83 protein-coding genes, 2 pseudogenes and 2 riboswitches are annotated in these 82697 nt (G+C 42.5%); of the genes and pseudogenes, 59 read left to right on the top strand and 26 right to left on the bottom strand.

Features of this window, described 5'->3' with window-relative positions:
• Positions 1 to 142: 142 nt before the first annotated feature.
• Positions 143 to 1324 (bottom strand): MFS transporter, encoded by a 1182-nt coding sequence (locus V7201_RS02795; RefSeq protein ID WP_335375256.1) that lies wholly within the window; start codon positions 1322 to 1324, stop codon positions 143 to 145.
• 181 nt (positions 1325 to 1505) lie between these two features.
• On the opposite strand from V7201_RS02795, the gene V7201_RS02790 reads away from it, so the two are divergent.
• From V7201_RS02790 to ggt, 6 genes are all read left to right on the top strand, one after another.
• The gene (locus V7201_RS02790) at positions 1506 to 1895 is read left to right on the top strand and encodes an OsmC family protein (RefSeq protein ID WP_335375255.1); all 390 of its coding nucleotides are present in this window, start codon (positions 1506 to 1508) and stop codon (positions 1893 to 1895) included.
• A gap of 51 nt (positions 1896 to 1946) precedes the next feature.
• Positions 1947 to 3005 carry a calcium/proton exchanger gene (cax, locus tag V7201_RS02785; protein ID WP_335375343.1) on the top strand — a complete coding sequence of 353 codons (1059 nt, stop codon included), beginning with the start codon at positions 1947 to 1949 and terminating at the stop codon, positions 3003 to 3005.
• Between the two features lie 97 nt (positions 3006 to 3102).
• Positions 3103 to 3720, top strand: a complete 618-nt coding sequence (locus tag V7201_RS02780; RefSeq protein WP_335375254.1) for a YczE/YyaS/YitT family protein — start codon at positions 3103 to 3105, stop codon at positions 3718 to 3720.
• A gap of 103 nt (positions 3721 to 3823) precedes the next feature.
• Entirely contained in the window at positions 3824 to 4657 is an 834-nt protein-coding gene (locus V7201_RS02775; protein ID WP_335375253.1) for a YfkD famly protein, read from the top strand.
• A 184-nt stretch (positions 4658 to 4841) separates the two neighbouring features.
• Positions 4842 to 5633, top strand: coding sequence for a YtxH domain-containing protein (locus V7201_RS02770; RefSeq protein WP_335375252.1), 792 nt, complete (start codon positions 4842 to 4844; stop codon positions 5631 to 5633).
• 172 nt (positions 5634 to 5805) lie between these two features.
• Positions 5806 to 7491 (top strand): gamma-glutamyltransferase, encoded by a 1686-nt coding sequence (gene ggt, locus V7201_RS02765; protein ID WP_335375251.1) that lies wholly within the window; start codon positions 5806 to 5808, stop codon positions 7489 to 7491.
• 110 nt (positions 7492 to 7601) lie between these two features.
• Here the strand turns inward: ggt and V7201_RS02760 are convergent, their stop codons facing one another.
• Positions 7602 to 8105 carry a DUF421 domain-containing protein gene (locus V7201_RS02760; protein ID WP_335375250.1) on the bottom strand — a complete coding sequence of 168 codons (504 nt, stop codon included), beginning with the start codon at positions 8103 to 8105 and terminating at the stop codon, positions 7602 to 7604.
• A 160-nt stretch (positions 8106 to 8265) separates the two neighbouring features.
• Between V7201_RS02760 and V7201_RS02755 the strand changes: the two genes are divergently transcribed.
• Together V7201_RS02755 and V7201_RS02750 are read left to right on the top strand one after the other, a co-directional pair.
• Entirely contained in the window at positions 8266 to 8457 is a 192-nt protein-coding gene (locus V7201_RS02755) for an SE1561 family protein (protein WP_335375342.1), read from the top strand.
• Positions 8458 to 8664: 207 nt separating this feature from the next.
• Complete coding sequence (locus V7201_RS02750; RefSeq protein WP_335375249.1) at positions 8665 to 10221, top strand: fumarate hydratase; 1557 nt, start codon at positions 8665 to 8667, stop codon at positions 10219 to 10221.
• Positions 10222 to 10259: 38 nt separating this feature from the next.
• Here V7201_RS02750 and V7201_RS02745 read toward each other — a convergent pair whose 3' ends face one another.
• On the bottom strand, positions 10260 to 11276 hold the full coding sequence (locus V7201_RS02745; protein WP_335375248.1) for a DUF3231 family protein: 1017 nt from the start codon (positions 11274 to 11276) through the stop codon (positions 10260 to 10262).
• Positions 11277 to 11396: 120 nt separating this feature from the next.
• Between V7201_RS02745 and pdaA the strand changes: the two genes are divergently transcribed.
• From pdaA to V7201_RS02705, 8 genes are all read left to right on the top strand, one after another.
• On the top strand, positions 11397 to 12200 hold the full coding sequence (pdaA, locus tag V7201_RS02740) for a delta-lactam-biosynthetic de-N-acetylase (protein ID WP_335375247.1): 804 nt from the start codon (positions 11397 to 11399) through the stop codon (positions 12198 to 12200).
• Between the two features lie 125 nt (positions 12201 to 12325).
• Positions 12326 to 13186, top strand: a complete 861-nt coding sequence (locus tag V7201_RS02735; protein ID WP_335375246.1) for a DNA-3-methyladenine glycosylase family protein — start codon at positions 12326 to 12328, stop codon at positions 13184 to 13186.
• Between the two features lie 15 nt (positions 13187 to 13201).
• Positions 13202 to 14671, top strand: a complete 1470-nt coding sequence (gene rlmD, locus V7201_RS02730) for a 23S rRNA (uracil(1939)-C(5))-methyltransferase RlmD (protein WP_335375245.1) — start codon at positions 13202 to 13204, stop codon at positions 14669 to 14671.
• 13 nt (positions 14672 to 14684) lie between these two features.
• Positions 14685 to 15188: a ferritin gene (locus V7201_RS02725; RefSeq protein ID WP_207501855.1), complete on the top strand. Its 504-nt coding sequence runs from the start codon at positions 14685 to 14687 to the stop codon at positions 15186 to 15188.
• A gap of 153 nt (positions 15189 to 15341) precedes the next feature.
• Positions 15342 to 15716, top strand: coding sequence for a hypothetical protein (locus V7201_RS02720; protein WP_335375244.1), 375 nt, complete (start codon positions 15342 to 15344; stop codon positions 15714 to 15716).
• 155 nt (positions 15717 to 15871) lie between these two features.
• Positions 15872 to 17974: a catalase gene (locus tag V7201_RS02715; RefSeq protein ID WP_438825006.1), complete on the top strand. Its 2103-nt coding sequence runs from the start codon at positions 15872 to 15874 to the stop codon at positions 17972 to 17974.
• Between the two features lie 190 nt (positions 17975 to 18164).
• A complete protein-coding gene (locus V7201_RS02710) occupies positions 18165 to 18794 on the top strand; it encodes an NAD(P)H-binding protein (protein WP_335375243.1) in 630 nt (209 codons plus the stop codon).
• Between the two features lie 120 nt (positions 18795 to 18914).
• The gene (locus tag V7201_RS02705) at positions 18915 to 20522 is read left to right on the top strand and encodes an FMN-binding glutamate synthase family protein (RefSeq protein WP_335375242.1); all 1608 of its coding nucleotides are present in this window, start codon (positions 18915 to 18917) and stop codon (positions 20520 to 20522) included.
• A gap of 54 nt (positions 20523 to 20576) precedes the next feature.
• On the opposite strand, the gene V7201_RS02700 is transcribed toward V7201_RS02705, so the two are convergent.
• Positions 20577 to 20936: a VOC family protein gene (locus V7201_RS02700; RefSeq protein WP_335375241.1), complete on the bottom strand. Its 360-nt coding sequence runs from the start codon at positions 20934 to 20936 to the stop codon at positions 20577 to 20579.
• A 197-nt stretch (positions 20937 to 21133) separates the two neighbouring features.
• On the opposite strand from V7201_RS02700, the gene V7201_RS02695 reads away from it, so the two are divergent.
• Positions 21134 to 21529 (top strand): DUF2177 family protein, encoded by a 396-nt coding sequence (locus V7201_RS02695; protein ID WP_335375240.1) that lies wholly within the window; start codon positions 21134 to 21136, stop codon positions 21527 to 21529.
• 40 nt (positions 21530 to 21569) lie between these two features.
• On the opposite strand, the gene V7201_RS02690 is transcribed toward V7201_RS02695, so the two are convergent.
• Together V7201_RS02690 and V7201_RS02685 are read right to left on the bottom strand one after the other, a co-directional pair.
• Positions 21570 to 22352 (bottom strand): DUF1295 domain-containing protein, encoded by a 783-nt coding sequence (locus V7201_RS02690; RefSeq protein WP_335375239.1) that lies wholly within the window; start codon positions 22350 to 22352, stop codon positions 21570 to 21572.
• 2 nt (positions 22353 to 22354) lie between these two features.
• On the bottom strand, positions 22355 to 24133 hold the full coding sequence (locus V7201_RS02685; RefSeq protein WP_335375238.1) for a DegV family protein: 1779 nt from the start codon (positions 24131 to 24133) through the stop codon (positions 22355 to 22357).
• A 184-nt stretch (positions 24134 to 24317) separates the two neighbouring features.
• Here V7201_RS02685 and V7201_RS02680 point away from each other — a divergent pair, with 184 nt between their 5' ends.
• Genes V7201_RS02680 through V7201_RS02670 form a run of 3 tightly spaced genes read left to right on the top strand, consistent with a single transcriptional unit; the run spans position 24318 to position 26422 of the window.
• Complete coding sequence (locus V7201_RS02680; protein WP_335375237.1) at positions 24318 to 24980, top strand: oxidoreductase; 663 nt, start codon at positions 24318 to 24320, stop codon at positions 24978 to 24980.
• Positions 24981 to 24985: 5 nt separating this feature from the next.
• Positions 24986 to 26098: an MBL fold metallo-hydrolase gene (locus V7201_RS02675; RefSeq protein ID WP_335375236.1), complete on the top strand. Its 1113-nt coding sequence runs from the start codon at positions 24986 to 24988 to the stop codon at positions 26096 to 26098.
• A complete protein-coding gene (locus V7201_RS02670; protein ID WP_335375340.1) occupies positions 26099 to 26422 on the top strand; it encodes a YnfA family protein in 324 nt (107 codons plus the stop codon).
• 32 nt (positions 26423 to 26454) lie between these two features.
• On the opposite strand, the gene V7201_RS02665 is transcribed toward V7201_RS02670, so the two are convergent.
• The gene (locus V7201_RS02665; RefSeq protein WP_335375235.1) at positions 26455 to 26811 is read right to left on the bottom strand and encodes a winged helix-turn-helix transcriptional regulator; all 357 of its coding nucleotides are present in this window, start codon (positions 26809 to 26811) and stop codon (positions 26455 to 26457) included.
• A 380-nt stretch (positions 26812 to 27191) separates the two neighbouring features.
• Between V7201_RS02665 and V7201_RS02660 the strand changes: the two genes are divergently transcribed.
• From V7201_RS02660 to V7201_RS02650, 3 genes are all read left to right on the top strand, one after another.
• Positions 27192 to 28388: an MFS transporter gene (locus tag V7201_RS02660; RefSeq protein WP_335375234.1), complete on the top strand. Its 1197-nt coding sequence runs from the start codon at positions 27192 to 27194 to the stop codon at positions 28386 to 28388.
• A 214-nt stretch (positions 28389 to 28602) separates the two neighbouring features.
• Positions 28603 to 29298, top strand: a complete 696-nt coding sequence (locus V7201_RS02655) for a hypothetical protein (protein WP_335375233.1) — start codon at positions 28603 to 28605, stop codon at positions 29296 to 29298.
• Positions 29299 to 29543: 245 nt separating this feature from the next.
• On the top strand, positions 29544 to 31562 hold the full coding sequence (locus tag V7201_RS02650) for a phospholipase D-like domain-containing protein (protein WP_335375232.1): 2019 nt from the start codon (positions 29544 to 29546) through the stop codon (positions 31560 to 31562).
• A gap of 170 nt (positions 31563 to 31732) precedes the next feature.
• Here V7201_RS02650 and V7201_RS02645 read toward each other — a convergent pair whose 3' ends face one another.
• Positions 31733 to 34792: an efflux RND transporter permease subunit gene (locus tag V7201_RS02645; RefSeq protein WP_335375231.1), complete on the bottom strand. Its 3060-nt coding sequence runs from the start codon at positions 34790 to 34792 to the stop codon at positions 31733 to 31735.
• A 273-nt stretch (positions 34793 to 35065) separates the two neighbouring features.
• Between V7201_RS02645 and V7201_RS02640 the strand changes: the two genes are divergently transcribed.
• Both V7201_RS02640 and V7201_RS02635 read left to right on the top strand, forming a co-directional pair.
• On the top strand, positions 35066 to 35824 hold the full coding sequence (locus tag V7201_RS02640; protein ID WP_335375230.1) for a 2-phosphosulfolactate phosphatase: 759 nt from the start codon (positions 35066 to 35068) through the stop codon (positions 35822 to 35824).
• 77 nt (positions 35825 to 35901) lie between these two features.
• Positions 35902 to 37002: a M20 peptidase aminoacylase family protein gene (locus V7201_RS02635; protein WP_335375229.1), complete on the top strand. Its 1101-nt coding sequence runs from the start codon at positions 35902 to 35904 to the stop codon at positions 37000 to 37002.
• Positions 37003 to 37068: 66 nt separating this feature from the next.
• On the opposite strand, the gene V7201_RS02630 is transcribed toward V7201_RS02635, so the two are convergent.
• A complete protein-coding gene (locus V7201_RS02630) occupies positions 37069 to 38487 on the bottom strand; it encodes a LysM peptidoglycan-binding domain-containing protein (protein ID WP_335375228.1) in 1419 nt (472 codons plus the stop codon).
• A gap of 277 nt (positions 38488 to 38764) precedes the next feature.
• Here V7201_RS02630 and V7201_RS02625 point away from each other — a divergent pair, with 277 nt between their 5' ends.
• From V7201_RS02625 to V7201_RS02615, 3 genes are all read left to right on the top strand, one after another.
• Positions 38765 to 39148 carry a MarR family transcriptional regulator gene (locus tag V7201_RS02625; protein WP_335375227.1) on the top strand — a complete coding sequence of 128 codons (384 nt, stop codon included), beginning with the start codon at positions 38765 to 38767 and terminating at the stop codon, positions 39146 to 39148.
• 200 nt (positions 39149 to 39348) lie between these two features.
• Positions 39349 to 39945, top strand: a complete 597-nt coding sequence (locus V7201_RS02620; protein ID WP_335375226.1) for a LysE family translocator — start codon at positions 39349 to 39351, stop codon at positions 39943 to 39945.
• Positions 39946 to 39997: 52 nt separating this feature from the next.
• Positions 39998 to 40432 (top strand): NUDIX hydrolase, encoded by a 435-nt coding sequence (locus tag V7201_RS02615; protein ID WP_335375225.1) that lies wholly within the window; start codon positions 39998 to 40000, stop codon positions 40430 to 40432.
• Positions 40433 to 40482: 50 nt separating this feature from the next.
• Here V7201_RS02615 and V7201_RS02610 read toward each other — a convergent pair whose 3' ends face one another.
• On the bottom strand, positions 40483 to 40968 hold the full coding sequence (locus tag V7201_RS02610) for a QueT transporter family protein (protein ID WP_335375224.1): 486 nt from the start codon (positions 40966 to 40968) through the stop codon (positions 40483 to 40485).
• Positions 40969 to 40974: 6 nt separating this feature from the next.
• Positions 40975 to 41019, bottom strand: a riboswitch (PreQ1 riboswitch).
• A gap of 93 nt (positions 41020 to 41112) precedes the next feature.
• Here V7201_RS02610 and V7201_RS02605 point away from each other — a divergent pair.
• Both V7201_RS02605 and V7201_RS02600 read left to right on the top strand, forming a co-directional pair.
• A complete protein-coding gene (locus tag V7201_RS02605) occupies positions 41113 to 41595 on the top strand; it encodes a GNAT family N-acetyltransferase (RefSeq protein WP_335375223.1) in 483 nt (160 codons plus the stop codon).
• A 233-nt stretch (positions 41596 to 41828) separates the two neighbouring features.
• The gene (locus V7201_RS02600; RefSeq protein WP_335375222.1) at positions 41829 to 42224 is read left to right on the top strand and encodes a DsrE/DsrF/DrsH-like family protein; all 396 of its coding nucleotides are present in this window, start codon (positions 41829 to 41831) and stop codon (positions 42222 to 42224) included.
• 213 nt (positions 42225 to 42437) lie between these two features.
• Here V7201_RS02600 and V7201_RS02595 read toward each other — a convergent pair whose 3' ends face one another.
• Together V7201_RS02595 and V7201_RS02590 are read right to left on the bottom strand one after the other, a co-directional pair.
• Positions 42438 to 43244 carry a protein phosphatase 2C domain-containing protein gene (locus tag V7201_RS02595; RefSeq protein WP_335375221.1) on the bottom strand — a complete coding sequence of 269 codons (807 nt, stop codon included), beginning with the start codon at positions 43242 to 43244 and terminating at the stop codon, positions 42438 to 42440.
• Between the two features lie 312 nt (positions 43245 to 43556).
• Complete coding sequence (locus V7201_RS02590; protein ID WP_335375220.1) at positions 43557 to 43706, bottom strand: hypothetical protein; 150 nt, start codon at positions 43704 to 43706, stop codon at positions 43557 to 43559.
• A gap of 364 nt (positions 43707 to 44070) precedes the next feature.
• Here V7201_RS02590 and V7201_RS02585 point away from each other — a divergent pair, with 364 nt between their 5' ends.
• The 12 genes from V7201_RS02585 (at position 44071) to V7201_RS02530 (ending at position 55722) form a co-directional block, all read left to right on the top strand.
• Positions 44071 to 44916, top strand: a complete 846-nt coding sequence (locus tag V7201_RS02585; RefSeq protein ID WP_335375219.1) for a pirin family protein — start codon at positions 44071 to 44073, stop codon at positions 44914 to 44916.
• Positions 44917 to 44988: 72 nt separating this feature from the next.
• Positions 44989 to 45074: riboswitch (cyclic di-GMP riboswitch) on the top strand.
• Between the two features lie 95 nt (positions 45075 to 45169).
• Positions 45170 to 46432, top strand: coding sequence for a DUF5667 domain-containing protein (locus V7201_RS02580; protein WP_335375218.1), 1263 nt, complete (start codon positions 45170 to 45172; stop codon positions 46430 to 46432).
• 341 nt (positions 46433 to 46773) lie between these two features.
• Positions 46774 to 46902 (top strand): FbpB family small basic protein, encoded by a 129-nt coding sequence (locus V7201_RS02575; protein WP_335375217.1) that lies wholly within the window; start codon positions 46774 to 46776, stop codon positions 46900 to 46902.
• Between the two features lie 27 nt (positions 46903 to 46929).
• A complete protein-coding gene (locus V7201_RS02570) occupies positions 46930 to 47325 on the top strand; it encodes a sporulation protein (RefSeq protein ID WP_335375216.1) in 396 nt (131 codons plus the stop codon).
• Positions 47326 to 47453: 128 nt separating this feature from the next.
• Positions 47454 to 48068 carry a protein kinase family protein gene (locus tag V7201_RS02565; RefSeq protein WP_335375215.1) on the top strand — a complete coding sequence of 205 codons (615 nt, stop codon included), beginning with the start codon at positions 47454 to 47456 and terminating at the stop codon, positions 48066 to 48068.
• A 329-nt stretch (positions 48069 to 48397) separates the two neighbouring features.
• On the top strand, positions 48398 to 48958 hold the full coding sequence (locus V7201_RS02560) for an RNA polymerase sigma factor (RefSeq protein ID WP_335375214.1): 561 nt from the start codon (positions 48398 to 48400) through the stop codon (positions 48956 to 48958).
• A gap of 2 nt (positions 48959 to 48960) precedes the next feature.
• Entirely contained in the window at positions 48961 to 49701 is a 741-nt protein-coding gene (locus tag V7201_RS02555) for an anti-sigma factor (RefSeq protein WP_335375213.1), read from the top strand.
• A gap of 117 nt (positions 49702 to 49818) precedes the next feature.
• Positions 49819 to 51189 (top strand): copper amine oxidase, encoded by a 1371-nt coding sequence (locus V7201_RS02550; protein WP_335375212.1) that lies wholly within the window; start codon positions 49819 to 49821, stop codon positions 51187 to 51189.
• Positions 51190 to 51240: 51 nt separating this feature from the next.
• Positions 51241 to 51903, top strand: a complete 663-nt coding sequence (locus V7201_RS02545) for a class F sortase (RefSeq protein ID WP_335375211.1) — start codon at positions 51241 to 51243, stop codon at positions 51901 to 51903.
• 290 nt (positions 51904 to 52193) lie between these two features.
• Positions 52194 to 53024, top strand: coding sequence for an SPL family radical SAM protein (locus tag V7201_RS02540; RefSeq protein ID WP_335375210.1), 831 nt, complete (start codon positions 52194 to 52196; stop codon positions 53022 to 53024).
• Between the two features lie 262 nt (positions 53025 to 53286).
• On the top strand, positions 53287 to 54675 hold the full coding sequence (locus tag V7201_RS02535; protein ID WP_335375209.1) for an amino acid permease: 1389 nt from the start codon (positions 53287 to 53289) through the stop codon (positions 54673 to 54675).
• A gap of 198 nt (positions 54676 to 54873) precedes the next feature.
• A complete protein-coding gene (locus V7201_RS02530) occupies positions 54874 to 55722 on the top strand; it encodes an STAS domain-containing protein (protein WP_335375208.1) in 849 nt (282 codons plus the stop codon).
• A gap of 62 nt (positions 55723 to 55784) precedes the next feature.
• On the opposite strand, the pseudogene V7201_RS02525 reads toward V7201_RS02530, so the two are convergent.
• Positions 55785 to 56073: pseudogene (locus tag V7201_RS02525) on the bottom strand (DUF5367 family protein).
• A gap of 240 nt (positions 56074 to 56313) precedes the next feature.
• Between V7201_RS02525 and V7201_RS02520 the strand changes: the two are divergent.
• Both V7201_RS02520 and V7201_RS02515 read left to right on the top strand, forming a co-directional pair.
• A complete protein-coding gene (locus V7201_RS02520) occupies positions 56314 to 56943 on the top strand; it encodes an AAA family ATPase (protein WP_335375207.1) in 630 nt (209 codons plus the stop codon).
• Positions 56837 to 57289: a GNAT family N-acetyltransferase gene (locus tag V7201_RS02515; RefSeq protein ID WP_335375339.1), complete on the top strand. Its 453-nt coding sequence runs from the start codon at positions 56837 to 56839 to the stop codon at positions 57287 to 57289. Before V7201_RS02520 ends, V7201_RS02515 begins: the two co-directional genes overlap by 107 nt.
• A gap of 140 nt (positions 57290 to 57429) precedes the next feature.
• On the opposite strand, the gene V7201_RS02510 is transcribed toward V7201_RS02515, so the two are convergent.
• Entirely contained in the window at positions 57430 to 58056 is a 627-nt protein-coding gene (locus tag V7201_RS02510; RefSeq protein ID WP_335375206.1) for a nitroreductase family protein, read from the bottom strand.
• A gap of 171 nt (positions 58057 to 58227) precedes the next feature.
• Here V7201_RS02510 and V7201_RS02505 point away from each other — a divergent pair, with 171 nt between their 5' ends.
• Positions 58228 to 58788, top strand: a complete 561-nt coding sequence (locus V7201_RS02505) for a sugar O-acetyltransferase (protein WP_335375205.1) — start codon at positions 58228 to 58230, stop codon at positions 58786 to 58788.
• 30 nt (positions 58789 to 58818) lie between these two features.
• On the opposite strand, the gene V7201_RS02500 is transcribed toward V7201_RS02505, so the two are convergent.
• From V7201_RS02500 to V7201_RS02490, 3 genes are all read right to left on the bottom strand, one after another.
• Complete coding sequence (locus V7201_RS02500; protein WP_335375204.1) at positions 58819 to 59550, bottom strand: DUF3784 domain-containing protein; 732 nt, start codon at positions 59548 to 59550, stop codon at positions 58819 to 58821.
• A gap of 365 nt (positions 59551 to 59915) precedes the next feature.
• Positions 59916 to 60176, bottom strand: a complete 261-nt coding sequence (locus tag V7201_RS02495; protein WP_335375203.1) for a hypothetical protein — start codon at positions 60174 to 60176, stop codon at positions 59916 to 59918.
• A 197-nt stretch (positions 60177 to 60373) separates the two neighbouring features.
• A complete protein-coding gene (locus V7201_RS02490) occupies positions 60374 to 61579 on the bottom strand; it encodes an MFS transporter (RefSeq protein WP_335375202.1) in 1206 nt (401 codons plus the stop codon).
• 351 nt (positions 61580 to 61930) lie between these two features.
• Between V7201_RS02490 and V7201_RS02485 the strand changes: the two genes are divergently transcribed.
• Together V7201_RS02485 and V7201_RS02480 are read left to right on the top strand one after the other, a co-directional pair.
• A complete protein-coding gene (locus V7201_RS02485) occupies positions 61931 to 62062 on the top strand; it encodes a hypothetical protein (RefSeq protein WP_335375201.1) in 132 nt (43 codons plus the stop codon).
• A 23-nt stretch (positions 62063 to 62085) separates the two neighbouring features.
• Complete coding sequence (locus V7201_RS02480; protein ID WP_335375200.1) at positions 62086 to 62604, top strand: GNAT family N-acetyltransferase; 519 nt, start codon at positions 62086 to 62088, stop codon at positions 62602 to 62604.
• A 58-nt stretch (positions 62605 to 62662) separates the two neighbouring features.
• Here V7201_RS02480 and V7201_RS02475 read toward each other — a convergent pair whose 3' ends face one another.
• The 5 genes from V7201_RS02475 to V7201_RS02455 all read right to left on the bottom strand — a co-directional run bounded on the left by V7201_RS02475 (position 62663) and on the right by V7201_RS02455 (position 65617).
• Positions 62663 to 62839 carry a hypothetical protein gene (locus V7201_RS02475; protein WP_335375199.1) on the bottom strand — a complete coding sequence of 59 codons (177 nt, stop codon included), beginning with the start codon at positions 62837 to 62839 and terminating at the stop codon, positions 62663 to 62665.
• 118 nt (positions 62840 to 62957) lie between these two features.
• A complete protein-coding gene (locus V7201_RS02470) occupies positions 62958 to 63341 on the bottom strand; it encodes an SHOCT-like domain-containing protein (RefSeq protein ID WP_335375198.1) in 384 nt (127 codons plus the stop codon).
• A gap of 12 nt (positions 63342 to 63353) precedes the next feature.
• Positions 63354 to 63719, bottom strand: a complete 366-nt coding sequence (locus V7201_RS02465) for a DUF2089 domain-containing protein (protein ID WP_335375197.1) — start codon at positions 63717 to 63719, stop codon at positions 63354 to 63356.
• Between the two features lie 458 nt (positions 63720 to 64177).
• Positions 64178 to 65005, bottom strand: a complete 828-nt coding sequence (locus V7201_RS02460; protein ID WP_335375196.1) for a glycerophosphodiester phosphodiesterase — start codon at positions 65003 to 65005, stop codon at positions 64178 to 64180.
• A 165-nt stretch (positions 65006 to 65170) separates the two neighbouring features.
• Complete coding sequence (locus V7201_RS02455; protein WP_335375195.1) at positions 65171 to 65617, bottom strand: GNAT family N-acetyltransferase; 447 nt, start codon at positions 65615 to 65617, stop codon at positions 65171 to 65173.
• Positions 65618 to 65739: 122 nt separating this feature from the next.
• Here V7201_RS02455 and V7201_RS02450 point away from each other — a divergent pair, with 122 nt between their 5' ends.
• From V7201_RS02450 to V7201_RS02425, 6 genes and pseudogenes are all read left to right on the top strand, one after another.
• Complete coding sequence (locus tag V7201_RS02450) at positions 65740 to 66381, top strand: pyroglutamyl-peptidase I (RefSeq protein WP_335375194.1); 642 nt, start codon at positions 65740 to 65742, stop codon at positions 66379 to 66381.
• Positions 66381 to 67097 carry a 5-oxoprolinase subunit PxpB gene (gene pxpB, locus V7201_RS02445; protein WP_335375193.1) on the top strand — a complete coding sequence of 239 codons (717 nt, stop codon included), beginning with the start codon at positions 66381 to 66383 and terminating at the stop codon, positions 67095 to 67097. Before V7201_RS02450 ends, pxpB begins: the two co-directional genes overlap by 1 nt.
• Positions 67098 to 67102: 5 nt before the next feature.
• Positions 67103 to 67870 carry a LamB/YcsF family protein gene (locus V7201_RS02440; RefSeq protein ID WP_335375192.1) on the top strand — a complete coding sequence of 256 codons (768 nt, stop codon included), beginning with the start codon at positions 67103 to 67105 and terminating at the stop codon, positions 67868 to 67870.
• The gene (locus V7201_RS02435; RefSeq protein WP_335375191.1) at positions 67867 to 68817 is read left to right on the top strand and encodes a biotin-dependent carboxyltransferase family protein; all 951 of its coding nucleotides are present in this window, start codon (positions 67867 to 67869) and stop codon (positions 68815 to 68817) included. The genes V7201_RS02440 and V7201_RS02435 overlap by 4 nt, the downstream gene beginning before the upstream one ends.
• Positions 68818 to 68953: 136 nt before the next feature.
• On the top strand, positions 68954 to 69469 hold the full coding sequence (locus V7201_RS02430; RefSeq protein ID WP_335375190.1) for a CBO0543 family protein: 516 nt from the start codon (positions 68954 to 68956) through the stop codon (positions 69467 to 69469).
• Between the two features lie 1386 nt (positions 69470 to 70855).
• Positions 70856 to 70945: pseudogene (locus V7201_RS02425) on the top strand (SEC-C metal-binding domain-containing protein); the annotation flags it as partial.
• A 41-nt stretch (positions 70946 to 70986) separates the two neighbouring features.
• On the opposite strand, the gene V7201_RS02420 reads toward V7201_RS02425, so the two are convergent.
• The 3 genes from V7201_RS02420 to V7201_RS02410 form a co-directional block, all read right to left on the bottom strand.
• Positions 70987 to 72204, bottom strand: a complete 1218-nt coding sequence (locus V7201_RS02420; RefSeq protein ID WP_335375189.1) for an MFS transporter — start codon at positions 72202 to 72204, stop codon at positions 70987 to 70989.
• 2 nt (positions 72205 to 72206) lie between these two features.
• Positions 72207 to 72665 carry a MarR family winged helix-turn-helix transcriptional regulator gene (locus tag V7201_RS02415; protein WP_335375188.1) on the bottom strand — a complete coding sequence of 153 codons (459 nt, stop codon included), beginning with the start codon at positions 72663 to 72665 and terminating at the stop codon, positions 72207 to 72209.
• 147 nt (positions 72666 to 72812) lie between these two features.
• Positions 72813 to 73592 carry an RQC-minor-1 family DNA-binding protein gene (locus V7201_RS02410; RefSeq protein ID WP_335375187.1) on the bottom strand — a complete coding sequence of 260 codons (780 nt, stop codon included), beginning with the start codon at positions 73590 to 73592 and terminating at the stop codon, positions 72813 to 72815.
• Positions 73593 to 73787: 195 nt separating this feature from the next.
• Between V7201_RS02410 and V7201_RS02405 the strand changes: the two genes are divergently transcribed.
• The gene (locus tag V7201_RS02405) at positions 73788 to 74264 is read left to right on the top strand and encodes an ArsR/SmtB family transcription factor (protein WP_335375186.1); all 477 of its coding nucleotides are present in this window, start codon (positions 73788 to 73790) and stop codon (positions 74262 to 74264) included.
• Complete coding sequence (locus V7201_RS02400; RefSeq protein ID WP_335375185.1) at positions 74265 to 75539, top strand: MFS transporter; 1275 nt, start codon at positions 74265 to 74267, stop codon at positions 75537 to 75539.
• 36 nt (positions 75540 to 75575) lie between these two features.
• Here the strand turns inward: V7201_RS02400 and rluF are convergent, their stop codons facing one another.
• Positions 75576 to 76283, bottom strand: coding sequence for a 23S rRNA pseudouridine(2604) synthase RluF (rluF, locus tag V7201_RS02395; RefSeq protein ID WP_438825009.1), 708 nt, complete (start codon positions 76281 to 76283; stop codon positions 75576 to 75578).
• Between the two features lie 209 nt (positions 76284 to 76492).
• Between rluF and V7201_RS02390 the strand changes: the two genes are divergently transcribed.
• The 4 genes from V7201_RS02390 to V7201_RS02375 all read left to right on the top strand — a co-directional run bounded on the left by V7201_RS02390 (position 76493) and on the right by V7201_RS02375 (position 82597).
• Positions 76493 to 77569, top strand: coding sequence for a lipocalin family protein (locus tag V7201_RS02390; protein WP_335375184.1), 1077 nt, complete (start codon positions 76493 to 76495; stop codon positions 77567 to 77569).
• A gap of 168 nt (positions 77570 to 77737) precedes the next feature.
• Positions 77738 to 79039, top strand: coding sequence for a DUF2254 domain-containing protein (locus V7201_RS02385; RefSeq protein ID WP_335375337.1), 1302 nt, complete (start codon positions 77738 to 77740; stop codon positions 79037 to 79039).
• A gap of 392 nt (positions 79040 to 79431) precedes the next feature.
• Positions 79432 to 81672, top strand: coding sequence for an EAL domain-containing protein (locus tag V7201_RS02380; RefSeq protein ID WP_335375183.1), 2241 nt, complete (start codon positions 79432 to 79434; stop codon positions 81670 to 81672).
• 466 nt (positions 81673 to 82138) lie between these two features.
• Positions 82139 to 82597 carry a DUF1259 domain-containing protein gene (locus V7201_RS02375; protein ID WP_335375182.1) on the top strand — a complete coding sequence of 153 codons (459 nt, stop codon included), beginning with the start codon at positions 82139 to 82141 and terminating at the stop codon, positions 82595 to 82597.
• The last annotated feature ends 100 nt before the right edge of the window (positions 82598 to 82697 follow it).

Genomic DNA, 82697 nt, shown 5'->3' with positions numbered 1-82697 from the left:
AGGAGTCTACGCGCCTTCCACTCCAATCAACTCAGTTTTCTATATTCATTTTTTATCGCAAAATATAAACAGAAATAGATGAGGAGCCAATATCCGGTCGGTGTTATTCCACCTGATAGTCAGCCTCTTCTTCTATATAAGCTCAGGCTGACTTTGGTTCGTGCTGGGATGAACCTTCAGGCCGGACTGTTACAAGTGCGATGAAAATAAGCAGCAGCATTGTGCTGACGACATAGAAAAAGCTGATTCCTTTTAATAGTTCGATCGCTACACCACCAATGAATGGACCGCTGATGCTGCCAAAGCTGAAAAAGATCCCGCACATCAGGTTTCCTGCCGGTAAGAGCTGTTTAGGAAGCAAATCGGCCATATAGCTGATGCCGAGTGAAAAAGTGGATCCAAGAACCGTTCCTGCCAGGAAGAAGCAAATCAGCAAGCCTGTTGTGGAGTCTTCCAAAAGCCCTGCGGCGGTAAAGCAAATAAATCCAGACAGTGTAATCGTAATTAAAACCGTTCTCCTGCCAAGCTTGTCGCTGAGAATCCCCAGTGGCAGCTGGGAGAGAATGCCCCCTGTGGCAAAAGCGGGCAGCAGAATGGCAACAGCTTCTACTCCAATTCCAGACCTCATCGCATAAACAGGGAAATTCCCGTTCAGACTCGCTTCTAAAAATCCAAATGCAAAAGGCGGAAGAAACGCCACCCAGGCATATTTAAATACTTTTCCAAACCGTTTCATCGTCCCGAAAAATGAAGTGCTCTCCAGATCGTGTTCTGGACGCTCATTTTTCAACAACCAGACAATCAGCCAGGCAGCAAGGCTGACAGCGGATGAAATAATGAACGGCAATGTTGTGCTCACCTCAAGAAAACGGGTCATCAATGGACCGGCTGCAAAACCAAGGCCAAAGAACAGACCGTAAATCGATATATTCCTGCCGATTCTTTCTTTTGGGGAAAAGGATGTGATCCAGGTCTGTGTGGCAAAATGTAGCATATGGTCGCCAATCCCGATGGCAAGCCTTAAAAGGAACCAAAACCAGAAAGACTGCCATAACGGGAACAAGGCAAGGGAAACAGCCACTGCCAATCCGCCAATTAATATGATCGGTTTGTAGCCAAATCGCCTCAGTGGCGCTTCCATTAATGGTGAAGCAATCAAAATACCTATATATAATCCTGTGGCATGCAAACCATTCATTGATGACGATACGCCATCCTGTTCAAAAATAATCGCAATCAAGGGAAGCAGCATCCCCTGCGAGAACCCGGAGATAGCCACAATAATGACCAAAATCCAGAAACGAAGCTTTATGCTGATATTCATTTGAAAATCTCCTGACTGATGATTTGTACTTCTATAGATGTTATAGCTATAAAATTTCAAGTGCAATGTTTTTTTAGTTTAATTAAGGGAAAAAATAGTGTAATCTCTTTATGAGCAAATGCGGTAAATTTTTCTAAATTGAGTATTTCCGCTATGAATACATATAAAGGGTGATAACGAGATGGAATTTAAAATGAAACCAGATGTAGGCTTTTACACGGAAGTAGGCTTTGGTAGGCTGGATGTTGCCGGTGATGACCAATATGGATTCAGACCCTACCAGCTGCTTGTCTCTTCGGTTGCAGTATGCAGCGGCGGCGTTCTGCGCAAGGTGTTGGAAAAAATGCGAATGGAAATTAAAGATATACATATTACAGCCGAGGCAGAACGCATTGAAGAAGAAGCTAGCAGAGTGAGCAAAATCACTGTGCATTTCCGCATTGAAGGAAACAATCTTGATGAAAAGAAAATTGAAAAAGCCATGGTGCTGACAAGGAAAAACTGTTCCATGGTCCAATCTGTGATTGGCAGCATTGAAGTGGAAGAAACATTCGAAATCGTACGCGGCTAATTGCTTCAACGATTTTTATGAAATTTAAAAATGAATTGTGAGGATTAAATGATGGCAAATAAGATTTTTATGATTTTAACATTTGTCGGTGTCCCGTTGTCTGTTATCGGGACATTGATGCATTGGCCAAGTATCATGTTATTTATCATTTACTGCTTGACCATAATCGCATTGGCGAGCTACATGGGAAGAGCTACAGAAAGCTTGGCAATCGTAACTGGCCCTCGTATTGGGGGATTGCTGAATGCTACTTTCGGAAATGCGGTAGAACTTATTATCTCTATTTTCGCCTTAAAAGCGGGTCTTGTAGGTGTGGTACTTGCTTCCCTTACAGGTTCTGTACTGGGCAACCTGCTGCTCGTGGCAGGACTTTCCTTCTTTATTGGAGGATTAAAGTACAAACGACAGCATTTCAATGTATATGATGCAAGACATAACTCAGCACTTCTGATGTTTGCTGTAATCGTTGCATTCGTCATTCCAGAGGTTTTTTCAATGCAAATGGATAAAACCGAAACGCTGAACCTGAGTGTCGGTGTATCGATTATATTGATTGCTTTATATTTGGCGGCTCTTTTCTTCAAGCTTGTAACCCACCGCGGGGTATATCAGCCTAATACTGAGGGCGCTGCGCACCATGATGAAGAACCAGAATGGGGCAAAGGCAAGGCAATCATGATTCTATTAGCCGCAACAGTAGCTGTCGCTTATGTAGCGGAAAATCTTGTCCACACTTTTGAAGCCGTCGGTGAGTCATTCGGCTGGTCGGAATTGTTCATCGGGGTTATTATCGTTGCCATTGTTGGTAACGCAGCAGAGCACGCATCAGCGATTATCATGGCCTATAAAAATAAAATGGATGTCGCAGTGGAAATCGCAGTTGGTTCTACATTGCAAGTGGCCATGTTCGTGGCCCCGCTGCTCGTTCTTGTTTCTTTATTATTTGAAACGAAAATGCCGCTTGTTTTCTCAATGCCTGAGATGATCTCAATGGCGGTATCAGTTCTGTTGATGATCAGTATTGCGAATGATGGGGAAACAAACTGGTTTGAGGGACTTACACTTTTAGGCGCCTATGTTATAATGGGTATTGGATTTTACCTGCTTTAATATAATAGAATCAATGAACTCTGTTCTGAGAGGACAGGGTTCTTTTTTCGCTTTTTGACAGGGTTTGTTCAATCGTTATTTAGAAGGAGATTTAATCATGGCTTTTTTTTATCGCGCGCTATTTTTTATCATTGGGTTGACGATTCTTTCATTTGGAATATCGATGACCATCAAAGCAGGATTGGGTACAGGTGCCTGGGATGCTTTAAACGTTGGGCTTTCGGAAACAGTCGGACTTACACCTGGAAGCTGGGTCGTCATCGTCGGAATCATTTTGATTTTTGTGAATGCAGCCCTGGTAAAAAGAAGACCGGATGTTGCAGCCGTCATAACGCTGCTCATCACCGGAGTTTTAATCGATTTTTGGATTTTGCGAGTGTTTGACGAATTAATGGTGACAGGTTATATAAAGCAATTTGCGGTATTTTTGCTTGGTATGGTAACGCTTAGTCTCGGCCTGGCCATTTACCTGCAGGCGAAATTCCCGCTGATTCCCATTGATAATTTCATGATGGCGTTAAGGGAAAGATTTGGACTAAACTTAATGGTAGCGAAAACACTGGGTGAAGTCATTGCCCTGTCGGCGGCTTTCATTTTTAAAGGACCGATTGGAATAGGCACTCTGATCGTAACTTTCGCGATCGGTCCGCTCATTCAATTTTTCTTCCCGTTTTTTGAAAAATTGATGAACAAGCTGGTGCTGTCAAATAGATAGATCGTACAGAATATAAATTTTTAAACTTTGGATAAAGTACTGCAACTCCGAAAACACTATAAACAAACGTATAAGTTTCTTGTAGTGAAAGGAGTTCAACAACATGAAAAAAACAGCAGCTATCCTTGTCTTGACGATGGTTTTCATGATGTCCATTTTAACACCTGGATTTGCTAAGGAAGATAAATCGAATAAAGCTCCTCAGCCAAAACAGGCGGAAAAAGCGAAGTATACGATACCTAACTCTGTTACGAACATAACAAAGGATAACACCTATCCTAATCCGACAGAGGATTTGCCGTTTCTTCAGCCAAGTGATCTGACAAAGAGCTTGATCAAAACTTCAAAAGTGAAAATCGAAAATCCTGACTTAATCCGGATGCTTAATGAAACGACGATCAACAGCACACCGTTCGCGATTGGCTACCGAGCGATTGTTTACCTTGGTGAATGGCCTTTGACTTATGAATCAACGGAAACATCGCCAAACTGGGAATTTCAAAAAATCAATACGAATTATTTTGACAATCGAGGCGGCAATGCAATTTATCAAATTCATTATGTCCAGGAGCAGCAAAAGGTTATTAAAGGTGGTTTAACCGCGAAAATTAAGAACGCGGAAGATGTCCAGAAAATGATGCTGTTACAAGCAGCGAAGAAAACAGGACTTCCTCTGGCATTCGAAACGATTGTCGGTGGAGGAACGAAGAAGGATCACATCTACAATATCCAGCCAAAGAGGCTCGGCTACCTGTATGCATATGCCCCTGCCATTAATGAAAAGGGTAAAGTCACATATGGTGAAGTCTACCTAATGTTAAAAGGCAGCAAAAAATTCATCGTTGTCAAAAATGTCGTTACCCAAGGAATCGGTGCCTGGATACCGGTACAGGACCATGTAAGTTTCGGTTTTGTATCCAGTGAGAGACCGAGATAGCTATAGAAAGATATCTTAAGCCTGATCTACTATAAAATGGATCAGGCTTTTTCTATTTCAAATTATCGGTAATTTTTTCCTCTTGACAAAAGGTAGATATATCCTGTTTATCCGTTCTCTAATCCGGGAATTAGATAGGCATAACAAAAAAAACAAATTATTCTTACCAAGGAGGAACTATATTATGTCACAGAATATTCTACCGAACGAAAACAATTCAATGGACAACAATTCAAATTTCACCTCTTCAACCGACAACAATTCAAATTTCAATTCTTCTACGGAAAATGCTTATTACGATACGACAACAGGTACAACAACTTACGCGAGTACAGCGAACAATGACTCCTACTCAAATAACTTTTCGGGCGGCGGATACTCAGGCAGCTATTCAGGCGGCTCGAACAGCAAGCTGATGAAGGGCGTTCTGATTGGCGCGACAATCGGCGGCGTATTGGCTATGCTCGATTCCAACACGCGTTCTAAGCTGAAGGATACAGCAGTCAATGTAAAAGATACGTCAATGAATGTCATCAGTGAGGTGAAAAACAATCCTACTGATGTAAAAGAATCGATGATGAGCAGCTTCAAAGAAGCGTCCAGCATCTTGAAGGAAGCGATCAGCGATGCTCAAAACCTTTACCAGCGCTTGAATGAGGATGTTTTCAGCAAGATGGGTGATGTAAAATCATTATCCAATGAAGCATTGAACACAGCTTCAAAGGCTACTGAGGGGTTAAAGGATATTGGGGCAAAAGTAAAGGAAGCAGGCACAACAGCAATGGACAACCCTGTGGTGAACTCTGCAAGTGATTCGACTTCATCCAGCAGTTCTTCAACAGTAAGCTCAACGAATGCTGCAGGTGCCTATGCAACGGGAATGGACAGCCAGCCTGCTGACACACCAGGATTAGGCAATACTTCCAACACATTTGCCGTATCACCTGAAAAACAGAATAATGACAACAATCGTTAATCTTGCTATACCAAGCCAGTCCTGATTCTAGGACTGGCTTTTTACATGTTATTGCGTATATCAATCGTTCGACAAACCCGCAATCCCATTATTTTGCTTGTTTCTTATATTGGTCTAACGGGTACTTTACTTATACATACTTCAGAAAAGATACTTTGGGAGGATAACGATTATGGGGAAAGATTTCCAAACTCGCTCGAACAGGAGTCAACTTGATAGAGAAACAGCAACAGGAAAAATATCGATGGCCGCCTCGGCACATCCGGTCGCTACCGATGCAGGAGAGAAAATCCTTCAGGATGGCGGCAACGCAATCGATGCCGCCATTGCCATCCAATTTGGCTTGAACGTTGGGGAACCGATGATGACAGGAATCGGGGGCAGCGGATTTTTCATGGTGTACCATGCCGAGAGCAAGACCGTTAAAATATTTGATGGACACACAAGGGCACCATCAGCAGTACATTCAAAGCTATTTCTGGATGAAAATGATGAAGTTATACCTTTTCGCAAAAGATCAACGCATGCTTCTGCGGTCGGGGTACCTGGGATTTTAAAAGCCATGGAAGAAGCAAGGAAAGAGTATGGAACAAAACCACTTGCGGAACTGATCGAACCAGCGGCACAGGCTGCAGAAAAAGGCGTAGACGTTAACTGGGTCATGGACCAGTCATTGAAAAATTTCGAATACCGTCTTGGCGACCATGCCAGGGAGCTTTTTATGCCAGGCGGGAAGTGTTTATGTGAAGGAGATGTCTACCAAAAGGAACATCTGGCCAAAACATTCCGCATTCTTCAAAGGGATGGGATTGAATCCTTTTATGAGGGAGAAATTGCGGAAGCAATCGTCTCTACATTAAAAGATCTCGGAGGCATCATGGAGCTTTCGGATCTCAAGAGCTACAGAATATCAATCGACGAACCAGTATGGGGCACATATAGAGGGCATAAAATTGCCTCCTGCAATATGCCAAGTGCAGGCGGGACAACGATGCTGCAGATATTGAAGTTACTGGAAGGCTTCGATTTAAGTCAATATAATGCGAAGTCGTGGGAAAAATATTATCTGTTTACCGAAGCAATGAGAATTGCTTTTTCAGATAAAATTGCTTTTTCCGGCGATCCGGAGTTTGGTGATATTCCGCTAAAGGGAATGTTGAACGAAGAATATCTTGCACAACGCCGTGAGCTGATTAATTTTGAACGCCGGAATGATGCCGTCGATTTCGGAAATCCATGGGAATATTCCGATGGAAAAGAAATCAACGTTGTAAGACAGCCTTTCGAACCGGATAAAGAACGAAGTGAGACGACACACTTTACGGTGATGGACAAGTGGGGAAATATTGTCGCATGTACTTCAACTGTTGAACATCCATTCGGATCCGGAATCATGGTCAAGGATCACGGCTTTGTTTTAAATAATGAATTGACCGATTTTGATGCTGTACCTGGCGGGCTGAATGAAATACAGCCAGGAAAACGCCCGGTTAGCTGTAAGACACCAACAATCGTTTTCAAGGACGATGAGCCTGTTTTGACACTTGGTTCGCCAGGCGGTCCAACGATTGTAGGTTCGGTATTCCAAACGATCGTCAACGTGCTTGATTTCGGCATGGATCTTAAAGAAGCAATTGAGGAGCCGAGGATTTTCAACAGCTCTGGTCCTTTGATTGGCTGGGAAGCAGGCATCAGCATGGAAAGCAAAGGGAAGATGGAATCGATGGGCTTTGAATTTGCAGATGGCCCATTCCCAATCGGCAACGTGCAGGCGATACAGATTGACCGGGAAAAAGGTTTACTGTATGGAGCCGCAGATTCAAGCCGTGAAGGTAAAGCCGCCGGGCTGGATGAATAGGTTTTGGAATTCTAATTCTTAATGATAACTATCTAACCTCAAATTATTTTTTGTGGGTAATGATCAGCATAAACATGAAAGAAGCAGGCTGTAATTCCAGCCTGCTTTCATTATTTTTCAACATTAGTCAATGTATTATTGTTTGACTCTGATTTCTTAATGATGGATAAACTGCCATCAGTCTCAAGGACGACAGCATCTACCAACTCTAGTGAATTGATGCCGTTTGACCTCGCAGACTGGAGGATTTCTGCTTCGAGGATTCTTTCTTTATTTATCTTTTCTTGCAAGTATTGCCCTTTATAATATAGTAATTGAGGATCAGATTTGATCAGCTTTTTAAAACTATTTGAGCGAACGGACATCCATGCTGCAAGGTATTGTAAGATTATCAAAATAAAGAAAGCAGAGATGCCTTCTAAAAGAGCAACCTTTTTATTCAAAAGAATTGTTGCCAAGATGGAACCGAGCGCAACGGTTACCACTAAATCAAAAGCATTCATTTTAGATAAGGTTCTTTTTCCAGAAACTCTTAGTAAAAGAATAAGAGCGCTATAAGCAAGCAGTCCGACGACAAGAATCCGCCAGATTCCCTCCCAAGAATTGAAAAACATATAATCACCTCGTTATATTTTTTCCTAATATTGAAGGGGCAAAACATGTTGTTTACAGGACATAAAGGGGAACACTAAAATTTAAATAGATAATGTGATCATTTATTTAATATTGCAGAATAAGGAATTTTCCGATAGGATGTTAACGATAGTGAAAGGAGTGATCAGTTTGGGAAATCCGATTAAAGATAACAATACACAAGTTGTGTTTCTAAAGCAGCGTTTAGATATGTTCGCCGATTTGCTTGATGCAATTGATCCAGAAGAAGCAGATTTAGAAGACATCGACCGCATGATCCAGATCGTTGAAGAAATGGATGCTAAGTGCCGTGAATTCAAGAATCGCGAGTAGTGGGGAGACCTTTTTGATGAGGTCTCTTTTTTTTGCGTGAAAAATCAATAATGATAGAAATCCTGCACATTTTTTCCTTGTAACCGATTCCACTTTTCATCTTTAATTAAAAAGATGATAGGAGTATAATGGTAACGAGAAATTGTTATGAAATTTTCACATAGATAAAAGATTGACGAACATGGGAGCAGAGAGAGGGGTAGACAAATGAATATCGAAAAGTTTCAGGAAAGCATGTACCAGCTGATCGTTGAAACATCCACAAACCTTCCGAAGGATGTACGCCGGGCAATCAAGGCTGCGGCGGAACGCGAAAATGCAGGAACTCGTTCAGCAATGAGCCTTGCAACCATTACCAACAACATTAAAATGGCGGATGACAATGTATCGCCAATTTGCCAGGATACTGGACTTCCAACTTTTAAAATCAAGACACCTGTAGGCGCGAACCATATCGAGATGAAAAAGGCGATCAAAAATGCGATTGCTCTTGCTACAAAAGACGGTAAATTGCGTCCTAACTCTGTTGACTCGTTAACTGGGGATAATAGCGGTGACAACCTTGGCGACGGAACTCCTGTCATTAAGTTCGAACAATGGGAAAAAGATTACATCGATGCCCGCCTGATTTTGAAGGGTGGCGGATGTGAAAATAAAAACATTCAATACAGCCTTCCAGCGGAGCTTGAAGGACTTGGGCGTGCAGGCCGCGACCTTGACGGAATCCGTAAATGCATCCTTCACTCCGTCTACCAGGCGCAAGGACAAGGCTGCAGTGCTGGTTTCATCGGCGTTGGCATTGGCGGCGACCGTTCATCCGGCTATGATTTTGCAAAAGAACAGTTATTCCGTTCAGTTGACGATGTGAACCCAAATGAAGATTTGCGCGAACTTGAAGCATATATTCTGGGAAACGCGAACGAACTTGGAATCGGTACGATGGGCTTTGGCGGTGAAACGACTCTGCTTGGCTGTAAAATTGGCGTCATGAATCGTATTCCTGCAAGCTTCTTCGTTTCCGTTGCCTATAATTGCTGGGCATACCGCCGTCTTGGTGTAGCCGTCCACCCTGAAACGGGAGAAATCCAGGAATGGATGTATCAGGAGGGCGAAAAAATCGACTTCGCACAGCCTGTTGCTGCCCAGGAAATCGCAGCAGCTGTTGAAGCACCAGCTGAGCCTGAAGTGATCACCTTGACTGCTCCGATTTCAGAAGAGCAAATCCGCCAGCTTAAGGTTGGGGATGTTGTAAAAATTACAGGCATGATGTATACAGGACGCGACGCGATCCATAAATATCTGTCAGACCATGATTCTCCAGTCGATTTGAACGGCCAGGTCATTTATCACTGCGGACCGGTGATGCTGAAAGATGATGAAGGCAAATGGCATGTGAAGGCTGCAGGACCGACGACAAGTATTCGTGAGGAGCCTTACCAGGGGGATATCATGAAGAAATTCGGCATCCGCGCTGTAATCGGTAAAGGCGGCATGGGCGCGAAAACACTCGCAGCACTTCAGGAACACGGCGGCGTTTATTTGAATGCAATCGGTGGAGCTGCACAGTATTACGCTGACTGCATCAAGTCTGTCGAGGGTGTTGATTTGATGAACTTTGGCATCCCAGAAGCAATGTGGCATCTGAAGGTAGAAGGCTTTACAGCAGTCGTTACAATGGATTCACACGGCAACAGCCTGCATCGTGATGTTGAAAAATCATCACTTGAAAAATTGGCGCAGTTTGCAGACAGAGTGTATAAATAAATCGAAAAGGAGACTTGCTGATAACGGCAAGTCTCCTTTTATTTTTTCTTCTGTTTAGCAAGCTGATTCCGGTCCACATTTCCGGGAGGCCTTTCCATCCAGTCATTTTCAATCAGGAGATTCCCACCGTCCTCAGCAAAATTGGCCGTCTCCATCAAAAATCTCGCATAGGTCGAACCCAGATCATGACGAGGACTGACAGCCATCGAGTCGCCAAAATTGCGTACCTTTGCAGAAGACAGATTAGAAATATGGAAAAGCATTAACTTATCAGTATACGGTGCATGAGTTGAATCGGTTATTTTGAATTGGCTTGGGACTGATACTGGCAAATCTTCTTTATTCAAAATTTGCGATAAAATAGTGTGCTGTTTTATATTAATTTTTTTTCCGCGCAAAAAATAATTCCGTACGTCCTTATTTTTCGCTGTCTGACTGAACCCCATTACCAAGATGGTTTTAATCGCGTTTACCTGGATATTCGAGAATAAGTGTGTGATTTCCAGCGCGGAAAGCGGTCTTTTATCCCCAAAAAAGCCATTGAAGTAGCTTTGCTTTTTTATAAAATCTCCCGTTTTAGGAGCAGGGATGAATGGTGCACGCAAATGCAATCCCTTTTTAAGCATGACCTCGGTTACCTTGTTAGATAGTTGAAGCGTTAAGATATTGATGTCTGTAATATAATTTCTTAGCTCCATTTTTGAAAATGAAGGAAGTGCGACACTGTAATATAGAGCCCCGTATTTTACCATCATATCCAGGTAATTAATATAGAAGCTATCTGAAAACAATCGCGGCGCATCTTCATGCACATCATCATCTGCTGAAAATCCCTTCGGTAAAGCAACCCCCTCCGTTTCGAAAAATCTCTTAAGGTCAGACAGAATTTTTTTACTCAAATCATCCGCTGTTGTCAGGCAGTCTCTGATTTCTTCATCTTCGATATTCAGCAAAAAATGTTTGAACATGCAGACTGCCATTGAATTAGCCATGTAAATATTCCACAGGTTTCCTATTTCGCCGGAGGTCCAATCGATTTTTTGTTCTTCAGTCATGTTCGTCTCCTTAGAAGTCATATATGTAAATACTATTTGCTAAAAATAACTATCTATACAGATGAGAATTTTTTTCTCTCCCTGACAAACAATAAGAAAAACACCATGGGAGGAAACAACATGAAACTGATTTATAAAATTATGCTTGCTGCCAATCTGCTCCTATTAACGGCGTTGCCAGCAGCTGTCCACGCAGAATATTCGAACTCCCCTTTGCACTGGGGATTCAAAAAAGGCCGGAACGGCAGACAAGCCGATGCTGGCAGAATGTTTGAAGTTATTATAGAAGAGCAGGGCGCTGTGTATAAAGGCGACAAAAACAAAAAAGACATTTACCTTACATTCGATAACGGCTATGAGAATGGCTACACTGAAAAAATCCTCGACGTATTGAAAAAAGAAAAGGTGCCAGCCGCATTTTTCGTAACAGGTCACTATCTAGAAAGTGCCCCTGAGCTTGTGGAGCGAATGGTGTATGAAGGCCATATCGTTGGCAACCATTCTTGGCACCATCCTGATATGACACAGATCAGCGATGAAAAGCTCAAAAAAGAATTAGAAATGGTCCGTGCTGAAACGGAAAAAATCACCGGCAAAAAGCATATGGCCTACCTGCGCCCGCCCCGCGGGATTTTCAGCGAAAGGACAATGGCTGTAGCGAAGGAGGCAGGCTATACCCATGTGTTCTGGTCGCTTGCATTTGTTGACTGGAACACAGATCAGCAGCGAGGCTGGGAATATTCGTATGACAAAATCATGAGCCAAATCCATCCAGGCGCCGTGATCCTGCTTCACACCGTTTCCAAAGACAACGCCGACGCCCTCGGAAAAGTCATAAGAGATCTTAAAGATCAGGGATATACATTCAAAAGCCTCGATGATTTGATGGTGAGCCAGCATTTGAACAATCCGATGCTGTATTAAGTTTGAAGTCCCGACACTAGCTGCCGGGACTTTTTGTTTTCCCCTCTCAAAATAATCCGCAATTCTTCGTAAAACGGCAGTGAAAATGCTATAATACGGGGAAAATACATAAGGGCGGATTATATATGTGGGAAGAAAAGGTCTCGATATCAGGACCATATAACTTTGATTTAGCTTTAAGCAGGCTGGCACTCGATCCATTGCACGCAGTGGATATCGAAAAGCGCACTGTTAAAGTGCCAATAGTGATTAGTGGCACAAAGGTTGTGGCAGAGGTAACAGGAACGGGAACGCTTGAAAAGCCTGGATTCCTTGTCCGCGCGACTCATGAAAAAAGAGAGACAATCCAGCGTCTGACGGAAATTTTCCAATGGAATACAGAATTAATCCACATCCATGAACATTACCAGACAACAGAGCTGAAGGACCTGTTCAATCAGCATTACGGAACCCCGCTCGTTCTGGAGTTCGATCCTTTTTCAAGCTTGATAAAAAGCATCATTCACCAGCAGCTAAATCTTAAATTTGCCTTTACCTTAACAGAGCGGTTTGTGAAAACATTTGGAGAAGAACTGGATGGCGTCTGGTTTTATCCGACACCTGAAAAAGTGGCAAGTCTCACAGTTGAGCAGCTTCGTGAGCTTCAATTCAGCGGGCGGAAAGCAGAGTATGTCATTGGAATTGGCAAGCTTGCTGCGACAGGGCAGCTTGATTTTGAAAAATTAAAGTCTAATCCTGATGCGGAAATCGCACAGGAACTAATTAAAATACGGGGTGTTGGGCCGTGGACGATTGAAAATTTCCTGATGTTCGCACTCGGACGTCCGAATTTATTTCCAATCGGTGATATCGGCATCCAAAATGCATTGAAAAAGTACTTTAACCTAGAGCAAAAACCAACACCAGCCGAAATGGAAAAATATAAAGAGCCATGGAATCCTTATTTGAGCTATGCTTCGCTCTATTTATGGAGAAGCATTGAGTAATTGGAGTGAAGTTTTATGAAAAAAAGTTTTGAGAAAAAAGATCAGGTAAAAAAAGGCTTTGCGAAGAAGGATCAGGCAAACAAAGGCATTGCGAAGAAAAATCATGCAAAACAAGATGATTCTGTCAAAATCCAGCTGAAGCAGACATTCCCTCTTACAATCAAGCGTCTTGGAATCAATGGAGAGGGTGTCGGTTACTTTAAGCGTCAAGTCGTGTTTGTGCCTGGCGCCCTGCCTGGCGAAGAAGTCGTTGTCGAAGTGACTAAGGTGCATCCGAAGTTTTCCGAAGCGAGAATCAAAAAAATCCGCAAGCCATCGGAACACAGGATTAAGCCGCTTTGTCCGGTATATGATCAGTGCGGCGGCTGCCAACTGCAGCATTTGCAGTATGGCCAGCAGCTGAAAGAAAAACGGGATATAGTCATCCAGGCACTGGAGCGGCATTCGAAGCTGAAGATAGAGCAGCTTGAGATCAGGCCGACGATTGGGATGGAGAATCCTTGGGGTTACCGGAACAAGAGTCAGTTCCAGGTTGGAGAAAAGGACGGGAAGGTGCTCGCGGGCCTGTATGGATTGAACTCCCATAACCTCATCAATATCGAGCAATGTGCCGTTCAGCATCCTGCGACGACTAAAGCTACAGAAGTAGTCAAAGGGATTCTTCAGGACTTAAAGATTCCCATTTACAATGAGAAAAAGCGTCAAGGGTTTGTTAGGACGATTGTGGCAAGAACTGGTGTCCAGACAGGTGAGCTGCAAATCGTGCTGATTACAACGAAAAAAGAGCTGCCGAAAAAGGACATCATCATCGAGGAAATCAAGAAGCGCCTGCCAGAGGTCAATTCGATTGTCCAAAACGTCAATGGTGAAAGAACCTCAGTCATTTTCGGAAATGAAACAGCAACTCTTGAAGGAAATGACTTTATTCAGGAAACACTGGGCGACCTGCAATTCGAGCTTTCAGCGAGAACCTTTTTCCAGCTGAATCCCGAGCAGACGGTAAAATTATATAACGAAGCAAAAGCTGCTGCTAAGCTGACTGGCAAAGAGAAGCTTGTGGATGCTTACTGCGGAGTCGGGACGATTGGCCTGTGGATGGCTGACCAGGCTGGTGAAGTGAGAGGAATGGATGTCATTCCAGAATCGATTGAGGATGCTAAGAAAAATGCGGAGAAGCATGGTGTAAATCATGCAAAGTTTGTTGTCGGCAAGGCAGAGGAGCTGCTGCCGAAATGGCTCAAGGAAGGCTGGCGTCCGGACGTCATCGTCGTAGACCCGCCACGCACAGGCTGCGATCAGGAATTTTTAAAAACCGTGCTGAAAATCAAGCCAAAGACATTCATCTACGTATCATGCAATCCATCAACTCTGGCAAAGGATATCGAGTCACTGGGCCATCAATATAAAGTAGAATACATCCAGCCTGTAGACATGTTCCCGCATACATCACAAATTGAGAGTGTAACGAGACTGGTTTTAAAATAGAGGAGGAATTACCTTGTTAAGTGAAAAGCTGGTTAAAGGTTTAACAGAGCAAATGAATTATGAATTCTATTCTGCGCATGCTTACCTGGCAATGGCAGCATATTGTTCAGCTGAAAATTTGGATGGTTTTGCGAACTTCTTTTTAGTACAAGCCGAAGAAGAACGTTTCCATGCGATGAAGTTTTACAATTTTATCAATGATATGGGTGAGCGCGTCACGGTTGAAGGCTTCCATGCCCCATCCAATGAGTTCTCGTCCGTGTTGGATGTTTTTGAAAAAGGCCTTCAGCATGAGAAAGAAGTGACACGCCGCATCTATCAGCTGGCAGACATTGCACTCGATGAACGGGAGCACGCAACAATGACCTTTTTGAAATGGTTCATTGAAGAACAGGTAGAAGAGGAAGCGATGTTCGACGGGCTTATTCAGAAATTGCGCAGGATCGACCAGGACAGCAATGCCTTCTTCATGTTAGAGAGCGAGCTTGCACAGCGGACTTTTACAGCACCGGAATAATCAAATTCAAAAGCAGGATTTCCTAAATAAGGAATCCTGCTTTTTTTGTGTGGATGGGAAATAAATCCAAATTCGCATGAATCCTTTAGAAGCCTTTTTGAGAGGGTAGAAATGAAATAAGACTATTTTTACAACAAAGGAGGAACACCACACATGAAAAAACTATTGATTTCATTAGCCGCAGTTGGCATGCTTGCTTCTTGCAGTGCTCAAGGAGATGAATCAGGCCCGCCAGAGACAGAAGTAAGGACGGATGAGGAACCGGTCACCACTCAATATCTCCAGGAAAGATTCACTAAAGGTATGGATGTTGAGGCATATGCAGTTGAAATTCAAACTTGGGTCGATAAAGGCCAGGCTGAAATCAAGGACACGGTAAAACCAGCGGGAAAGGAGAACGTTTCTGCTGATATTATCCAGGTTTCAAATGGCTTTCTAGCCGTTGCGAATGACGGAACGAAAATCACATTTGTTAAGCCTTTTGCCTCACCGGACGAAGCTGAAAAGTATTTAAAAGAAAACCTATAAGGAACCAGCCCGCTAAAATAATCGTTTAGCGGGCTTAACCTAGTGGTATACGACCATTGAGGGGCATGGCGGTAAGTGTGTTTATTGTGGCGTCTACATGGAAGAGCAACCGGTTACAATTGCATACATAATTTTGATTAACATGCTCCCACATTATGATCGGGAGGAATGAGCCAGTGAAGAAAGACGATATGAAACAGCCTGTGAACGAATCTTCAAAAGATGAGCAGCTTGAGCAATACAGATCCGGACACGAAGGGAAAGCGATGACAACGAATCAGGGTTTGCGTGTATCTGAAGACGAGCATTCCTTAAAAGCGGGAGTCCGCGGACCGACATTGATGGAGGATTTTCATTTTAGGGAAAAAATGACTCATTTTGATCATGAGAGAATTCCTGAACGTATTGTACATGCCAGGGGATATGCGGCACATGGATTTTTCCAGGTTTACGAGCCAATGGCTGAATTCACGAAAGCGAAGTTCCTTCAGGATCCAAGTGTGAAAACACCGGTATTTGTGCGCTTTTCAACTGTAGCGGGTTCACGCGGATCTGGTGATACAGTACGGGATGTCCGCGGTTTTTCAACTAAATTTTATACAGAGGAAGGCAATTACGACCTTGTCGGAAACAATATCCCTGTATTTTTCATTCAGGATGCGATCAAGTTTCCAGACTTAATACATGCAGTCAAGCCAGAGCCGCATAATGAAATCCCTCAGGCTGCGTCAGCACATGATACATTTTGGGATTTTATTGCGAATAACACCGAATCTGCCCACATGATCATGTGGCACACTTCAGACAGGGCCATTCCCCGCAGCTACCGGATGATGGAAGGATTCGGTGTGCATACATTCAGGTTCGTGAATGAGCAGGGTAAGGCCCGGTTTGTGAAATTCCACTGGAAACCGGTGCTAGGAGTACATTCATTGGTATGGGATGAAGCGCAAAAAATAGCTGGGAAGGATCCGGATTTCCACCGCCGTGACCTCTTTGAAGCAATTGAAAAAGGGGATTACCCAGAATATGAGTTAGGTGTCCAGATGATTGAAGAGGAAGATGAGTTCAAGTTTGATTTTGATGTTTTGGATCCTACAAAACTTTGGCCGGAAGAATTAGTCCCTGTCAAGATCATTGGGAAAATGACTCTGAATCAGAATCCAACGAATTACTTTGCTGAAACAGAGCAGGTTGCTTTTCATCCAGGACATGTCGTACCGGGCATTGATTTTTCAAATGATCCGCTTCTTCAAGGCCGATTATTTTCCTATACCGATACACAGCTGAGCCGCCTTGGCGGACCGAATTTCCATGAGCTGCCGATTAACAGACCAGTTTGCCCGTTTCATAATAACCAGCGTGACGGCATGCATCGGATGACGATCGACCGCGGCCAGGTTGCTTACAATAAGAACTCGCTGCAGGAAAATTCTCCAAAGCCTGTTCCTGCAAGTGAAGGTGGATATGAACATTATCAGGAAAAAATGGAGGGGAGAAAGGTTCGCGAACGCAGCGACAGCTTCAAGGACCATTATTCGCAGGCCATTCTTTTCTGGAACAGCATGTCAGAGGTAGAGAAGCAGCATATCATCGACGCCTTCAGTTTTGAGGTTGGAAAAGTGATGAGCAAGGATATCCAGCAACAGGTTGTTGACATGCTTGGCAATATCGACACATTCCTTGCAGAACAGGTTGCCATCAGTGTAGGGGCAAAGAAACCAGCAAGCAGCAAACCGATGGAAGTAACCCTTACATCTCCAGCACTAAGCCAAATGAATACAGTTAAGCTGCCGAATACAAGGAAGGTCGCCATTCTTGCCGACAATGGCTTTAACGGAGCTGAGGTAACGGGCTTGATGGAAATGCTGAAAAAGAGCGGCATTACAGCCGAAATCATCAGCAAAAACCTTGGAATGATCAAGAGCGATGACGGCAAAGAGCTTGAGGTGAATCATACTTTGCTGACGAGCAGTTCAGTGCTATACGATGCCATTTATGTAGCTGGAGGACAGCAAAGCGTGGACAGCCTGATGCAGAGAAAGGAAGCAGTATCCTTCATCGATGAGGCCTACAGCCACTTCAAAGCAGTTGGCGCTGGGAAGGAAGCAGCTGAAATGATTGCTGCAGCGGGAATCACACTTGAGGGTGGAGCACCGGGTGTTGTCGTGTTCGAAAGCGGCAAAGAAGTAACAGGCGACAGCCAGAAGTTTATCGACGCCATCATCCAGCACCGCCACTGGAACCGGAAGATGTAGTACCAGTCCAGTCCAGCCAAAAAGAAGATGCAATAAGAACCAAAAAAAGAGAAACGGATCACATCTGTTTCTCTTTTTTCAAAATTTATCACTTTAAAGCACTGGGGGTCAGACCCCCAGAACAGTAACGCGTTGAAGCGGCGGGGGTCTGACCCCCAGCGCGGTGATGCGGTGAAGGGGAGGGTTATTGATGAGGGTTATTGTTTTTGGGGCGCATAGTGCTGTTGGCGAATTTGTGATTAGTAAGCTTCGGGAAAATGGGTATAGATCCTGTGCAGTCGTCGGGAATGAAAATCAAATTGAACTGCTTAAAAAGCGAGGCGCAACGGATGTGGTTGTGTATGAAGAGAACTCCCTCCAGAACTTATTCCAGGGTTATGATGCAGCGATCTTCCTTACTGGCATCAGTCCGAAAGCGCAGACTGGCAAAACGGTAATGGTGGACCATCAATCCGTCATTGAAACAGTTAAGGAGGCGGAAAGACAGGGTGTAAAGCGCTTTGTGATGATGAGTCCAATTAGCGCAAACGAGTCCGTTGGTGATGAAAGCCGCGAGATTGGAGCAAAGGAAATGCCGGATGAGTTTCTAAGGCAGTCGGCCCTGACATATACTGTTGTGCAGCCTGGTGCATTGAATGATAAACCTGGAGAGGGAAAAATCTCTGCCGCCGTCACGCTCGAATCTAATACTCTTGAAATTCCAAAGGAGGATTTAGCCGAGGTGCTGGTTTCAGCGCTGGATTCCGAGAGTACCTTTAACAAAACCTTTGAGGTTGGTGAAGGAGATATCCTAATATCCAAAGCACTCGCATCCCTTTAAAAGCTGTTTTTCCGTTCAGATTTTTTGCGTATAAAGCATCTTAACGTCACTTCAATACTGTTACACCCCGACTGGGTTCTTCGTTCAGTATGAAGAGTGCCATCAGAAAGGAGGATTTCAATGGACTTGACTGATTATCTAGTAATAGGATTGTTTATTTTCATCGCATTGATCATTATCGTACCAATCCTGCTATTTATCTATCTCTATTTTAAAGACGACCGGCAGAAGCAGCATTCCATTCTAAGGAATTTCCCTGTGATTGGGAAGGTCCGTTATTTTACCGAGCATATAGGACCGGAAATGAGGCAATATCTGTTTAATGCCGACAATGAAGGCAAGCCGTTCTCAAGGAAGGAATATCAAGATGTCGTCAAAGCAGGAAAGTATAAGGAAAGATTAATAGGGTTCGGTTCTCTCCGCGATTTTGATGCGGAAGGCTTCTACATTCGGAACACCCTATTTCCAAAGCTGACGGATGAAATGAAGGTCGACAATGCAGATAAAATTAAAACGAGAGTGTATAAGATTGATAACGAATCCCTTTTTTCCCGAAAAGAACATAGTGGGGAAAAATTAGTAGATCCATATTATCTGAAAGATGAAGACGCTGTTGTGCTCGGGGAAAAAACTTGCCCCCATCCCTTCAGGGTAAAAGGGCTGGTCGGCCAGTCGGCGATGAGTTATGGAGCACTTGGTGAAAGAGCCATTCAGGCGCTATCAAAAGGGCTCGGCCTTGCCGGTGGAACGTGGATGAATACCGGTGAAGGCGGTTTATCCAACCACCATCTCTCTGGAAATCCGGATATCATCATGCAAATTGGGCCGGACTTATTCGGCGTCCGCAAACCGAGCGGTGAATTTTCTTGGGAAGAATTCAAGCGCAAAAGCGAGCTTCCTCAAATAAAAGCATTCGAAATCAAGCTTGCCCAGGGAGCCAAAACACGAGGCGGTCATGTTGAGGGTGAAAAGGTAACGGAAGAAATCGCAAAGATTCGTCTCGTTGAGGTCGGGAAGACGATCAACAGTCCAAACCGTTTCTACGAATTTGGAGACGTCCCATCGATGTTTGATTTTATCGAACAACTGCGCGACATAGGCGGTAAGCCAGTCGGCATGAAGATTGTGGTCGGTGATTTGGATGCGCTTGAAAATATGATTTCTTATATGAAGGAAAGCGGAAAAGGCCCCGATTTCATCACTGTCGATGGCGGTGAAGGCGGAACAGGTGCAACTTTTCAGGAGCTGGCCGATTCGGTGGGACTGCCAATCCATTCTGCTCTGCCAATTGTAGATGAAATGCTTAAAGCTTATGGTGTCAGAGACAGGGTGAAGCTGATTGCGTCTGGAAAATTAATCACTCCAGATAAAATTGCGATCGCACTTGCGATGGGTGCAGACCTCGTGAATATTGCGCGCGGCCTGATGATCAGCGTCGGCTGCATCATGGCCCAGGTATGCCATACGAATAAATGCCCGGCTGGAGTTGCCACGACGGATAAAAAGCTTCAGGACGGCCTGATTGTCGAAGAAAAACATTACCGTGTCTGCAACTATATCATTTCACTAAGGGAAGGGCTGTACAATCTGGCTGCCGCTGCTGGCTTAGACAGCCCAACACAGTTCGAAAGGAAGCATATTGTCCATAAAGACAAACTTGGCAGGATCTCACCAGTTGAAGACATCCTCCATGCTGCAAGACGGACACAGCTGCAAAAAGAAGGATGAAAAAGGGCCTGCTCCTAACGGGGGCAGGCCCATTGCTTTTACAGGATAAAATGACTATGCGAACTGCAGATATTCGATCACATTGCCGAATGGATCGCGGAAGCTGATGAATTTCCCCGGAGGGCAATCTGTAGGCACCCCAACAAGCAAATCAACTTTTGCATCTTTTAGCTGTTCCAGTGCCTGTTCTATATCATCGGTTTTTAATGCAAGCACAACACCAGAAGGATGGCTCTCGGTTTTATATGGAACCTTATCCGATTCTTCCAGGACGAGAGGGAGGGCGCCATTCACGAGTGTGGCTATCTTTGGTCCATACTGTTTGTTTACTTCAAAGTTTAATACCTGGGTATAGAATTCAATGGCTTCCTGCATATTCGGGACATAAATACTGATGACACATACCTGGCTCATAATTCATCTCCTTATAATTTGAATGTACAGTAATGAATTCTAGTAAATGGGATAAAAATCCTTTTATTATTTTTAAAATTGGCCATCTTCTCCATCATAGATCAACAAATAATTCCCAATCCCCTGGTCCTGCACATTCAAATTTCCGGGTACAACACTCTCTCCGCTACAATAAGAATCAAAAAGGGGGAGGTTCCATGGTCAAAATTTACGGAATTACCTTTGTCATTTTCCTCATTCTTGATAGTGTCTGGCTAGCTATTATTTCTCCAGGGCTGTATCAAGACCAGATCAGCCATTTGCTTGCGGCACAGGTTAATTGGGCTGCGGCTGTTCTTTTTTATTTATTGTTCATCGCTGGCCTCGCATTTTTTGCTGTAAAACCTTCTCTGCAGCAAGATAGCTGGAAGTCTGCACTAAGGACCGGGGCATTCTTCGGCCTTGTCTGCTATGCTACGTATGACTTGACGAACCAGGCAACGATGCGTGAGTGGCCGTTGATAATTACAGTAATCGATTTATTATGGGGAACGTTCATTTGCGGAATGACCACAGCGATCAGCTTTTTCACGATCAAGAAGTTATCGAAATAAAATAGCCTGCCCAGAGTTTTCAGAAGGGCAGGCCTTTCTATTATAAGTTCAGTTTCTTTGGAAACCATGGTATAAAGAGATTTGTTTCCTGCTTATACATTTGATAATCCATGTTGCCAGCATATCTTTTATCTAAAAAGGGAACGCCAGACACTTTCAGCAGCAATAAATTGATGAAGGCCGCGCTGAAAAATGCAGTCCAGCCGTTTTGTACCCCGAGGACAATCAGGAAGATTCCCCACCACATGGCTGCTTCGCCGAAATAATTCGGATGTCTGCTGTATCTCCATAAGCCGGATTTTAAAATTTCTTCCTTATGCTTTTTCCGCTTTTTGAATACTTCCAGCTGATAATCTCCAATGCTCTGGAAAAGGAAGCCAACCACCCAGACAACCATGCCGACAACAGCAAAGACATCCAATTTCACAGATTCAGCCGCATTTACAAGAACAATTGGATAGGCTAGCAGCAGCATGATCGCTCCCTGCATCATAAAGACACGGAAGAAGGCAATCACGGTCGCATTCTTTCCCCATTGCTTCCGGAAATTAGCGTAACGGAAATCCTCGCCTCTGCCAATGGATCTTATAAGCAGGTGAAGGAATAATCTTATTCCCCATAAAGACACTAACGTCAAAATGATGGTTTGTCTTAAGGAGTGTGGTCCTTCTGTTGAAAAATAACTGACAAAGGCAATGATGACAAAGCCCAGTCCCCAGCCGATATCCACAATCGAATTATCCTTTTTAATCTGGGCGATGACAAACATTGTTACCATGAAGGTAAAAATAGCACCGATATTCAGTACGTATAAATCCCACATTTTTAAGAGCTCCTCTCGTATTTTGGTTTGTTAAAAAGCATGGCTACGCTGACTGAGCCTTTGCCAGCATGTGCGCCAATAACAGGTGAAACGTTTGATGTATACAAAGGATGTTTGCCAGTCAAAGTAAGCATTTCCCTTTCACATTGGGCTGCTTTTTCAGGATCGTTTGCATGAAGAACCACGTACTGATCAATTATTTTGGTTTTATCCAAATGCCCGATCATGCGGAACATTTTTTTAAGATTGGAATTACGGAAAAAGGTTTTACCGTAAAGCTTAGATTTGCCATGCTCATCCACAGAAACAATCGGCTTCATTTTTAAAAGCGTCGCTATTTTTCCCTGAAGCGGGGTGACTCTCCCGCCTCGGATCATATGCTTTAAAGTCGGGACGCTGACCAAAATCTCGGTCTTTGCCGTCAGATCATCAGTTAGCTTGATGAGCTGATCCACGGTTGCGCCTTTTTCAAGCTCTTCCGCAACGCGATGGATCAGAAGTCCGTAAGCCCCAGATAGCGTTTTCGTATTCAGCACAGTGATTTTTTCAGGGTTCACCTGTGAAGCGGCAAGTCTGCAAGATTCATAGGTTCCACTCAATTCTTTGGATACGTGGATCGATAAAATATGGTCATACTGCCCAGCTAGCTGCTCATACGTTCGGATGATCTGCTCCAATCCAGGCTGTGATGTTTTAGGAGCTTCCCCAGCAATATCCAATCTGTCGTAAAAATTCTCTGGCTTCAGCGTCACTTTATCAAGATATGGAGACTGGTCCATTTCGATGGTAGCTGGTAAAAGGAAAATCTGATGCAGGTCCATGAATTCCTCGGGAAGGTCACAAGCTGAATCGAGGACAATTGCGATGGAAGATTTTCGCTCATGAAGGCTTTCGTATTGACGTTTCATGTCCTCAACCTTTTGGTAGGTCACCGTGCCAAAGTACGTCAGCATCTCCACCACGGTATGAGGGTCATTTGTATGCAGATGAACCTTCATCAGCTGCTCGTCGCCTGCAATCACAACGGAGTCCCCGTGCCTGGCGGCAGATTCTTTTATTTTAGTAGGATCAGAGCAGCCTTGAATCATAAATTCTGTACAATAGCGAAAAACAAGCACACTCTCTTTTGAGAAGGAATGATCTTCGAGCGAAAGCGAATGACTGTTGTTATGAACAATTTCCCGATTCTCTTGTTGGTGAACAAGTCCTTCCAGAAAATAAACAAAGCCTTTCGCTCCGGAATCGACAACTTTCCTGCCGCTGACCGCTTCCATTTTCCCCTTTGTACTTTCAAGAGACTGATAGACATGTGGCAGAGATTGGCCGATGAATGAAAGGATGTTTGAATGAGTGCCAGTGGTCTGCTTCATCGCCTGGATCCATTCTCTCATGACTGTTAACACTGTCCCTTCTTCGGGGGACATGACGGAATCATAGGTTTTGCCAGCAGCAGCTTCACACATCATAATGAAGTCTTGTGTGCTAGTGATTCTACTTTTTGACATATCATTCGCCATGTGGATAAAGAACTGAGAGAAGATCATCCCGGAATTCCCTCGTGAGCCTCTTAGAGCAGCCTGCTTTAATGATGCCATTGCTTCCGAAGCATCATCGCTGATATATGTGTCCTGCAAAATCGTCCGCATCAAATGGGACAGATTGCTGCCCGTATCACCATCAGGAACAGGGAAGACGTTGATCGAATTCAATTCATCACGATGTTCAATCACTCTTCTCGATCCTGAAAAAATCATGTTTAAAAACATTTTGTGATCAAGCATATTGGTTTAGCCTCCAAGAAAGTTATACATAACTTATACATATGTTATACAAAAGGAGATTATTTGTAAAGAATGATTGTGCCGGCTGGGGTTGAATTTTTTCAAAGGCATGCGATGCATAAATTTTTCTATTTTCTACAGATGTGAAATAATAGGGGTATGTTCGTTTACAGGGGGTATTGGCTTGACACGGAAATCAGCTTTGATTGCTGGCTCGACTGGTTTAATCGGAAGTGAATTGCTTCAAGATCTTTTAGAAGGAAAAGAATATGATAAAGTCGTTGCCATTGTCAGAAGGCCGCTAGGGATACAGCATCCTAAGCTTGTGGAGAAGATAGTGGATTTTGACAAACTTGGTGAGTATAACGATATTTTTGCCGTTGACGACGTGTTCTGCTGTCTGGGCACGACGATAAAGAAAGCGAAAACAAAAGAAGCGATGTGGAAAATCGATGTAGATTATCCAGTGGCTATTGCAAAATTGGCCAGTTCAAAGGGAGCAAAGAAATTCCTGCTGGTCAGCTCGATGAATGCCGATCCGAATTCACCGATTTTCTATTCTAAAATGAAGGGCATGCTGGAGGCGGAAATCAAAACAATTCCTTTTGAGTCGGTAGCCATCTTCAGACCATCGCTTCTTCTGGGAGAGCGTCAGGAATTCAGGCTCGGCGAAAGAACAGCTGCTACCATTTTTACGAAGGTGCCATTTCTTTTTGCCGGACCATTCAAAAAATATAAAGCGATTGAGGGTATAACTGTTGCTTCGGCGATGTACAAGGCTGCTCAGCTGGCCAAATCCGGGATCACGGTTTATCCATCTGAACAAATACAGGAATTAGGAAGCTGAATGAAATGATAAATGTTCTTTTGTTTATAGGTATTCTTTTATTAATCGTATATGCTGTGCTGAATTATTATCCGTCGTTTGGCGGCCGGTACTCCAGGCAGAAAAGAGCGGAATATAGCCAATCACCTCAATACAGAAACGGGAAGTTTGTCAACCAGGTGCCAACCTCATGGGATACAAGCTTAGGCTCCGTGGTTTCGATGATGAAGGACTTTGTAAAAGGCAATCCCGACAGGAAGCCGAAATCACCCATTCCGATGGCGGATTTCCCGACAGACAGGTCTTTTAACGGCAGCAATGATGCGAAAATCACCTGGTTTGGGCACTCGGCATTCCTTTTGGAAATCGAAGGGATGTCCATTTTGTTTGACCCGATGTTCGGCAAGGCGCCAACACCTTTTCCAATCAGGAATCAGCGCTACAGCGGCAAACTGCCTTTTGAAATCGAGGAGCTGCCAGTCATTGATGCAGTGTTCCTGACTCATGACCATTATGATCATCTCGATTATGGCTCCATCATGAAGCTGAAGGGGAAGGTAAAAAGGTTCTTTACGCCTCTGGGAGTGGGCAGCCATTTGGAGCGCTGGGGGATCTCTTCGGAAATCATCAGCGAACATGATTGGTGGAGTGAATTTGAGTTTGATGGGATTCAGTTCGCCTGTACACCCGCCCGCCATTTTTCTGGCCGCGGGCTTACAAATCGGGACTCTACGCTTTGGTGCTCATGGGTCATCATCGGCAAGAAAACAAAAATCTTTTTTAGCGGCGATGGCGGCTATGGTCCGCATTTTAAAGAGATTGGCGAAAAGTATGGACCTTTCGATGTAACATTAATGGAATGCGGACAATACGACGCACGCTGGGCAGCTATCCATATGCTTCCGGAAGAAACAGTCCAGGCCCATCTCGATGTAAAAGGAAAAGTATTGATACCTGTTCACTGGGGCGCTTTTACCTTATCGCTGCATTCCTGGCATGACCCGGTGGAGAGGGCTGTCAGGGCAGCAGAAAAATCTGGAGTGGAGATTGCTACACCAAGGATTGGGGAGACAGTTACTGTTGGTTCCAAAAGTTATCCCAATTCATCCTGGTGGCACCTGGCAGGGGAGGTGGAGTAAATCTACGCTATCCTGTTATTTGTTATCGCCGGCCTCGCGGAAATTGGCGGCGGCTATCTTGTCTGGCTGTGGCTTCGTGAAGGGAAACCATATTGGTATGGACTTTTAGGCAGTGGAATTTTGGTTCTGTACGGAATCATACCGACGCTTCAAAAGTTTCCGACTTTCGGAAGAGTGTATGCTGCATATGGTGGAGTTTTTATTATCCTGTCTGTACTCTGGGGTTGGGGAATTGATAAAAAATCCCTAGACATGTATGACTGGATGGGAGCAGCGATCTGTATTGTTGGTGTTTCAATCATGCTGTGGGCACCGAGAAATTAGAAAAGCCATGTGAGCAAATCACATGGCTTTTACTACTTTATTACTGTCGGCTGAATCAGCACATCTTCTTTATTTGGAAAGTTCTTTTCGATATGCTGCTCGCCCCAGGCACAAAGGGAGTCGAGAATCCCTTTTAATGTCCAGCCATAGTCCGTGAGGGAGTATTCAACCTTTGGCGGGACCTGGTTATATACCTCGCGTAGAATCACATTATCCTCTTCAAGCTCACGCAATTGCTGCGTGAGCATTTTTTGCGTGATCCCCGGCATTAATTTTTTCAATTCACTCGTGCGCTTTTTTCCATGAATCAAATGGCAAAGGATAACGACCTTCCATTTGCCTCCGATTACTTCGAGCGCAGCTTCGACTGGAATATTGTATTTTTTCATGGCGGCTTATGCCTCCTTTATTTTTATAAGATGCAATGACAGTAACCTTCTGCTTATACGTATAGTGACGGCAAATCGTTACTTTTTAGTGCCTATCGTACTTTAAAGTGTGTACTTCCTAATTCTATAAAAGAGATCCATAATAGGTTTCTGCGGGAAGAGCCAGTTGATTAGGCCAATTATACAACTACCATATAAAAAGTTGTATAGGGCACTTTTTAGTACCTATATTACCTGCAGGTGTCTTCGGCACTTCAAAGTGCGTACTTCTCAACTTTCCCGGTATGCATCATAATAGCTTTCATGTTGGCAAACGGTGAAAGGCGCCTTCACCGGCCATCTTGTAAAATTTAATTTTATCTTTAGGAGGATTGCTTATAATGAGTTCAAATATACAACAAACAAAAAGTAAGGGCGGAACGCTGTCGCTTTTAGCATTGGCAATCAGTGCGTTTGGCATTGGGACGACCGAATTTGTCCCTGTAGGATTGCTTTCCACAATAGCAGATGATTTAAATATATCGATTACATTAGCTGGATTATTGATTTCGGGCTATGCGATGGGCGTTGCGTTTGGAGCGCCGATCTTAACAGCATTAACAAATAAAATGAGCCGTAAAACATTGCTTATGGCGTTAATGGTCATTTTTATCATTGGTAATTCCATTGCAGCTGTATCAACTAGCTTTGGGCTGCTGCTGGCTGCAAGGGTCATAACGGCTTTTTCACATGGTGTGTTCTTTTCAATTGGGTCAACAATCGCGGCAGACCTTGTCCCTGAGAATAAAAGGGCAAGTGCGATCGCCTTTATGTTCACCGGCTTGACTGTCGCAACCGTAACAGGTGTGCCGCTTGGAACGTTCATTGGCCAGATGTTTGGCTGGAGAGCTACATTCGGGGGTGTCGCATTATTAGGTGTAGTGGGAATCATTGCGAGTGCCATTTTAATCCCAAAAAATATTAAAGATGCACCACCTTCTAAATTCAGTGATCAAATGAAGATTTTGCGTAATGGTCCATTATTGCTGGCTTTTGCTATTACTGCACTTGGATATGGGGGGACATTTGTCGCATTCACTTATCTTACCCCAATCCTTCAGGAGATCACTGGCTTCTCACCAAAAGTGGTGAGCATCATCTTATTAGTATACGGAATTGCCGTTGCCATCGGAAATTCAATCGGCGGCAAAGCAGCGGATAAAAATCCGTTAAAAGCGTTATTGTGGATGTTTATCGTCCAGGCCATTATCCTTATTGTTCTTACTTTCACTGCTCCATTTAAAATTGTTGGAGTCGTGACGATTTTCTTGCTGGGGATGTTCGCGTTCATGAACGTACCGGGATTGCAGGTGCTGGTCGTAAAATTGGCTGAACGATATGTGACTGCAGCCGTCAATGTAGCGTCAGCTTTAAATATCGCTGCCTTTAACCTCGGTATTGCGATCGGTGCATTTGTTGGAGGAATCGTTGTCGATACGATAGGGTTGATCCATACACCATGGATTGGCGGTGCAATGGTATTGGGAGCTGTTCTTTTGACAATGTGGAGCATGGCAATTGAAAAAAAGAGCAAATAGGTATGGAGAGATGGCTGTCCTAAGGTTGGACAGCCATCCCTTTTTAAGTTGTTAATGCAATTATTTGAGCCCGAAAAAGCCGGAACTTGTTTTTGGGGTATCAATAACCATCTTTAATGCAAGATCCGTCTGCTTTTAAACACTAATAACTTGAAATTCATAGAGGATATCTCCCATTTATATGGAATATAGTAGTCGTGGAGGTGGTCTTTGAATGCAGAGACTGAGTCGAATAGCTTTACCCCTCATAGCTATTTTCACAATGGCTGCATGCACGCCGTTTTCTGATGGATGTCCTGATGCAGCAATCAGTTGGAGGGATGTACTCAAAATAAATGATATATTATACCAGCATGATTTTGTTGAGGAACCAGAAGGGTTTACCCCAGCGAAGGGGAAGGAAATCGGAAAGGTTTCCTATCAAATGGCAGATAATGCCTGCAGTGGTCATAAAACGAGAAATGGGGATGCTGCTTTTTTACCAAAAGGAACGGAGATTTATGAAGTAAAAGGCTATCCATCTTCACTAATGGTTACTGCTGGAGGCAGGGTTTTTGTCGTAGATGAAAGGAAAGAAGCTAAAAATGGAAGTGACCTTTATCCCGTCCAGGACAAGGTCAAGAATATCATCTTCCGGAGTACAGAGGATGATACAATCATTCATACTTTTTCAAAGGAAGCGATAAACAGCTTTCTTAAAGAATGGCAGGCAGCAGAGGTATATGATCGACAGAAGTTCGCCAATGAAAAAACATCAGAAAGCGAAAGGGTTTTTATTGGAGTGGAGCTAGAGAACGGGATTGTGTTCAGGGTGACGTATTGGTCTGATAAGAATTTCTTTAGTGATGGAACAAAAGGAACACCAGAACTGCAGAAAGTGATAAAAGATGAATTAGCAAAAGTAAAATAAATGTAAAGATGGAACGATTCCGTTTACAGTGGAATCGTTTTTCAATGCCTATTGCTATCGATCCAGTATCCTTTTTGGAGATCGTCTTCCAGCTTGCTAGGTAATTAGTTTCGGTTGGGGAATTTCTTTTGAATATAAACCGCTTCAATAGAATCATTTTTCGCAAAATTTACATTTTCATCATATTTCGACAACTTTTTTACCTTATGATTATCTTGGATTTATATTTGAGGAGGTAGTCAAAGTTGAAGAAATTGATTTCTGTTATACCAGCCTTTATCTTATTGTTCTCAACTCTTAACCCGTCTTTCATGGCAAGTGCACCAAAGGTGAATGCAGCTGAAACCACGAATGTGGTAATCAGTGAAATAGCCTGGATGGGAACAAGCAAAAGCTACAGCGATGAATGGATTGAGCTTTACAATAATTCGGGCACCGATGTTAATCTAGATGGCTGGCAGCTGAATGCAGCGGATGGCGCTCCGGCTATTACGCTCAGTGGCACGATTCCGGCTAATGGCTATTTTTTACTCGAAAAAACGGATGATCAATCTGTTTCCAATATTCCGGCTGACCTGATATACAGCGGTTCTCTGGGAAACGATGCCGAGGATCTTAAGCTGATCGATCCAAGTGGGGCGGTGGTTGATGAAGTCGATACCTGGTATGCAGGCGACAACACGGCAAAAGCCACAATGGAACGCATCGATCCTAATGTGGCAGGAATGTCCTCGACAAACTGGGCAACGGCCAATGCAAGCTATGCTGATGGACTTGGTACTCCTAAGGCGTTCAACTCAACTGGAACGGATGGCAGCGGCTCGGTGGAAGATCCCGGCGGCGGTACAACGACTCCTCCAACGAATAATGTTTGTAATGATCGTACACAGCATATTAACCAAGTATCCGAAGCTGAAGGCGCAATGAATGTTTATTTTAACAAATGTGCTTTTCCTCAATATGCTTCAGCTGGAAATGAAGCGAACTACAATGTGAATTTTGAAGATATTTTAATTAAGCGACTTAGCTCAGCAACAAAAAGCATCGATTTTGCAACATATGAAATCAATCTGCCGCGTGTGGTGGATACATTGATCCAGAAAGCAGCCCAGGGTGTGGATGTACGCGTCATCGCCGATTCAAAGGATGCAGCGGACCCCCATTATGCAGAGCGTTTTGAGACGATGCGCCTTCATCTGGAAAAGATGGTCCGTGGACAGGATATGAAAATCGGAACAGCTGATGATATCGTAGTTTTCTCCGATTCACCAATGTTTGCGGTTGAAGATAGCGTAAAAAGAACGAGCCTGGGACTTCCGGCAAGTGCCGATGATATTGCACAAGTTACGGTAACAGTTGGAACGACTGCTGAAACTGGCCGCTTATTCGTAAATGCTGAATCAAAAGCAGCAGGAAGCTATTTTGGACCTGGAAACCAGATGCATAATAAATTTGCGATTATTGATGACCGATGGGTATTCACGGGTACATGGAATTTTACCGTGACCGGGTTATACGGCACTGATGAAAATATGCAGCAGGGCATACTCGATGGCAACCAAAATCAGGTTGTGGAAATTAACTGGCCGCAGTTAGCCGGTATTTATGAAACGGAATTCAATGAGATGTGGGGAACAAGCGCGCTGAACCCTGATCCAGTAGTATCAAACTTCAGCAGCCGGAAAACGGATAACACAACACATGTGATTGATATTAATGGCAAAAAGGTTGAAATCTATTTCTCCGCAGGAGATAACGCAATCGGTAAAATGGCAGATGTGATTCGGAACGAAGCGCAATTCAATACTTACTTCTCCATTTTCGCCTGGAGTGATCAGAAGATTGCCGATGAATTGAAGAATAAGTGGGAAGGGTCTTACAACGACCTGGAAGGAACATTGACTGGCTTCGATGTTAAGGGGCTGTTTGATACAGATTTCTATAATCAATGGTGGTCTGCAAGTGTCGATATGACAGGAAGAACGGCATCACAAACGAGTGTTAACAATCCTAACACTCGCTGGAAAAATCCCGCACCAGTTTACGCCGATGCGGAGGTACGAAAGCTGCACAGCAAGACTATGCTGATTGACGCTGATACAAACAGTGATCCAACAACAATCGTTGGCTCAACAAACTGGAGCAACAACGGCAACAACGTCAACGACGAAAACATGCTCATCATCCATGACGCAGCCATCACCAACCAATTCGTCCAAGAATTCAACGCCCGCTACACCCAGGCAGGCGGAACCATCCAATAAACATAAATGTAATAAAGTGAGAAGGAGCCAGGCCCATTAGGCCTGGCTCCTATATGCTTCACCACACCACCGCGCCGGGGGTCTGACCCCCGGCGCATCAACGCATCACCGTACTGGGGGTCTGACCCCCAGTACAGTGATGCGTTAATTGGTGTGAGTGCTTTATCTATTTAGCTTAGTGCTTCTGGTATTGGTGTTGCGGTACTCTTGCTTTTTTTGGCTTTTCTGCTCAGCCAGCTGCGTTTGACGCTGCTTTTTGTGAAGATGCGGTAGACGGCTGGGATGAGCAGAAGGGTAATCAGGGTTGCAAAGCTCAAGCCGGCGATGATGGCTGTGGCCATTGGTGCCTGGTAATTGCCTGATCCACCTGCAGCCAATGCTAATGGAAGCATGCCGCCTACTGTTGTCAATGTGGTCATCAGGATGGGACGGATGCGGTTTTTACCTGCTTCAACAAGTGCTTCCTGTACACTATAGCCTTCATTTCTAAGCTGGTTCGTGCGGTCAATCAGCAAGATTGCATTGTTCAGGACGATTCCGATCAGCATGATGATGCCCATGCCTGACATCACGCTTAGTTCACGCTGCGTCAGGAACAAGCCAAGAATAACTCCAACGATTGTCATTGGGATGACAGACATAACAATCAGCGGGTGACCGAAGTGATTAAACTGGACAGCCATGACAAAGTATACGAGGAAGATGGATATAGCCAGTATCAAGATCATATCCTGCACCAATTCCTGCTGAGCCTCAAGGTCCCCTGCTGGAGAAATGCTATAGCCTGCCGGAACATCGTATCGGTCCATCAGCTTCTGGACTTCGCGGTTGATCGCTCCGAGATCCTTTCCTTCAATATCAGCTGAAATCGAGACATAGCGTTCGCCATCTCTATGCGTGATTTGATTTGGGTTCTCTTCACTCTTCAGGGTTATGAACGACGATAATTTTTGTTCTCCAGTTGAAGTAGGCACCTTCATATTCAAAAGAGCCGAATTAGTGGCTGTCTTTTCGTCCCACTTCACTGTTAACGGAACATTTTCCTCATCAATCTTCATTTCTCCTAACGGCATTTGTAAAAAGGCCTGCTCAATATATTGCTTGATTTGCAGCTGAGATAAACCAGCCTTCTCCATTTCGGCTTCATTCAATTGTACGACCTGTTCAACAGAAGTGCGTTCAATTGAATTTTCGACTCCAACAATCCCATCAATTTCTTTAAGCTCTTTTATGAATCCATCAGAAATGGATTGCAGTTCTTTAAAATCCTCACCAGTGATGTTCACCTGCACTGGGTACCCTCCGCCAGAGGACATTGCAGACTGGACGTTCTTAATAGGCAGTTTTCCCTCAAGACTCCGTAAGGCTTTAAAGATTTCTTCATTCACCTCTTTTTGGTCCTTCGTAATATCGTCGCCTTTTGTCATGTTAATAATTGTGTACATCATGCTTCCATTATCCATGACATAATTGGTTTCAACGTCTGTGACAGCCTCCAGCGACCTGTTGATCTCCTTGACGATTTCTTCTTTGTCTTCAACTGTTAAACCGTTCTCCAGATTGACCATGATCTCAGCATAGCGGTTCATCATATCCGGCATGATGGTCATTGGAATCTTTGTCACGAGCAGCAGCGAGCCTGCGAACATGAGGAAAAATAACCCGATGACCGCAAAGCTGTAACGCTTTTTCTTTATTGTCCAAGAGACTGCACGGCTGTATGCACGAAGCAATGGACCATCCTTTTTGGCTTTTTCCTGCTTCTTCAGCTTTAAGAATTTCTCTGATAATGAAGGAATCAGGGTGAAAGCGACGATTACTGAGCTAATTAATGTAATAGCAACGACTGCTGACAGCATGATCATGAACTGTCCCATTTCACCGCCTAGCAAGCCGATTGGCAGGAACACAACAATCGTTGTCAGCATGGATGCAATCACTGCTGCAGAAACTTCTTTTGTTCCTTCGATCACAGCATCAAAATTTGATAATCCACTTTCTTTTTTTCGGTAAATGGATTCAAGAATAACAATCGATGAGTCGACCATCATCCCGATTCCAAGTCCAAGGCCAATCAAAGTTAACATGTTGAAGCTGTAGCCAAACATCCACATCGCTGCAAAAGTAAGCAATACAGATGTAGGAATCGACAAGCCCACAATCAATGTAGCGCGGATATTTTTCAAAAACAGCAGAAGGACGACAACCGCAATCGCTCCCCCGATCAGGATATTGCTTGTGACACCGTCAATCGATTCCTTGACATAATCAGCTTGCGCCACCATTTCATTCAATTCAAAGCCTTTAACCAGATCATCTTCACGGATTTTTTTAATTTCCGCACGGACTGCTTCGGCCATTTCAATCTGAGTGGCATCCGATACACGGCCAACCTGAACGAAGACAAAATCCTTCGATCCATTTTTCCAGACAGAAGACGAGCTTTCAACCGGTTTAATTGAGACCTTTGCAAGATCAGCTAACTTAACAAAACCTGCAGACGTCGGGATTTTTAGTTCTTTTACATCTTCAACCGATGCAAGCTTTGTATTCCATCTTACAGAGGGTGAATGATTATCATCACTAAGCTGACCAATTGTTGCTTCCGTATTCACCTGCTGGATGATGCCGATTACTTGCTGGACATCCAGCCCCTTTTTCACAATCTCATCGCGATTCAGTTCAATCGAAACTTCATGTTCAACAATCCCGCTTATTGAAACATCGCGAACTTCAGGTAAGTCTTCTAACCTGGGTTCAAGTACGTCCTTAGCAAAAGCGGTCATTTTCTCCATATCGGTACCAGAAACATCCATGAAAAATTCATAGCTCTGACTTGTGCCATATTGACCTGCTGCAACATCCTTCACTCCAGAAAGCTCAGCAGTAGAGGAATTGACGATTGATTCTACTTCCTTGAATAAGTCTTCACCGCGTCCCCGCTCAAATGTCAGCTGGAAGGAGCTGCGGCCGATGCTGCTGGTCGTCTCGATATCTTCAACACCCTCAAGACCAAGGATCTGTTTTTCGAGAGGGGTGGTTATGGTGCGTTCAACTTCAATTGCAGGCATTTCCCCGGCGTTAATTTCAACATAAGCACCGTCCATTTCCATGGAAGGAAGCAATTCCTTATCGAGTTTGATTACTGCGAAGCTGCCAATCAATAAAACTAATACAACCATTAAGCTGATCAAGATTTTTCTTTGCACAATAAATTTTAATAATCCCATATAATCCTCCTGATATTATCGTAAAATAGGAATGTAAAAAATTTCTATTTTATGCACCCGAAGACAAATCATACGTATACAGACGCTAGTAATGAGTCCCGGTTTTAAATAGTAATTATTTAGCATTCCTTTAAGATGTTTCCATTTTATCCCTAGAAAGGAAGATTCATAATGAGCCAGAGACAGATTTTCGTATAAGACTTAAGGCTGAGGAGGAATAGGCATCTAAAACGAGAATATATAATCTTTCATAATGAAATTTGAGGTGATCTTATGTTTGACCAATCTCCTTTTGAGTGCCGGGTGGAGTGGGGAAGGCGAGGGGCGCGTGAAGCTGCAGAACGTGGGGACATTGTCATTGTTGTAGATGTCCTTAGTTTTTCCTCAACGGTTGTTTCAGCTCTGAATGCCGGAGCAGTAATCTATCCTTATCCCCCAGACCTTGATGGTAAAAGTTACGCCGAAAGCGTTGGTGCTGAATATATTTTAGGCAGGGCGGAAGCAGCACGGGCTGGAAAGCCTACTTTGTCTCCAGTAACCTTCAACAATGGCCATCGAAATAACAGTTATGTATTATCGTCGCTTAATGGAGCCTATTGTACCTGGATCTCATCAAAGGTTCCGGCTCTGCTAATCGGCTCATTGCTCAATGCCTCAGCAGTCGCGTCGGCAGCTAACAAAATAAAACAAGTATCAGGAGCGGCAATCACGGTCGTACCAAGCGGGGAAATGTGGAATGATGTAAGGGAAAATGAAGACAGGCTGCGGCCTTCCATCGAGGATTACCTCGGTGCAGGAGCCATTCTCTCCAAATTGGAAGGTGAAAAATCACCAGAAGCTCAAGTATGTATTGCTGCCTTGAACGGGACGAAGGAAAATTTATCACAGCTTATCTGGGATTGCGGCAGCGGACGTGAGTTGCGCGAACGTGGATATGAAGCCGATGTCCTTCATTGCGCAAGACTGGATGTAACAGAAGCAGTTCCTATTTTAGTAGATGGCCGCTTCAAAGGATGGACCATTGATAAATAAAAGTACTTCTAAAATTCATAGGAATAAAAACAGTTTGGGATTATAATAGGTTTTAAAATCAGACAGGAGTGGACAACTTGGATCAAAGTTCAATTGAAGCTCGTATACTAGAGTGGTTCGACCACTTTCATACATATCCAGAGGTAAGCTGGAAGGAATATAAAACAACGAAGAAAATAGCTGGAATCCTTGAGGAGTTAGGTGTCCCATATAAAAAGTTCGACGATGTGACAGGATTGGTGGCCGAGGTTGGAACAGGTGAGGAAGTCATTGCTGTCAGAGCAGATATTGATGCTTTGTGGCAGGAAGTAGATGGTGTATGGAAGGCAAACCATTCCTGCGGACATGACGCTAATATGTCGATGGTGCTCGGAGCAATGCTCTATATAATGGAAAAAAAGCCATCTAAGAGAATCCGGTTTATTTTCCAGCCAGCAGAAGAAAAGGGCAATGGAGCTATTTCGATGATCGAGCGCGGTGCCATTCAGGATGTCACCCATTTGTTCGGCGTCCATCTTCGTCCTGTGGAAGAACTCCCATTAGGCAAGGTTGCTCCGTCCATCCACCATGGCGCAGGCACCTTCCTTGAAGGCAAAATTATCGGAGTTGATGCCCATGGGGCGAGGCCGCACCAAGGAAAGAATGCAATCGACGTGATCGTTGCCCTGCAGCAAATGTTGAAATCGATCTATGTTTCACCATTTGAGCCTCATTCTGCTAAACTTACGAAAATCATCGCAGGCGGCGATAATTTAAATATCATACCAGGCAATGCTGAGTTTGCGATTGACTTGAGAGCCCAGAAAAATCATGTATTGCAGCAGCTGCAAGAATCAATCGAAGAAAAACTGGCAGGACTGCAAAAGCTTTACGGAGTCGAAATTACATGGAACTGGCTTGATTTAGCTCCTGGTGCAGAAGTGTCTTCTGAAGCAGAAGCGATTGCTGCTGAGGGAATAATTGAATCCATAGGTAAGGACGCTCTAGCAGCTCCTGTCGTTACATCAGGCAGCGATGATTTTCATTATTATACGGTGAAGCAGCCGGAACTGAAAGCAACCATGATTGGAGTAGGAGCAAATCTTGCCCCAGGCCTCCACCATCCAAAAATGGGCTTTGATCATTCCGCGCTTAACATTGGAGCGAGGGTGCTGGCAGAAACTGTTTTAAGAGCGTAGACTTGGTAAAAACAGTTTAGGTCATCCCATAAGAAATAGTGCCTGGCAAAGCCGCCAGGCACTATTTTACGTTAATTTTTTTATATTAAAATTGTCCTCAAGCAAAGTCCAGTTCTGCGGGAATGGGTAGCCCAAAACCCAGTAGCTGACTCCTCGAAGGTTGTATTGTTTGATAGTATCAAATTTTGCTTGGGCACTTCGGGCGTCCTCGAACCAGACTTCGTGTCCTCGGCCTTGTTCATCATTATAACGGAAGAAAGGCGATGCAGCAGCTGAATCATATTGAATCGATGCGCCGTATTTGATCGCTCGGCTGACAGCTTCCTGAGGGCTGTATGTTTCAGCTTCCTGGCCCTCGACGTGAGGGATGACCCAGTCGCGGGCGTACAGCTGGAAGCCCATCAGGATTTTGTTCCTAGGGATGACAGTAACAGCGTAGTCAAGCACACGGCGGATTTCGTTCAATGGTGAAACGGCACGCGGCGGTCCGAAGCGGTAGCCCCATTCATACGTCATCAGTACGACGAAGTCTGCAATCCTGCCATGGGCTTGATAATCATGAGCTTCATATAACAGTCCCTTCTGGTCAGCGCTGATTTTCGGCGCCAGAGACGTCGACACAAAAAATCCTTCCTTATGCAGGGCATTTACGGCCGCCTGAAGGAATGAATTGTAAAGCTCGCGGTCAGCAGCCAATACATTTTCGAAATCAATATTCAAGCCGCGATAGCCTTTTTCACGCATGACGGAAAGAATATTGTCCAGAAGCTTTCCACGGTGCTCTTCACTTGCGAGTACTTCATGTGCGATATTATGTCCGGTTTCGGTGGCGGTAAAATTGGTGATCGACATCATTGGCAAAGCTCCTTTTGCAAGTCCTGTCTGGATGGCATCGGTGTCATCCTTCATATACAGGACGAGCGAACCGTCCGGCTGAATGACATAGGCAAAAGGCGCAATGTAGGTCAACAGGTCGGCCACTTCACCGACATATTCCACCGCTTTTTCATCGGAATGGTAGGTGAAGGCGTTCGATTCGATCGTTGGCTTCGGCCTGGGGATGGTGAGGATGGTTCCTGGATACAGTACGTTTGGATTCTGAATTTGATTGGCCCTGATGATCGATTGAACCGTAACACCATAACGCTTGCTAATCTGCCAGAGCGCCTCCCCGGATTGAACAGTATGCCGGATTGCAGGAATCCGCAGCACGGTACCTGGATAAATCAGTGCTGGATTAGTGATCCCATTCGCCCTGACGATCGCGTCAGCCGTCGTGCCGTAACGTTGTGCGATCGACCAAAGCGCTTCTCCCGATCTGACCGTATGGTATACATCATAGGATGGAATGATCAAGGCCTGGCCAACGACCAGTTGATTTGGGTTTTCCAATCCGTTGATATCTGTAATTTGCGTGATGGTCACTTGATAACGGCTCGCAATCTGCCATAATGACTCTCCTCTTTGGACAACATGAATGAACATAATGAACCTCCCCTGGGAAAAAGTCCTACAATAAGGTATGAGGGAAAAATAAATTATATGTTGGGAGGAGCCCGTTTATTAGCGTTCTTTTCTGTAGAGGATGCAGCATTTTATAAAAGGAAAAATATAAACAAATTGTTCAGTAATCATCTGGAGATAGAAGCTTCTAAATTGCGTTGTATTTTTATAAAAATTAACAAGGACTCACAATTCCTTATGGAGTAAAATAATGGAGAAGCAAGTGCAGCTATAACAAAACGTATAGGGAGTGGACCCGATGGGAGCATGGGGAACAGGGCTGTGGGAAGATGATTTGGCATGTGATATCCAGGATGAATGGAACGACCTTCTTGATGAAGGGATGAGTCCACGTAAAGCGGCGAAAATCATCTTGAAATCGTGGCTCGAGGAGTTGGAAGATTATGATGATGACTTGGAGCGTCAGCCTGATGAATCGATTCTATATATTTCACTTGCGGCCCTTCAAATGAGGCATAGATCATTGACGGTTGGGATTAAAAAGAAAACAATCGAGCTGATTGATAAAGGGGCGGATCTTGAATTGTGGGAAGACAGCGACATTCAGGATTACGATGAACGAAAGAAGTTTCTCGTTGAATTCAAGGAAAAGCTAGAACAGACACGGGCAAGGTTTTTTTGAAAACTATATATCATTCCATTCATGATCAAAATCAATAGGAATCAATAGAAATACCGATGGGTTATACACATCCTATTTGTACCAAAGCAAATATGGGTAAGCTGTATAGGAATGTGGATAAGTAAATGCATGAGGTAAAAAGGAGTTAAGTAACTCACCACGGCTTGTGGCAATGCCTCTCTCGAAAGGATTTATTAAGAATGTTATTGCTAAAAAGTATCATCCTTGGTTTTTCAGTATCAGCTCCGGTTGGGCCGATCGGGTTGCTTTGTATTCAAAGAGTCCTCTCTAGAGGGAAAACAGCAGGTATCTTGACAGGATTTGGAGCTGTGACGGCGAATATTATTTATGCGAGTATCGCCGCATTCGGTTTTTCGGTGGTATCAGCATTTTTGATCGAGCAACAGGCTCTTTTGAGGCTGATTGGATCTGCGTTTTTATTTTACCTGGGGGTAAAAACATTTTTTAAAAAGCCTGCCAGTACCGCAGCGAATCTGCAGGGTAAAAGCCTGGTAGGTATGTATCTATCTACATTCTTATTGATGATTACAAATCCGGTCACTATTCTAAATTTCACCGCGATGTTTGCGGGGCTGGGATTTGATCAGAGTTCAGATACAGGTTTGACTGCTGTAACGCTGATTGGCGGCGTATTTTTTGGTGCGGCCATATGGTGGGTAAGTCTTAGCCTCATTGTCAGCATTTTTAAAAATAAGATCACTCCGCATTTAGGTCTGGTCAATAAGATTGCTGGTTTGCTGATCATTGCGCTGGGGATTTTAGCGTTTGTAAAATAAAATTTTTATTAAAGACAGCCATAAAAAAGGCTCACAATATAGGGGGTACAGGGTGGATCTTTGGGTAGGTGCTGCTGGAGTCTGTATAAATGAACATGAGGAAGTGCTGATGGTTCGGCAGGGAAAAGAAGAGGAAGAAAAGCTTTGGGCTATTCCGGCAGGTGGGATAGACCTGAATGAAACTTCTGAAGAATGCTGCATCAGGGAAGTATTTGAGGAAACGGGATATGAAGTCGAAATCATCAGGCCTTTATACATAAAAACAGGTAACTCATTTGGGGTTGATATTAAGCTCCAGTTTTTTGAAGTGATGATAACAGGTGGCGAACCGCGGATTCAGGATCCGGACGGGCTGATCCATGAGATAGCGTGGAAAGAAGTAACTGGGATGAGCGAAGCGGATTTTGGTTTTCCTGAGGATCGGGAGTTTCTTCTAAATCTAATAAATGAAAAAAACCTTCGGGAGAACATATCCTTTCAGGCATGAAATGCAAAAAAAAACGCATGGATAATGGAATCCATGCGTTTTCACTATACTTAAACCAATTTTTCCAGATTCACGCGCTTGTGGATGGCGAGCATAACGGGGATGCCGACTGCCATCACCGTTAATTCGCCGGCAGCTGTTGTCAGCCAAGTGAACCAGAACGGCAATTGGAATGCCAGGTTCAATTCAATGGCGATCAGGAACATCGTGAAGGTGAAAACCAAAGTGTTCACGGCCATCCGTGCGATAATGCTCTTAATATATTTTGCTGTGAAAATTGTGACGAGCAATGAAATCACAGACTGGCCAACTCCGAAAACAAGGTCATAAGCGACCATCGGAGAAAAGAGCAGGTTCGTTAAAAATACGCCTAATACGATTCCATAAAAATATTTCTTATTGAAAACAATCAGGTGGTTGAACATTTCCGATACTCGGAATTGAACGTTCGTGAAGCCAAATGGCTGAATAATAGCAGAAACCGCAATATATAATGCAGCTAGGAGTCCGTTCCGGACAATCGTTCTCGTATTCATTCTTCATCTCTCCTAGTTTTTTAACGTGGGATGGTTACGAACCACGTTTGTTATGAAAGCCAATTTTAAATTATATAGGATAAAAGACCTTATCACAATACCATTTTCGTGTGCGGAAATAATAAAAATAAGGAGATTTTACAAATGGAAATTAGATCCTATGCAACAGCAGATGCCCCGGCCATTCTGAAATTGTTCAGAGAAACCATCCTAAGTGTTAACCATGGAGATTATACACAAGAGCAATGTGAAATCTGGGCTAATAGCTTTTCCAGTATAGAAAGTTTAGACAGCAGACTAAGAAACAGTTTTGCAGTGACAGCTGAGGTGGATTGGGTAGTGGCAGGTTTCGGAAACCTTAACTCCCAGAGGGAAATTGATCTCTTATACACACATAAAAACTATCAAGCGAGAGGCATTGGTTCAGCGATTTTAAGAAAACTGGAATCAGTTGCATGCTTGAAGGGATATGAGGAGCTGACCACAGAAGCCAGCATTACAGCTTTGGACTTTTTTCTTTCCAAAGGATACGTTGAGGTAAAAATGCAAAACAAGAGGGTAGGAGGAATCGAGTTTATTAATTTTATTATGAAAAAAACTTGTGACGAGCATAGGAGCAACACTTGATCACAGATTTTGATCTGCTAGAAAAATTTCTTTTAAAAACTCTTGTCTCTTCTGCCGCATAGTTTAGCGTGAATTTAAGCAAACCTGCGAACCAGACACAAAAACAGGATTGACCCTGCTTCATTTTTAGGTTATTATTATACCAATAGGGGTAACGGTATAATTAAATCGTCAAATTAAATTTATCCCTGAATAATATCAGGAATGGTTTTTAAATATAAGGAGGAATAACAATGAGTAAAAAAGTAGCAATTATCGCAAGTAATGGTGGCTTATTTGAGGCTTATAAAGTATTTAATATCGCAACAGCAGCGGCTGCCACTGATCAGGAAGTAGCTGTATTTTTTACATTTGAAGGCTTGAATTTAATCCATAAGGAAGCATACAAGCAGCTTCCTATGCCAGAAGGCAAAGAACACTTTGCAGAAGGTTTTGCAAAGGCCAACGTTCCTGCTATTCCAGAATTGGTTGAAATGGCCGTGGAAATGGGCGTTAAATTCATTGGCTGCCAAATGACAATGGATGTAATGGGACTTGAAAAAGAAGCTTTTGTTGATGGACTTGAAGTAGGCGGAGCTGTAACATTCCTAGAGTTTGCAACAGATGCAGATGTTACTTTGACTTTCTAAGTTTTTAACTCTTTTTGTAATCTTTGTTGCTATTTTAACGAAAGTAAAATGAGGTACCTTTGTTAAAACAGAAACAGAGTACCCATAACCCTGTAAAAGCAGACCCAAAGATCAATCAAAGGTGCGGCCATTTCCCAAATGCTTATGGGAAATGGTCGTTTTATTTTTTCTTGAAACGTTTTTATCCGAATGAACCTCTGTATCTATGAGATTTTACTGATTGCTGGCCAATGTAGCTTTCTCGGTTACATCCACCATCCAGGACACAATTGTCGTACTGTCACGAACATTGTTTTCCTGAATTCCTTTTAATAAAGTCTCAACGCTTTCTCCATTAGAAGATTTCGAGAAAACCCGGAAAATGTCCTGTGGATTGGAGAATCGTTCCCCAGGGCATTCTATTAAACCATCGGTTGTCAGCAAGAGATGATTAATGCCCTGCCGCAGTTCCTTTCTGCCGGTGCTGTAGCAGGGGACTGGCATCTCAAAAGTGTTCACCTGTCCAATCCACTCATAGAATTGCCTTTGATTTAATTGATGCTGACCGAAGGCGGTTAACTCGGGGTGATGTAAATATAAAATACAGTCGCCAACCGAGAACCACCAGCAGTACCTGCCTTTCCTTGCTGCGATTAAACAGGCAGTTTCCCCTTTAACTTTACTGCACTCATCCATAAATTCTGTGCTTCGAAATAGGTTTAGCACCATTTTTTCCAGGCTTATGAATGCTTGGTCTGGCTGAAGAGTTAGACATTCATTTATCTCATTTTTTCGTCGTTCAAAGGTTTGGACAATCAATTCTGCGCTTTCGGCGGAATTATGGGCATCCAAAAGTATGACAAACTCCCAATCTTGTCTTTCATCAATCAATAATAAGCAGCCGTCCTCATTCTTATATTGACCAGCAGAGGAATTCCCTCCGTAGCGGCCAACAACAACTCGGCCAAATTGGTCAACGCTTATGGTATCGACAAAAGTCTTCTGGCTTCCGACCCAGCTAAAATCATAAACTTTATTCATATTAATTTAAGACCGCCTTTTGGCTCATGATATGCCAAACACCATGCACAGTATGGCTGACACCCTCATTTATAATCGAACCAGAAATTTGAGTCTCGCCAGCATACTTGCTGCTAACAAAACAGTCCTCCACTACAATCACGCCTTTTCAAAATATTTCTAAAATTATAATATAATGTAAGCTTAAAAGATATCATAATCATAAAAAAACTCCCTAAACCAGGGAGCTTGTCAGCGTGGTTCCTAAATAAAATAAGAAGGGAGCGAAAATGGTGATTTTCGCTCCCTTCTTATTTTTTATTTTTAAAACAATTAATTTTCGTTTTCATCATCCATTTCATCTTGCTGTTCGCCATCACTTGGGCCATTATCCTGGTCAACGCCATCCCCACATGCTGTAAGGCCGCCTAAAATCACACTTAGTGCCAACCCGCTTGCTAATAGTTTCTTTTTTAGTATCATGAATAACAGCTCCTTTTTATTAGATTGTTGCTTAAAGAGTAACTACCCGTTTTTTTGAGGAGACAAACTTACTTGAATTGTCGACTCCATCCTGCACCATATTGTTAGTCAATTTATCCAAACATTGATTCGTTGAAATTACAAAGATTTTAGAAGAACGAAAATGGAAAGCAGAGATATGGAATATAGAATTGTACCCTTGCTTATTAATCATTCAATAAACTTTAAAACAACCAACCAATCATGCTTTAACTTACTAAAAGTAAGCAATTTGTATTATAATATTATGACAGAGTTAATAGCTCGCTATCTCATGATGATTACTAAATAGAATAGGATAGGGCCAACAATGGAGGGGGAAATTATGTTCCAAAGAGATATTAAAGATCATTGGACAGTACGATATGAAGAAAAGGATTTTCCGCATGTCCAAATGGGACTTGTTTTAAATCCACAGAGATGGCGGGAATTGGATCCATTTATCCTGATGGCAGAGGACTGGTTCAAGCGCGGGACATTTTCCGATCATCCACACCGTGGTTTTCAAACGATAACATATGTGATAGATGGCAGGCTTGAACATATCGATAATCACGGCGGGCACAGTATTCTTGAGGGTGGAGATATTCAATATATGAATGCCGGGTCTGGAGCGAGACATGCAGAAGAGGCAGTTGATGACGACATTGCTCATACACTGCAGCTATGGCTGAACCTTCCTAAAGAGCTAAAGAGTACTAAAACCTCTTATCAGAATGTGTATTCTGAAACCGTACCAATCGTCCAGATTAAAGGCGGATCAGTTAAGGTATACTCAGGCGAAACCGCTGGGGTAAAAGGACCGCTTGAACCATTAGTGCCTTTTGCGCTTGCTGAAATAAGCTTGTCTGAAGGAACAGAATTTTCCTACGAGCTTCCAGAGGGGCACAATGCATTTCTTTATATTCTTTCTGGTGACCTTATGGCAGGTACCGGAGAAACCAGCCTGGAAAAATCAACAGCGGCGACATTAACCTTCAACGATGGAGGTAGTGGGTTAAGTGAACTGCGGCTGAAGGCAAATAAACGCTCAAAACTATTAGTTTATTCAGGGAAACCCATTAAGGAAGAGGTCGTTGCTTACGGACCTTTTGTAATGAATTCAATGGACGAAATCCGCCAGGCTTACCGAGATTACCAGGAAGGGAAATTCGGGGTAGAAGCGAAGTAGAAATTCTGGGAATTATGTAAAGTTTCTATTTCTTTTTTTCTGTCGAAAAAGTAAGATAATAGTAGAATTAATATCCGATAAAGGCAAACCCAGGGAAACCTGGGGACGCAAAGCTACAGGGGCTAATGTCAGACAGACAATGCCAGCCAGTTGCCGAAGATTCACATAGCAGTTGCGTGTGTGCTGTTCTTCGGGCAGCACTTTTTTATTTTTCATCGATTTTAATTCAAACTTTTAAAATGGAGGAAAAAAGATGAAGAGACTTTTAACAACAGCGGTTTTAACAGGGGTACTTACCTTTGGTACAGCTGTATCGGCAGATGAGGTAATTGAAACAACTGACCCGGGGACAACACCAGACCAGTTTTTATTTACCTTTGACCAATTGTTTGAGGAATTAAAGCTGTTAGTAACCTTTGATGATGAGAAAGAAGCTCAGCTGCTGCTTGATTTTGCCAGCGAGAGACTTGCAGAAGCAGCCGCGATGTCTGAAGAAGAGAAAGATGCGTTTGTTCAAGAAGCATTAGAGGATTATTTAGCAGCACTTGAGGAAGCACAGGAAAAAGTAACGGAAGTCATTGTGGAAGATCAGACCGATTCTGAAGGTGCAGATGAACTTACTGAAGAATTGGCAGATACTGCAGAAGTCGAGGATGACCTTGCTGAGAATGCAGAAGATGATCTAAAGGAAGAGCTGGAAGAAGCTGTGGAAGAGGCTAAGGTTGTTGCGAATGTGGTCAAGGGCCTTGATCAGGAAATGGTGACTCAGCTTCGTGAGCAGAATCTTGGATACGGCCAAATCGCACAGATTTTCTGGCTGTCAGAAGCATCAGGCAAAACAGTTGAGGAAATCTCTGCTATTTATACAGAAGAAAAGGTTGGCTTTGGTCAAGCAGCCAAACAGCTTGGCGTTCATCCTTCGCAGATGAAAGGACTCGCATCTGGAAAGAAACAAGTCTCTGACGAGGAAGAAGCCGAAGATGTAGTGACGGAAGAAGGAACAGGGTCCGGTGAAGTTGGAGCTGAGGATGGGGATGCCGCGGTTGAAGAAGGCACTGAAACTGAATCAGAACAGCCAGAAGATGCTGGAACAGAGGGTGAAACTGCCGAAACAGCTTCCGTTGAACAAACGACTGTACAAGCAGCAGGAGTAAAAACAGTAAAGAGCACTGAGAAAAAGACTGCTGCCCAGCCGGCAACAGTTAAAGCAGATGAAAAGAAAGCTGCAGCAGCTAAGAAGGCAGAAGAGCAAAAAGCGGCAGCTGCCAAGAAAGCAGAAGAACAAAAGCAGGAAGCAGCTAAAAAAGCTGAAGAAGTGAAGAAAAAGGAAGAAGAGAAAAAGGCTGAAGAAAAGAAACGTGAAGAGGCTAAGAAGAACGAGGAAAAGCAGCAAGAGGAAGCCAAGAAAGCTAAAGATAAGAAAAACGATAATTCTAAAGAAGATGATGATGGGCAAGGAGAAGAAAGCAGTGATGAAGGTACCGGCAAAGGCAAAGATAAGAAGAACGGAAAGTAAAGTGGCCTGAGCCAATAAGGATCAAGGATAAAAGGGACTGGAGTTTTACACTTCAGTTTGAGCCTCTCGATTTGACGAATTTACCGATGTCATGTATGATGTAGTTATAAATTTAAATAGTTCTCCTAAAGGGGAGTAGCTTTTACAACAGGGTCGTCATTACGGAGATTTCTCCCGGCTTTGTTGGCAACATTCATTCGTTGTTAGCAAGACCTTTGCCAATTTTGGTGAAGGTCTTTATTTGTTTTAAAACCTTCACCGTCGTGGGTGAAGGTTTTTTTATTTCAGATAAGGCATTTTCACAATAAGCAACATAAATTTAGTATTGGAGTGTGACAGTTATGAAGAAAAAACAACTGCGTTTTAATGAATTGGTCAAAAAGAACAGAGAAGAGCTTTTAATGGATCAGCAAGTACTGGAAAAGATTGAAAAGCGATTGGATGAGAAATACGCTAATTCTAAGAAATAGTTCATTAAATCATATGGAGGATCACAGATGTTATTAAGAAAGTATATGTCTTTGCTTGGCGTCGGGTCGGCACAAATTGACCTTATATTAGAGAAGGATGTTTTAAAGCCTGGTGAATCAGTGAATGGTCAATTTTTAATTAAAGGCGGAACGATTGACCAGCATCTTAAGCAAATTGACTGCGCCCTCGTCATGGTAGATGAAAAAACTGGCGCAGAAGAAGTCATTGATACAACAGCCATTCAGGTTGAAACAAAGATAGGATCAGAAGAAGCAGATAAAGTTCCGTTTTCATTCAAGCTGCCCCTAGATGTTCCCATCACAACCAAGGCAATCTCCTATCACTTCAAAACAAAACTAACCTTCGAACAAGGCGTCGAAAGTTGGGACGAAGACATGATCAAAGTAGTAAAAAACAAATAATTTAACACATTAAAGCACTGGGGGTCAGACCCCCAGTAAGGTAATGCGTTAAAGCACCGGGGGTCAGACCCCCGATAAGGTAAAGCGGTGAAGCGTGGGGGTCTGACGCTGTGAGAGGAGGTAATGCGTTGAGTTTTTTTGGAGATTTAGCGAGTAGTGTTGTTTATATGCTGAAGGGTTCGAAGATTGCGCTGGCGGAGAAGGATGAGAGGCTGCAGCTGATTGGTGAGGGTCGCAGTGCTTTTGCATTCAGGATCCGGGGGACGGACCTTGTCTTGAAGGTGTTCTTTCCTCCATTTGAGAGAATTGCTGCTGAGGAAGCAGCGATTTATAAAGAACTCAAGGGCAATCCATTCTTTCCTGCGATGCATGAATCAGGCAAGAATTATCTCGTCATGGATTATGTTCAGGGAACGACACTCTTTAATTGTTTGGTAAAGGGGATCCCAATAGCTAGTGAACATATCAAGGAAGTAGACAACGCCTTGCAGCTGGCAAGAGAAAAAGGTCTGAACCCCTCTGACATCCACTTAAGGAATATCATAGTTACTCCAGAAGGCGATGTTCGGCTGATTGATGTGGCACGATTTCGGCAGACAAAAAAATGCTCTCAGTGGGATGACCTGAAACTAGCTTTTTACAAGTTTTACAGACATAAGCGTTTTCCGAAAAAAGTACCGCAGTATGCAATGAATCTAGTGGCTTTCTTTTATAAAAAAGGGCTGCTTCCATCAATTAATTAATTAATTTTCATTTTCATTTGGTGGAAGCCGCCTATCACCTTTTCCCCTGCCAGATGCATCTAAATCCTCTTATCCTACCTGAAAATAGCCAAGCTATAATTCGGATTTGGATAAACTCTACAGGATAAAAGTCAAAGACTCATCCTAAAACAATACATAAAATTATATTAGTTTCATTTTTTCTGGGAAATACACTTAGCTTTCTTCAAAATGTAATCCAAAAATTAATTATTATCGTTATATATTGAAGAGATCATAGCCGATTCCTTTTTTCCCTATAAAACTTAATCCGTTATAATAGTAGTAATTTGACGAAAAGGAGACCATATATGAGGAATAGTCCCGACAGTGTTCTTTATGAAAGCATCCAGGCTAAAAATAAAGAAGCGCTTGAAACATTATATGATCGGTACGAAAAAATCCTCTTTTCATTTCTTTATAAAATGACCCAGGATTATGATTTAGCAGAGGAAGCTTTGCAGGAGGTCTTTTTAAAGATTTGGAGAGGGACCGGTGAATACGATGAAAGTAAAGGTAAATTTACTTCATGGCTGTTCACGATGGCACGAAATTCGGCAATAGATATTATTCGCAAGAAAAAAGTGAAACCATCCGTCCCTATAGATGATATAAATCATATGGTAAGTGATGATCAATCCGTTGAAGAAAAAGCTGAGTGGCAGGAAGAAAAAGTAAGAGTCCAAGAAGCTGTTTCTAAGCTTTCGGACGAACAAAGAGGCATGATTCAATTGATGTACTTTAAAGGTTATACCCAACAAAAAATATCCGAAGATTATAATATCCCCCTTGGTACCGTAAAAAGCCGAATTCGTCTGGCATTGAAGAATTTAAAAAAATCACTGGTTTTTGAGCATGAAAGGAGGGGCTGAAAATGGAGAAAATGAATTGTGATCATCTAATCGATTACTTTAACCGCAGCTTAACAGAAGCAGAGAAAGAGCGGTTTGAGGTACATTTAGAGCGTTGCCCAGAATGTCGGGAAGAATTAAAAGAGTTAGTAGAAATTACAGGAGAACTTCCATATCTATCAGAACCAAAAACTCCTCCATCCAGTATGAAAAACAGGATTTTAGAAAATGTTTTTGAGACTGCAGAATCGGAAAATATTCAACTCACAAAAACAGAGCGGCCAAACCTGACTGTGAACAAGCCTTCAGCAGTGCAAAAGAAATCCTGGTTGACTCCATTGCTTGCAGCTACATTGCTCCTTTCGCTGCTAGGGAACGGATACACATTAATGAAATTGAATGAAGAGAAACCTGGAAAAGAGTTAGCAGAGGCTGTAAACAATGTTCAATTGGAGCCAAGTGAAAATTTTCTCGGCTCAGGAGAGGCTTCGATTCTCACCTATAATGACGAGATGAGTGTCATTGTTCAAGCTGATAAGCTAAAAGCGATAGAAGGAAACGAAGTATATCAGGTATGGCTGATAGAAGACGGTAAACCTGTTCCCGCAGGCTCTTTTGTGCCAGACGCTACCGGGAGTGGAGCTGCTTTTTATAAAATAAAGGCAGACAAAAATAAAAAATGGGATACGATAGCGATAACCTTGGAACCCCAGCCTGGAAATGAACTTCCGGAGGGACAAATCGTTTTGAGCTCAAAATTATAAGAAGGAATCCGACTGCTTTTTTAAGCAGCCGGTTTTTTTTTTCTAAAAAAAGTGATCCAAATAAAAACTGTCTCCGTTAGGTAAGTGAAAAAACATTTAAAAAGGAGATGTTCAATTATGAATTGGAAAAAATCCGTATTAGCTATCCCATTAAGTTTTTCTTTATTAATTCCAACGGTGGCAACCGTCAGTGCCCATGAAGGAGAAAATCACGCACAAAATCATCCGACAGTGACTTCTCCTGCTTCGGATTTAAGAGCAACACTTGATGCATTATTGTCCGAGCATGCTTATTTAGCGGTAATAACAATGCAAAAAGGGATTGATGGTGCAGAGGACTTTGAAGCAGCTGCTGGCGCTCTCAACCAAAACACTGAAGACTTATCTAATGCGGTTGCGTCAGTATATGGAGAAGAAGGCGGAAAGCAATTTAAAGAAATCTGGAGCAGTCATATTGGCTACTTTGTAAACTATGTGACCGCAACTGCGAAAAACGACCAGGCTGGAAAAGACCAGGCATTGGCAGATTTAGAAGAATATAAGGTGAAGCAAGCTGCATTTTTGGACACAGCAACAGAAAGTCGCCTGAAGGCTGATGAGCTAGAGGAAGGATTACAGGTTCATATCGAGCAATTGCTATGGGCATTTGATAATTACAAAGCGGGTGATTTTGAAAAGACATATGAAAATCTCCGCCACTCCATGCACCATATGTTCGGAACTGGCAAGGGCTTATCATGGGCCATTACAGATCAGTTTGCCGACAAATTTGAAAAAACGAGCGTAGATACTCCAGCAGCAGACCTTCGCGCGGATTTAAACTATCTTCTATCCGAGCATGCAGCTTTTGCAATTCTGGCGATGCAAAAAGGCATTAGCGGTGCGAAAGATTTTGAAGCATCGGCTGCAGCATTAAACCAAAACACAGATGATTTATCAAAAGCAGTCGCATCCGTCTATGGGGAAGAGGCTGGAGGTCAATTTAAAGAAATTTGGGGCAGCCATATCGGATATTTCGTGGATTATGTAAAAGCGACGGGAGCCAAAGACGAAGCAGCAAAGAAACAAGCCATTGCTGAGTTGGAAGAATATAAGGTTGAACAGGCAAAATTTCTTGATGCCGCAACCGAAGGCCGTTTAAAAGCAGCAGACCTGGAAGCTGGACTGCAGATGCATATCGATGAATTATTGAAGGCATTCAACAGCTACACAGAAAAGGATTATGCGACCACTTATGAAAACGTCCGCGAAGCATATGCCCATATGTTTGAGGTAGGTGCTGGATTATCAGGAGCAATCGTGGATCAACATCCTGAAAAGTTTCAGGAAAAAATGCCAACTGATATGCCGAAAACAGGAATGGGAGGTGCGAGTGAGCAGGCTGGCGGTCTTTCTAGTACAATGCAATGGCTGCTGATTGCCATGGTTTCACTCATTATTCTGTCAGCGGTAACGGTTCGTGCTGCTAAAAGGAATTCTCAGGAATAAATGAAAGATGAGGGGGGCCCTCCCCTCTCTTCCATGTTTTTGAAAGAGGTGATGATGTTGAAAGCGTTGTTGTCGATTATCATAATGATTGCTTTTTTGGCAGGCTGCAATGCTGCAGGGGGCGATACAATTAAGAAAGCTTCTGCAACGGATGAGCTTAATAAGAGCCAGCAGGAAAAAGAGAAAGAAAGTGTTCCGTCTCAAATGGTTTCTGGGACTCAGCCTGCCAACAGCATTTCATCAAATGGCAAGGTGATAAGTGAGAGCATCAAGAGCATCGATCCCTACCGTCTTCAAATTCCTTCAATTGATGTAGATACATTAATCGAAAACGTAGGCTTATTGGACAATGGGCAAATGGGTGTACCGGAGTCCTTTGAAACGGTTGGCTGGTATGAGAGAGGACCAAAACCCGGAGAACGCGGAAATGCTGTCCTTGCGGGACATGTTGATAGTAAAAAAGGACCCGCTGTTTTCTTTTACCTAAAAAAACTAAAAGAAGGCGATGAGGTTATCATTTCCGATAAAAGAGGCAAGAGCCTGACATATAAAGTAAAGGGGGTCAAAAGTTATCCGACCGAGCTTTCCCCAGTAAATGAAATTTTTGACTACTCCTATCAAAGCAATTTAAACCTAATTACCTGCACAGGAATCTACGATCGCACAACAGGGAACCATTCAGAAAGACTGGTGGTATATACATCATTAAAATAGCTATCCACATAAAATAGTGCTTGCTCTATGAAGGTAAATAAACCAAAACATTCATGTAATAGTAAAGCTGCTTATCTTGTAAGATAAGCAGCTTTATTATTTATCAAATGCAACGCGTTAAAGTACTGGGGGTCTGACCCCCAATGAGGTAATGCGTTAAAGTGTGTTGGAACTTCATGTGAGTGCTTGTTAATACATATATTACCAGCTGTTAGTTAGGATGCTGCAGCCTCTTTATTTCTATCCAAAAGCTATAATGTAGGGAGAATAATTGAAGGCAGGTGAAGAACTTGAAGCTGAATGTCAATGATATTCTCTCCAAAAGCATCCTGACTCCGGGGCGGGGGCTGCTGAATGAGTATTCTCATTCGCTCAACCCTTATGCCGGCTGTGCCTTTGGCTGCAGTTATTGTTATGTGAGACAGCTTCCAGTTTCACTTTTCCGGGAAGCGGAATGGGGCACTTGGGTTGATATTAAAGCAAATGCAGCAGAATTGTTGCGAAAAGAACTCATCAAATCGAAGAAAAAAGGACCTGTAACCATTTTTATGTCTTCCGCCACCGATCCGTATCAGCCGATCGAGTCAAAAACCATGCTCACTAGAAGCCTGCTTGAGGTCATGCTCGAGGTTCAGCCAGACTTCCTGTTCGTCCAGACAAGGTCACCACTGGTCAAGCGGGATCTCGACCTATTTAAACAATTCGGCAACAAAATCAGAATTTCGATAACGATAGAAACGGACAAAGAAGAAATCAGAAAAGCCTTTGCTCCATCAGCACCTCCCATTCCTGCGCGGATGAATGCATTAAAGGAGATAACTGATGCTGGTGTGTTAACACAGGCAACCATTTCACCATTGTTACCTTGTACACGCGAATTTCCGAAAAAGCTTAAACATTTAGCCAGCAGGGTTACACTTGATGATTTTTGGATGGGTGATGGAAGCGGAGGCAAGCGGACAGAGAAATTAGGGATTCATAAAATATATGAGCAACTGGGAATGGAAAAATGGTATAACCCTGCTGCACATAAAGTGGTTTTGAAAATGCTGAAGGATGAATTAGATGGAGAGGTACAGGTTTTGGTATCACAGGAAGGGTTTATGCCAGGTATAGAATAATCAGGAACGCTTGCGACCACCGATTTATTATTTTAAATTTCATTATGATGTTAATAAAGCTGCTAATCGCGCAATAAATGATTAGCAGCTATTTTATTATTTACGGAATAATATTCTTGATGTTACCCAACCAAATTAGTTCCCAATTTCACAACGTTTTTAATTTCTGAATATTTTAATCTTTACAAATAAATAATATGCTAGTAAAATGAAAAAAGTCTTATCAACAAAAATCGACAAATTTCTACATCAGGAGGAGTTTATGGACTTATTTCGTAAAAAACATATTGGAAATGACATGTCGAATGATTCACTCAAAAGAGTTTTGGGTGCCTTAGATTTAACAATGTTAGGCGTCGGGGCAATAATTGGGACCGGAGTGTTCGTACTGACAGGAGTAGCAGCTGCCAAGTACGCCGGGCCTGCCTTGATTCTTTCTTTTATAATTGCAGGATTGGCCTGCGTGTTTGCTGCATTATGTTATTCCGAATTCGCTTCGATGATTCCACAGTCAGGGAGTGCTTACACATATAGCTATGTTGCTTTCGGTGAGATATTTGCCTGGATATTAGGATGGGACTTAGTCCTCGAGTATGGACTGGCCTCATCTGCTGTTGCAAGTGGATGGTCTGGTTATTTTCAAAGTCTTTTATCCGGGTTTGGAGTCCATCTTCCAACTGCCTTGACGAGTGCGTTTGATCCGGCAAAGGGCACAGTCATCGACGTGCCAGCCATCATGATCGTTCTCTTGGTTACTTTCTTGCTTTCAAGAGGAGTAAAGGAATCTGCAAGGTTTAATGCGATCATGGTAGTCATTAAGGTGGCGGTGGTACTACTCTTCATTGCGATTGGAGTTTGGTACGTGGAGCCTGCTAACTGGAAACCTTTTATGCCTTTTGGGGTTTCTGGCGTGGTAAGTGGAGCTGCTGTTGTGGTGTTTGCTTACTTTGGTTTTGATGCCGTTTCTACTGCAGCAGAAGAGGTGAAAAACCCTCAGCGAAATCTCCCTATTGGGATTATCTCTGCTTTGGTGATTTGTACGATCCTTTATATCGCTGTTTCGTTAATCCTTACTGGGATGGTACCCTTCAATATGTTGAATGTTAAGGATCCTGTTGCTTTTGCTCTGCAATTTATTGGTCAGGACTGGGCAGCTGGTTTTATCTCCCTTGGAGCGATTGTAGGAATAACGACAGTGTTGATCGTGATGATGTTTGGCCAATCACGCCTGTTTTTTGCCGTTAGCAGGGATGGCCTTCTTCCAAAAGGATTATCAAGAGTCCATCCAAAATCTCAGGTTCCACTGGCAAGCACATGGGTCACAGGGATCTTGGTCGCTCTCCTTGCAGGATTTGTTCCGTTGGATAAGTTAGCAGAGCTGACTAGTATCGGGACATTGTTTGCCTTTGCGACTGTTTCCCTGGGAGTGGCTGTTCTCAGAAAAACACGGCCAGAATTAAAGCGTGGTTTTAGAACTCCTTGGGTTCCAGTTATTCCTGCCCTGGCAGTCATCTTTTGTGTCTATCTCATGTTCCAGCTTTCTTCTTTTACATGGAAAGGCTTTTTCATTTGGCTGGTGGCAGGTTTGATAATTTACTTTAGTTATGGTTATAGAAACAGCAAGCTGAATTTACAAGGAAAGAAAATGTAAATCTTATCTATAAAAATCCCTTAACGTTGACATCATGTGTACAAGGTTAGGGGATTTTTAATTTTTTACCATGCAAGGTTAAAAACTTGTCCTGATTTCTCAACCTGAGTTATGATGGGTTATAACAGTGTATTTATGAATTAGACCTTTGAATCATAGATTGTAAAATATCGTCTTGGAACATTTGGAGGAAAATCAATGAACAATGAATTGAAATTATTAGGGGAAGCAATTGTTGAAAGAAAACATGAAATAGCAAAAGCTGTCCATGAGGATCGATTATCCACTTCAGAATTAACTGAAGCTCAAAAACATGAGTTCAAAAAGATTGAAGCACAAATCCTGGAAGTGCGAGCTAATTTCATTGCTTTATTTGGTGAAGCTTTGGTGGACCATGAAGATAAAGAGAGAGGCCTCGCGAAGATTACCCAGTGGGGAAAAGAAACTGGGGAGTATATATATAGATTAGGAACCTCTTTAGATGAAGCGCTAAAGGATACAAGCTTTTACCGTAAACATATCTGGAGTGCGATTAAGGAAGCAGCAAAAGACATGTCAGCTTCAACCATTTTTGAAGTGCTTAATGTCATTGATCCGCTTATGGACCATGCAATCTACAGCTTCAGCCTGACATTCGTTGAGTCTCATCAAAAGAGCCTGGAGAACGCAAAAACTGCCTTGCTTGAACTATCTGTTCCTGTTGTTCCATTATTGCCGGGTGTAGGCGTGCTGCCGCTTGTTGGCAACGTTGATACGGAAAGAGCGCAGCTATTGATGGAAGAAACATTGGAACAGGCTGTTAAGCTAAAGCTTACACACCTGATTTTCGATGTATCAGGCGTGATGATTGTTGATACGATGGTTGCGGATCAGTTATTCAAAGTTATCAGCGCATTATCTCTAGTCGGTGTAAAGACAATCATGACTGGTATCCGTCCAGAGGTTGCCCATACAATGGTTACACTAGGCCTGAACCTTGAAGGAATCACGGTAAAATCGAACCTTCACCAGGCATTCAAAGAAATCCAGACATTGAAAAACGCTTAATATATTTATGAAAAAAAAGTTGCTGCGGCAGCTTTTTTTCATGGTTTAAATAAGACACCTTTTTAAGGCGTCTTATTTAAACCATGATGGACATTTAGTTTTATGGGCAATCCGGAAATTAAAATCAAACTGTATGCCCATAAGAGCCAGGACGCAAACAGTGGTTGTGAGCCCGGCTGCCGATTTGGAAAAATAAATAACACTGAATATGTCCAATATCATTCCTGGAAGAGCGATCAAGACTGCAGAAGCTAACCGTTCTGACAAAAGGATCATCCTAAAATGATAATAATGAATGGTAGCAGCCAAAATGACTGGGACAGCTAACAGAAATGTAATTAAGATTAGCAATGGATTATTTGCGTCTAAAAAATATTGCCCAAAGAACCGGAAAATCAGTGTGGCTGAGACCCAAAGTAATATACCCCCTAAAATATTTTCCAAATGTAATAAAATATTCTACAGTTCTTTTTATCTACCTCCTTTCAAAAGGATAACGATGGTTATTTTTTATGCATGGAAAATATAAAAAGAGGAAAATAAAGATTTAAAGAGAAAGAGTAGTCTATCTAAAATAAAATTGGTGATCCCATGGGTAAATATCATTCTCGTAAAATTCATATAATCGGCTCAGTCGGAAGCGGCAAGACGACACTTGGCAGGATACTTTCAAGGAAATTAAATGTGCCGCACTACGAACTTGATAATGTGGTATGGAAAAGATTCGATACAGGTGATGTGAGAAGGAGCGAAGCAGAAAGGGATGAATATTTTTTTCATATTATCCAGTCTGATGCGTGGATCATTGAAGGTGTGCATTATGAGTGGGTGCAGCAAAGCTTTAAGAATGCAGACATGATCATACACCTGAATTCTGCTTATTTTACGAGGACAATGAGAATCATCAAAAGGTTTATTTTACAAAAGCTAGGAATTGAAAAATCAAATTACAAGCCAACTTTTGCGATGTTCAAGAAAATGTTTGTCTGGAACCGCCATTTTGAAAATAAAAGCAAACCAGAAATCCTGAAGATCCTTAGTGAGTATGAAGAAAAGGTATGGACTATAAACGACACCCGCAATCTTAAAAAAATTATAGACTGGAGTTCTGATGATGAACGCACTATGTATTCGCACTGCAGAGGAAAAAGACATTCAGCAATTATACGAGTTAATGCTTGGTTACATCGTCGATTTTTATCAAAAACCAAAGCCAAATGAGGCTGACCTGAAGAAGCTGATTCAGCATCTAATGGACCATCCTGATGCAGGTGTGCAATTTGTGGCGGAAAAAGAGGGCAAATTAGTAGGCTTCGCTACATTGTATTTCACCTTTAGTACGCTTCAGGTAAAACGGGCAGCGATTCTGAACGATCTGTTTGTGACTACTGAAGCTAGAGGCCATAAAGCTGGGGAGCGCTTGTTTGAAGCCTGTTTAGCCTATATCAGGGAGAATGGTTTTGCGTATATGACCTGGGAAACAGCGAAAGACAATCTAATCGCCCAGGGATTATACAACAAAATGGGCGGTACGCTTTCGGAATGGCTGGTCTATGAAATCGAATAATTATAACTGCAAAAAATCCATAAAAAAGGACCTGTATATGAACTGCACAAATACGAATTGTGTGCAGCCCATTTATGGGTCCTTTTTATTGTTACTTTTCAACTCATCGAATAGGAGCATTTCATTAAAAGAGTCTTAAACTATATGAACTCTACAACATCTTCAATTGGCAGACGGGTTGTTTGGTGCCCAGGTACAGCAGCCTTTCCTAGCGCAATCAGCACGATGGGCATATAGCGGTCGTCAATGTTGAATTTTTCAATGAACTGCTGCTTGTTGAAGCCGCCCATTGGAACGGTGTCATAGCCTCTGTCTTTGGCAATCAGCATCAGCTGCATCGAGACAAGTCCAGCATCAAATGAAGCAATATTTGCTCTCGCTTCGACCGGTGCTGCTGGGTAAAGCTTATTTGTACCCTCAATCATCCTGCCCATGTTCGCTTCGTCCATAAAACCAGCCTCAAAGGCACTGCGATAAACTTTTTCCCCATTTCGGTACATTTCTTTATCCCCGAGAACAGCGATCACTGCAGAGGAAGTTTCCACCTGCTCCTGATTGTTGGCAATCGACCTAAGCTCCTTCTTCGTTTCCTGATCCTGGATGACGATAAACTTCCATGGCTGAAGATTGCTTGATGACGGTGCAAGAGTGGCCTCTTTTAAAATATCGACAATTTCCTGTTTGGGAATATTGAATTCAGGGTCATACTTCCTGACAGAACGGCGTTCAAGGATTAAAGTGGATAAGTTCTTCACTGATGTATTCATAGTATGTTCCTCCAAAAATATAGTACAATTACATTTAGTAAGTAATAAGTAGGTTACTATTAGTAAGTTACATTGTCAAACTAGATGCTCATTCAATGCGAGGATTTAGGCAGGAGGATCATTGGCTTGCAGCAGTTTAATTAAAAAATCCTGAAACTGGAGTGGAATAGTATGAAGACCGAAAAACAAAAAATGCTGGACGGGGAATTGTATAATGCTGGGGATTCTGAGCTGGTAAAAGAAAGGGAGAATGCCCGCAGGCTGACAAGGCTTTATAATCAAACGACCGAAACAGAATTTGAAAAACGCACACATATACTCAAGGAGCTTTTCGGTTCTAAAGGTGATCAATTTTACATTGAACCAACATTCAGATGCGATTACGGTTACAATATCCATATCGGGGAGAACTTTTACGCGAATTTTGATTGTGTAATCCTCGACGTATGTGAAGTGAAAATTGGAAAAAACTGTTTCATGGCGCCTGGTGTTCATATATACACAGCTGGCCACCCGGTCAATCCATATGAACGGATTGCCGGGCCTGAATTCGGGAAGCCGGTAGTGATAGGTGACAATTGCTGGATTGGCGGCAGAGCAGTCATCAATCCAGGAGTGAAAATTGGAAACAATGTCGTTGTTGCATCCGGAGCGGTTGTCACGAAGGATGTACCAGATCATGTGGTTGTTGGCGGGAATCCGGCACGAATCATTAAAAAGATCGAACTGTAAACAAAAGTGCCTGGTCTCTCTTTTGAGAAATCAGGCACCTTTTTTCGTTATCTCACTTAGAAGGATATACCACTTCTTCGTCTGTTCAGGATTTTTACTATTGATAAAAACCTTCTTTCCCTCCAATTCAATATATAAATATGGCGAAGAGCCTTTATGGATAAAAAGCAAGCTGCTGCCAAAATTTTTGACCCTAAATTGGCCTTTTGACATAGTCGCTAGCCCAAAACCGTTTTGCTTCCATGTGACCTCCGGCATTTCATCCAAAAGCTCCACAGATTGAATCTCATCGTATTTCCACACATCGCCATACATTCCCGTAATCTCAAATGAATCTTGATTGGTCTTAATTTCAAAGTTCTGGTATCCAAGGAAGGAAATTACGATTAAAAACCCGATTGTAACAATAGCGAGAACAGAACTAATGATATAACTGCGCTTTCGTTTAGACTTAACCTCATACTTCGATAAGTAAATGAGTCCTCCAAGCAAAAATACAAGCATGAAACCGAACTGGATTTCCATAGAATAAGTAAACGAAGTAAAGCTCAATGGAAGCAAAATCGCCATTCCGGCCGCAGTGGCAAGCATCAGCTTTCCAACGCGCTGAGGAAATCCATTCTCGATCAGCTGTTTCTGTTCATCCTCAGTTCTCCCGTTAAAATTTGAAATCAGCCAGTACGCATCCTTTTTTACTATTGCCCAGCCTAATAGCAGGAACATAACGATCAGGAATAGCTGCACTCCAATTAAGAACCCCATTTAATCACTTCCTAAAAATAACCCATCTTACTAACTTAATACGGATAGCTCCTAATTAAGTTTCACTGATCATAAACTAGCTAGGGTTAATGATCACTTGCACTCAGGGAGGAACCAGAACGAGGTACTATGCTTTCTCCGAACGAGATTGAGTAGTGGCTGATGGAACGTGGAGTTTTGGTGAACAATCAGTTCGGGATATTAACAATATAGTAATTGAAAAAATTATTGGACTAAGCTGGTGTCGAATATGAGTCGATCAGCGGGGACTTGTGGAAAGATTAGAAAAAGCTATTACGTTTGTTGATGAATTACTTAAGTAGAATGCCAGGCATCATCCAAAGCCGGATGGTGCCGTTTATATTTTATGTCTTAACATAGTAATCAATTAATAGAGCAGTTAAAAAGGAAAGAGCGGATAATATCAATAATGATGTACTTATGACAGCCATTGTCAGCCAGCCAAAACCCAACCATACGGTAACCCATCCCAAACAACCAGCCACACCAAAGGAAACCACTGCGATATATTTAATCTTCTTCAGATGAGAGTAATGTACATTGATGCCAAAAAAACTTAAAGATAATATAAACATGATACCTATAAATAGGAGGATGAGTTCCATGAATCACCTTCTTTCACAATGAAGATATTTTCTTTATTATGGAATATTTATAGAATAAAAGATATGGAAAAACGAAAGCCGTGTTAGTTCTTTTTACTCATTAAACGTTTGATTAATCACTATTCTAACGGGGGAATTCTGGGCTATGCCGAATAAAAAGCTGCCGCTAAAGGCAGCTTTTTACATATTTCAGTCATTTAGCTTACATTCCGTTCAGTATCGCCAATAGCGCGCAGGTTGCGTGACCGTATGAAGAAGATTGTCGTCATCACGATTGACAGCACACCAAACATCACGCTCATATTCTGAAGCCCGACTGCGTCTAAAAGGAAACCAGTCATCAGTAAGACGATTTGAAACACCACGCGGTCCATCATGTTGCGGAAGGAAAAGAAACGGCCGTGATAGTCTTTGGGAACCTTTGTCTGGAAAATAGTCGCTCCCGTCGGGAAAAAGCATCCAACTGAAAATCCAAACAATGCGAAAGCAATGATTGTCAAAACAGGAAGGTTTGCGAAAAATAAGAGCAGCTGAGAAAGTCCAATCAATAAAGAACTTGCAAATAATATCTTGTATGGAGAGATATTATTGCTAATTCGTTTAATAAAAAATGCTCCGCTCATGAAGGCGATTCCTTCGGCTGTATAGATCCATCCCTTGATTGCCGAGCTTTCCTGAAGTTCACTGATATTGATGACAATCAAATTGAATCCACCTAAAAATAGCAGAGGGATCAACGTGAGGATTAAGGTCATCATCACGATTGGAAGCTTAGAAATCACTGGGAATACATCTTTAAATCCATGCTGCTTGCCAGCTGACTTGGATTTCATGGACAGCTTCTGTTCATCAAATTGCAGAAACCAGGTCAAGGAAAATAGGACAAGATAAGCACCAAGTGACAGCAGGTACACCATGTTTAACGGTATTGCGACTAAAAGTACTCCTGCTAAAGCTGTGCCAATTACGCGTGAAAGTGTTGCAACATTCATATGGACACCATTCAGCTGAAGCAAATCCTTCTCATTCACCACAAGTGGTATTGCCGCCTGCAGTGCAGGGAAATAAAAAGCTGCGGATATTTGCAGAAGGATGAGAAAAACGAGCATCCACCATACGGAACCAGTATGAATCGCCACGAGCATGAAAAGAACGCTCACTGCCCTGACAAAACCAGATATCAGCATGACTGTCTTTTTGCTATGCTGGTCTGTCAGTCTGCCGGCGAGTGGCCCGACTGCAATCCCTGCAAGCAGCCCGGCTGCCAATAGCAGCGATTTTAAAAAGTCAGAAGGAATCTTCTCCTGCATAAATTCAAGATTCCCGATAATCCCGAGCCACAGTCCCAGTCCGGCAATAAACTCTCCGGTTAATAAAATCCAAACATTTTTGTTTCTCCACATGCCAATTTTGCCCCTTAGTTTTCTATATATTGTTTTTCTACCATACTACAATTATCGGATAATTGTAAAACTTCGTTTAGCTAAATATATGGTTTTATAGATTGATTCATTCGGAGTTCATTCTGTTGTATGTATATCGGTATTTAACAGAAAATGCGTGTTTAAAATTCAAAGTCGATTGTAGCAGAAATCAACAGGATATGAAAAATCAATATTCAGCTTTAACAAAGCCAACAAATAAATTGATCAAGAGCATCAATTCCTTGAATCCTTGCTTTATACATTTTTACCGGCAGAAAAGGATAAACTATGCTCATTGTACCTGGAAACACCATTTACGGAAGGGGAAGAATGATGAAAAAGAAGCAAAGGGATATCAAGTTAAGCTATGAGTTTGACGGAAAAATGGATAACAAGAATACCAAAGGCAAGAAGAAGGACGAAAGCGCAGATTTTTTTAATACCACCCCGGAAAGTGAATAACAACGGAAAAGGAGAACACGTAAATGGCTGAAGAGCAGATCGTGCGTGCAACAGAGGATGACTTGCCTGTCATTGGAGAAATGTTTGGAGAATGCAAGGAATACCTTGAGGCGAGAGGGATTTTGCAATGGGATGAAAAGTATCCGAATCATGAGTATTTTGAAAACGCGATGGAGGGGGAGGAATTGTTCGTTTTGAAAAAGGGCAGTGAAACGTTTGGGGCAATGGTGCTAGATGAATGGCAGACACCGGAATGGGAAAATGCCAGCTGGACGGAGACCGAAGGAAAGCCATTGATCCTCCATTCTTTCTGTGTAGATCCCTCAGCACAGGGAGGCGGCTATGGCAGCAAAATGCTTCAGTTTGCAGAGGATTTTGCCAGGAAAAATGGATATGCCGTGCTGCGGCTCGATACATACTTTGGCAACGAAGGGGCTGTCCGGTTTTATGAGAAAAGAAATTTCCGCAAGACTGGTGAAGTCAGATTATCTGGAAAACCAGAGGGGCATGAAGACTATATCTGCTTTGAAAAAGTGTTTTAATGAAAGAGATGATCCAAAAAAGACTGACCTCGGTAAAGACCTCCGAGGTCAGTTTTTTTCACAATCTTACCATAACCTCTGTTCCATCCTGCAATTTTGCATCCACAAGCATGATTCCCTTATAGTGGTGTAATTCATCTATGAGCTCATTCAAAAGCTGCTTGTTTAATAATGCGCTAAATGGAGAAATCGGAATGTTTTTCTGTTCCAGGTCCTGGTTAGCCCATTTATGCAATTGCTGATGTACTCTTTTTGAACTAAGGATAAAACTGCTTGCTTTAAGGACTGAGTAGGGTATGGGGATGCTTAAATTTACATGGTTAGAAGTTCTTATTTTTACTTTAATCATGGTGTTATTCGATTACGACTTTAACGGTGTCGCCGTTCGCAGATTTGATATCAACGATATTGCCATCAAGTTCATTTTCAATTGCATCAATCAGCAGGTTGATATCAATGTCTTTGACATACTTTTCTGATTGAGGCATGCTCGCCGCTATGCTGTGCCCTGTTTTAAGGATAGCCTTAACGAGTTTAATCGGCACATTGACGTTGACGTTGTCATTTTCTTTGGAGACTACGCGGACTTTTAATGTCTTATCCAGGTATTTATTAGGCTTTTGAGGGAGTATGGCTGCTTCTTTTTCTTTTAAGACCGATATTAATTCTGCACCTTTTTCAGAATCGATTTTACCTTCCTGAACCATCGTTAAAACCTTTGAAATCTCTTCTTTCATTATGATTCCTCCTTATTCACCTTTTAAAAGTTTGATTGCTTCTTCAGGAGTGATTTCGCCTTTATCCAGCATAGCGACAATTTTCTTTTCATCTATTTCCGTTTTCTTTTGTGGATCATATCCGAGTGAACTGATGATATCGTTCAGCTTTCCACGCACAGTAGGATAGGAGATTCCCAGTTCCTTCTCCACTTCCTTAATATTTCCGCGGGATATAAGGAAAATCTCTACAAAATGAAGTTGTTCCTTGGATAGGGAAGCGAGTTTGGAGAGTTCAAATTCATTTTCTATGGTTGTTTCGCAATGATTGCATTTTAGCCTCGTTATTTTTAATGTTTGACTGCAAACGGGACAATTTGTGATGACTGGGTAGGACATAATTGCCTCCTTTCAATTGATTGTAATTAAATTATAAAACTTTTTTATTAAAAAAGTAAATATTATTTTTAATAAAATTAATAAATTTAATTTTTGTATTAAAAATATTTATTTATCATTGGTGTAATGACCGGTAGAATCCATTCCTAAACTAAAAGGCTCTGTTAAACAAGGCTGTTGATTTTCGTTCCAGGCGCTTCGCTTTCCGCGGGGCTGGCGCTGAGCCTCCTCGTCGCTTCGCTCCTGCGGGGTCTCACCTGACCAGCTACGCCCGCAGGACACTGAATAGCTTCCTCGAATGGACCCACGCACGAAGAAAATGCGTTAGTGTTTTCGAGGAGTCTTCGCGCCTTCCACTACAATCAACAGGGGTTGAAAATCAACATTCAGCTTTAACAGAGACAACAAAAAAAAGCATGACTCGGCTGCCTCAGTGCCCATGTCATGCTTTCTAATCGTTAATTGCGCGGGTCTACATAATCTGGATAATCTGTAATAATCCCATCAACTTTCATATCAATGAGAAACTGTGCTGCTTCATGGCTGCGAACCGTCCAGGATTGGATTTCCATGCCAAAATTGTGAACCTTATCAACTAACTCTTTTGTAACCAGACTGTAGCTTGGATTAAAGTAATCAGCATACGTTGCGAATTCCTGTAGTGCGGAATCTGTCACATGAAGCCTGGAAGAAGTCAGAACCCCAATCGGAACCTCTGGAAGAAGAGTGTCCATCTTTTTCATCGATTCAAAATTGAAGGACTGGATGATAATTTTATTGTTTTGCGGCTTGTCGAGATGGCGTTCCTTCAATTCCAGAGCTACAGCTTCCTCAATCCCAGGATAAAGCTCTGGTGATTTCATTTCGATTAAGATTCCGACTTTTCCATGATAGCGATCCAGCACTTCATCAAAGGAAGGGATCTTCTCACCAGTAAATTGCTCTCCCTTAAAACTTCCAGCATCAAGGTTCCTTAATTCCTCGAATGTGAAATCACCTACACGCCCAGTTCCATCTGTTGTCCGGTCAACGGTCGTATCATGGATAATCACTAATTCGCCGTCCTTGCTGCGCTGGACATCAAGTTCAATATAGTCTGCCTTCATGTCAACCGCTTTATCAAATGCAGCGATGGTGTTTTCTGGAGCATAACCAGCTGCCCCGCGATGAGCGACAGTATCAAACTGCCTTAATTCTCCCTTAGTCGGCTCCTCGGCATATGCTTGCTGCAACGGATTCAATAAAAGGGTTAAAGCAAAACCTGTACCTAATAATGTTTTTTTCATTTCTCCATCTCCTCTGCATCTTATAATTTATGTAACAATGCTAGATTACTAGAGAAATGTTTAGCACGTATGTCATTTTTGTTTAGATAGAGTTATGTATTTTTAAGAATAATCAGTTAGATATACTTAATTTTCTTTACAAACAATAAGCCGATCTCCCCAGCTTCATATCTCAATCCGCATAAACTTGCTGACATCCTTAAAGCCGATCTTGTTATATAGGCGGATCGCTTTTTCATTAAAACAAAAGACATTCAAGCGAACATCATCATAGCCTAGATGCTTGAATTCCACGAGGCTCTGCTCTAATAAATCCGCAGCCACACCATGATTTCGAAATTCATTTTTAACATACACATCGCTGATCCAGCCAATTTCCTTGTGTGTAAACCAATCCAAACTCCGATCGATCAGAACCCAGCCAATCAAATCGTCTGCGGTCCTGGCAACAAGAAAATAGGCTCCGTTTGCCAAGGAATCTTGATAAGAATCAATCATTTTTTCCTGATTGTTTTGTTCGTGAATACCAGTAGCTTCAGCCCTGTTCTCACCAGCCAGGCTAAATATTTCTTCGATTTCTGTGTCAGTTGCTTTGCCGTATTCCAGTTCCATTCATATCACCCTGATATAAAAATTAGAATATTAAGAGTTTATCATCTATTTATCCATTCTGTACTATAGTACAATTTTAAATACCTAATATAATGGATTATTAATGAAAAGAGGTATGGAAAATGAAAATTCTGATCTCCGGCTTTGAGCCGTTCGGTAAAATGACGATTAATCCCACTGAAGAGCTTCTGAAGGAAGCAGAAAAATTTGCAATAGAAGGCGTTGAAGTTACAACCATTTTGCTGCCTGTTAATTATGATGAATGTGCGGAAAAATTGATTGCGAAGATGGATGAGATCCAACCCGATACCGTGATATCATGCGGGCTTGCTGCCGGCAGGACTGCGATCACTCCTGAGCGGATAGGCATCAATGTGAAAGATACGGGTTCTGGTGATCCGTATCCGGACAATCGAGGGAATGTACCTGTCGATGAAATGATTGACGAGGATGGACCAGACGGATTGTTTTCTACACTTCCAATCAGGCAGATTGAGAAGAACCTAAAGGCAGAGCATATTCCTTCGGCAATATCGAATACTGCCGGCACGTTCATTTGCAATAACACACTATATGCCGTTTTAAATCATATCCGGAAAAATCAGCTGCCTATTAAGGCTGGCTTTATCCACTTTCCAGCTTCAACGGAAATGTCATCTCGCAATCCTTCACTGCCATCACTGCCGCAAGAGTTGATGGCAAGAGCAATGAATGTAATCGTAGAAACATGTGCCAGGGAAGCCGTTTTAGCAAGGAGCAAGTAATGACATTTGAAATTATTCCGTTAGGGGACCTGGCTGTTCGGATTTCATTTGGGGATTCCATAAAAGAGGAAACGAATGCCCGGATCCGGCAATTTATACTAAAGCTGGAAAAAGAAAAAGTACCCGGCGTCATTGAATGGGTGCCTGCGTATACATCGGTGACTGTGTATTATGAGCCTGAACGCATCACCTATGCGAATGTTAAGCGAAAGTTAGAGGAGGTCTATCTTTCCCCCGCAGAATCTCAGCTGCCTGCACCAATAGTCTATGAGATCCCGGCTTGTTATGGGGGAGAGATGGGTTCAGATTTAGCTTTCGTAGCGAAGTATCATGGTTTGAGAGAGCAGGATGTAATCAATCTGCATGCAAACAGAGAATATTTAATCTACATGATGGGATTTATGCCGGGCTTTCCCTATCTCGGAGGCATGCCGGAAAAATTAGCTGTGCCGAGACTTGAACAGCCACGATTCAGCGTATTCCCTGGGTCTATAGGGATTGGAGGCAGCCAGACTGGCATTTACCCTTCTGATGCTCCTTCTGGATGGAGGATCATCGGGGCCACACCTATACGGTTATATGATCCGAAAAAGCCTGAGCCGTTCCTTTTGAGTGCAGGCAATTACATAAAATTTGTGCCAATCAATCAGGAAGAATTTTTTACAATAAAAGAGATGGGAAGCTCCTATCCGCTTAAGACATACACAAAGGGGTGAGTACGATGCTTTCAGTAGATTTGAACTGTGATTTGGGCGAGAGCTATGGGTTATTCAAGATTGGCAATGATGAGGAAATTCTCAAACACATTACTTCTGCAAACATTGCCTGTGGATTTCATGCCGGCGACCATAATGTGATGATGGAAACGGTAAAAATGGCAAAAGCACATGGAGTGAAAATAGGTGCACACCCTGGTTTTCCTGACCTTCATGGTTTTGGCAGGAGAGACATGCATTTGACCCAGCAGGAGATTTACAATCTTGTAGTCTATCAGATCGGTGCCCTTGAGTCAGTCGCAAGAACATGCGGCACAAAAGTCTTACATGTGAAGCCTCATGGCGCTTTGTATAATATGGCTGCCAAGGATAAGCATATCGCCGATGCTGTCGCCGAGGCAGTGCTGGATGTTAACCCTCAATTAGTTTTATTTGGCCTTGCAGGGAGCCTGCTGGTCAAGGCAGGAGAAGAAAAGGGCTTGAGAGTGGCACATGAAGTATTCGCAGACCGTAATTATCAGCCAGATGGCATGCTAACGCCAAGGTCACATGCCAATGCAATGATACATGATACGGAAAATGCGATCAAAAGAGTTATACGGATGATCAAGGAAGGGAAGATTACAGCTATTAATGGAACGGATTTAGAAATTAACGCAGATACAATCTGTGTCCATGGCGATGAGCCCCAGACGCTCGAGTTCGTTGTGAAATTAAAGCAGGCGTTAATAAATCAGGAAATTACAATCGGTAAAAGCTGGGATGCAAAATGACGGTTCCTCTTTTCAAAGTTCTGAAGCCGGGTCTTCAAACATCTGTACAGGATCTTGGAAGAACCGGGTATCAGCAATTCGGTATGAGTCCATCCGGAGCGATGGATACTTATTCCATGCAGATGGCCAATCTCCTGACTGGGAATCCGCTTGGAGAGGCTGTACTCGAGGCGGTAATGATTGGTCCAAGCCTTGAAGTCCTCACCAATGTTTCGATCGCCATTTGCGGCGGGAATTTAGAGCCAAAGGTGAATGGACAGGAAGTGTCGATGTGGAAAAGCTTTATTTTAAAGGAAGGCGATATTCTTTCTTTTGGAAAGGTGAAAAGCGGCGGCAGGGCATATATTAGCTTTGCTGGAGGCATAGAGGTACCGCTTCTTTTAGGAAGCAAGTCAACGTTCCTTAATGGCAGTCTTGGCGGATTGAACGGGCGGACTTTGAAGGCAGGGGATTTTATTCATGGAAAACCCGCTGTTTGCAAAAACAGATTTCTGCACAGAAGTTATATCCCGGAATATAAGAGGAAAATAACGATTCGTGTCATCCTTGGACCTCACGATGAAAAATTCACAAAGTCTGCCATCGATTTGTTTTTAGCCAGTGAATACAAAGTTTCCTCCAAATCCAATCGGATGGGCTACCGTCTTGAGGGGCCAAAACTTGAGCATAAAGTAGGGGCAGATATCATTTCTGATGCAATCCCTCCTGGTGGTATCCAGGTTCCCGCAAGCGGCGAGCCGATTATCTTGTTGGCAGAACGCCAAACAACTGGGGGCTACCCGCGGATCGGTACGGTCATCTCGGTCGATCTTCCGGCACTTGCACAAGCGCTGCCGGGAACAGTAATAACATTCAAGGAAATATCCATTGAAGAGGCACAGCTGTTGTATTTGCGCAGGAAGAAAGTTTTTAAGAATTTATCGATGATAGCTGGAAGTCAGAGCTGAATAAACAAAGAAAATTCGAATCTTGAAAGCCTAGATCCCCAAAGGATTCAGGCTTTTTGTAATGACTCCTCCGGTATAAAACTGTCATCACTGGAAATAACTGATGAAATCAGTGTTTTACGGGGGAGATTGGTACATGTATTTATTATTGGTCATCGCAGTCTGGATCTTGTTTGCCTATAAATTCGTTGATTGGTCACAGTGGAAAAAGCAGTATTCGACCATTTTGTTTTTTATGGTCATTAACCTGCTCTACAATACAATTTATTACAACCATACTTTATGGGCTTTCCGGGGAATTACAGCTGATTGGCTTAACCACTCGATTATCAACCTGGCTTTTACCTTCTTTATTTGCCCGGTCGGATTAATCATTTATCTGCAGCGATTTCCCTCATCAAACAGGAATCAGCTATTATATGTAGGAATATGGGTAACCTTTTATACCATTATTGAGGCATTGTTTGCGCACAGGGGCATGTATGTTTACGACCACGACTGGAACAGCTGGCATAATAGCTGGCTGAATTTGATCCTATTCGTTGTGCTGAGGATTCATTATAAAAATCCAGTAACAGGCTGGCTGATTTCACTCCCGCTAGCTGTCATTTTTTATTTATTTTTTCCTGCACCGCTGGAAAGCCTAAAGTAAAAGGAGTGGCACATTCATGTTAATCCAAAATGCACTATCAGCACCTGTGTTTTTAGCATTAATGTTTTTAACCTACATAGCCATGTGGATTTATATCAGCATGCATCATGTAAACCGTGACAGCAATAAAAAATAAAACGGTAGAGCAGGCTCGCAAATGTGCCTGCTTTTTTCTCTGATTAGGAAGTAATAAAATTTTTCCCCTCCAGCGCTTGTCGGGGCTGCCCAGGCGCTTGCGCTTTTAGTTTTTCTGGTAGAATGTTTTAAGAATACAAAAAACAAAAGAGGAGGGTTCAGGTGAATTTTCTTAAAAAAATAGAACCTCACTTATTATCAGATGATTTGCTCGTACAGGAATTTGTTATGCATGCTTTAATGGAGTATCCTCATATACCGGAAGACTGGACGGTTAGGCTATTAAAAGAAGCCATCGCTAAAAAGGAAAAAGAGATCATTATTTTGGCCAATATCGATCGATTCCCATTTAATAGTGAAGCCATTGAGGTGCTGTTGAAGGGGGCAGAGGAAGCCGATCCTGATGATCAATTTTTATATGCCAGGCTGATTCGAAACATTCGTTCAGATCTAAAACTGAAGCATCGAACTCAACTGGAGGAGTTTTTGCCAGAGAAGGAATTCGAGTACATTCAGTTTTTAATGGACGGGGAAGAAGAAAAAGTTTGGGAAGAGTATGGTTCCATTCTTGCTGATCTTGAAACAGATGATTCCTTTAATCAGGACCTATACAGCAAGGCAAAAGAGATTGTCGCGATAATGGTGAAACGTGGTTTTATCGAAGAGCATGAAATCGAATTTACCTTCAAGGAACAAAAGGATGAAAAGTTTTTTAAGTTTAATGGTATTTTAGCTGTGTATATGGCAGGGCTTACGAAACAGGAGCAGTATATCCCATACTTTGCAGGTCTCTTGGACCGTGATGATGATCTGTTGCTGGAAGAAATATCAGATACACTATCACTGTTTCAAACAGATGCAGTTGTCGAACATGTGGCATCTAAGATTAACAATGATTCCATGTCCATCTATCCGATTTCCATACTTGGCAATACGAAAACGGCGACTTCAATTGAAAAATTGAAAAGTTTATATTCATTCATTGATGATGAAGAAAATAAAGTATTGATCGTTGAAGCTCTATGCCATCAGCTGTCAGAAGAAGGTCTTCCGGTCGTGGAGGATGCTGTAAAAGCTGGATACTACTCATCAATCCTTGAGAGTGAAAGAATTCTTTATGGGTTCTACAAGGTTATGGGCATCGACCATCCTAAGCTTGGTGAGTGGAAAAGCCTTGCGATTCAGCGTGATGAGGATTATCTAAAACGGAAAAAGGAATTGGAAGCACAGGAATTTCCTTTGATGTATTCACAGCCCGTAAAGGCGGAGCCAAAAGTAGGCCGCAATGATCCCTGCCCATGCGGCAGCGGCAAAAAGTTTAAGAAGTGCTGTGGAAAATAAAACATGAAAAAACACGATGAATTCATTCATCGTGTTTTTCTTTATATCCCAATATCCCCGCTAATTTCACGGGAAGATTCCACATATTTCGCGGCAGGCTTGCCCTTTACAAAAATCAATGTGTAGGCAAGCAACAATCCTAGAAGAAACACGACTGAAAAGCCATACAGGAAATGGAAGCTTGTATAGGAAGCCACGATGCCTAGTCCTGTTGATCCAAGGGCCATGCCAAGATCCATGGATGAAAAATACATTGCATTTGCCGTTCCTTGTTTTTCCTTTGGAACGGCACTGACTGCCAATGCCTGAAGTGTAGGAGTTACTGTACCATACGCGATTCCATAAAAAACAGCCGCAATCAGCAATGTTAAAGTATTTTGAGTGAATGCTAAAAGCGAAAGTCCGATAATACCTGCAATCGTTGCAGGGTAGATGATCACTTTATGGCCGTATTTATCGAACATTCTGCCGGAAACAGGTCTGACCATAATCATCATAATGGTTAAAACAAGGAAGAATAGTGAGATGGATGCGACGATATTCGCCTCTTTCCCTAGTTCCCTTAAAAAGCTGATCACTCCGCCAAGCGTAATGGAGAAAAATGCCGTTAAGATCGCTGGGGTAAAAGCTTTTTGGTCAAAGGCATGTTCCTTAAAGCTCACTTTTTGAACAGTATTTTTAACTGGAACAACCCTTTTAGGGGCTTTGACAAAAAGATTCAGGACCAAAGTGATGAACGTTAAAACAATCGACAGAATGATTAGAAGATTAAAGGAGAAAACCTGAAGCAGGGCTAGCGCCAGCATGGGACCAAGGCTGGTACCGACACTAGTTGCCAGTCCATAATAGCCGATGCCCTCTCCTAATCGATGAGTTGGAATGATATTCGTTGCCATTGTCGAAAAAATAGTCGTGATGATCCCAAAGCCCATTCCATGAAATACTCTTAGCAAAAGCAAAAATCCAACTGAGTCCTGCCCGAAGCTCAAACCGACTGAAATGGCGATAAAGCCCAATGAGATCAGGCTCAACTTCTTATTGTCCATTTTCTGCATGAGAGAACTTACAAAAGGACGTGTTGCAATCGCCGCAGCCATGAAAACAGTCGTCATCAAGCCGCCCTGTGCCGGGTTATTTTTCACGTCTGTGATGAAAGCGGGAAAGCCTGCTGTCAGAAGCTGCAGGCATAGAAAAAATAAAAAAGCCATTAGAACAATGGCTGTAAACTGTGCAGTCCATAACTTAGATGTCTGGTTCATGATTAGCCTTCTTTCTGTTTGTTTTTCTCCAAAAGCATTTCGATATTGTTCTCTAAAGAAAGTACTGTCTCTTTATAGATTGCCAGCTTTTCAGCTTGAATAGAGTCTGTGATTTTTGCAAAAACTTTCTCAAGATAGGGGGTTACTTCCTTCACTAATTTTGCCCCTTTTTGGGTGATCTTAATAAGAAAGGAACGGCGGTCTGAAGGATTTTGCACTCTCTCGATAAATTCGTTTTTTTCAAGAAGATCCAGTATTTTCGTCAATGTTGCCTGATCCTTGTCCGCTCTCTCTGATAATTCTTTTTGTGAGATGTCATTTGACTCACTTAAAGTCCTTAGAACACTCCATTGCTCAGTGGTGATGCTGAAAGGCTTTAGTTGAAGGTTGATGTACCTGGTCAGCTTCTTGCTGAGGCGAACCGATGCAGAGCCAATTGCTTTATCCATAGACATTTCCATAAAAAGTCCTCCTTAATTGCCTTAAGTAAGTATAACAGTATAAATTATTTGTGTAAATATAATTTGTATACAAACTAATTTTAGGTTAAAAAATGACCTGGTCAATAACCAGGTCATGAAGTAGCTATGCAATAAGAAAATTCCGCCTTAATCAATTACTCTGGCAACTTTATTGCCGCACTTTTTACAATTACCTTCAAGAACAATCGTATCGCGGAAATCTTTAATGATGTATTTTTCAATCTGCACTGTATCCAGGCAATGCCCGCAGAATACATTCCGGATCAGCATCTGGCGGTAATCCGCAGGAATGGAAAGCCATTTTTTATTGGCTTCAAAAGATCCTGAATCATTTGAATTCACCTTTTTATCACTTGAACGAGTATGAGACTTGTCCAAATTTTGAATGACTTCATGAATTCTTTCCGGAATAGGTGCATCTACCTCGATCTCCAGCCATTCTATCAGCATTTCTATTAATTCTGGGTCGTCCTCTTCTTCAACGACGTCAAGAAGAAGCATGCGAAGGTCAAGAGGCTGGTTTCGGACCACTTCTATAAAATCAAATCTGCCAAATTCAGCAGCAAGGAGCAAATCACCATATAACTCATCTGCAAGTTCCCCAATGACTGTATCCCAGCCTTTTTGAGTATAAACAAGCAGGGAAAGTTTTTTATCGGTAGTGAGATAGCCGTTCTCGATCATCCATTCGACTTTTTCCATAATCACCTTTTGTGTCATGCCTTTAAAAGCACCGTATGATTCGGATTGATGAAGATCAGAAGTGAAAATACGTTTGTCATTTGAGCCTGCTAGAATTTTTCCAAGCAGCCCTTTTCCGCCATACATAATAAGATCTTTGGCGGCAACCAATATTGTCATAATTTCATCCTCTGATAAGTGATTCATTGTATCTTTGTTTGCCATAAAAAAACTCCTATCTCTAAAAGATAAGCTTTATTAACATCATTACAACATAAATCATTGATTCAAGCCAATCATTTAAATTTTGGTGTTTAGGTTCTATAAAATATTAAATATTCTAATAATTCATTGCATTCTAATTTTCTAGAACGTATAATAAAATTAAATCATAAGAATATTTTGGAAGGTGAAATTTGTATGGATTATGTAAAAAAGACAATGGAGGTTAACTTGGAGCAGCAAAAACTCATCTCCAGCCCTATCCGTGTAAAAATCATCTACTTGCTAGTCATGAAGGCGATGACAGCAAAACAGGTGGCAGATGAATTGGGTAAATCAGCAGGCAGCATCCATTACCATATTCAGCAGCTCTATAATGGAGGTATTTTAGAAATCGAGGAGACTAAGGAGAATAGGGGGATTATTGAAAAGTATTACCGTTCAAAGGCTACTCATTTCAATCTTAAGAATGAGGATGTGACCCCTTCGACTGAACAAGTTGTCAATCAGGGAACTTATGTATCGTTAACGGAGGAGGATCGCAAGGAGCTTAACGCAGATATTGACGCTTTATTTTTGAAGTATGTGAAGAAATCAGCGATGAAAGCGGATGTCAAAAAGACTTCATATGAAATGACCATTACGCTCAAAAAGGAGAAACAGGAGGAGAGTTAATTGGATAGAGCAGTTAAGAAAAATTTGATACTTTTCCTTACTGGTAAGGTGGTGGCTGTGCTTGGTTCTTCGATTTATGCGTTCGTAATTGGGCTATATATCCTTGCTGAAACAGGATCCAGCTTAAATTTTGCGTTTACGTTAGTTCTCAGCATTCTTCCACGCATTTTGCTCGCGCCAATTGCGGGTACGCTTAGCGATCGTCTTGATAGGAAAAAGCTGATTATTTCCTCGAACATAGCAAGTGCAGTGTGGCTATGTGGAGTCCTTGCCGCGTTTACCCTAGCAACCCAAGAATTATGGATTCTCTATGTTTCAACTGCAGGATTAAGTGTCATCAATACATTCTATACAATCGCAGTAACTTCATCTATCCACAACATGGTTGGACAGGACAATCTGCAAAAAGCCATGTCACTGAATCAGGCGGCCATCTCATTATCAGCCATCCTGGGCCCTGTCCTTGGCGGCGTCTTCTTTGGAATCTTTCAGATTAATCTCTTCATGGGCTTAAACATCATTACCTACATCATCTCAGCTATTGCCAGCATTCTGATCAAATACGATTTGTACGCGAATAAAGCGAGCCTTAAAAAACAAGCCAGCTTGTCAGAAGACCTAAAAAATGGAGTTTCCTATATTAGGTCTCAGCCGTTTCTTTTTCATTTGGTTGTCATCAGTGTCTGGCTGAATTTTTGGTTCGCCGTGTTTCCGGTTGCAATGCCTTATTTAGTATTGACGGTAAGAGGTATGTCTTCAACACATCTAGGAATCATTGAAGGGGCCTTTTCCGTTGGTATGATGGTGCTCGCACTAGTTCTCTCAGCAAGAAAGGAAATCAAAAGAAAAGAATTCTCCATTATGGGTGGAATCGTGTTACTGTCGTCCATTTTGATATTAATAGGAGTACCTGCATTTCCTTCTATTATAGAAATGGGCAATCAAATTATATTTATCTATTTGATTGCCCAGGTACTTGTCCTTGCCGCAGCCATTATGTTCATCAATATTCCAGTAACCGTACTCCTTCAAAAGAACACGCCAGATGAATATCGCGGCAGAGTGATGTCTCTCCTTGAAACAGGCTCAAGTGCAATGACTCCATTAGGTTTCATCCTGTTTGGCTTCCTGCTTGAAAAAATGCCTGTTTGGATTTTACTCGGTGTATGCGGATTAAGCCTTGTTTCACTCGTCATGTACCTTTATAGGGAAAAAATGTTCCTCAAGCTACTTCGGGAAGAAGTCCAGGACAAAACCGTAGCTGTAGAAGCATAAAAAGAAGGATGAGCGGAAAAATGCTCATCCTCTTTTTCACCATTCTTTAGGTTCATAATCCAGTTCGCTGAATAACTGTTTCTTCTCTTTCTTCGACAGGTCGCGCCATTGTCCAATCTGAAGGTTGCCGAGTTGAATATTCATGATCCGGATGCGCTGAAGCCTGTAAACCTCGTAGCCGAGTGCTTCACACATGCGGCGGATTTGCCTGTTCAATCCCTGTGTCAGCGTAATGTTGAATTCATACCTCGAAAGCTGGACGACTTTACATGGAAGTGTTTTCGTTCCTAGAATCCTTACGCCTTCTGACATTGCTTTAAGGAATTCAGGTGTGATCGGCTTGTCCACTGAAACAATGTATTCCTTCTCATGCCTGTTTTCGGCACGCAGGATTTCATTCACAATATCGCCGTCATTCGTGAGGAGAATCAAACCCTCGGAATCCTTATCAAGTCGGCCAATATTAAAAATCCTTAGCGGGTGATTGACTAAATCGATGATATTTCCTTTTACATGTTTCTCGGTCGTACTCGTAATGCCCACAGGTTTATTAAGGGCAATATAAACATAGTTCTGAGCCATCCTGATTTGCTCGCCGTTCACTCTTACATCATCCCCGGGCTCTACTTGGCTGCCTATTTTAGCAACCTTCCCGTTGATGGTCACGCGGCCTTCTTCGATCAATCTGTCTGCTCCGCGTCTCGAAGTTTTTCCTGATTCGCTAATGAATTTATTGATACGCAGGTTAATCCCATCCTTAAATCTGAATTATATATCCTTAAGAATATGCCACTGCGTTGTTAAATTCAAGCGATTGATGATCCGAATGATATCCGGGTACAACATATTCTTTTTTCATGCCATTAGGGCAGCCAGCTTAGTAACCAACATCTTATAGTCCCTCATTAGCCCGCTCATGCATACCTTACTAAAAACAGAAGGTGTGTGCTGGGATGAATGATGAACGATCGGGTGGAATTTCACTGCCAAAGGATGTGCGCCCGCATGATGATTCGAATATCGAATGGTGGTACTTTTTTGCTCATCTTAATGGCGACAGGGGCGGGAAATATGCAGTTATGGCCTCATTTTTCCGAGTAGGTGAGTTGGAAATAGGCAAAGGGCATTATATAATCCATACATTGATTGATTTAAATCGGAAAAAACGATTCAATGTTTCGAGTATCGATAGGAAATTGAAAATGGGTCTGCTGGCAATTTATCTGCCATTCCATCTGCTGCTCCACCCGACTGATTATAGAATGTGGAAGCTGTATAAATGCCTATTAAAAGGCGAGAAGCTTTCACCACATACTCTTATTAAAAATACTTCTATTATAGAAAATCCGACTGAATTGAATTTTGGCAGCCATAAACTAACCTTCAAGGGGGAAAATGAGGAGGCTTTTGACGTTCTTTTAAAAGAAAGGGACTCAGAGGTACAGCTTGAATTTACCCCTCTTAAGCCAGTTGGATTAATTGGCGGCGACGGGAAACCGGATGATTTATACTACTATTCTTTTACCCGGAACAAGGTCCAGGGAACAATAAAAACGGACAATGGAACGGAGACGGTGAAAGGGAGAGGCTGGTTCGACCATCAATGGGGCAGGGATTACTCATTGGCAAAAGGGTCAGGGTGGAATTGGTTTGGGATTCAGCTTAGCGATGGCCGCGACTTACTTTTAAATGAGATGACCTCGGGCAAACCTGATTCTTCGATGGCTAATATTGTAGAAAAGGATGGAACCATTCAGTTTACGAGGGATATAACTTTTAAGAAAATAAAATACTGGAAAAGTTTAAAAACCAATGCCAGATATCCAGTAGAATGGCAGATAAGTATACCGGAATTCGCGATTGAACTTCACGTCGAAGCAGTCTTTCCAAACCAGGAGATGCCGATTATCGGGCCGATCCAGGGTATCTGGGAGGGAACGTGCAGAGTAAAAGGCATTGAAACTCTTCCAAGTGGAAAAAGAAAAGCACTGGAAGGGGTAGGATTTATGGAACTGGTAGGATATGCGTAAAAAAGTGACACCCCAGCTCAAAGTGAACTGGGGTATTAATCTATGGACCTGATCTTTACGGGGTTTTTATGCTGAAAAAATAAATCCAGCATGAAAAGGATTAAATATGCTCCAAATGGTCTAAATAAAGATAGGAAAGAGCTGGTAACAGAGGAGCTGGATTATTTGGTGAGGAAAATAGTGTTAAGGATAAGGGAAAGCATCTGGCTGCTGCCAGGCATTTATAGTATTTTTGCTTTTTTACTCGCGCTGCTGGTCATCTATATCGACCATAATGAGCTGGCTGAAGGGATTGTTCCTTCATTCTTGATGACAAGTATTGATTTAGCCCAGACGATCCTGGGCTCGATTTCTGCTGCTTTATTGACCATGACAACGATTACTTTTTCAACCATTATGGTCGTTTTAACTACATATTCATCACAGTTTTCTCCGAGGACACTCAATAACTTTGTTGAGGACCCTGTAACAATGAGAGTGCTGGGAATTTTCATGGGCGGCTTTGTCTATTCGACCCTGTCGCTCTTGTTCATGAGCGAGTCCTGGTATAAAACCAATGTGATTTCGGCGACTGTAGGTGTCTTGCTTGCCTTTATCTGCCTGGCGTTTTTTGCTTATTTCATCCATAACGTGGCAACCTCCATCCAGGTCAGCAAGCTGATCCGTGAAATAACGGATGGGGCGTTACAGTCCATTCGACGTCAGGAAAAGGCGCTTGAAAGTGAATACATAAATGTTATTGATGACCGTAAGGATGCAGGATTTGCTTACGACCATATCAAAGATATCAAATGTAAAGGATATGGTTATGTACAGCTTCTTGATTATGAAGGGCTGACGAGGTATGCATCAGAACGTGATTTGGGGATTGAGGCAAACTTTCTTATCGGTGATTTTTTAACAGAAGAAAGCATTGCGTTCAGAGTCCACCATAACAAAGAAATCGAAGACAACATGGAGGATACTCTCAATCAATTCCTAAGGCTGGGAAAAGAAAGGTCATCCCTCCAGGATCCAGAGTTTGCGCTTCAGAAAATCGTCGAGGTTGCCTTAAGGGCGATTTCACCGGCAATCAATGACCCAAACACCGCTAGGAATTGTGTGTTGCATCTTGGCATGGCATTAGCCGATTTAAGCCGTATTCGGGCGAACGGAAGGTACGTCGCTTACTATGATACTGATTCACAGCCACGAGTCATCAGACTGCAAAAAAGAACAAAAGATATTCTTTATTTATCGTTTTACCAAATTGTGCACTATGGAAAGCAGGACTTTTCGATCCTGCTGGCGCTCATTGATTCGTTTCTCTTGATTGGAAAAAATGCGGACGAGACAGGCAAGAAGATGATCTGGGAAATCTATATTTACAGCCTCGAGAAATTTAATTCTGAGGAATTAAAAGAACTGGATAAAATCTATTTGAATGAAAAGAAGAGTGAACTTTCGACACTTCTTGGAAAAGCGCTATAAGGGCTTTTACAAGAAGTTTTTTGTTTTTCTATTGATCTGTTTTAACTGGCTTCGGACTTTTTACGAGAAAGCTAATTAAATCAAATTCAATAATATTATAAAGCTGTATTTTTCCTGAATAATGACAAAAAAATCGAAAAGTCCCTGAATTAACCCATTATTATTCAAAATTCTAGTTCATTTGTAATATTCTCGTTGTACCCTTGCTATGTTATTTGATATGTTAATAATATACATCTGAGGAAAAGTATGATTGATCCAAGATTATGCTGAAAGCTTTTGATTGCTCTTTCTCTTATATGGCAATGTTCTGCCTTTGAGTGGTTTAAGAGTATTAGGAAAAAATAGAGGCCAATATTAATTTGCAGCTGGGCACATGGGGGAAACTGTTAATGGGCAGTGATGGGAGAATTCATAAATACAATGCGTTTTATATTATTGTTTTTCTTCTGCTTGAAGAGTTGATTGATTGGGCTACTTCATTCTTTTTCTCCATTAGTGAAGGAATCGGTACTCTTATCGATATAAGTGTCACCTTTGTTTTTATGATCTTAATCATCCGCTTGTTTAGAGGGATGGAACATACAGCTGAGGAATTGCAGGATAATAAGAAAAGGCTGAAAAGTATTTTTGATACATTGGATGTGGCAATCTGGTCACATGACTTGAAGACAGATACGCTCCTGATTACATCAGGAATAGAGAAATTATACGGGTATTCTTCAGAAGAGTTTTATAAAGACAGCACTCTCTGGAAGAAGGTCATCCCTCCTGAGGATCACCATATATTAGAGCAGAGGGAAACAGGTTTCTCACAAGGAGAGTCAGTCACTAGTATTTACCGGATTATCCGCCCGGATGGCGAGGTCCGCTGGATTCAGGACAGGGGAATACCTGTGCTGGATGAAAGCGGAGACTTTGTTGATTTTACGAGCGTACTATTCGATATTACCGACCGACAGGAAAGCGAAGGACGATACCGAAGCCTTGTCGAGATGTCGCCTGATTTGATTGCAGTTTATAGCAGGGGAAAACTTGATTACATCAATGAAGCGGGCTGCAAGCTCTTTAAAGCAGGAAGTCCTGCAGAGCTGGTAGGACAGCCGATTTCCAATTTGATTCCCGCCGAGGTGCTTTCCGAGATTAAAACTCGAGAATTGACGATTGATGAAAATTTCGAGGAGAAATTATGGTTCGAATTTAAGGCGACCCAGGTGGATGGGAAAGAAATTGATGTGGAGATGTCTGCGATGCCGATTTTATACGAAGGCAGAATGGCAGAACAGATTGTAGGACGCGATCTCACTCAGCGAAAGAAAGCTGAAAAAACGATTAAATATATGGCTTATTATGATGTCCTCACCGGCCTTCCCAACAGAAACATGGTGAGGAAGCACCTGAACGCAGCTTTGAAAAATGGTGATCAAGAGCTAGCAGTATTATTTTTAGACCTTGACCGCTTCAAGATTATTAATGATACAAAGGGCCATCGTGTTGGTGACCTTTTATTGAAGGTAGTGGCCAGCAGACTGAAAAATGCCGTGCAAGGCCAAGGGCTTGTTTCGCGGCAGGGCGGCGATGAATTCATTATTTTACTCAAAGGCCTTAATAAAGCTCAAGTGATTGAAGTCGCCGAACGGATCCTAGGGGAGTTTTCGGAAGGAATACATGTCGAAAACCAGGAGTTCTTTGTTACACCGAGTATCGGAATCAGCATGGCTCCAGGGGACGGACAGGACGAGGAAACACTGATCAAGCATGCAGATACAGCGATGTACCTTGCAAAAGAACGCGGTAAGAATAATTTTCAATTTTACACAAATCAGCTGCACGGGCTTTCTTCCCGAAAAATGGAGCTTGAGAACGGCTTAAGGAAAGCTCTGGAACAGGACCAGCTGGTGCTGCATTACCAGCCCCAGGTGAATTTGGAGACGGGGAAAATCATCGGCGTGGAAGCACTCGTCCGCTGGCAGCATCCGGAAAATGGAATCATCTCCCCTGGAGAGTTCATTCCGCTTGCTGAAGAAACAGGATTGATCGTACCGCTTGGAAAGTGGGTATTGCAGAAGGCTTCTGCTCAAAATAAGGAGTGGCATGATAAAGGCTACAGCTCGATCCCTATATCCGTGAATATCTCTGTGCGGCAGCTTCAGGAGGACAGGTTCATTGATACAGTAAAACTAATCCTTGATCAGACTGGATTGGATCCAAGCTATCTAGACCTTGAAATTACCGAAAGTATCATGCAGAACAGTGAAAATACAGCGATGATCTTGAACCAGTTAAAGGAGCTCGGCGTCACACTGGCAATCGATGATTTCGGGACAGGCTATTCTTCCTTAAGCCTATTGAAGCATCTGCCAATCGATAAAATTAAAATTGATAAATCCTTTGTTGATGACATTATCCATCACGCCAACCAGGGTGCAATGGTGAAGACAATCATTGACATGGGACACAACTTGCAATTTGATGTCATTGCTGAAGGTGTCGAGGAACAGGAACAAGTAGCCTTTTTATTAAGAAATGGCTGTATGATCGGGCAGGGATATCATTTCAGCAGGCCGCTGCCTCTTGAAGAAATGGAAGATTTATTGAAAAAAAATATGGATCTTGAAGGCATTCTGCAATAGCAGGATGCTTTTTTAATTGGCGAGGAAAGGCTCTATGGAAAAAAATAGGTACAACTTTGGTGCAATGCTCATTTGGGAACGGAAACAACTAATGATGTTCAACGGGTATTACAACTAATCCAACTGGTATTAAACTTTACTTAACTGGTATTAAACCGCGTTTAACTGGTATTATCTGTGCCCGAACTGGTATTAAACTCGATTCACTAGTAATGGAACGATTGAAAAAGATAATAAGCAGGGGTTAGTCAGGAGCTCGAATGAAGAAGAATGTTATTAATGATTTCACCTGGAGAAAAAATGATTTAACTGATGAAAAAAGAATCCAAACTTAAGCGAAACAATACTCCATTTGAAACAGTACTGCTTTACTATTTATCAGTACTGACTCTTAGACAACTACATTGCAAAACGAGAATATCCAACAGATAATCAGGCATGATAAAGACTAAAAGGAGTGGCGAACGTGAAAAAAGTCATCTTGTCAGCAGCGCTGTTTTTTATAATGTTTTTACCTGCCGGGACCAATGCTGCGGGCCAGGCAGATTGTGCTGCATTAAAAAATATCTTTCAAACTGATGTGAAATCAGACGATGGGATTTGCAAGGTCGAAATAGTGCGGAAGAGTCCGAACGTTACACACATTGGGAGTAAATTATCACCTGAAACAATGGAGCTGGGATTCCATGTGGTATTCGAGAAAGTGAATGATAAGACTGCGGTCATCGGTGAATTCGCTTTGCTGCAGGAAGAAATTAATCCAGTCATTGATGAACTGAGAAAAGGAAATATTGATATATCCGCATTGCACAATCATATGCTCTTCGAAGAACCCCGGATTATGTACTTGCACTTTCAAGGGGCAGGCAATATGAAACAGCAGGCTGAGGCAATAAAAAATGCGATTGCTAAAACTAGCAAATAATACTTAAACAGCGGAATGGCATTCCGCTGTATGTTTATTAGATAAGAAAGTATAAAATTTACTTCGAGAAATGTCCAGCTTCAGCGCCTAGCCCCTCGAG

It is taken from the genome of Bacillus sp. JJ1122, assembly GCF_036964885.1.
In the GTDB taxonomy this organism is placed as follows: domain Bacteria; phylum Bacillota; class Bacilli; order Bacillales; family Cytobacillaceae; genus Mesobacillus.
Note: the sequence above shows the minus strand (reverse complement) of the source record. Positions and strands in the feature narration are given on the sequence as shown.

What these genes read in the sequence shown, in the direction of transcription:
- V7201_RS02440 (WP_335375192.1), top strand. Translation starts at nt 67,103, where the DNA reads ATGCTTTCAGTAGATTTGAACTGTGATTTGGGCGAGAGCTATGGGTTA.
- V7201_RS02560 (WP_335375214.1), top strand. Translation starts at nt 48,398, where the DNA reads ATGAGGAATAGTCCCGACAGTGTTCTTTATGAAAGCATCCAGGCTAAA.
- V7201_RS02460 (WP_335375196.1), bottom strand. Translation starts at nt 65,005, where the DNA reads ATGAAAAAAACATTATTAGGTACAGGTTTTGCTTTAACCCTTTTATTG.
- V7201_RS02760 (WP_335375250.1), bottom strand. Translation starts at nt 8,105, where the DNA reads ATGTTTTTCAATTCTTGGGAGGGAATCTGGCGGATTCTTGTCGTCGGA.
- V7201_RS02735 (WP_335375246.1), top strand. Translation starts at nt 12,326, where the DNA reads ATGTGGGAAGAAAAGGTCTCGATATCAGGACCATATAACTTTGATTTA.
- V7201_RS02415 (WP_335375188.1), bottom strand. Translation starts at nt 72,665, where the DNA reads ATGGAAATGTCTATGGATAAAGCAATTGGCTCTGCATCGGTTCGCCTC.
- V7201_RS02795 (WP_335375256.1), bottom strand. Translation starts at nt 1,324, where the DNA reads ATGAATATCAGCATAAAGCTTCGTTTCTGGATTTTGGTCATTATTGTG.
- V7201_RS02610 (WP_335375224.1), bottom strand. Translation starts at nt 40,968, where the DNA reads ATGAATACGAGAACGATTGTCCGGAACGGACTCCTAGCTGCATTATAT.
- V7201_RS02480 (WP_335375200.1), top strand. Translation starts at nt 62,086, where the DNA reads ATGGCTGAAGAGCAGATCGTGCGTGCAACAGAGGATGACTTGCCTGTC.
- pxpB (WP_335375193.1), top strand. Translation starts at nt 66,381, where the DNA reads ATGACATTTGAAATTATTCCGTTAGGGGACCTGGCTGTTCGGATTTCA.
- V7201_RS02490 (WP_335375202.1), bottom strand. Translation starts at nt 61,579, where the DNA reads ATGTGGAGAAACAAAAATGTTTGGATTTTATTAACCGGAGAGTTTATT.
- cax (WP_335375343.1), top strand. Translation starts at nt 1,947, where the DNA reads ATGGCAAATAAGATTTTTATGATTTTAACATTTGTCGGTGTCCCGTTG.
- V7201_RS02430 (WP_335375190.1), top strand. Translation starts at nt 68,954, where the DNA reads ATGTATTTATTATTGGTCATCGCAGTCTGGATCTTGTTTGCCTATAAA.
- V7201_RS02405 (WP_335375186.1), top strand. Translation starts at nt 73,788, where the DNA reads ATGGATTATGTAAAAAAGACAATGGAGGTTAACTTGGAGCAGCAAAAA.
- V7201_RS02705 (WP_335375242.1), top strand. Translation starts at nt 18,915, where the DNA reads ATGGACTTGACTGATTATCTAGTAATAGGATTGTTTATTTTCATCGCA.
- V7201_RS02485 (WP_335375201.1), top strand. Translation starts at nt 61,931, where the DNA reads ATGATGAAAAAGAAGCAAAGGGATATCAAGTTAAGCTATGAGTTTGAC.
- V7201_RS02420 (WP_335375189.1), bottom strand. Translation starts at nt 72,204, where the DNA reads ATGAACCAGACATCTAAGTTATGGACTGCACAGTTTACAGCCATTGTT.
- V7201_RS02595 (WP_335375221.1), bottom strand. Translation starts at nt 43,244, where the DNA reads ATGAATAAAGTTTATGATTTTAGCTGGGTCGGAAGCCAGAAGACTTTT.
- V7201_RS02605 (WP_335375223.1), top strand. Translation starts at nt 41,113, where the DNA reads ATGGAAATTAGATCCTATGCAACAGCAGATGCCCCGGCCATTCTGAAA.
- V7201_RS02575 (WP_335375217.1), top strand. Translation starts at nt 46,774, where the DNA reads ATGAAGAAAAAACAACTGCGTTTTAATGAATTGGTCAAAAAGAACAGA.
- V7201_RS02750 (WP_335375249.1), top strand. Translation starts at nt 8,665, where the DNA reads ATGAATATCGAAAAGTTTCAGGAAAGCATGTACCAGCTGATCGTTGAA.
- V7201_RS02630 (WP_335375228.1), bottom strand. Translation starts at nt 38,487, where the DNA reads ATGTTCATTCATGTTGTCCAAAGAGGAGAGTCATTATGGCAGATTGCG.
- V7201_RS02515 (WP_335375339.1), top strand. Translation starts at nt 56,837, where the DNA reads ATGAACGCACTATGTATTCGCACTGCAGAGGAAAAAGACATTCAGCAA.
- V7201_RS02640 (WP_335375230.1), top strand. Translation starts at nt 35,066, where the DNA reads ATGTTTGACCAATCTCCTTTTGAGTGCCGGGTGGAGTGGGGAAGGCGA.
- rlmD (WP_335375245.1), top strand. Translation starts at nt 13,202, where the DNA reads ATGAAAAAAAGTTTTGAGAAAAAAGATCAGGTAAAAAAAGGCTTTGCG.
- V7201_RS02780 (WP_335375254.1), top strand. Translation starts at nt 3,103, where the DNA reads ATGGCTTTTTTTTATCGCGCGCTATTTTTTATCATTGGGTTGACGATT.
- V7201_RS02745 (WP_335375248.1), bottom strand. Translation starts at nt 11,276, where the DNA reads ATGACTGAAGAACAAAAAATCGATTGGACCTCCGGCGAAATAGGAAAC.
- V7201_RS02585 (WP_335375219.1), top strand. Translation starts at nt 44,071, where the DNA reads ATGTTCCAAAGAGATATTAAAGATCATTGGACAGTACGATATGAAGAA.
- pdaA (WP_335375247.1), top strand. Translation starts at nt 11,397, where the DNA reads ATGAAACTGATTTATAAAATTATGCTTGCTGCCAATCTGCTCCTATTA.
- V7201_RS02455 (WP_335375195.1), bottom strand. Translation starts at nt 65,617, where the DNA reads ATGGAACTGGAATACGGCAAAGCAACTGACACAGAAATCGAAGAAATA.
- V7201_RS02380 (WP_335375183.1), top strand. Translation starts at nt 79,432, where the DNA reads ATGGGCAGTGATGGGAGAATTCATAAATACAATGCGTTTTATATTATT.
- V7201_RS02410 (WP_335375187.1), bottom strand. Translation starts at nt 73,592, where the DNA reads ATGGCAAACAAAGATACAATGAATCACTTATCAGAGGATGAAATTATG.
- V7201_RS02775 (WP_335375253.1), top strand. Translation starts at nt 3,824, where the DNA reads ATGAAAAAAACAGCAGCTATCCTTGTCTTGACGATGGTTTTCATGATG.
- V7201_RS02715 (WP_438825006.1), top strand. Translation starts at nt 15,872, where the DNA reads ATGATCGGGAGGAATGAGCCAGTGAAGAAAGACGATATGAAACAGCCT.
- V7201_RS02510 (WP_335375206.1), bottom strand. Translation starts at nt 58,056, where the DNA reads ATGAATACATCAGTGAAGAACTTATCCACTTTAATCCTTGAACGCCGT.
- V7201_RS02555 (WP_335375213.1), top strand. Translation starts at nt 48,961, where the DNA reads ATGGAGAAAATGAATTGTGATCATCTAATCGATTACTTTAACCGCAGC.
- V7201_RS02710 (WP_335375243.1), top strand. Translation starts at nt 18,165, where the DNA reads ATGAGGGTTATTGTTTTTGGGGCGCATAGTGCTGTTGGCGAATTTGTG.
- V7201_RS02665 (WP_335375235.1), bottom strand. Translation starts at nt 26,811, where the DNA reads ATGAAAAAATACAATATTCCAGTCGAAGCTGCGCTCGAAGTAATCGGA.
- V7201_RS02690 (WP_335375239.1), bottom strand. Translation starts at nt 22,352, where the DNA reads ATGTGGGATTTATACGTACTGAATATCGGTGCTATTTTTACCTTCATG.
- V7201_RS02695 (WP_335375240.1), top strand. Translation starts at nt 21,134, where the DNA reads ATGGTCAAAATTTACGGAATTACCTTTGTCATTTTCCTCATTCTTGAT.
- V7201_RS02450 (WP_335375194.1), top strand. Translation starts at nt 65,740, where the DNA reads ATGAAAATTCTGATCTCCGGCTTTGAGCCGTTCGGTAAAATGACGATT.
- V7201_RS02625 (WP_335375227.1), top strand. Translation starts at nt 38,765, where the DNA reads ATGGGAGCATGGGGAACAGGGCTGTGGGAAGATGATTTGGCATGTGAT.
- V7201_RS02645 (WP_335375231.1), bottom strand. Translation starts at nt 34,792, where the DNA reads ATGGGATTATTAAAATTTATTGTGCAAAGAAAAATCTTGATCAGCTTA.
- V7201_RS02495 (WP_335375203.1), bottom strand. Translation starts at nt 60,176, where the DNA reads ATGGAACTCATCCTCCTATTTATAGGTATCATGTTTATATTATCTTTA.
- V7201_RS02600 (WP_335375222.1), top strand. Translation starts at nt 41,829, where the DNA reads ATGAGTAAAAAAGTAGCAATTATCGCAAGTAATGGTGGCTTATTTGAG.
- V7201_RS02435 (WP_335375191.1), top strand. Translation starts at nt 67,867, where the DNA reads ATGACGGTTCCTCTTTTCAAAGTTCTGAAGCCGGGTCTTCAAACATCT.
- V7201_RS02500 (WP_335375204.1), bottom strand. Translation starts at nt 59,550, where the DNA reads ATGGGGTTCTTAATTGGAGTGCAGCTATTCCTGATCGTTATGTTCCTG.
- V7201_RS02685 (WP_335375238.1), bottom strand. Translation starts at nt 24,133, where the DNA reads ATGCTTGATCACAAAATGTTTTTAAACATGATTTTTTCAGGATCGAGA.
- V7201_RS02550 (WP_335375212.1), top strand. Translation starts at nt 49,819, where the DNA reads ATGAATTGGAAAAAATCCGTATTAGCTATCCCATTAAGTTTTTCTTTA.
- V7201_RS02590 (WP_335375220.1), bottom strand. Translation starts at nt 43,706, where the DNA reads ATGATACTAAAAAAGAAACTATTAGCAAGCGGGTTGGCACTAAGTGTG.
- V7201_RS02570 (WP_335375216.1), top strand. Translation starts at nt 46,930, where the DNA reads ATGTTATTAAGAAAGTATATGTCTTTGCTTGGCGTCGGGTCGGCACAA.
- V7201_RS02790 (WP_335375255.1), top strand. Translation starts at nt 1,506, where the DNA reads ATGGAATTTAAAATGAAACCAGATGTAGGCTTTTACACGGAAGTAGGC.
- ggt (WP_335375251.1), top strand. Translation starts at nt 5,806, where the DNA reads ATGGGGAAAGATTTCCAAACTCGCTCGAACAGGAGTCAACTTGATAGA.
- V7201_RS02545 (WP_335375211.1), top strand. Translation starts at nt 51,241, where the DNA reads ATGATGTTGAAAGCGTTGTTGTCGATTATCATAATGATTGCTTTTTTG.
- V7201_RS02520 (WP_335375207.1), top strand. Translation starts at nt 56,314, where the DNA reads ATGGGTAAATATCATTCTCGTAAAATTCATATAATCGGCTCAGTCGGA.
- V7201_RS02390 (WP_335375184.1), top strand. Translation starts at nt 76,493, where the DNA reads ATGAATGATGAACGATCGGGTGGAATTTCACTGCCAAAGGATGTGCGC.
- V7201_RS02580 (WP_335375218.1), top strand. Translation starts at nt 45,170, where the DNA reads ATGAAGAGACTTTTAACAACAGCGGTTTTAACAGGGGTACTTACCTTT.
- V7201_RS02720 (WP_335375244.1), top strand. Translation starts at nt 15,342, where the DNA reads ATGAAAAAACTATTGATTTCATTAGCCGCAGTTGGCATGCTTGCTTCT.
- V7201_RS02655 (WP_335375233.1), top strand. Translation starts at nt 28,603, where the DNA reads ATGCAGAGACTGAGTCGAATAGCTTTACCCCTCATAGCTATTTTCACA.
- V7201_RS02505 (WP_335375205.1), top strand. Translation starts at nt 58,228, where the DNA reads ATGAAGACCGAAAAACAAAAAATGCTGGACGGGGAATTGTATAATGCT.
- V7201_RS02660 (WP_335375234.1), top strand. Translation starts at nt 27,192, where the DNA reads ATGAGTTCAAATATACAACAAACAAAAAGTAAGGGCGGAACGCTGTCG.
- V7201_RS02465 (WP_335375197.1), bottom strand. Translation starts at nt 63,719, where the DNA reads ATGTCCTACCCAGTCATCACAAATTGTCCCGTTTGCAGTCAAACATTA.
- V7201_RS02675 (WP_335375236.1), top strand. Translation starts at nt 24,986, where the DNA reads ATGATAAATGTTCTTTTGTTTATAGGTATTCTTTTATTAATCGTATAT.
- V7201_RS02700 (WP_335375241.1), bottom strand. Translation starts at nt 20,936, where the DNA reads ATGAGCCAGGTATGTGTCATCAGTATTTATGTCCCGAATATGCAGGAA.
- V7201_RS02620 (WP_335375226.1), top strand. Translation starts at nt 39,349, where the DNA reads ATGTTATTGCTAAAAAGTATCATCCTTGGTTTTTCAGTATCAGCTCCG.
- V7201_RS02535 (WP_335375209.1), top strand. Translation starts at nt 53,287, where the DNA reads ATGGACTTATTTCGTAAAAAACATATTGGAAATGACATGTCGAATGAT.
- V7201_RS02770 (WP_335375252.1), top strand. Translation starts at nt 4,842, where the DNA reads ATGTCACAGAATATTCTACCGAACGAAAACAATTCAATGGACAACAAT.
- V7201_RS02470 (WP_335375198.1), bottom strand. Translation starts at nt 63,341, where the DNA reads ATGAAAGAAGAGATTTCAAAGGTTTTAACGATGGTTCAGGAAGGTAAA.
- V7201_RS02530 (WP_335375208.1), top strand. Translation starts at nt 54,874, where the DNA reads ATGAACAATGAATTGAAATTATTAGGGGAAGCAATTGTTGAAAGAAAA.